This window comes from Haladaptatus sp. CMAA 1909, assembly GCF_043952005.1.
GTDB lineage: Archaea > Halobacteriota > Halobacteria > Halobacteriales > Haladaptataceae > Haladaptatus.
The window spans coordinates 1416380-1528300 of sequence record NZ_JBIOAV010000001.1 but is presented as its reverse complement, the minus strand read 5'-3'; the positions used below and the strand labels follow the sequence as shown (position 1 = coordinate 1528300).

Genomic DNA, 111921 nt, shown 5'->3' with positions numbered 1-111921 from the left:
GAGACGGGAATCATGAGGTAGAACGCACCGTCGGGCGTTCCGGCGTCTACGTCGTGTTGCTTCAGCAGGGCGACGAGCCGGTCACGGCGCTCGTGGAACGCCTCGACCATCTCGCTCACGTCGTCCTCGGTGTTCGCCAGCGCTTCGAGACCCGCGTGCTGGACGAAGTTCGTCGCCGCGGAGACGGAGTGTGAGTGCAGTTTCGCCGCCTCCGAGACGAACTCCTCCGGCGCGGCGAGGTAGCCGAGTCGCCACCCGGTCATGGAGTAGGCCTTGGAGAAGCCGTTGATCGTTATCGTGCGCTCGAACATGCCGTCGAGGGTTCCGAGGCTGGTGAACTCCGCGCCGTAGGTGATCCGCTCGTAAATCTCGTCGCTGATGACCGTGATGTCGTGTTCGACCGCCAAATCGCGGACGCCTTCCAGCGCGGCGTCGGAGTAGACCGCGCCGGTCGGGTTCGACGGCGAGTTGACGACGAGCAGTTCGGTGTCGTCCGAGACGGCCTCGGCGAGGTCGTCGAGGGCGGGTTCGAGTTTGAAATCGTGCGGCGCGAGGTCCACGCGGTTCAGGTCGCCGCCCGCGAGTTTGACCATCGCCTCGTAGGACACCCACGCCGGGTCGAGGAGGACGACCTCGTCCCCGTCGTCGACGACGGTCTGTACTGTTTCGTAGAGCGCCTGCTTCGCGCCGGGGGTGACGATGACGTTGTCCGCGTCGTACGGGAGGCCGTCACCTTGCAGTTTCTCCGCGATGGCCTCGCGGAGTTCCGGGACACCCTTCGACGACGGATACCCGGTGTGTCCCTCCTCCATCGCGGTTTCACACGCTTCCACGACGTTCGCCGGCGTCGGGAAGTCGGGTTCGCCGACGCTCAGGTCGATGACGTCCGCGCCATCGGCTTTCAGTTCCGACGCGAGGCTGCTGATAGCCAGCGTCGCGCTCGGTTCGACACGTTGAATCCTGTCCGAGAAGTCCATTATTGTAGTTCCTCCACTAAATCGAGTGCACCTTCGACCGCCCGTGCACCGTAGTCGGTACGCTCGCGGGCCTCCGCCGCGGACATGCCGGGGCCGGTGATTCCGAGTGCGACCGGCGTGTCCCGCTTCAGGCTGACGTCGGTGAGCTTTTGGGTCGTCGCGGTCGTGATAACGTGATCGTGGTCGGTATCGCCGGTGATGACGGCACCGAGAACCGCGACCCCGTCGATGTCGTCCCGGCGGGCGAGACGGTCCGCCGCGAGCGGCGAATCGTACGCGCCGGGCACGTGTAGCGTTTCGAGGATTTCTGCACCTCGCTCGGCGGCAGCCTCGCGCGCCGACGCCTCCATCCGCTCCGTTATCGGCGCGTTAAACTCCGCGACGACGAGTCCGAGCGTTACCATGTGTGGCGGGAAGCCAGCACGGCTAAAAGAACTACCGCTCTCCGCAAGGCTTGTATCCCCGCTGCGTCTTGAGGGAAAACAATGAGCTCGAGCGAACACCCGCTGACCGGGTGGACGGCCCGAAATCGGGGTTTCGCTTTCATCTGTGCCATCACGGTGCTAGCACTAGCGCTCCGGCTTTTCGGCCTCGGCACCCGGTTCGCCCATTGGGACGAAGCCCGCGTCGGCTACTGGATACTCCGCTATCAGGAGACCGGCGTCTGGAATTACTATCCGCCGATTCACGGGCCATTCTTCCCGCAGGTGAACAGCGTCCTGTTCGAACTGTTCGGCGCGAGCGACTTCGTGGCGCGTCTGCCGGTGGCACTCGTCACCGGACTGGTGCCGCTGGCCGCGTGGCTCTACCGCGACCACCTCGGCGACTCCGAGATGGTGGCGTTCGCGTTCTTCCTCGCCGTGAACCCCGTCGTCCTCTACTATTCGCGATTCATGCGGTACGACGTGTTGCTCGCGGCGTTCATGGTGTTTGCGCTCGGTTTCTACCTCCGCGCACAGGCGACCGGGAAGGCGCGATACCTCTATGCCGGAACCGCGGCGTTGGCGCTCGGCTTCACGACGAAGGAAAACGCCATTCTGTACGTCCTCGCGTGGCTCGGAGCGCTCGTCCTGCTGTTCGATCATCGACTGCTCCTCTCCCGGAACCACGAACGGAAATGGACCGAGACGTTCGTCGACACGACCAAAGAAATCGGTCGGGGGCTCCTTCGATTCGCTCCGCACATCCTCGTCGCGCTGGTGGAGTTCTTCGTCATCATCGTCTACTTCTACGCGCCTCGGGCGAACGGCACCGGCGGCCCCGGACTGTGGAAGGCGTTCTCGAACCCGGGGATGTTCGGCACGGTGATTTCGGAGGCGACGGTCGGCTCGTGGAACGAGTTCACCGGTCAGTGGGTCAAGAGCCAAGGCCACGCCTACCTCCCCTTCCTCGAACACTTCATCACCGTCCTCGAACAGGGTGCGCTCGTCGTCGTCGTCCTCTCCGTTCTCGGCTTTATCGCGGCACGATACGTTGATGATCGCCCGCGCGACCTCGTTTCGTTCGCGTTCTACTGGGGCGTGGTGAGCATCCTCGGCTACCCGCTCGTGACCGACATCCAGGCCGGGTGGGTGACGGTGCACGCCATCGTCCCGCTCATGATCCCCGCAGCTGTCGGTGCGGGAATCATCTACCGCTGGGGACGGGAAGCGTACGAGGACGGCGACCGGATCGGAACGAGCGCGACGGGCGTCATATCCCTCGTTCTCGTCGTACTGATCCTCTTTCCGGCGACGACCGTCGTCTACATGCATCCCCAAGACCCCGACACGCCGAGCGTGTTCGGCGGACAACGCCACAACGACATCGTCCAGTGGGGACAACCGGCCGCCGGTATCAAACCGACAATGGAGAAGGTACAGCAGGTGTCGAAAGCGAACGAGAGAGGGACCGACGTGCTGTACTACGGCTACGTGGACGATCAGAGTAACAACGTGTTCTACGTCCCGGACGAGGGTAACATCGATAGCGTGCGCGGCCAAGGCGGCTGGTACAACCGCCTCCCGCTCCCGTGGTACACCGAGATGGTGGACGCGAACGTTGACAGCACGTTGAAGAACGAAACCTTCCAAACCCGCCAACCGCCGGTCGTCATCACGCGGACGTCACACAAGAAGGACGTCGAGAAGTACCTCGACGGCTACCGCGTCTACGACCACAAACTCACGCTCTGGGGCGCGCCGACGACGATTTACATCAAGGAAAGCGCGCTTCGGAAGGCGAACCGAGCCGCATAATCCATCCGCGAACCGATACACGTTCGTGCCTATTCTCCGTCCGAGTTGGCAAATCTTATGCACCCACAGGGATAGCTTCCGGACAACATGGTTACGGCATCACCGCTTACCCTCGGCGTCGTCGGCGGCGGTCAACTCGGTCGGATGCTCGCGGAGGCGGCGTCCCCGCTCGGCGTCGAACTGATAGTTCTCGATCCGACACCCGATTGCCCGGCATCGCTCGTCGCCCGCGACCAGATCGTCGGCGACTTCGACGACGAGGAGTCGATTCGAGAACTGGCCGAGCGAAGCGACGCGTTGACCTTCGAAATCGAACTCGCGGACCCCGACGTGCTCGAAGCGGTCGGCGAGGAGTACGACGTGCCGGTCCACCCGGACCCGGCGACGCTCCGGACCATTCAGGACAAACTCGTCCAGAAGCGCGCGCTACAGGACCGCGAGATTCCGGTGCCTGACTTCCGGCCCGTCGATTCCCGCGAGGACCTCCTCGAAGCGGGCGAGGAGTTCGGTTACCCGATGATGTTGAAAGCCCGCCGCGGCGGCTACGACGGCCGCGGAAACGTCCCCGTCGAGGACGAGGACGACGTGGACGACGCGCTCTCGCAGGTCTCGGGCGAGTTGATGGTCGAGGAGTTCGTCCCCTTCGAGCGCGAACTCTCGGTCATCGCCGTCAAGGGCGACGACGAGGTGGCGACGTTCCCGGTCGGCGAGAACGTCCACGAGGAAGAAATCCTCCGGCAAACCGTCGTTCCCGCTCGGACCTCCGACGAGGTCCGAGAACGCGCCGAAGACGTCGCCCACGAGGTGCTTTCGGCCCTCTCTGGGCGCGGAACGTACGGAATCGAACTGTTCGAAGGGGAAGACGGGTCGATTTCGGTCAACGAAATCGCACCGCGGCCGCACAACTCCGGCCACTACACCATCGAGGGTGCGCTAACCTCGCAGTTCGAACAGCACGCCCGCGGCGTCCTCGGCTATCCGCTCGGGGCGACGGACCTCCGCAGTCCGGTCGTGAGTTCGAACGTCCTCGGCGACGTCGACGAACCCGAATTCGCCGACCTCTCCGGAGTCGAGGGCGTACTCTCGACCGACGGCGCTGCCTTCCACTGGTACGGCAAACGCGAGGTTCGCCCGCTCCGGAAGATGGGTCACGTCACGCTCGTCGGCGACGACCTCGATGCGGACGACGAATCGACGCTCACCGACCTGCTCGAAACCACGCGCGAACTCACCGACTCACTCACGTTCCAATGACCACCGCAGAATCAGTCACCACGCTCATCGAACAGTTCAAAGCCGAAGCGAACCGCAACCGACCGACGGAGGAGACGCCCGAGGTCGGCATCGTCATGGGAAGCGACTCCGACTTGGACGTGATGTCGGGAGCCTACGACGCGCTCACCGAACTCGGCTTCGAGGAAGTGACCGACGACGAGAACCCGCCGGACGCGCGATTCACGTTCGAGACCTACGTCGTCTCGGCCCACCGAACCCCGGAGTTGATGTACAGTTACGCGAAGACGGCCGAGGCGCGCGGTTTGGACGTCATTATCGCCGGAGCGGGCGGCAAGTCCGCCGACCTGCCGAATATGACCGCATCGCTGGCGTACCCGCTCCCCGTCATCGGCGTTCCAGTGCAGGAGAAATCCGTCTCGTCGGTCATCGGGATGCCGACCGGCGCGCCCATCGTCGCCGTGGACGCGGGCAAGTCGTTCAACGCCGCTCTCTCGGCCGTGCAAATCCTCGCGCGCGAACACGACGACCTCCGGAAACGATTGGTTTCCTACCACGACGACTTGCAGACGGACGTGGGAACCGTCTCACGCCGGCTCCACGAGGCGGGAACGCCCGCGTTCCGCGACGACGACTAACCGATATTTTTCGATTAATTCAGCTCGATTTGACTGTCCGTTCGTCGGGGAGAAAGGTGGCGTTTCTGAATAGAAAGCGTTAGTTACCCGAATGCGGGCGATAGCGGCGCTGTCCGGCTATAATCTCAAGAATCAATGCTTATAGGGGTGCGCTCACAAAACACCGCCTGCTAGGAGAAAATCGGTAATGAATCCATGGGTAGCCATTGGCGCGCTAGTGCTCGTGGGACTCGCCATACCATTCAGTATGATGGCTGTGTCGAGTCTCCTCAGACCGAGCGTGCCTGAACAGGGAAAATCCGCCACCTACGAGAGCGGTGAGATTCCAACCGGGACGACGCGCATTCGGTTCAACATTCAGTACTACATGGTTGCGCTGCTGTTCGTCGTCTTCGACATCGAGACGGTCCTCATCTTCCCTTGGACCGTCATCTATCGCAACGCTATCGACAGCGGTGTCAGCCTTGCGACGGTGCTCGTCCCGATGTTGGTCTTCATCGCGGTTCTCGTCGTCGGCCTCGCGTGGGCTTGGCGCAACGGAGCGGTGCGGTGGGTTCGTAGCCCCCGCGGAACGCAACGGAGTATGGAACAATGAGCAACGAACCACGGGAATACATACACGGTAGTACAGCACCCCAAACCAAAACCCGCGAGGCTCGGATGGGCGGGGGTGTCGATGACCGCTTCAACTCGAAACTTCGGGAGGCGTTCGGCGCGTCGCCGTTCATCCTCACGAAGTTCGACAAGTTCATGAACTGGGTGCGGGGGTCGTCGATGTTCATGCTACAGTTCGGTATCGCCTGCTGTAGCATCGAGATGATGCACACGTATGCGGTCAAACACGACTTGGACCGCTTCGGGTCCGGCGTCCCGCGTGCGTCGCCGCGGCAGGCCGACGTGATGATCGTCCCCGGGACGATCGTCTCGAAGTTCGCGCCGCGGATGAAGCGCGTCTACGACCAGATGCCCGAACCCAAGTTCGTCGTGAACATGGGATCGTGCGCCATCAGCGGTGGCCCGTTCCAGGAGGGGTACAACGTCATCAAGGGCGCGGAGGAGGTCATCCCGATCGACATTCACGTTCCGGGATGCCCGCCGCGACCGGAGGCGCTCGTCTACGGCGTCGTCAAGCTTCAGGAGCGCGTCGCCAACGGCGAGACCAGTCCGGTGACGGTCAAGCCCTACGAACTGGAACAGTTCAAGGACCTGGAACAGGACGAGTTGGTGGACACGCTCGCGGACCAGATCGACGAGGACTCGCTGGTCATGCGCTACAACTGGGCTGATTCACCATGAGTTCGCAACACGAAGTGCCGGCGGCGCGGGAACTCGACGGCGACCAACTCGCCGCCCTGCTCGGCGACCACGTCATCGGCCGCGACGAGCATCTCAACGCGCCCGGATTCGTGGTTCGACCCGACGAAGTGCAGGACGCACTCACCATCCTGCGCGACGAGGCCGGATTCGACCACCTCTCGATGGTCACGGCACAGGACTACGAGGACCGCTACGAGAGCATCTACCATCTGAAGAAGTACGACGACCCGACGCAGGAAGCCAGCGTCGTCGTCCCGTCGCCGCGAGGTGCCCCGGCAAACCAGTCGGCCGAACCCGTCTACCGGGCCGCCGACTGGCACGAGCGGGAAGCATACGACCTCGTCGGTATCGACTACGAGGGTCATCCCGACCTTCGTCGTATCCTCCTCCCCGAGACGTGGCAGGGCCACCCCTTGGCGCGGAACTACGACCAGGACCGGCCACAGATCGTCTCGTTCAACGAGTACGAGAACCCGATTCAGGACGACCACTACGACCAGGAATCGGACACGATGTTCCTCAACATCGGGCCGCACCACCCGGCGACGCACGGTGTGTTGCACCTGAAGACGACGCTCGACGGCGAACAGGTCGCGGATGTCGATCCCGACATCGGCTACCTCCACCGCTGCGAGGAGCAGATGGCCCAGAACGGAACGTACCGGCATCAAATCATGCCGTACCCCGACCGCTGGGACTACGCGTCCGCCGGCCTGCTCAACGAGTGGGCCTACGCGCGCGTGGCCGAAGACCTGAACGACATCGACGTGCCGGAGTACGCACAGATAATCCGGACGATGGGGGCGGAACTCTGCCGCATCGCGTCGCACATGCTGGCGCTCGGGACGTTTTGTCTCGACATCTACGGCGATTTCACTGCGATCTTCATGTACGCGATGCGCGACCGGGAAATCGTCCAGAACATACTGGAGGACCTCACCGGCCAGCGCATGATGTTCAACTACTTCCGCCTCGGCGGCGTCGTCTGGGACATCCCGGAACCGCGAGAGGAGTTCTTCGACAAGACCCGGGACTTCCTCGACGGCCTCCCGGAGGCTCTGGAGGAGTACCACGACCTCATCACGGGCAACGAACTGTTCCAGATTCGGACCATCGGAACCGGAGAACTCGCCCCCGAGGTCGCCAAACAGTACGGCGTGACGGGGCCAGTCGCTCGGGGTTCCGGAATCGACTACGACCTGCGCCGCGACGACCCGTACGGCTACTACGACCAACTCGACTGGAACGTCGTCACCGAGGACGGCTGTGACAACTACGCGCGCCTCCTCGTTCGGATGCGCGAAGTCGAGGAGTCGGCGAAGATCATCGAACAGTGCATCGAACTGCTCGAGGACTGGCCCGAGGACGAACGCGAGATTCAGTCGAACGTCCCCCGGACCCTCAAACCGGACGCAGACACGGAGACGTACCGCGCGGTGGAGGGCGCGAAAGGGGAACTCGGCATCTACATCCGCTCGGACGGGACGGACAAGCCCGGCCGATTCAAGATCCGGAGCCCGTGTTTCTGTAACCTCGCGGCGCTCGGCGAGATGTCCAACGGGGAGTACATCCCCGACCTCGTCGCCACGCTCGGCAGCCTCGACGTGATTCTCGGGGAGGTCGACCGATGAATCCGGTCCCGCTACAGGGGTCGAGTCCGGTCCTCCTGCCCGAACAGATAGCACGCGCGCTGGGTGGCAACAACCCCGGTGCGCCGATAGAGCTCCTCTCGGCGCTCATCGCGGCGGCCGTCATCGGCACAATCATGCTGACGATGACGGCGTTCGCGGGTCCGTGGGCGAAGCGGAAGATCACCGCGGCGTTCACCGACCGTATCGCGGTCAATCGTGTCGGGCCGTTCGGCCTGTTCATCATCGTGGCCGACGCGGTGCGGCTGCTGTCGAAGGAACTCATCATCCCGGAGGGTGCGGACCGTCCGGCGTTCGACCTCGCGCCCGTCATCATGGCGGGTTCGGCGCTGCTCGGTTTCGCGGTCATTCCGATGGGTTCCCTTTTCGGCATCAATCTGCAACTCGCTGACCCCGAGACGGGGCTGGCGTACGTGTTCGCCGTCGCCTCCATCGCCACGCTCGGACTGGCGATGGGCGGCTACGCGTCGAACAACAAATACTCGCTCCTCGGCGGTCTTCGCGCGGTGGCACAGAACATCGCGTACGAGATTCCGCTCGTCGTGACGGCCGCATCGGTCGTCCTCTTCACGGGGACGCTCCAGATGAGCCAAATCGTCGCTCAACAGCAGGAGACGCTCATCTCCATCGGCGGCATCGCGATACCGTCGTGGTACGCGTTCGTGAACCCGTTCGCGTTCGTGTTGTTCCTCGCGGCGAACCTCGCGGAGGTCGGGCGTAACCCGTTCGACACGCCGGAAGCGCCGACGGAAATCGTCGCCGGATATCAGACGGAGTACTCCAGCGTGTACTTCGTGCTGTTCTACCTCGGCGAGTTCATCCACATCTTCCTCGGCGGTGCGATAATCGCCACGCTGTTCCTCGGCGGTCCGGACGGCCCCGCGTCGGGTTCCATCGGATTCGTCTGGTTCACGGTGAAGATCTGGGCGGTGTTCCTGTTCACGCAGTGGGCGCGCTCCGCGCTCCCGCGTGTCCGCATCGACCAACTCATCGAAATCGGTTGGAAGGGCATGCTGGTGCTCTCGTTCGCCAACCTGGTTCTCACGGCCATCATCGTGGGGGTGGTGCTATGATCGGACTACTCAAATCGATGGCAACGACGATGAAGCACGCGTTGGACGGGTCGACGTTCACGGTCGAATACCCGGACGTCCCGCCCGAAGTAAGCCCACGCTTCCGTGGGATTCACAAGTTCAGCCAAGAGCGCTGTATCTGGTGTCGCCAGTGCGAGAACGTCTGTCCGAACGACACGATTCAGATCGTTCAGGACGACCAGCGCAACGGCGAACAGTACAACCTCCACGTCGGCCAGTGCATCTACTGCCGACTCTGCGAGGAAGTGTGCCCGGTCGACGCCATTCTGCTCACCCAGAACTTCGAGTTCACGGGTGACACGAAGGACGACTTGGTGTACAACAAAGAACAGTTGAAGAACGTCCCCTGGTACAAAGACATCGACCCACTCGAATCGCGTGAACCGGATCGGAGCGCGTGGATAGGAGAGGGCGAAGGAGCGGTCGATTACCAGTAATTACGCCCGTCTCGAAATCTTGAAAGGGCGTTTACCCGAACCCAAAGGTGACTGAAATGGCATATGAAATGATCGCGTTCGCGTTGTTCGCCATCCTGACGGTGGCGAGTAGCGTGGGCGCCGTCCTGGTGCGGGACGTGTGGCATTCGGCGTTGTTGCTCGGCCTTTCGTTGCTGAGCTTCGCCATCCATTACGTTATGTTACAGGCGGAATTCGTTGCGGCGATGCAGATCCTCGTCTACGTGGGCGGGGTCCTCATCCTGATAACGTTCGCCATCATGCTCACACGTCAATCAAGTACAGAGGAGGTGACTAACGCATGACATCACGGCCACGAATGCGCGACCCCAGCACGATGCTTCCCGGCGTCGTCGCGGTGGCGCTGTTCGCCATCCTCGCCGTGGTGTTCCTCGGCGCGTCGTTCGGCGACGCCCAAGGCTTCGCGAACGGAGCCAACATCACGGCGAGCATCGGCTATGCGATGTTCAACATCGGAAACGTCGGCGGTGACGCGCTCGTTCAGAGCGAGGGATTCCTCGTCGCGTTCGAGATAATCGACCTCGTGCTCGTCGCGGCGCTGGTGGGTGCAGTGATGCTCGCCACCCGCGACGACGGCGAAAGCAGCGAGAGCGGAACTTCGACGGCGGTCATGGCTGACGGCGGTCGAAACTCCGGAGGTGACGAGGAGTAATGGTACCGGTCGAATATTACCTGTTGCTCTCCGCCGCCGTGTTCTGTTCGGGACTGTTCGGTATCCTGACCCGGAAGAACGCGCTGATGTTCCTCATCAGCGTCGAGTTGATGCTGAACGCGGCGAACATCAACCTCGTCGCGTTCTCCAGCTATCACGGCAACCTGACCGGGCAGACGTTCAGTCTGTTCACGCTGGCGCTCGCCGCCGCGGAAGTCGCAGTGGGAATCGGTATCATCCTCGTGTTGTATCGTAACTTCAACGACGTGGACGTGTCCCAAGCGACGACTATGAGGTGGTAACAATGGCGGCAACAGCATTCCAACTGGCACCGGTAATCGCACTCCTGCCGTTCGTATCGTTCCTGATCGCACTGTTCGGCGGCGAGTACGCCCGCAAGATGCTGCCGAAGGGCGGCGCGATTCCGGGCATCGTCGCGACCGCCGGGTCGCTCCTCCTGTCGCTGTGGGTCTTCCTCACGGTGTCGGGCGGCGAAACGTACCACGAGACCATCGTGTGGGTCGAAGGCCTCGATACCTTCAACCTGCACTTCGGCATCTTCCTCGACCCGCTGTCGGCGCTGATGCTCGTTATCGTCTCGCTGGTCGCGTGTCTCGTCCACATCTTCAGCCTCGGATACATGAACGACGAGGGCGAAACCGGACTGCCGCGGTACTACGCCGGTCTCGGCCTGTTCACCTTCAGCATGCTCGCGTTCGTCTTCTCGGACAACCTGCTGATGGCGTTCATGTTCTTCGAACTCGTCGGCCTGTGTTCGTACCTGCTCATCGGGTTCTGGTTCCGCGAACCCGGCCCGCCGAGCGCCGCGAAGAAGGCGTTCCTCGTCACCCGGTTCGGTGACTACTTCTTCCTCATCGGCGTGGTGGCGGTGTTCGCCACCTTCGGTACGGCCCAGTTCGCGGGCGACCACTCGTTCGTGCACATGGCCGAGCAGGCGCTCGCTCACGGCGAGGGCGGTGCGGGCGAGCTAACCACCCTCTTCGGACTCGGTCCGGAGGCGTGGCTCAACATCGTCGGCCTGCTCGTGCTGGGCGGCGTCATCGGCAAGTCCGCGCAGTTCCCGCTCCACACGTGGCTTCCGGACGCGATGGAAGGTCCGACGCCCGTCTCCGCACTGATTCACGCGGCGACCATGGTCGCGGCGGGTGTCTACCTCGTCGCGCGGATGTACGGCTTCTACGCCGTGCTTCCACAGGTGCTCACCATCATCGCGCTCATCGGCGGCTTCACGGCGCTGTTCGCGGCGACGATGGGCGTCGTCAAGCGCGAAATCAAACAGGTGCTCGCGTACTCCACCATCTCCCAGTACGGGTACATGATGCTCGCGCTGGGTTCGGGCGGGTACGTCGCGGGAACCTTCCACCTGATGACCCACGCCTTCTTCAAGGCGCTCCTGTTCCTCGGAGCGGGGTCGGTCATCATCGCCATGCACCACAACGAGAACATGTGGGACATGGGCGGTCTCAAGGACCGGATGCCCGTGACCTACTGGACGTTCCTCGCCGGTTCCCTCGCGCTCGCGGGCATCTTCCCGTTCGCCGGGTTCTGGTCGAAGGACGAGGTGCTCTACGCGGCGCTCAGTCACGGGCTTGGCGGTAATCCTGCCCTGCTGGTCGCCTACGCGATGGGTCTCATCGCCGTGTTCTTCACCGGCTTTTACACCTTCCGGATGGTCTTCCTGACCTTCCACGGTGAACCCAGGAGTGACACGGCACGGAAACCACACGGCGTGCACTGGAACGTGAAGTTCCCGCTCGTCGTCCTCGGCATCCTCGCCACCGTCATCGGATTCACCAACATGACCGTCCTGGCGGAGGCGCTCCACATCGAAAACATCGAGTTCCTCCACATGTGGCTCAACGGTCCGATTCCCGGAACCGCTGCACACCACTACGAGGAACTCGTCGTCGGGTCCTACGGCGAAGCACAGGCGTTCTCGGCGCTGGTCTCCGGCGGCGTGTCGCTCGCGTTCGCACTCGCCGGTCTCGGATTGGCGTGGGCGCTGTACAACGTCCCGGAACCCGTCGAACACACGGACAAGTTGGGCAGCGCGAAGACGCTCCTGTTCAACAACTACTACCAGGACGAGTATCAGGTCTGGCTCGCGAATGGGGTCACGCTCCCCATTTCGCGTGCGGCGGACAAGTTCGACCAAGGCGTCATCGACGGCGTGGTCAACGGCGTCTCCAGCGTGAGCCTGTTCGGCGGAAGCCGAGTGAAGCGCATCCAGAGCGGTGTCGTGACGAACTACGCGCTCTTGCTCACGCTGTCGTTCGTCGTCCTGCTTCTCGTCCTCGGCTTCACGGGAGGTTGGTTCTAGATGATAGTCGAAGCACTTCTCGCGGTAACCTTGGTGAGCGCGTTCGCGGTGTTCCTTGCGCCGGACAAGATCGCAGGGAAACTCGCGTTCGTGCTGAGCCTGCTCCCCGCGGCCGGGAGCATCTGGATGTACAGTGCCTTCGACGGCAGCGGGAACGCCCTGCTGGGCGGAACCCTCGCCTTCGAAGAGACGTTCAAGTGGGTCACGTTCGGCCCCTACGCGCTGAACTGGCACGTCGGACTCGACGGCATCAGCATGCCGTTGTTGGTGTTGACGACGGTGCTCACGCCGCTCGCGATTCTCGCGGCGTGGACGCCGATTCAGTCCCGCCAGAGCCAGTTCTTCGGTCTGATGCTCTTCATGGAGATGAGCCTCCTCGGCGTCTTCTCGGCGCTCGACTTCTTCATCTGGTTCATCTTCTGGGAGATGGTGCTGGTCCCGATGTACTTCCTCATCGGTATCTGGGGCGGCCCGCGGCGCAAGTACGCGGCGATCAAGTTCTTCGTGTACACCAACGTCGCCTCGCTGCTGATGTTCATCGGGTTCATCGGCCTCGTCTTCGGACTGGGCGACTCCATCACGTCGCTCGATATGCCCGCCATCGCGATGGCGTTGAACGGCGGGGAGTTGGGAAGCCTCGGCGGCATCAGCGCTGGCACGCTGAAGGCCCTCGCGTTCTTCGCGATGTTCATCGGCTTCGGCGTGAAAGTCCCGATAGTCCCGTTCCACACGTGGCTGCCGGACGCTCACGTCGAAGCACCGACGCCGGTGTCCATCATGCTGGCGGGCGTCATGCTGAAGATGGGTACCTACGCGCTGCTCCGATTCAACTTCACCATGCTTCCCGGCGTGGCGAAGGACTACGCGTTCATCATCGCCCTCGTGGCGGTCGTGAGCGTCATCTACGGTGCGCTGCTCGCGTTGGCCCAGTCCGACCTGAAGCGTATCGTGGCGTACTCCTCGGTTTCCTCGATGGGGTACGTCATCCTCGGACTCGTCGCGTTCAACATGTACGGCGTCGGCGGTGCGACCTTCCAGATGGTCGCCCACGGTCTCATCTCGGGACTGATGTTCATGGCGGTCGGCGTCATCTACAACACGACACACACCCGGATGGTCTCGGACATGTCCGGTCTCGCGGACAAGATGCCGGTGACGGTCGCGGTGTTCGTGGCGGGCGCGTTCGGCTACATGGGCCTGCCGCTGATGGCAGGGTTCGCGGCGGAGTTCTTCATCTTCGTCGGGGCCTTCAACTCGACGGTACTCGCGGGCAACGCGCTCGCGCTGTTCACGGCGGCGGCGATGTTCGGCATCGTCATCGTGGCGGGCTACCTGCTGTTCGCCATGCAGAGAACGCTGTTCGGACCGTTCCGGCTCGAAACCGACTACGAGGTCGGCCGCGCGGCGTTCCACGACGTCGCGCCCCTCGTCGTCCTCATCCTGCTGGTCATCCTGCTGGGTGTTCAACCGAACATCTTCTACCACATGATTCAGGACGCCGTGGGTGAAATGGCGCTCCTCGCCGGAGGTGGTGCCTGATGGCGGCACTCGCGTGGCCCGACTGGGCCGCACTCGCGCCCGCCATCGTCCTCGGCCTGACGGCGCTGCTGTTGCTGGTCGTGGACAGTATCTACCCGAACACGCGGGACAACCCGATTCTCGCGGGTATCTCGACGCTCGGCGCGGTCGTCGCGGGCGGTCTGGCGGCGTGGTTCCTCGCCTCCGGTACGGGCGAGAACCCGATCTCGCTCTACGGGAGCGCGATGGTCGTCGACACGATGAGCCTGTTCTTCGTGCTCATCTTCACCAGCGTCACGGCGCTGGTCAGCGTCGCGAGCTACGATTACCTGAAGGGCAACTCCTATCAGGCGGAGTACTACTCGCTGGTCGTCCTCGCGGCGACCGGGATGACGCTGATGGCGAGTTCGAACAGCCTCGCCACGGTGTTCATCAGCCTCGAACTGGCCAGCCTCCCGTCCTACGCGCTCGTCGCGGTGCTGAAGAAGAACCGCGGAAGCGTCGAGGCGGGTCTCAAGTACTTCCTCATCGGAGCGCTCTCGTCGGCCATCTTCGCCTACGGTATCAGCCTCGTATACGGCGTCACCGGACACCTGCAACTGGACCTCATCGCGTCCACGCTCGGAAGCGGTTTCGAAGGTCTGGGCGGCGTCCTCGGTGTCGGCGTGCTGATGGTGCTCGGCGGCTTCGCGTTCAAGACGGCCTCCGTGCCGTTCCACTTCTGGGCACCGGAAGCGTACGAAGGCGCGCCCGCGCCGATTTCGGGCTTCCTCTCGTCGGCCTCGAAGGCCGCCGGGTTCGCCGTCGCCTTCCGCGTGTTCGTCACCGCGTTCCCGATCGGCGAGGTCGGCTCCACCATCGACTGGGTGTTGGCCTTCCAGATCCTCGCCCTCGTCACGATGACGCTCGGGAACTTCGCGGCCGCCACGCAGGACAAGGTGAAACGGATGCTCGCGTACTCCTCGATCGGACACGCGGGCTACGTGCTCATCGGACTGGCCGCGCTCACGGGCGGTAACAACGACTGGGTGATGGGCGGTGCGATGCTCCACCTGCTCGTCTACGGCTTCATGAACACGGGTGCGTTCCTGTTCATCGCGCTGGTCGAACACTGGGGCGTCGGCAGGACGTTCGAGGATTACAACGGACTGTCGGAGAAGGCTCCCGTCGCCTGCCTCGCCATGACCGTCTTCCTGTTCAACCTCGCCGGTCTCCCGGTCGGTGCAGGGTTCATGAGCAAGTACATCCTGTTCGGTGCCGCGGTCGGTGCCGGATTCTGGTGGCTCGCCGCGGTCGGCGCGATCAACAGCGCACTGTCGCTGTTCTACTACAGTCGCGTCGTGAAGGCGATGTGGATAGAGGACCCGGAGGGCGACTTCACGATTCGAAGCACGCCGACCGGCCTCTACGTGGCCGTCGTCGCGGCCGCGGTCATGACGGTCGCGTTGCTGTTCGCGTTCGGGCCCGTGGCGGACACGGCGTACAACGCCGCCGCCGCGCTGTTCGCCTGAACGCCGCGGAAATTCGTTTTCGCTCGCGATTTTTGCGTTTCGACGTTTCCCTACGCCTGCCGAGCGACAGCGGAAGGAATTTATCCGGGTCCTCGAAATGCGGTCCATGAACGTCCCTTCGCCCCATGAATCGGCAACGATAGTGAGAGCGCGGGCCCCATGAACCGACGGAACGGACTGCCGCCGTGGTTCGTCTGCAAATACTATCTGTACCGTGCCACCGTCACGTTCGGATTGATTTGGCCGATTCTCATCCTGTACCTTCGGAACGAGGGTCTCTCGTTCGCACAGATAGCGCTCCTCAACACCGTCGCTATGGTCGTGACGCTCGTCGGCGAACTTCCGGCGGGATACGTCGGCGACCGAATCGGCCATCGAAACAGCCTGCTGACCGGTTCCCTCCTCCTGTGCGCCGCCTGCGTCGGCTTCGTTCTCGCGGATTCGTTCGCGACGTTCGCCGTCGTCTGGACCCTGTGGTCGTTTTCGAACGTGTTCCAGTCCGGGAACGGGGACGCGTGGCTCTACGACATGCTCGACGCGCATGGAGACGGAGACCTGTACACGCACGTCCACGGCAGGGGCGGTGCGGTCAACCTGTGGACGATGGCCGGAACGTCGCTCGTCGCGGGCGGACTGTACGCCATCGACGCGAGCTATCCGTTTCTCGCCAGCGCGGTGCTCATCGGATTCGGGGTTCCGGTCCTCCTCTCCTTTCCAGGCGAGAACTCCCATGCCGCCGATGTCGAACCGTTCACCGTCATCGACGCGGTGCCGGTCATCCGTGAGCAACTCCTCTCGCCGTCGCTCCGGTCGTTCGTCCTCTACATGGGCGTCTTCGTCGGTATCTCGATGACCGCCGAGAACTTCATCCAGCCGATAGCGGTGACGCGGTTGTCGATTTCCGCGTCGGGTCTCGGACCCCTGTATGCGGGGTTCGCGGTCGTCGGGGCGGTGGCCAGTTCGTACGCCGGTCGAATCGAGACGCGGTTGACGACGCGGGTCGCCCTCATCGCGTTCCCGCTGGTGACGGCCGTGGCGTTCCTGCTTCCCCTCGCAGTTCCGTTGTTAGCACTCCCCGTGTTCTTCCTCGTGCGAGGGACTCGGATCCTCGCGAATCCGATCGCGAGCGGCTACATCAATCACCGTATCGAGTCGCGCGGCCGGGCGACGGTCCTGAGCGCCGTCGCGATGGTGTACGCGCTGGTTCGAATCCCCATCGAGTTGGCGACCGGTCGGATCGCGGACGGGACGAGTCCCCTGCTCGCCCTCGCGGCGCTCGGCGTGATATTCCTCGGTGGTGCCGTCGGTCTTCGACTGTGGCCCTCGCCGATCGTCGCATCGAACCCGGACGATGGCGGTGCGACGGACGGATAGTCCGGTCGTCCGCCCGCTGAATCGGCGGCCGAACGCGCTCCCTTCGCCGCTCGAAATCCGACGGAAGCGCGCTATAGTGGCGGATTTTCACTCTTTTGAGCTGTAAGCGGATTCCCAACAAGTTTTAGGTGTCCGACTATGAATCGGGGGTAAGATGGTTTCGCGGCTCATGCTCGGCTGTGGTTCCGTCGGGCATGCCATCGTTGAATCGGTGGCCGATTGGTCCGGGGGTCTCGTCGTCGTCGACGAGAGCGAAAATAGAGTCGAAACGCTCCGCACGGAAGGCGTCTCGGCGACGCAGGGCGACCCCACGGACCCGGACGTCGTCGCGCAACGACCCGAAGTCGATCTCGCCTTCGTTTGTGGGGACGACCCCGAGCGAAACTGGCGGGCCGCACGTGCGGTACGGGAGGTCCATCCCGACACCTATCTTCTCGTCTATACGGGCGAAGGGCCGTCGAGGGAGAGACGAGCGGACCTCGCCGACATCGCCGACGAGTTGATCGACCCCGGCGCGGCGCTCGTCGACCACTTGCTACCGCTGACCGCCGGAGACACCGCGTTTCGAACGCACGAACTCCAGCGGACCCTTCGCGACATCGATGGCAAACTCGGCATTTTCATGCACGACAACCCCGATCCGGACGCCATCGCCAGCGCGGTTGCGCTGGAGGGAATGGCGGAATCGGTCGGCACCGAGGCCGAAACCTGCTACTTCGGGGCGATATCACATCAGGAAAACCGCGCGTTCGTCAACCTCCTCGATTTGAACCTTCGAAACGTCGACGAGGGTGCCGACCTCTCGGAGTTCGGCGGAATCGCGCTGGTGGACCACTCCAGTCCGGGCGTCAACGACCAACTTCCCGAGGAGATGCCGGTCGACGTCGTCATCGACCACCACCCGCCGAACCATCCGGTCGAAGCGCGCTTCGTCGACCTTCGAAGCGGTGTGGGGGCGACGAGTTCGTTGCTGGCGGGCCACCTGGAGCGACTCGATATCTGCCCCGACGAACGGGTCGCGACCGGGTTGCTGTACGGTATTCGCGTCGATACGAAGGATTTCACACGCGAGGTGTCCGTCTCGGACTTCGAGGCGGCGGCGTTCCTGCTTCCCCACGCCGATACGAGCATCTTGGAGCGCGTCGAGACGCCCTCCGTCAGCGCCGACACGTTCGAGACGATTTCCCGGGCGATTCGGAACCGGGAACTCGACGGGACGGTACTCGCGAGTTGTGTCGGGGCACTCTCCGACCGCGACGCCCTCGCACAGGCCGCAGACCGGTTGCTCAACATGGACGGCGTGACGGTCACGCTCGTGTTCGGGTTCATGGACGGGACGGTATACGTCTCCGCGCGCGCACGCGGCACGGACGTGGACCTCGGGGAAACCATGCGCGCCGCGTTCGGACAGATCGGGAGCGCGGGCGGGCACGCCGACATGGCGGGGGCACAGATTCCGTTGGGTCTCCTCGGCGAAGTCGAGGACGACGAGGAGGAGTCGCTTTCGACCATCGTGGGGGAAATCATCACCGACCGGTTCTTCGAGACGGTTCGGTCGCGGCCGGGACCCAACGATTTCGACGCCGAGCGCGAGCGGGTCGCGGCGTTCGACATCCAACTGGCCGACGACGAGTGACAGGCGGGAACTTTTTGCCCCACGGGGGCATCGGTACGTTGCATGGACGAGGGCGAGGAGGAAGCGGACCGAAGTGCGGTGTCGCGCGTTCGCATCGCTTCCGACGGCGGAACCGAGGGTATCAAAGCGAAAGTCAAGGAGTACATGACTCGCGACGTGGCGACGGTTTCCCCCGATGCGACCGTCGAAGAGGTCGCCCGAAGGATCGCCGAAAGCGACGGACACAACGGATTTCCGGTGTGTGATGGCCGACGCGTCGAGGGGTTCGTCAGCGCGCGCGACCTTCTGCTCGCGGACGACCGCGAACCGATTTTCAAGGTGATGACGCAGGAACTCATCGTCGCCCATCCGGACATGGTGGTCAACGACGCGGCGCGCGTCATCCTCCGGTCCGGCATCCAGAAACTGCCGGTCGTGGACGACGCGGGCAACCTCGTCGGTATCATCACCAACACGGACTTCATCCGGAGCCAAATCGAGCGCGTGACGCCGGAGAAGGTGGGCAAACTCATGCGGACCCTCGAATCCATCCACGACACGGAGGTGACACAGAGCCGCCGGAAGGTTCGACTCGCCGACCTCGTGCCGACGCAAGGCAAAGTTTACGCCGACGAACTGGAGGGTCGGGTGTACGAGATGGAGCGCGGACTGGCCGAACCGCTGGTCGTCATCGAGAACGGCAACACCCTCCTGTTGGCGGACGGCCACCACCGCGCGAAAGCGGCGGACAGGCTCGACATCGAGGAGATGGACGCGTACATCATCATCACCGACCACCGAGTCGAACTGGGGATGGCCGAGACGGCGCGCAAGGAGGGCCTCGAAACCATCGACGATATTCAGGTCGTGGACTACGCCCGCCATCCGCTGATGGAGACGACGAAGCGGTTGCAGTAGTTATTCGACGTTTACAACGTTCAACTCCCTGTCGAGCGTCAGCGTCGGCGCGTCGGCCACCTCGCCGACGTCAACGCGAATCCGGTACGGTTCTTCGGACACGACCTCCGTCAGGTCGTCCCAAACGAAGTCGAACGAGAGGACCGGAACCGTCCGAACGTCGATTCCACGCTCGTAGAAGTACGAGACGACGGCGGGATGGCGGATGACGGATGCGGTGACGGGAAGGTGCATTTGTAGCCAACACGACTCACAGCCGAGTTCGGTGACGAGTTGGTCGCTACTGTTTCGGTGTGGTTTCTCGATGCACATCGGCCCGCTACAGATGAAACACGTTCCGTCTATCGCCTTCTGTATGTGGTGTTGGGTTTCCTCGTTGGCGAACGAGACTATCTCCGACACCGACCGACCCGTGGCGGCCTGCGGCGGGACGCTCGTTTGGAACAGCATGTCGTGTTCGTCGCACTCCATTTTCACGAACCCGTCCTCGTAGGTTCCCATCAACGACCGATCGCACCCCGGGCAGTCGTATTCGAGTGTTTCCGACCGCAGTTCCGTTCGTTCGGTGAACGACCCTTCGCGTATCGCGCCGACGAGACGGAGAACCGCGTAACGCGGGTAGTACTTTTCGTCGCGTTTCACGACGAATCGGTCGCGGAGCTTTGAGAGGTGGTAATTGAACTGTCCGGCGTCGCGGACGCCGACTGCCCGCCTGAGTTCGGTGAACGAGAGTCCATCGTTCCCCTCGTCGGTCGTCCGTTCGGCGAGCGCCTCGACGATGGCGACGCGCGTTTCGTCGGCGAACAGCGCGAACGCCTCGGACGGGGGGAGGGTGTTGGGGTCGTCATCGGTCATGCTTGTCGGTTTCCGGTATCGTCGCATAACGCTTTCGTGTCAATTGGGAAACTGAAAGGACGTTCGGGAAACCGTTATCCCTTCTATCGAACTGATAGGAGTATGAGCGTCGAATCTCCCCGTCCCGAGTCGAAGGCAGACGAGGGATCGGAGACGGACGACAGGACGGAAACGAGGACGAAGGGGAAATCGGACCCTATCCTCCGCGTTCGAAACCTCCGGAAGCGATACGGAGGCGAGTCGGATGGAGTGACCGCCGTGGACGGCGTCTCATTCGACGTCGACCGCGGTTCCGTCGTGGGACTGCTCGGGCCGAACGGCGCGGGAAAGACGACGATCATCAAGTCGATTCTCGGCCTGATACTGCCCACGGACGGGCGAGTGATGATCGACGGCATCGACGTTCACGCCGACACGAAGCGCGCCTATCGGCACGTCGGCGCGATGTTGGAGGGCGCGCGGAACGTCTACTGGCGGTTGACCGTCCGTGAAAACCTCCAGTTCTTCGCGGCGCTGGCCGGACAGCGTCCCGCCGCGACCCGCGAGCGCCACGACGAACTCCTCGAACAGTTCGATCTCGCGGACAAGGCCGACACGCCGGTTCGGGAACTGTCCCGCGGAATGAAAGGGAAGGTGTCGCTCGCCTGTACGCTGGCGCGGAACGTGGACGTCGTCTTCCTCGACGAACCGACCCTCGGGTTGGACGTGGAGAGTTCACTGGAGTTGCGAGCGGAACTCCGGACGCTGGCGGACGAGACGGGCACGACGGTCCTCCTGTCGAGCCACGACATGGACGTCATCGAGGACCTCTGCGACCGCGTCGTCATCATGAGCGACGGCCACATCGTTGCCGACGACAGTCTGGACAACCTCCTCGACCTGTTTCGCACGCAGTCCTACGGCGTACAGGTCGCGGGGGGGATACCGTCCGAGTCGCGACGGGACCTCGAACGGCGGTTCGACGCCGCGGACTTCGAGCAGCGCGCCGACCGGGAGCGGTTCGTGGTCTCCGTGACCGGCGACGGGTTCTACGAGTTGACCGACTTCCTCCGCGCGAACGACCTCCGCCTCGCGTCGATAACGTCCGTCGAACCGGATTTGGAGGAGGTGTTCCTCAGCATTACTGACGGTGCCGAGGAGGGAGCAAAGGACGGTGACGACCGGTGAGCTATCGGTCTGACGATTCGATCGCCCGGTCGGGGATGGCCGGGACGACGACGCTCTTCGCGGCCGTCCTTCGAAAGCGGGCGTATCTGCTGGCCCGCTATCCCATGAACACGCTCGCGCAGATCGTGACGGTCTACCTCTTTTTCGCCGTCATCTTCTTCGGCGGGAAGGCGGCCGCCGGGAGCATCGGCGGCGCGGGCGCGCTCTCGGACACGTTCGGCGGCCTCATCGTCGGGTGGTTCCTCTGGACGATGGCGCTCACGGCGTACTTCAGCCTCGCATCGAGCGTCACGCGGGAAGCGCAGTGGGGGACGTTGGAGCAATTGTACATGTCTCCCTACGGATTCGGGTCGGTCATGGCCGCGAGCGTCGTCGCGTACCTGCTGGAGAGCATGCTGTGGGGGGCGATCATCCTCCCGCTGATGCTCGTGACGACCGGCCAATCCCTCGCCGTGGACCTGTTGACGGTCGTTCCGATAGTCGTGTTGACGCTCCTGCCCGTCGTCGGTATCGGGTTCGTTTTCGCCGGTCTCGCGCTGTTGTACAAGCGCATCGAAAACCTCTCGCAGTTGATGCAGTTCGTCCTCATCGGCCTCATCGCGGCACCCATCGCCGACTCCGAACCGCTCCGCTACCTGCCGTTAGTGCAGGGGAGTTCGATGCTTCAGCGGGCGATGCAGGGCGGCGTCCACCTGTGGCAGTTCCCGGCGAGCGACCTCGCCGTACTCGTCGTGACCGCCGTCGGGTACTGTCTGATCGGGTTCTACGCGTTCAAGCGTGCCGCCCGGCGCGCCCGGCGGATGGGCGTGTTGGGTCATTACTGAACTCTCTTCTTTCCCGCGGTTGCCGACACCTACAACTCGCTCCGCCACCCATCGAAACCCATGCCCGGCGAGAGCAGCGACCCGACGGTCATCCGCGTCGTCGTGGTTCACGCGGACGACGTGGCGACCGCGCTCGAAGCCAGCCAACGGGGCGGGAACGTCGTGCTTCGAATCACGACCCCGTTCGCCGGACGAGTTCGCGCGCGTCTGCACGCGGTGCAGACGGCCGAACCGGCCGACGACGGACGCGGCGGTCCCGCTCCGATTCGTATTCCGCCGCGGGACCTCGTTACCGAGGGGGTTCCGGCCTATCCGCGGGTCGACGACACCGACCCGAGCGTGACCGACTCGGCGGGAGACTACGACGTGGAGACCCATCACGAGCGGCACACGGCGGCGGTGACGGCGTGGCGCGACGGGATTCGTGACAGCGTCGTCGATGCGGTCGAACTGGATACGACGGCGGGACCGCATCGGGTTGCCGTCTCCGTTCTGGGGTGAGACACGGCAGAAATCGCTCATCGAATCCTTAATGGATTGTCCGGCAGAAACTACTCACATGTACGACGAGGACGACCTGCGGGAGATTCGGCAGGCCAGAGAGGAGTGGGAGGAAGAAACCCACTCGCCCGTTTTGGAGCGATTCGGGGAGCGGAAGGACCGCTTTGCGACCGTTTCCAACCTGGAAGTCGAGGACCTGTACGACCCGACGGACGTGGGCGACGTGGACTACGAGGCTGACCTCGGCTATCCGGGCGAGGACCCCTACACACGGGGCGTCTACCCGACGATGTACCGCGGACGAACGTGGACGATGCGGCAGTTCGCGGGATTCGGTACGGCGGAGGAGACCAACGAGCGGTTCCACTACCTCATCGACAACGGCCAGACGGGCCTCTCGACGGCGTTCGACATGCCGAGCCTGATGGGTAAGGACTCCGACGACCCGCTGTCGGACGGCGAAGTCGGCAAGGAGGGCGTGGCGGTGGACACCCTTCGCGACATGGAAATCCTCTTCGACGGCATCGATCTAAACGAGGTTTCGACCAGTTTCACCATCAACCCGAGCGCGCCCGTCGTCTTCGCGATGTACGTCGCGCTGGCCGACCAACAGGGCGTCCCCCGCGACGAAATCCGCGGCACGTTCCAGAACGACATGCTGAAGGAGTTCATCGCACAGAAGGAGTGGGTCATCCCGCCCGCACCGTCGCTCCACACCGTCACCGACACCGTGGAGTTCGCGGTGGAGGAGACGCCGAACATCAAGCCCATCTCGATTTCGGGCTATCACATCCGCGAAGCGGGTTCGACGGCGGTACAGGAACTCGCGTTCACCCTCGCCGACGGATTCGCCTACGTCGAGGACGCCATGGAGCGCGGACTGGACGTGGACGAATTCGCGCCCCAACTCTCCTTTTTCTTCAACTCGCACAACTCCCTCTTCGAGGAGGTGGCGAAGTTCCGGGCCGCACGCCGCATCTACGCCACCGTGATGGACGAGTGGTACGGGGCGGAGTCCGAGAAGTCGAAACAGCTCAAGTTCCACACCCAGACGGCCGGGCAGTCCTTGACCGCACAGCAACCGCTGAACAACATCGTTCGCGTGACGATTCAGGCGCTCGCGGGCGTCCTCGGCGGTACCCAGAGCCTCCATACGAACAGTTTCGACGAGGCGCTCGCCCTCCCGAGCGAGCAGTCCGTTCGCGTCGCCCTGCGGACCCAGCAGATAATCGCGGAGGAGAGCGGTGCGGCGGACATCATCGACCCGCTCGGCGGCAGTTTCGCCGTCGAATCCCTCACCGAGGAAGTCGAGGAGAAGACGATGGCGTACATCGAGGAGATCAAGGAGATGGGCGACGGTTCAGTGCGCGACGGCGTCCTCGAAGGCATCGACCGCGGCTACTTCCACCGCGAGATTCAGGAGGCCTCCTACGAGTACCAAGAGCGCGTCGAGGACGGCGAGGAAATCGTCGTCGGCGTCAACAAGTACGATATCGAGGAGGACACGAAGCCGGAAATCCTGAAGGTGGACGAGGAGACCCAAGAGCGGCAACTCGCCCGATTGGAAGCGGTCAAGGAGGAACGCGACGACGAGGCGGTCGAAGCGGCGCTCTCCGACCTGCAAACCGCAATCGACGACGACGAGAACGTCATGCCAGCCATCGTGGACGCGGTGAAAGCCTACGCGACGATGGGCGAAATCATGGACGTGTTCGAGGCCGAACACGGGACGTATCAGGAGAAGATCGGACTGGCCTGAGTCGGAAAGCGACTGAAGCAGTTCAGTAGGATTATTTTATTCGGTTCGTATTGCGAACTATGGACGCCGCAGACGAACTTCGAGCGCCGATTATCGGGCTGCAGTGTACGCTGCTCGCCGTCTTTCTCGTGATAGCCGTTCCACACACGTCGTGGGTACTCCTCGCCTTCCTCCTCGTTGGCGTCGGGACGCTGTTTACCGTCGGATGGGCGGTGGCTCCGAAGGAAATGGACGCGAAATAGCCGGAGGGGAAAATCCGGCGGAGCGCCTTTATCCGTCGGGCACAATAGCTCGAATCCATGGAAGTGGCTATCCTCACCGTCGGTGACGAAATCCTCGCGGGCGACACGGTGAACACGAACGCGACGTGGCTGGCGGCGGAAATTCACGACCGAGGCGGGTCGGTTCGGCGAATCATGACCGTTCCCGACGAAGCGGAAATCATCGCACGCAGAGTCCGGGAGTGGCACGACTCGTTCGATGCGGTGGTCGTGACCGGCGGACTCGGCGGGACGCCGGACGATGTGACGATGGACGCGGTGGCGATGGCACTCGACGAACCACGGACCGTCGATACCGAGGTTCGGGAGCGTCTGGAAGCGAAGGCGCGCCGGTTCGCGGAGGAGAACCCCGAGTTGACCGACGAGTACGACCTCGATTTGGACCTCGACGAGGCGGCGACGCTGCCCGTCGGGGGGAGACCCCTCCTCACGGACGCGGGGTGGGCACCGGGTTATGCGGTCGAAAACGTCTACGTCCTCCCCGGAATCCCACAGGAGATGAAAGCCATGTTCGGACTCGTCGCCGACGAGTTCGGCGGCGAAGTCGTCTCCGAAACGATGTACACCCCGGCGCCGGAAGGTGCACTCGGCAGCGTTCTCAGGGAGGTCAGGGAGCGGTTCGACGTCGCCGTCGGAAGCTATCCGGGTCGGGGGGACGATCCGGGTCGATTGAAGGTCACGTCAACCGATGCGGATGAGGTCGCCGCCGCGACGGAGTGGTTGCGCGATAATGTCGAGGAAGAGACACCAGTCGCGGATCGGGGTGCGGTCTCGAATGGGCACGCCGAGTCGAGTGGGGAAAACGAGGAGAGATCGAGGGAGACGACCGAGTCAAGGGACGCCTAATTTTTATCTCCTCCTCACAAGGGGAACCTAACCTCGATTTCGGGAATGGTCGGCGAACATAGCATATCTTTATACACCTCGTTAAAGCATGTTAGTATGGACATATGACAGACGATACCGTGGAACTCGAAGCGCGGCTCGAAGAGGCAGAATCGTTTGAGCCACCGGAATCGTTCGTCGAGCAGGCGAACGTCTCGGACCCGGAAATTTACGATGAGTTCGAGGAAAACTGGCCGGAGTGTTGGGAGCGCGCGGCCGACCTGCTCGATTGGTACGACGACTACGACACCGTTTTGGAAGACGACGACGCGCCATTTTACAAGTGGTTCACGGGTGGGTCGTTGAACGCCTCGTACAACTGTCTCGACCGACACCTCGACGACAGGGGGGACGAGGTCGCCATCGAATGGATCGGTGAACTGGGAGAGACGCGGACGTTTACGTACGAGGAACTCCACCGCAAGGTGAACGAGTTCGCGGCGGCACTGCAAGGGATGGGAGTCGGCGAGGACGACGTGGTGACGATGTATATGCCGATGATTCCGGAACTCCCCATCGCCATGTTGGCCTGTGCGCGAATCGGCGCACCCCACAGCGTCGTCTTCGCCGGTTTTTCGGCCGACGCGCTCGCGACCCGGATGGAGAGTGCGGCGTCCGAGTTCCTCATCACCTGCGACGGCTACTACCGACGCGGCGATCCGCTCCAGCACAAGGAGAAGGCGGACAAGGGCCTCTCGCAGGTGGACCACGACGTGGAAACGGTCGTCGTGGACCGCCTCGGCGACGAGTACGACCACCCGATGGGCGATGACGAATACGATTACGCCGACATCGTGGCCGAACAGGAGGGTGCCGAAGTCGAACCCGTCGAGCGCGACGCGGAGGACATGCTGTTCCTGATGTACACCTCCGGGACGACGGGCGAACCGAAGGGTGTCAAACACACGACGGCGGGGTATCTGTCCTACGTGTCGTGGACCTCACACGCCGTCCTCGACATCAAACCCGAGGACACCTACTGGTGTGCGGCCGACATCGGATGGATCACCGGCCACTCGTACATCGTCTACGGGCCGCTCTCACTCGGGACGACCAGCGTCATGTACGAAGGAACGCCCGACTACCCCGAGAAGGACCGCCTCTGGGAGATCGTCGAAGACTACGGCGTGGACGTTTACTACACCGCGCCGACGGCGATTCGGGCGTACATGAAGTGGGGGCGCGAACATCCCGAAGCACACGACCTTTCGAGCCTTCGACTGCTCGGAACGGTGGGCGAACCCATCAACCCGCGGGCGTGGAAGTGGTACTACAAACACATCGGCCACGAGGACTGCCCCATCGTGGACACGTGGTGGCAGACCGAGACGGGCGGTATGATGGTCACGACACTTCCGGCCATCGGCACCATGAAACCCGGCAGTGCCGGGCCGCCGCTTCCGGGCATCGACGCCCAAATCGTGGACACGAAGGGCGAACCGGTCGGTGCGGGTCGGGCGGGGTATCTCACGGTCCAGAAGCCGTGGCCGGGGATGCTCCGCACCGTCTACAAGAACGACGACCGCTACATCAGCGAGTACTGGACCGAGTACTCCGACCCCGACGCGGACGAGTGGGTGTACTTCCCCGAGGACGGCGCGAAACTGGACGAAGACGGCTACATCACCGTTCTCGGCCGCGTGGACGACGTTCTCAACGTCTCCGGCCACCGTCTCGGAACGATGGAAATCGAGAGCGCCATCGTCGGCGTGAAGGGCGTCGCGGAGGCGGCCGTCGTCGGCGGACACCACGACGTCAAGGGCGAGGCGGTTTACGCCTACGTCATCACCGAGGAGGGGTACGACGGAGACGAAGAACTCCACGACCGCATCGTGCAAGGCGTCGAGGACGGTATCGGACCCATCGCTCGTCCCGAGGAAATCGTCTTCACGCCGGAACTGCCGAAGACGCGGTCCGGAAAGATCATGCGGCGTCTGCTGGAGGACATCGCCAACGAGGAGGAACTGGGCGACACCTCCACGCTCCGTAACCCGGACGTCGTCGAAGACATTCAGGAGAAGGTCAAGAAGGATTAACGATAGATACCTGTTCTGAATTTTTCTCGTTTCTTGAGGTAATATTTTGTCCGTTGGACAAATACTATATGTTGACGCCAGGTAACAAACACGAGGAGAGTATAACGAATGTCGATTGAAAATCGGACACAGGCAACGGTCTACGGGGGAGTCGACGGACGATTACGTGGAGCGGACACGCTTCGGGAGGGGAGCTAGATGCCCGCGAACACGAAAACCGGTAATCCGGCACCGCTCGGACTCGTCGGCTTCGGGTTGACGACGGTGTTGCTGAGCATGATAAACGCAGAGCTGCTTCCCGCGGCCGGGGAAGTCATCGTCATTCCGCTCGCGTTGGCGTTCGGCGGAACGATACAACTGTTGGCGGGAATGCTCGAGTATCGTGAGGGTAACACCTTCGGTACCGTCGCGTTCACCAGTTACGGCGCGTTCTGGTGGTGGTTCGGGTTGCTCCTCGTTTTCAGCGGCAACGGCTGGATAAGCTTGGAAGGCGCGACGACGACCCTCGGAGTGGCGCTCATCCTCTGGGGCGTCTTCACGACGTACATGTGGGTCGCCACGTTCAAACTCAACTGGGCGCTCTGGAGCGTGTTCCTCCTGCTGTCGGTCACGTTCTACCTGCTCGGCTTCGGCGACTACCTCGGCATCGGTTGGCTGGGCGTCGCCGGTGGCTGGGTCGGCATCCTCACTGGCCTCGACGCGATGTTCGTCAGCTTCGCCGAGGTATTGAACTGGGCGTACGACAGGGAAGTAATCCCGCTCGGAAGCCCGCCGCTCAAATCGAAATCGGGTCGGAAGACGCAACCGGCGGACTGACTCACCGTCGCAAAATCGAGACGGTCGCCTTTTTTGTCGCCTGCCAAACTTCCAGGGTCGCCCGACCACCCCGACTTACCAATCGAGCAACTAGCACGCGAGGATGAATGAGATGCTATTAGAACCCGTGTCGGCGTCCTTCCCGAACTCGATGCGGTGTACGTCGATTTCGTCGAAGTGACCAACTGGTGTTTCGATCGGGGAGTCGTGCCACCGGGGCACCCATCGAATCGAGTTCGAGCCAGCGGACCGGTCCACCGACCGAGGGTCCCGAAATGTCTCTTTTCGAACCGTGTCGCGGCACCGAGACGCGCCAGTCGCACGTTCTTTCGAAGCGGCGGGAACGTACACTTTTCTCGTCGCGCCATTTATAATGGCATTTATAATACCATTTTTCAGTCCTGAAATAATACGTTAACTATTATTACGGATTGATCGGTGGGTGTTAGTATGGCATACGATAAAGATGAGCTAACACGTCGAGATGTCGTCAAGGTCGCCGGAGCGGCTGGCACAGCAGGAATCGCGGGATTAACTGGCTGTCTGAGCGACGACGGTAGCGGCGGTGATGGCGGCGGCGGCGACGGCGACGGCGGTGGTAACGAGGAGTATCCGTCACTCGGCAACTATCCCGTCGAGGGTGACAAGGTGATGTTGGGGTTCAACGTTCCGCAGTCCGGTCCGTATTCGTCGGAGGGAAAGGACGAACTTCGGGCGTACAAGCTGGCGGTGAAGCATCTGAACAACGGCGGCGGCTGGGTCGATAGCTGGGACGACTTGTCGGGAGACGGCGTTCTCGACAAACAAGTCGATTACGTGACCGGCGACACCGGAACCGACGCCGACCAAGCCCGCAAGCAAGCATCGCGGATGATAAGCCGTGACAACGTCATGATGATCTCCGGTGGCTCGTCGAGTGCGGTGGCCATCGCTGTCCAAGGCCTCTGTCAGAAGGAGAAGGTGATGTTCATGGCCTGTCTCACTCACTCCAACGATACGACGGGGAAGGACTGCAACCGATACGGTTTCCGCGAGATGTTCAACGCGTACATGACGGGGCAGGCGCTCGCTCCCGTGGTGACGAAGGAGTACGGAAAGGACCTCAAATTCTACCAGCTGTACGCCGACTACAGTTGGGGGAAGACCCAGCAGGCCTCGATGAAGAAGTTCTTCGAGGAGGCGGGATGGTCACAGGTCAAGAGCGTCGCCACGCCGCTGGGAACCAAGGATTTCTCCTCGTACCTCTCGGAAGCGGCCAACTCCGGAGCCGACGCCCTGTTCCTGAACCACTACGGGCTGGACGGTGCGAACTCCCTCAAAGGTGCTATCCAAGCGGGACTGGACCAGGACATGGAAATCGTGATGCCCCTCTACAACCGTCCGATGGCGCAGGCCGCGGGCGGAGCGATCGACGGTATCTACGGTACCGTCGCATGGGACTCACAAATCGACAACGAACCCTCGAACTCGTTCACGAAGTTCTTCGGGGAGGAGTACAACGGACGGGTTCCGTCGGGTCCGGCACAGCTCGCCTACGCCCAAACGCTCCAGTACGCGGCGGCGGCCGAGCGAGCCGGGACGTTCTATCCCCCGGAGGTCATCAAACAGCTTGAGGGTCACGAGTACAGCAATCTCGGGATGGAGCAGGAGACGATGCGAAAGTGCGACCACCAAGCCCAGCGCGCGGTGCCAGTCGTGAAGGGACTGCCGAAATCGGAGCAAAAATCCGGGAAGTACTTCGAAATCGTCCAAGTCACCTCCCGCGACAAACTCGGTTACGAGTGCGGGCAGGGTCCGGCCTCGAAGTGTGACCTCGGTTCCTACAAATAATCGACCCGGTCACGATGCACACCGACGTTATCGTTCGGAGGCACGTGACCACCATGCTTGAGAATGATTTCCATTATTGATACAAACGACAGAGAAATGACATCCAAACACCGCGAGGAGGGAAAGACGTGAGCATCGTTTCGCAACTGGCGACGATCCTGTTAAACGGACTTCAGCAGGGGGCCATCTACGTGTTGGTCGCCATGGGGCTATCGATCATCCTGGGTACCCTGAAGTTCGTCAACTTCGCTCACGGGGCGCTGTATTTGCTCGGGACGTATCTCGGACTCCTCATCACGCTCAACATCAGCATCTCCGACGGAAAGTTGGCCGAGTGGGGATACGGACAGGTCGGCCTCGGGTTGGGATTCCTTCCGGCGCTCGTTATCGTCCCGATAATCGTCTTCGGGGTCGGTCTCCTCATGGAGCGATTCATCGCCAGACCGTTCTACGACCGCCCAGATACCGACCAAATCCTGCTGACGTTCGGCCTCGCCATCGTCGTCCAAGAGGCGTTCAAAATCCTGTTCGGCGGTCAGAGCTACAATTTCACTCGCCCCTCCCAGTTCACCGGCCCTGTTTCGCTCCCGCTGGTGGGAACTATCGGGAAGTGGCGACTCTACGTCATCGCTATCACCGCCATTTTGGTCGTGGCCGTGTATCTGCTCATCGAGTACACGGACTTCGGCCTCGTCGTCCGTGCGGGCACCCGTGACGCCGAGATGGTTCGCCTGCTCGGCGTGAAAATCACCCGCCCGTATCTCATGGTATTCGGGGTCGGCGCGGCGCTCGCGGGTATCGCCGGTGTCGTCGGTGGCACGCTCTACGCGGTAAACCCGAATATAGGGATGGATGTACTCGTCCCGTCCTTCCTCGTCGTCGTCATCGGCGGCGTGGGAAGCATTCGGGGCGCTGTCGTCGGCGGAGTTCTCATCGGACTCACCCTTTCGTCGTTGGTCGCAGTCGCACCACAGTGGTCACAGGTCGGCATCTACGTTCTCGCCGCCGTCATCCTGCTGGCGCGGCCACAGGGCCTGCTCGGTAGCGAGGAGGTTGCACCATGAACGACGAAACGTCCGAGCGGACGACCGAAGACGGCCCCTCGATGATCGAGTCGGACGTCGCTTCGACGCTGGACCGGTTCGGCAGCAGCGAACGTTCCATCGTTGGCCTCACCGTGCTCGCCGTCGCGCTCTTCCCGTGGCTCTTCGTTCGCGCGCCCGTCATCAGCGACGTATTTCGTGGCTGGCAGGGGCTGACGTCCCTCATCCTCATCTGGGGTATCTTCGCGCTCGGATTCAACCTGCTCCTCGGTTACACGGGGCTGCTGTCGTTCGGTCACGCCGCCTTCTGGGGCGGTGCGGCCTACGCCGCCGGAATATTCAGCGCCAGCGTGAACGGCAGTCCGATCCTCATGGTGGTGGTCGGAACCCTGTTCGCCGTGCTGTTGGCGTGGATACTTGGCTTCGTCTCGCTCCGGCGCGGTGGCATCTACTTCTCCATCCTGACGCTCGCGTTCGGCCAGATGGCGTACTACCTCGCCCTTTCTCCCCTCCAGGGGTTGACGAACGGGGAGAACGGGTTCACCGACGTGAACGTGGGGAACCTCTTCGGGTTCCTCGACGCGTTTTCGGCGACGGAGTCGATTCCGCTCAGCACGTCCGTTCCGCTGGTCGGCGACTGGCTCTACGTGTTCGTCGGTGCAATCACCGTTCTCTGTGTGGCCGCCGTCGTTCGAATCCTCCATTCGCCGTACGGACTCGTGTTCAAGGCGATTCGGGAGAACGAACAGCGCGCCTCGTTCGTCGGGTTGAACGTCTGGCGTTACAAGCTAATGGCGTTCATCCTCTCGGGCGCGTTCGCTGGCGTCGCCGGGAGCCTCTTCGTCGTTCACGGCTCGTACGTTCCCGTCGAATCGCTGTACTGGACGACGAGCGGTGAAATCGTCGTCATGACCGTCCTCGGCGGCGTCGGGTCGATGGTCGGTCCGATGCTCGGTGCTGGCCTCTATCTCTACGTGGAGAACGTCGTCAGCAGCAACCTCGCAATTCAGCCGTACTGGCATCTCATCCTCGGTCTCATCTTCGTCGCCGTCATCGCGCTCTTCCCGACGGGTATCTGGGGAATCGTCGAATGGTTTCGGGAGTTCCTCTCCGGATCAGCCGACGCCGAGCAGGGAGGTGAGAACTGATGACGCTCTTGAATACCGAGGGCCTCACCAAGGAGTTCGGCGGCCTCGTCGCCGTCGACGACGTGGACCTCGAAATTCACGAAAACGAGAGCGTCAGCGTCATCGGCCCGAACGGGGCCGGGAAGTCCACGCTCATCAACCTCATCACGCGGATGCTCGACCCGACGACGGGTGATATTCGGTTCAAAGGTGAATCGATAACCGGCCTCGAACCTCACGACGTCGTTCAGTCCGGAATCAGTAAATCGTTCCAAACCGCGTCCATCTTCCCCGACCTGACCGTCGAGGAGAACGCCCGTATCGCCGCGCTCGCCGCCGAACACGGATCGTTCAGGTTCAACTTCTTCCGTCATCAGCGACGGTATTCCGAGGTGGACACGCTGACCCGCCGGACCCTGGATTCGGTCGGCTTACTCGGTCAGCGAGAGGTTCCCGCCGCCGACCTGCCGTACGGGGATAAACGCCGCCTCGAAATCGGTATCGCGCTGGCGAGCGAACCCGACCTGCTGTTGATGGACGAACCCACGGCGGGAATGTCACCGGAGGAGACACACGCCACCGTGGACCTCATCGAGCGCGTCAAGGAGGAACTCGGCCTCACCATCCTACTGGTCGAACACGACATGGAGATCGTGTTCAACGTCTCCGATCGAATTGTCGTGCTGAACCGCGGGCGCGTCATCACGGAAGGGACGCCGGACGAGGTTCAGGGCCATCCGGAGGTTCAGGAGGCGTATCTCGGAGGTGTCGAGCTATGAGTCTGCTCGGCCTCGAAGGCGTGAACGCCTACTACGGCGAAAGCCACATCTTGCGGGACGTGACCATGCGGGTCGAGGAGGGCGAGGTGTGTGCGCTCCTCGGGCGTAACGGCGCGGGCAAGACGACGACGCTCCGGAGTATCGCTGGCGCACGTCCGCCGGACGTGCGCGGCGGGTCGGTTCGATTCAGGGACGAGGACATCACCACGATGGAACCGGAGGACATCTCCACGAGAGGCATCTCGCTCGTCCCCGAGGAGCGTCGTGTCTTTCCCAACCTCACAGTCGAGGAGAACCTCCACCTCGCGGAGGTCGTTCACAACAAGTCGAACACGGTCGGACGGTCGATACCGAAGGTCGAACACGTCGGCATGACGACCGAGGACGTGTACGACGAGTTCGAGCGCCTACGGGAGCGACAGACGCAGAAAGCCGGGACGCTGTCCGGCGGCGAACAACAGATGCTCGCCATCGCCAGGGCGCTGAAACAGAACACCGACCTGTTGATGTTGGACGAACCGTACGAGGGGTTGGCGCCGCAGATAATCGCCAACGTTGAGGACGCCATTCGGCGCATCAGCGAGACCGGAACGACAATCCTGCTGGTCGAACAGAACGCGGCGGCCGCCATCAAACTCGCCGACCGATGCTACGTGGTAGACCAAGGCGAAATCGTCTTCGATGGTACCGCGGTCGAACTCCGCGATGACGACGAAACGAGGGAGCGATATCTTGGCGTCTGAAACCGATAGTCCGGATGCGCTGTTCGACGCCCTCGTCGAGGAGGGCGTCGTTATCGAGAACGGTACCGTCGCGCTCGCGGACGACTTCGAACATCGCTGGTCGATATATTACGACACCTACGCGAGCATCACGCCGGAGGCGTTCGAGGAGAGCGTCGCCGAGACGTTCCGGGTTTCGCGTGACGAGGCTCGGAAGAGCGACGTAACCCGCGCCGGGTTCAGCTACTACCTCGCGCTCCGCGCGCATTTGGATAGCGAATACTCGGACGCGGAACTGGGACTGATGGCCGAAATGGTCGCCGGAGTCGGTCCGTCGTCGCCGGTTCCCGACGACGTTGACCAGCTCACCGACGAGACGTATCCGGACTTCCTGTCGGAACATCCCGCATGTATCGTCTCGGTCTGGAAACGGGACTGCGAACCGTGTGAGGCGATTGCCGCCGAACTACCCGAACTCCGGGCCGGAATCCCCGACGACGTAGCGTTCGCCGGTATCGACGGCGACGACGTCGTGGCGTTTCGACGCGAGTTCGACGTGACGGCGGCCCCGTCGTTCCTCTGTTTCCGCGACGGTGAGCGGCGGGAGACGGTGGCGGGGGGCGTCGGAACTGACGTGTTGCTGGAGTCGTTTCGGGCGGTTTACGACTGAGTTCATCGTTTCGAACACCGGTCGTTTTCGACGCATCCGCCTCGACCGCTCCGCTGTTTCGGTATGCCGTGCCCTCGCCGTCTACTGTTGGCCTTCGCCCGCGACGAGTACGGGACGTTTCGCGGTCAGGATTACCGACTGGGCGACGCTGCCGAAGAGAGCTTTTCCCGCCGGCGAGCGCTTGCGCCCGCCGACGCAGATACAATCGACATCGTGCTCTTCGGCGACATCGAGGATGGTGTCCGCCGGATTTCCGCTCTCTTCGACGATGTCCGTGTCGATTCCGGCGGCTTCGAGGGCGTCCTTCGCCCGTCGAACGCCCGTTACCTGTGGTGCGGAGGCACCGCTCGGATTGTCGGTAAAGGAATGGAGAAGCGTGACCCGCACTTCGGCCTTCGCCTCCGGGAGGTCGATGATAGCGTTCGCCTGTGCCACCGCGCGTGATTCGGTTTCGTCCACCGCGAGTAGGACGTGATACATGGTGACAAATCAAAGTCAATCATCTTATCCCTTCGGGTGCGCCTCGTCGTACCGCCCGGAGACGAACACGACCAACGAGAGGAGGACGCCGAGCAGCAGGCCGATGGTCACCATCCCGAAGATGGCGAGTCCGACCGGCGTCGGTTGCAACTCGATAACGCCGAGCAGTTTGACCGCGCGCAAGTCGTCCGGACCGAACGCACCGAGGAGAACGCCCACGAACCCCGCGAACGAGACGATGAGGACGTACAGACCGACGACGAGCGAGCGACCCTGAAGTCGAGAGGACACGAAAAACCGTTTCGACAGGGCAAGGATTAGCCTTTTCATCCAGACGCGCTAAGTCCGAGTATGTCCGAAAAAGAACTGCTCCTGCTCGTCCTCTCCGGCATGGTCGTACTGATGTTCGCAATGGGTATCATACTCGCATCGACGTGAGCGACCGAATGCCGTAATCAAAAAAGCGCCGTTCGAATCGGTTCTCGCCAGCGTTCTTCCGAAAGTCGTTCATCAACGGAAGAGAGGATCTTCCGAGGTTCGAAACTACTCCGACTCCTCACTACCGAAAGACGGGAGTCTTTCGAGGCTCGCAATCATTCTGATTCCTCGCCGCCGTCCGTAAGCGCGGTTTCCTGCTTCTTCGCGAACCAGGACCACTCCTTCGAGAGCATACCGTCCTCGCCGAGTTTCCACGGGTCGGCGGGGGCCGGTGGGCCTTCGAGCCACGATTGGACGACGTTCCAGACGAAGATGAACTGGCCGATACCGATGATGAACGCACCGACGGTGGCGACCTGGTGCCACGTGGTGATGAGGCTGATGTCGGCGACGGTGAACTGGTACGTCGCGTATCGGCGTGGCATGCCGCCGTAACCGAGGAACAGCATGGCGAAGAACGTCACGTTCGTCCCGATCATCGTGAGCCAGAAGTGTGCGTGTGCGAGCGACTTCTGGTACATCTTGCCGGTGTAGATGGGGAACCAGTAGTAGAAGCCGGCGAAGGCAGCCACGGCGATGGCACCCATCACGATGTAGTGGAAGTGACCCACGACGTAGTACGTGTCGTGGAGCACGAGGTCCACCGGAATCGACGCGAGGAAGACGCCCGTCACGCCGCCGATGATGAAGTTCGAGACGAAGCCGATACAGAACAGCATCGGCGCGGTCAGCCGTAGCCGACCGTTCCACATCGTCGTAATCCAGTTGAACGTCTTCACCGCACTCGGTATCGCGATCGCCATCGACACCGCCATGAAGCTCGCGCGAAGGCGTGGGTCGATACCGGTCGCGAACATGTGGTGTGCCCAGACGCCGAACGAGAGCACGCCGATCGCAAGCGTGGAGTAGACGACGAACTTGAACCCGAACAGTTTCCGGCCCGCGAAGCGCGGGAGGATGAGGCTGACGAGCCCCATCGGCGGCAGGACGAGGATGTACACCTCGGGATGGCCGAAGAACCAGAACAGGTGTTGCCACATTACCGGTCCGCCACCGGCCGCCGTGAAGAACGTCGTGCCGAAGTTTCGGTCGAACAGGAGCATGATGAGCGCGCTCCCGAGGAGCGGGAACGCGAACAGGATGAGTCCCGACTGCGTGAGGATGGTCCACGAGAAGATGTCGAGGTCCGGCCATCCGACGTCGTCACCGCGCTCGGTGAAGATGGTCGCGATGAAGTTGATGGCACCCATCGTGGCACTGACACCGGAGAGGTGCAGGCCGAGGAGCATCATGTCAACTGCGGGACTAACCTGCGCCTGACAACTGTAACTGGCCGTTTCGACTGCTCGGCCACACGACGACAGCGGCGTGTACATCGTCCAGCTCGTCTGTGCCGGTTCGATACCGGCGAACATGAAGAGCGGGAAGCCGATCCAGATGAGGATTGCCGCAGGTGGCAGCAACCAGAATGCGATGGCGTTGATGCGCGGGAACGCCATGTCGTCCGCGCCGATGAGGAGCGGAATGAAGTAGTTCGAGAACGCCGCGATGACGGGCGTCCCGAACAGGAAGAGCATCGTGATGCCGTGTGTCGTCAGTAGGCTGTTGTAGATGTTCGCATTGAACAGGTTTGTGCCCGCCGTCAGCAGTTCCGTGCGCATGATGAGCACCGCGATGCCACCCCACGCGAAGGAAAAGAGACCGAACGTCCCGTACAGTATTCCGATGTCCTTGTGGTCCACCGTCGTGAACCACCGAATGATTCCGGCAGGCTTCTCGTTATGTGCCTGCCCGGTCGATTCTGCATACCCGTAGCCCCCGCCGCTGAGAGGTGTATAAGACCGCCAGTCCTCGATCCGTGCGAGGAACGAAGCGACCGCCAGCAAAAACACTCCCATGACTACGGTGAGAGCTATCTGCCCAGTAGCTGCCATGGAAGAGCGTGTGAACTACAAGGTAAAGAAAGGTTAGGTTCCGGTCGTGGCCTCGATTTTCAGTGCCGCGACATACGTTAACAGAGCGAGGCCGACGAATGGGACGACGACGAGTCCCCAGCTGATGACTTCGATGAGAGTGCTACCGCCCCACGCACCGAATCCCACGAAGAGGATCAGAAAGAACCCCATTATCCCGAGCGGGATGATGTTGACGGTGAGGTCGAGGAGTGTTTCTTTGTCGAAGACGCTTTCTGCCATGATACGTGAACGTAGCGAACACGAGGTAAAATAGGTTAGTGGTTCGCGTTCGGTCCGATACCGGTTTCAGATGGGTTCCGGTTGCCAGAGCGAACCGGCGATGCCGCCGACGAAGAGAACGGCCGCGCCGACGAGAATCGCCGTTCCACGGAGTTGAATGGACCCTTGCGTCGTGATCCAAATGACGCCTCCGACCCCGAACGAGACCACGGCGGCGGCGACGAGTCCTTTCCACGGGTCGCTTATGTACTCGGACTCGCGAAGGATACCGACGATACTGCCAACGAACATTAACATGCCACCGACGGCGATGGGGAAGAGAAAGTGCGCCATCACGATACCAGTCTCGAACAGCGCGAGACCGAACGCGACGAACAGCGGCCACGGACTGGATTTTCGGTACTGATCGGAAAGTCCCGGTTGCTCGTCCATGCACGGACTTCGTGCTTCAGTGCTTTCACGGTTGCGTCTTCGTCCGTTCGTCAGTCCCCGCCGACCGCATCGACGCGCTCGCCGGGTGCGGGGTCGGTGCTGTAGAGCAGGGCGAAGACGGCCGACGAGACGACGATGAATCCCGATGCCGTCCAGAACGCGACGAACACGCTCGTCGCGTCCCAAATCGCGCCGATGAACACTGGGCCGCCGACCTGCCCGATCTTCCACGCGATGGAGCGAAGCGAGAGGCTGGACGCGACGGCGTCGAACTGTTCGCCCTCCTCGACGAACAGCGCCATGCTCGCGGGGAGGCGGAGGCTGTCGCCGACGCCCAACACGGCGTACGCCGCGAAGAGGACGAAGAACGCCGGTGGGAGCGCCATCTCCCCGCCGAGGGCGGCGACGGTCACGCCCGGAATGAAGTCGTGTGCTAACCCGGCGATCGGAATCAGCGCCGTCCCGAGCGCGTACACGAGCGCGCCCGCGAGAATGAAGTAATACTTCTTGCCGACGCGGTCGGTCCAGTCGCCGACCTTGCCCTGAGTGAGCGACTTCGTCAGCTTCCCGCCCGCCATGATACCGCCGACGACGAAGACGTTGATGTCGAACACGGTATGGGCGTAAATCGGCAGGAACGTGATAACGGCCATCTTCCCGACGCTGAACGAGAGGCGGAAGAACACGAGCGCCTTGATGGCCGAGCGACCGAGGAGCGTTTCGAACGTCTCGCGGCTACTCGACTCCTCGGGGTCCTTCCGTCCGCCGGGGTTGTCCCGGAGGAAGAAGAAGATGGAGAGAAACGCGCCGATGGTGATGAGGCTCAGGGCGGCGTAGGTGATTTCGAAGCCGTACAGGTACAACAGCAGGCCTCCGAAGATGTCGCCGAACAGGCTGGAGAACGCGCCGACCTGATTGTACGACCCGATCCACAGTCCGCGGGAGTCGTCGTCGCTGATCTCGCCGACGACGGTCGTTCCGGTGAGCCACAGGATGCTCGCGGCGGTCCCCTGAAACACGCGCATCAGGATGACCTGATTGACCGTCTCGACGAAGCTGAATCCGACGAAAACGAGGATGTTGAGGAACAGCCCGAACAGCAGGACGCGTTTCGAGTTGCGGATGTCGATGTACCGCCCGAGCGGGAGGACGATGAGGAGTTGGACCACCGCGAACGCCGTCCCGAACATGCCCTCCATGGTACTCGACGTGTGGAACATGTTGGCGTACATCGCCAGCGCGATGAGGATCGTCGAGTACGCCTGACTCCGGGCGAACGCAGTGCTCGCCAACGCGACGAACTCGCGGTTCCGATAGAGGCGGCGCGACCCGCCACTCGTCTCTCCCGACACGGTTACGAATCGAAATAGTGGGGGAGGTATAAGAACCTCTGCCTTCGTTCGGTGAATTGCCGAAAGATTAGACGACGATTACTCTTCGAGCGCGTCCGCGATGCGCTGAAGCTGTCGAGTGGCGTCCCGAACTTCGTCGCGAAGTTGACGCACTTCGCGAACGAGGTCCTCGTCTCCGCCCTGCTCGCTTCCGCGGCCGCCGCCCATGCCGCCGGCACCGGGACCGCCGCCCATCATACCGCCCATCATCTGTGCGAACGGATTACCGCCCATGCCGCCGGCACCGGGACCGCCGCCGCCCATGGCCTCTTTCAATCGTTCTTCTCGGTCTTCATCGCCCTCTTCCGCGCGTTTTTCTCTGATTTCCTCGACCCGCTCTTGGAACGTCTTTTCCTCCTCGTCCGCGTTATCGTTGGCTTCCTCGTCTGCCATACCCACCCGTTCTTTCGCACACCCGAAAAGGGTTGTGTCCCGTGGAACGTCCAGTCACCCGGAGCGGTTCTTCTCGTCGTTCGAGGACGAATTCCGAAGTCGCCCGCCGAGGGCGGCGAACGGATGCTTATCCGCCGGAATCCGTCGTTACCGGCGGGTCGCCGTCGGTGAAAGGGTCACATCCCGAGTCGGAACTAAAACAACCGGGAAGAACTCCCGCTAACCCGATACTGGGTACCCGTTACGCCGGCTGAACGATGGAAACGGTTGGCGGGCTTGAGATTCATCGGCCTCGATACTGCAAGCGAGTCGATGCCTCGGGGAACACTCGGTTCGGTGCTCGCCAGCCTGCCCGAGCGTCGCAACCGACTCGTCCTCTACTCGCTCGCCCGACACGCCGAAACCGCGCCGGTCGAGTTGGAAGTGCTCGCCAGGGATGTTGCGGCGTGGGAGCGCGAGGAAACTCCAGATGACGTTTCCGACCGCGCATTCGAAACGACGCTCGAAGACCTCACCGAGACGCGGTTGCCGACGCTCTCCTATCGTGGTCTGGTCGAGTTCGACCCCCTGAGCGGACTGGTCGGACGTCCCGCTTATTCCTCACCGGCGAACTCGCTCCTCGATTGGCTGGCCCGCGTCGAACTCCCGTCCCGTTTCTGAACCCTTAAACGCGAGGAGGGACTTACGACGTGTATGACCGAGGAGGAGGCCGCCCAAGCGGTAGATGAAGCACCAGCCGACGAGGAATCCCCGGCCGAAGGAGGCGCGCCGGCGGAGGAGACTCCGGACGAGGAACTCCTTGGACCGGAGATGACCACCCTCGTCGCGCGCGTCGCCAACGAGGACGAAAGCCTCGCTGCCGACGTGGAGGAGCGCCTCGCCGCCATCGAATCGGAACGACGGGAACTGGACGCGGAGGTCGAAGACCTCGAGGCGCGCCTGCGACGCAACCGTGCGGATTTCAAGAACTACAAGAAGCGCGCGAAAAAGCGCCAGAAACAGCTCGAAAAGCGCGCGACCGAGGACCTCATCGAGCGCCTCATCGACGTTCGGGACAACCTCCGACGGGCGGTGGAAGCCGAACACGAGGACGTCGAAAGCCTGCGTGACGGGGTGGAGATCACCCTGCGCGAACTCGACCGCGTGTTCGAGGACGAGAACGTCTCGCAAATCCATCCGGAATCCGGCGACGAAGTGGACCCGCAACGCCACGAGGTGATGCTCCGGGTCGAGAGCGACCACCCCGAGGACACCATCGCCGACGTGTACCAACCCGGCTACGAGATGGCCGACAAAGTCCTTCAGGCCGCGCAGGTGACGGTGAGCGACGGCAGCGGCGACGAGTAACTCGGACGCTATTCTCGACGATTTGCGCCACCGTGGCGGGCGACCTGCACCCGAAACGACGAGCGTGAGCAATGGACGACGGCGGATGTCGGGTCACGACTATTCACGTCATCACGTCACCGTGTGTGAGCGCTGGGTTGTGTATCGGTTCGATATAAAGGCCTCGAAGCGTAGAGACGATGAAATCCCAAATCGCACGACTGAAGAGGGGCGGAGTTCCACGCATCCTCGTCACGTCTAGTAACCTTTAACCGGCGCAAACGGGTAGGTTGGCCCAACAATGACGAGCAACAAGATACTGGGCATCGACCTCGGAACCACGAACAGCGCGTTCGCGGTTATGGAGGGTGGCGACCCGGAAATCATCGTCAACGGCGAAGGGGACCGGACCACGCCGTCCATCGTCGCGTTCTCCGACGACGGTGAGCGTCTGGTCGGGAAACCGGCGAAAAATCAGGCGGTTCAGAACCCCGAAAAGACGATTCAGTCTATCAAACGGCACATGGGCGACGACGGTTACACCGTCGAAATCGAGGACGAGGAGTACACGCCCGAACAGATTTCGGCGATGATCCTCCAGAAGATCAAGCGCGACGCGGAGGAGTACCTCGGCGACGACATCGCGAAGGCGGTCATCACCGTTCCCGCGTACTTCAACGACAAACAGCGGCAGGCGACGAAGGACGCCGGTGAAATCGCCGGCTTCGACGTGGAGCGCATCGTCAACGAACCGACGGCGGCGTCCATGGCGTACGGACTGGACGACGATACGGACCAGACCGTCCTCGTGTACGACCTCGGCGGCGGAACGTTCGACGTTTCCATCCTCGACCTCGGCGGCGGCGTCTACGAAGTGGTCGCCACGAACGGGGACAACGACCTCGGTGGCGACGACTGGGATCATGCCATCATCGACTACCTCGCCGACGACTTCGAGTCGAACCACGGCATCGACCTCCGCGACGACCGGCAGGCGCTCCAGCGTCTGAAGGACGCGGCAGAAGAGGCGAAGATCGAACTGTCGAGCCGAAAGGAGACGGACATCAACCTCCCGTTCATCACGGCGACCGACAACGGCCCGGTCCACCTCGAAAACAGCCTGACCCGCGCCAAGTTCGAATCGCTGACCGCCGACCTCATCGACCGCACGGTCGAACCGACCGAGCAGGCCCTCTCGGACGCTGGCTACGAGAAGAGCGACATCGACGAGGTCATTCTCGTCGGCGGGTCCACCCGCATGCCGCAGGTCTCCGAGAAGGTCGAAGAGCTCACCGACCAGGAGCCGAAGAAGAACGTCAACCCCGACGAGGCCGTCGCGCTCGGCGCGGCGATTCAGGGCGGCGTCCTCTCCGGCGACGTGGACGACATCGTGTTGCTCGACGTGACGCCGCTGTCACTCGGTATCGAGGTGAAGGGTGGCCTGTTCGAGCGCCTCATCGACAAGAACACGACCATCCCGACGGAGGAGTCGAAGGTGTTCACCACGGCGGCGGCCAACCAGACCTCGGTGCAGGTCCGCGTCTTCCAGGGTGAGCGCGAAATCGCGAACGAGAACGAACTGCTCGGCGAGTTCCACCTCGCGGGCATCCCGCCGGCACCCGCCGGAACCCCGCAGATCGAGGTGTCGTTCAACATCGACGAGAACGGCATCGTCAACGTCTCCGCCGAGGACCACGGCTCCGGCAACAGCGAGGAAATCACCATCGAGGGCGGTGCCGGCCTCTCGGACGAGGAAATCGAACACATGCAGGAAGAGGCAGAACAGCACGCCGAGGAGGACAAGGAACGGCGCGAACTCATCGAGGCGCGTAACGCCGCCGAAGGATCCATCCAGCGCGCGGAAACGCTCCTGGAGGAGAACGAGGAGAACATCGACGACGACCTCGAATCCGACATCCGCGACGAAATCGAGACGGTTCAGGAGACGCTCGAAGACGACGACGCGTCGAAGGACGACCTCGAAGACGCGACCGAAAACCTGAGCAAGTCGCTGCAGGAGATCGGCAAGCAGATGTACCAGCAACAGGAGCAAGCCCAGCAGGCCGGTGCCGCAGGTCCCGGCGGAATGGGTGGCGGCATGGGCGGCGGCCCGAACCCCGGCGCGGGCGCAGAGGGCGGTGCCGACGACGCGGACGAGTACGTCGATGCCGACTTCGAAGACGTTGACGACGACGGAGAGTCGTCGTGAGCCAACCAGAACGCGAAGCGTTCTGGTGACGTTGACGATTCCGACGAGGACGACGACTAAGCGTACCACGCCGAACCCCCGTACGTCCGTCGCTTTCGGGCGCGACGGGCGGTAGACGGACGATTCAAATACCATCCGACATTAGAAACGATAACTGATGAGCGAGGACTTCTACGACGTACTCGGTGTAAGTCGAGACGCCGACGAGGACGAAATCAAGAGGGCGTATCGCAAGAAAGCCGCCGAGTATCACCCGGACGTGAGCGACGAACCGGACGCCGAGGAGAAGTTCAAGAAGGTGAAAAAGGCAAAGGAAGTGCTCTCGGACGACGAGAAGCGCCGAGCCTACGACCAGATGGGTCACGACCGGTTCGAACAGGCCGAAAAGCGCGGCGGGTTCGACGGCGGGGCCGGTGGCGCTGGCGGTGCCGGGCGCGGCAACCCGTTCGGCGGTGGCGGCATGGGCGACATCTTCAACGAGTTCTTCGGCGGTGGCAGCGGCCGCCGCAACCCGAACCGCCCGAGACAGGGGTCGAACCTTCGAACGAGCATGGAAATCGACCTCGAAGAGGCCTACGAGGGCGCACAAAAGCAGATCACGGTGCGCCGGCCCGAGCGCTGTGACGCTTGTGACGGCGAGGGCCACCCGCCGGGCGCGGACGTGAACACCTGTCCCCAGTGTAACGGACAGGGGCAGGTCACGCAGGTCCAACAGACGCCGTTCGGACGCGTCCAGCAGTCCCAGACCTGTCCGCGCTGTAACGGCGACGGGCAGCAGTATTCGGAAACGTGTGACCAGTGTGGCGGCGACGGCATCGTCCAGCGGGAGGCGAAACTGAAGGTGGACGTTCCGGCGGGTATCGCCGACGGCCAGACGCTACAGATGGAACGCGAGGGCGCGCCCGGCGAGAACGGCGGCCCGAAGGGCGATCTCCTCATCGAGGTGTCGGTGCGCGAGCACCCCGACTTCGAGCGCGACGGGTCCGACCTGTTCTACCGGACGGCGCTCTCGTTCCCACAGGTCGTCTTCGGCGACACAATCGAGGTGCCGACGCTCGCCGGATCGGTCGAGATGGACGTTCCGCAGGGAACCCAGAGCGGCGAGACGTTCCGCCTGCGCGGCAAGGGAATGCCGCACCTTCGACGCCGCGGTGACGGTGACCTGTTCGTCAAGGTGCAAGTCGTCACCCCGGATTCGCTGAACGAGGAGCAGCGCGAGGCGCTGAAGGAGTTCGCTGAAGCGGGCGGCGAAGAGGTGAACGTCGAAAAGGGATTTTTCGAGCGGATCAAGAGCAGTTTCTGAGCGGCTGACCGAACAAGCTAAGCCGCTTTATGGTGATATATAGATAACACGTACTCGAATGACTGGCCCGAAACTCTCCCGTCGGCAGTTCGCGCAGGCACTCCTCGGAACCACCACGTTCGTCGCGTTCGCCGCCCCCGCACGCGGGCAGGCCGCGACGTTCGAACTCAGCGGACAGGTATCCGGATGGGTTGGACAATCACCCCCGCCCATCGAGGGGAACACGAATCCGACCCTCCAGATGATCGCCGGAAAGGAGTACGTCATCGCGTGGGAGAACATGGACGGCCACTCCCACAACGTCGCCATCGGCGACGGGGAGGGCAACGTCCTCGAACGAACCGAAGTCGTGGAGACGATGGGGACGACCCAGACGCTCGAATTCACGGCGACTCCGAAGATGGAGACCTACTTTTCGGAGTTCGACCCGGAGACGATGCGCGGGAAGATCGAAATCGTTCAACCGACGACGACCGGAACCGCGAACAGCTCCAACGCGACCAACGGAACCGTCACGGGGACCACCGGGAAAACGACGGCGAGTTCGACGAAGACGACGGCGACGTCCGGCACCTCGGAATCCACGGAGACGACGGGAACGACGGAAATGAACGGTTCGACGGATGGGGAGACCACCTCGACCACGGACGGTGGCGACCTGCTCGGATTCGGCTGGCTCGCGGCGCTCGGGAGCATCGCCAGCCTCGGCTACCTCGTCTATCGAAACGAGTGACGCGCACGCGACGAACAGCGTGAGTCGCGTGCAGTAGGCCGGCGACACGGCCGCCGGAAATCGGCAAGCGACACGGCCGCTAGTTGCCAGCGTAACTACCGAAAAATCTCCGATTTTCCGGGCCATGACTGAACGGAGAGCACGAAAAACGCGGAGCGCCTTCCGAAGCCACGCGAAGGAGGAGTGTTTTGATGAACCTTTTTCCAGGGAACGGGAGAGAGCGAAGCTCCCTCGTTCCTTCACGGCGAAGCCGTGAAGAAGATTGTCAGCGTCGCGCGCTACGGCACGCGAGCGCTGGCTCCCGACCGCAGAAAACGGTTCTACATCGGCAGGAACAGCAGTCCAGCGCCGATGATGAGACCGCTTCCGATGAGAACCAGCACGCAGTAGCCCATGATGTCGCGAACCGAGAGGCCGCTGATGGCGAGGAGCGGGATGGCCCAGAAGGGCTGAATCATGTTCGTCCACGCATCGCCCCACGCGGCGGCCATGGCGATGCGGGGGACGCTCGCGCCGCTGGAATGGGCGGCTTTGACGAGGGTTTCGCCGACGACCGCCCACTCGCCGCCGCCGCTGGGGACGAAGACGTTGACGATGCCCGCCGTGAGGAACGCGACGACCGGGAGCGTTCCGTCGGGCGAGACGTGAACCATTCCCTGTGCGATTTGGGTGGCGAGGCTGGTCGACCCCTCCGGCGCGTAGCCCATGATGCCCATGATGCCCGCGTAGAAGGGGAACTGGAGGATGATTCCCCAGACGTTCTCCACGCCCTCCTTCATCGCGCCGATGTACGCGGAAGGGGTCCCGTGGAGCGTGATGCCGAGGAAGAGGAAGGTGAAGTTGACGATGTTCAGGTCGAGGTTGTTCCACGGCATCGTTCCGTCCGCGATTCCGCGGCCGAAGTAGCCCGCGACGGCCAACAGTCCCGAAAATCCGATGGCGTACGCGACGAACGAGGAGTGTTCGATTCGCTCCGCGAACGTCATCCCGTCGGACGTTGACGATGGCGTGACCACGGGATCGGCTTCCGTCCCGCCGTCGGTCGCTGCATCGAGTTTCGCGGGGTCGATGGGGCGTTTCTTCTCGTCGCTCTCGGGGTACATCAGCAGGAACAGAAGCGGGAGGAACACGAGGCCGACGAGGACGAAGACGACGATGTTGGCGACCGTGAAGATGGTCTGGCCGGTCGAAATCGTCGAGTTCAACACGCCGTTCGCAAGCAGGAAGTTGTCCTCACCGGACGAGTTGAGTACCAGCGGAATCGACCCCGCGAGGCCGCCGTGCCACACGACGAATCCGGAGTACGCCCCGGCGACGATGATGGGGAAGTCGATGGTTCGGATCTCCTCCGCGATTTTCCGCGCGAAGATGGCACCCACGACGAGGCCGAGCCCCCAGTGAACGAACGAGGCGACGGCGGCGACGACCGGAACCAACGCGGCCGCGCTCCGTTCGCTCGACGGAATCGACGCCATGCGCGAGAGAAGCCTATCCACGACGGCCGACTGTGCGAGGGCGTACCCCGTCATCAGGATGAGCGTCATCTGCATCGCAAAGGAAAGAAGCCCCCAAAAGCCGCCGTACCAGCCATCGACGAGGATGTTCTCCGCGTGTGTCACCGTTCCGCCCTGTGGGGTGACGAACGCGAGTGCCAACCCGAACGCCACGAACGAGAGGATGATCGCGAACAGAAACGCGTCCGGGAGATACCGTTCCACGAGCCGTGAACTGCCCTCCGCCATCCGCCTGATTACGTTTGCCATGATTGCGTGTGTGCGTCCCTAGCAAACTATTATAAACGTTCGTCAGACGCGTCAGTGGTGAACTATCGGCCGCGGACCGCTCGAATCGGCGGGCTTTTGCACGCACCGCGAGGAGAACCGATATGAACACTCTGGGCGACCTCGTTGCCCGAAAACGGCGGAGCGACGAACCGGCGCTTGCGGTTCCGGACTCGCGGGGGTACGACTACCACCGACTGTGTACGACGGCGTGGAAGACGGGGAACTTCCTTCGACATCTCGGCGTGCGGGAGGGCGTGACGGTAGCCATCCGCACCGCTCCCGCCGCGCAACCCATCCTCGGGTTCTTCGGCGCGGTGCTGCTCGGGGCGGGCGTTCGATTCGACCCGCCGACGGAAATCGACGCGCGGGTACTCCTCGCGCCGGGTGAATCGGTCGAGGAGTACGAACTCCCGCCGGGCGGACAGTATGTTTCCTACGGCGACTCCGTCCCGGACCCGACGGTTTCGCACTTCGAAACGGACGTCTGGAGCGAGAATCCGGTGTTCCCCGAGACGACACTTCCCCCCGAGACTGTCGCCCTTTCCCGTTCGGATGGCCGGGAGGTCTCCCACGCCGAACTCCTCGACGCCGGAAACGCGGCCGCATCGGAGTGGGGTCTCGAACCCGGGGAGTCGGTCGCGGTTCGCGCGCCGTTCGCGGACCCGCGAACGGTCGCCGTTGGACTCGTCGCGCCGCTCCTCGCCGGTGCCGAAATTTCCCTCGACGCCGACCGAACCGCCGATTTTGCCGTCTCCGATTCCGCTGCACCCGAGCCGTCGGTTCTCGCTTTGGACGAGATTCCGCTGTAGCTACCGAATTTGAAACGGATTTTCCGACCGCCGCAACCACACCCATTAGGTTCCCGGCCTGAAAACCGACCTCCATGACCGACGAGTTTCCGCCCATCGGTTTGGGAACGATGGGAGTCGACGACCCCGACCGAATCGCCGCCGCAATCGAGATGGGGTATCGCCACCTCGATACCGCACAAATTTACGACAACGAGGAAGCGGTCGGCGAAGCCATCGAACGCGCCGACGTTCCCCGCTCGGAGCTGTTCGTCGCCACGAAGGTGTGGGCCGACTGCCTCGCACCCGACGACGTCCTCGAAACGACCGCGGAGAGTCTGGACAAACTCGGAGTGGACGCCGCGGACTTGCTCTACGTCCACCGTCCGATAGAGGCCTACGACCCCGAGGAGACGCTTCCGGCCTTCGACCGACTCCGCGACGACGGGCGAATCCGGCACGTCGGCGTCAGCAACTTCACGGTCGACGAAATCGCCACCGCACGCGACGTCCTCGATGCACCCGTCTTCGCCCATCAGGTCGAGATGCACCCGCTCTACGGCCGGACCGAACTCCTCGTCGACGCTCGGGAGAACGACACGCACCTCGTCGCGTACTCGCCGATAGCGCAGGGCGAGGTGTTCGACCTGCCCGTCCTGAACGACCTCGCGGAGGACCACGACGCGACGGAAGCACAAATCGCGCTCGCGTGGCTTATCGAGAAGGGTGCGGTCCCGATTCCGCGCTCCGCGAGCGAAGGCCATCTGCGTGAAAACCTCGCCGCCGCTGAGATCCGGCTCACTCCCGAGGTGGTCGAGCGAATCGATGTCATCGAGCGCGAGGAGAAGTTGTTCGAGTAGTCCGATAGCATCGGCCGACCGTCGATAGGGACCCACGAAGGGTGTTAGCCTCGGAATGTCCGTCGTTAAGGGGCGATTGAAAGCCACCGGAAGTTCGACGACGCGACCGAGAAAAGCGTTTTACAGAGATACAACGGAATTCACGAAGCGTCAGTTCGCGTCTTCGAGTCTGTCCAGCGCGTCGGGGTTCTCGATGCTGGACATGTCGCCCAACTCCTCGCCGGTGTACGCCGCCTCGATGGCCCGGCGGATGATCTTGCCCGACTGGGTTTTCGGGAACTCGTCCACGAAGAGGACTTCGCGCGGCCGGAACGGTTTGCCGAGTTCCGCGCCGACTTGCTCGCGCAGTTCGGCGCGGAGGCCGTCCGACACCTCGACGTCCGGTTCGAGAATGACGTAGGCGACGACGGCCTGTCCGGTCGTGTCGTCCGGGACGCCGACCGCGGCGGCCTGATTCACCGCCTCGTGGTCCATCATCGCGCCCTCGACTTCCGCGGGACCCACCTTCCGCCCGGCCACGTTGATCGCGTCGTCGGAACGGCCGTGCAGGAACCAGAAGCCGTCCTCGTCCTTCTGCGCCCAGTCGCCATGGTTCCACATGTCCTCGAACCGCGACCAGTAGGTGTCCAGATAGCGTTCGTCGCCCGACCAGAGCGACTTCGTCATCGACGGGCAGGAGTCGCGGGCGACGAGGTACCCGCGCTCGTGCGAGTCGGCGATGGACTCGCCCTTCGCGTTCACGATGTCGATGTTCATGCCGAGTCCCGGGCCGCCCAGCGTGCACGGTTTGAGCGACTGAATCGGCATCGGCATGAGGAAACACCCGCAGATTTCGGTGCCGCCCGAGATGTTGATGATGGGTGCCTCGCCCCCGCCGACGTTCTCGTAGAACCAGAGCCACGATTCGGGGTCCCACGGTTCGCCGGTCGACCCGAGTAGGCGGAGCGAGGAGAGGTCGTAGTCGTCCACCCACTCGTCCCCGTACTGCCGGAGCGCTCGAATCGCGGTGGGCGAGATGCCGAAGACGGTCAGACCGTGTCGGTCGATCATGTCCCAGAAGCGGTCGGGGTCGGGGTAGTCCGGCGCGCCTTCGTACATGAAGACCGTTCCGCCGAAGGCGTGGTTGCCGATGAGCGTCCACGGTCCCATCATCCACCCGATGTCGGACACCCAGAAGTAGCGGTCCGAGTCCTTGTGGTCGAAGCCGAAGTAAATCTCCTTCGCACACTGCATCAGTTGCCCGGCGTGCGTGTGGACGATGCCTTTCGGTTTGCCGGTCGTCCCGGAGGAGTAGAGGAGCATGGACTCGTCGCTCGAATCTAGTTCCTTCGTCTCGTACTCGTCGTCCTGTTCGAGGACGGCCTCGGACCACTTCTCGTCCCGTTCGTCGTCCCAAGGGATATCCGCGCCGAGTCGGTCGTAGACGATGGTGTGTTCGACGTGGCCCGCCTCCTCGATGGCCTCGTCGGCCGTGTCCTTCAGCACGACCTCGCTTCCGCGGCGGTAAAAGCCGTCACCGGTGAACAGCACGGAACACTCCGAATCCTCGATTCGGGTCGCGGTGGCGTCGGTTCCGAACCCGGAAAAGATGGGGACCGCGATCGCGCCGACCTTGAGGACGCCGTACAGAATCGAGATGACTTCGGGGACCATGGGCATGTACAGGCCCACCGTATCGCCAGTCGCGATGCCTCGTTCTTCGAGCGCGTTGGCGACCTTGTTCGCCTCGCGATACAGTTCGTGGTACGTGATTTCGCGCACGTCGCCGGGTTCACCCTCCCAGATGCAGGCGACGCGATTACGGTTCGGGCTATCGACCTGCGCGTGTCGGTCAAGGGTGTTATGGGCGACGTTGATCTTTCCGCCGGGGTACCAGTCGGAGAACTGCGGTCCTTCGGTGTCGTCCCGAACCGTGTCGTACTCCTCGTAGAAATCGATATCGAGGTAGCCGACCATCTCGTCCCAGAACCAATCGACACCGGAAGACGCGTCTTCCGAGCCATCCCCACACGTGCGTTCGATGAGTTCCTCGTAGTCGTCGATGCCGTGTTCCTGCATGAACTCCCAGACGTTCGTCGATTCCACGAATTCTCGGGTCGGTTCGTGGATTATTTCGTCCACATCAGCAAGCGTATCCATAGTATGACCTCCGTGTGGCAAACCTTACGCACCAGCCTCAAAATAGTTTATTACATTCCTAGGGGAGTTCGCTCCCCGTCAGGTCGAGACGGGAGACGATGCCCTTGAGGTCCGCGGACTCCTCGATTTCGTCGCGGATCCGTTCCCGCGCGCGAACGTCGCTCGAATCCGCGTCGTAGGCGCGCACGTACTCCGCGCGGGAGTGTTCCTCGAAGGCGTGGCGGATGGCGAAGTAGCCGTCCGGGACGACCGCCCCGCAGACCTTGCACTCCCGGCGTTCGTGCTCCGCGGTCTGGTGGACGATGGCGTCTTCGACGCTTCCGAACCGTTCTCCGCAGCCATCGATATCACATTCCCAAGCGCTCATAGTCGTGTGTGAATTCTCTAATTCCGATGATATAACTGTTTCTTGCTCGTCAAGCGAACGCGGGTCGAACCGACGAAAGCGACCGGATACGCGTCTCGTCCGTTCTGATTCGGTGATCGCGTCGGCGAATCATCTCACGAGTATCGAACATTATCGTTCGTTCCATTAATCGCGAACTTCCGAAACCAGAACCACTATCGTTCGACCCGCGAAACGAACGGGTGTGACCGACCGCGACGAGTTCAGGGTAGACATGCACGTCAAAGTGCTGGACGAAAAGGTCGTCCGCCGGGCGAAGCAACGCGGCCTCGACGCGCTGGTGTACGCGCCGCACTTCGTCCGCCTCCCGGAGATTCGTCGCCGGGCCGAACGGTTCTCCGACGACGATCTCCTCGTCGTCCCCGCCCGAGAGGTGTTCACCGGGACGTGGCGGAACCGAAAACACGTCCTCGCCATCGGACTCGACGAACCGGTTCCGGATTTCGTCTCGCTCACGGGGGCGATAGCGGAGTTCGACCGACAGGACGCCGCCGTCCTGATTCCCCACCCCGAATTCCTGAACGTGGGCGTCACGGAGGCCGACATCCGCGTTCACGGCGACGTGATTCACGCCGTGGAGACGTACAACCCGAAACACTTGGACCGACACAACCGTCGGGCGAAGGCCATCGTCGAAGCCACGAACAAACAAGCGTTCGGATCGTCGTACGCACACCTCCGAGGAACCATCGGGGAGGTGTGGACGGCGTTCGATGCGTCCATCCGAACGGAAGTCGAATTGGTCGAGGGACTCCGGGCGGGGAACGTGACGCGCGTCGTTCACCGCACGGGAAGACACCACGAACTCCGACGACGGATGGAGTTCGCACATCTCGGATGGGAGAACTCGTGGGGGAAAATCGACCGACTCGTTCTCTCGGGGATGGAACCGACACACCCCGACCACGACACCTACGACGGATGGTTCGACGACATCAGCGTTTACTGAATCCCGACGGCCGTCAACCCGGCGTGGACGAGGAACTGCCGATTGACGAAGAGCGCCGCGACGGCCAGTTCGAAGGCTGTGACGGCGAGCGTGACCATCGTCGCGTAGTTGCTGCTCACGGGGACGCCGAACGGCGCGCCGAACTCCCGTTCGTACGGGTAAAACAGCGCGAGGCCGCGCTTGCTCCCGAGCATGTCGAGGGCGTAGTGCGTGAGGATACCGATCCAGACGAACTGCAAGTTCCCGAACACCATGGGAAAGGCGTAGAACAGTGCGAGCACCGGAAGGTTGTGCAGCGTCTTCCGGTGTTTGCCGAACGCGGTGTCCACGTCGGGAAAGAGCGCGCCGAGGATGACCGGAACGCCGACTTCCACGATGGTGTAGAACGTGGTCGTGTCCCCCGACGGATGCAGGACGTATCCGAGTCCGATACCGAGAAGTGCCGCGTTCATGACGTGTTCCTTGCGATTCATTCGATTGCAGGTCCCACCCCGCAGTATCAAGGTTTTCCTTTTCTTTCCCGACTCACCGCAGTTCGTCTAAGAGGTTCAACAACGCCTGTCGAGCGATTTGTGCCTTTATTTCCTGTCTGGACCCATCGTACTCGTGACGCGCGACCACGGAATAACTTTCGCCGCTCGTCCACTTCCCGGCGTAGGCGACGCCGATGAAGACGGTACCGACCGGTTTCTCCTCGGTGCCGCCGCTCGGCCCCGCGATGCCCGTCGTGGCGACGCCCCACGTCGTTCCCGCGACGTCGCGGACGCCGCGAGCCATTTGGCGGGCGACTGGTTCGCTCACGGCCCCGTGTTCGTCCAGCGCCTCCCGCGTGACGCCGACGTGTTCCATCTTCGCGTCGTAGGAGTAGGTGATGAGTCCCCTGTCGAAGTAGTCGCTCGACCCCGGAACGTCCGTCAGTAGCGATCCGATGAGACCGCCGGTGCAGGACTCGGCGGTTGCGACCGTCGCGTCCGACTCCCGGAGCGCGTCTCCGACCCGCTTTTCGATGGCTTCCTCGTCCGTGTTCATGACGGAGTGGACGCGTCGAACGAGAAAGAAAGTGCGGGTCGAGGAGAGCGGACGGACACCGATACCGGGTTCACGATTCCTACCGAGTCGAGATCTCCTCCAACATTCCGGCCTGTACTCCCCACAGGTCGGCGTACAGGCCGTCCTCCGCGAGGAGTTCGCCGTGCGTTCCGCGTTCCACGACTCGTCCGTCTTCGAGGACGAGGATGGTTTCGGCGTTCTTGATGGTCGAGAGGCGGTGTGCGATGGCGAGGACGGTCCGGTCGGCCAACAGCGCGTCGAGGCTCTCCTGTATACGGAGTTCGGTCTCCGTATCCACGTCTCCGAAAACTACTCCCGGAACTGCACTCGATTCAGGCGAAAGAAAGACTTGGCAGTGCTACGACCTTGGGGTATGGACTACGACACGCCCCTGTTCTTTCACGTGATGACGTACGCCACGGACGCGGACCGCGACGTCATCGACATGGTCAGCGGAAACCCGGACTGGGGGTCGCCGCCCGGCATTGCCGACGGACTGCACGAGTATGCCGACCTCGGCGGCGCGGATTTTCAGTACCCCCCGAGCGAAGGGCTGCTCGAACTACGCGAGGAGATCGCAGCACGGCGCGACGTCGATATCTCGCAGGTGGTCGTGACCGCTGGTGGTGGAGAAGCGAACTACCTCGCCATGGCACGGGCGATGGAGCGTGAGGCGGGCGACGAGTTCATCCTGACCGATCCGGTGTATCCGTACTACCCCGGCAAGACGACGATGTTGGATGCCAAACAGCGCTTCGTCGCCACCGCCGAGGACGGAACGCTCGACCCCGACGACGTTCGGGAAGCGGCAAGCGAGGACACCGCCGGAATCGTCGTCAACTCGCCGAATAACCCGACCGGCGCTGTGTACGACGAGGAAACGATGCGCGAACTCGTGGAGATAGCGGAGGAGTACGACGCGCTCCTCGTGAGCGACGAGGTGTACGACCACTTCGACTTCTCCGGCAAGTTCACCAGCGCGCTGACGTTCGACTCGGATCACCGAGTCGTCACGAACTCGTTTTCCAAGTCGCTGGCTATCACCGGCTTCCGCGTCGGCTACGCCGTCTTCCCGCCGGACCTCGTGGACGTGGCGAAGACGCGCCACATGCTGACGAACGTGGCCGGCAGCAGGCCGTCGCAGTACGCGGTTCTCCATGCCCTTCGCGAGACGACGCGGGAGTACTACGAGGGAAACCGAACGCTCCTCGAATCGCGTGTCGAGACGTTCACCGACGCGCTCGATGCGGCGGGCGCGGACTACACCACGCCGGACGGTGCTTTCTACGTCATGGCGCGGTTCCCCGACTTCCCTGGCACGCTCTCGAACGTCGAGCGACTCATCGACGAAGGGGGCGTGGCCGGTATGCCCGGCGAAGCCTTCGGCTCTTCGCGCGATGACTGGATTCGGTTCGCGCTCGTCACCCCGCGCGTCGAGGAGGCGGCCGAGCGACTCGCGGACTACTTCAGCGACCGCTGACCCTCCGATTGGCGCACCCGTGTCGGGTTAGGCAGACTGTCGGTTACGATCCGATTGGAACTCCGCAACCCGAACTCGTCCATCGGGATTGGTTTCGGATTCGTATTTAAATTCTCGTGAACAGCGAGGCCGTTCGACCCCGATACGCGGACAACAGAAGGTACGTAAGCCTTCACCCGATAGCTCCGGGTATGGCTGAAATCGACGTCGAACCCGTTGAGCGAATCGAGGAGGATGTCGTTCCGACGGGTATCGACGCACCCGAGTACGTTCTCTACGGTGGGAAAGGCGGTGTGGGAAAGACGACGATGGCCGCCGCGACCGCGCTGGCGAGCGCGCGCGACGGGACGCGAACGTTGGTCGTCTCGACCGACCCGGCACACTCGCTTTCGGACACGTTCGAGCGCGATATCCCGGCGGCGGCGACGCGGATTCGTGAGGACGTTCCGCTGTACGCCGCCGAAATCGACCCGGACGCCGCACTGGAAGAACAGGCCGGGATGCTCGGCGGGGAGAACCCCCTCGGCGGAATGCTCGGCGACGAGGACGACGGCCCCATGGCCTCGCTCTTGGGCGGGGCGATGCCCGGCGCGGACGAGGCCGCGGCGATGCAGAAGCTGCTGGAGTTCCTGGACGACGAGCGGTTCGATAGGGTCGTGGTGGACACCGCACCGACGGGGCACACGCTTCGACTGCTCGAACTGCCCGAACTGATGGACACGATGGTCGGCCGGATGATGAGCCTTCGCCAGCGATTCCAGGGCATGATGGACGGCGTCAAGGGGGTGTTCGGTGGCGAAACAGGCGATCCCGAGGAGGGAATGGACGACTTGGACGCGTTCAAGGAGCGAATTCAGGAACTCCGGCGGACGCTCCGTGACCCGTCGAAGACGGACTTCCGCGTCGTCATGATTCCGGAGGAGATGAGCGTGTTCGAATCCAAACGCCTGCTTGCGCAACTCGACGAGTTCGGGATTCCCGTCGGGACGGTCATCGTCAACCGCGTGATGGAGAACCTCGCCGAGGTGACGGAGTCGGTCGATTCGACCCGGTTCGCGACGCCGAACCTGGACGACTGTGAGTTCTGCCAACAGCGATGGGAGGTCCAGCAAGGCGCGCTTCGGGAGGCACAGGACGTGTTCCGCGGCCACACCATCAAACGGGTTCCGTTGTTCGCCGACGAGGTTCGCGGCGAGGAGATGCTGCGCGTCGTCGCTGCCTGTTTGGACTGATTCGACGGGAACGACCGTGATTTCGAGTGTATTCGGTTGTAGCACCTATGAGGAAGGAGTAGAAACTTCCCCGAGCGTTCGCTACGCGCAGAAGTGTTTGATTTCATCGTGACTCCAGTAACCGAGCGGGTGGGTCTTTCGAGGCGGTCTTGCTCCCAGCACCTGCGATCATAAAGCAATCAAACGCGTCTCTTCGTCGCCCCGGTTCTACTAGTCGAAAAACTTCTTGACCCAGTCGTTGGTGGAGAGTTCCGAAATCGTCCCGTACAGTTTGTCGAGCCATTTGGCGGGAAGGATTCGCGCGTAGTCGGTCAGGTGAGCGACCGTTCCGACCGGATACCGGGCGTCCGGGTGTTGGACGTTCGCGGCATCGAGAATGGTGTCGGCGACTTCCTTGGGGTGGACCGCACCCGGCATGCCGCCGTCGATGGCCTGCCGGTCGTCGTACATCTGGTAGAAGCGTTCGTAGCCGCCCGAACGCTCCACGCCTTCGACTTCGTCGCTGGCCCGGTCGTGGAACTCGGTGTCGACCGGACCGGGTTCGACCAGCACGACGTCGACGTCGTACTCCGCGACTTCGCCTCGGAGCGAGTCCGAGACCCCTTCGAGGGCGAACTTCGACCCGCTGTAGATTCCCATGCCGGGGACGGCCACGCGGCCGACGGCGCTGGAGACGTTGATGATAGTTCCCTTTCCGCGCTCCCGCATGTGGGACAGCGCGGCCCGCGCCAACCGGAGCGGTCCGTAGACGTTCACGTCGAACTGCGCGTGAACCTGCTCTATCGGAACGTCCTCGACCGGTCCCGGTTGTGCGTAGCCAGCGTTGTTGACGAGGCAGTCCAAGTGGCCGTGTTCGTCGATGATTTCGTCGATGACGCGTTCCACGTGGTCGTCGTCGGTGACGTCGAGCGTCGAGATGCGACATCCCTTCTCCCCGAGCGTCTCGATGTCGGCCGGATTTCGGGCGGTCGCGTACACCTCCCAACCGTCCGCGAGGAACGATAGGGCGGTTTCCCGTCCGATTCCAGACGAACAGCCGGTTATCAGCACAGTCTCATCCATGGGGTTTCCTTCGGACGGGGGTGGCTAAGTATCAACGGTTTCCTTCACTTCATCAGCGTACGCATCGGCCCGCCGCGTCGGTTCGGGAAGCTTGTAGCCGGCACAGAGTTGCCAGACGAGGTCCGCGGCCGTCTCCGCGCTCACGCGATGCCCGGGACTGACGTACAGCGGGTTGACGTGGCGCTTCTCGGGGTTCGGATACTGACGGGACTGGAGCGCGTAGCCGATGACGGTCCCGTCGGGCGCGCTGACCCGCGAGTTCGACACCACGGGAACGCGTTCCCCTTCGGACAGATATCCCTGCGGTGGGTCACGGAGAGCACCGCAGAGGAGTTTCTTGGCGACGCCGACGGCGGGAACGTCGAGCATCACGCCGATGTGCGTGGCGATTCCGGCCTCCCGAAAGTGGATCCGCCCGCTCCCGTCCACGATGGCGAGGTCCGGTTCGACCGTCAGTTCCTCGAAGGCGCGCAAAATCGCGGTTCCTTCCCGGAACGACAGCAGGCCGGGGATGTACGGAATCTCCGTCTCGACGGCGGCGTGGGCGCGCTCGATGACGTCGCCGTCCCGCGACGCGACGAGTGCGCTCACCGCGAGGTCGCCGAGAAACGCTTGGTCCACGCCGACGACGACGGGGGATTCGGAAGGCTCGATGGACGCGGCGATGTCCGAATCATCGTCCTTGCCCTCGCCCGTCGGGAGACGGGTCTGTGCGTCGTCCGTCGGTTCGGTGCGGACGCTCTCGGGGTCGAAGTCAAACGCGTCCTCGAAGATCGCCGTATCGGCCACCTCGTACTGGAGTTCCTCCATCTCCTCGCGCGACAGCGAGGCGTCCGGCGCGAATTCCGGATGGGCGAGGTGCATTAGAACCGTCTACGCCCGCCCATGCCGCCGCCCCGTCGCCCGCCGATGTCCAGTTCCGAGGGGCCGCGTTTTCCTTCCCGCTTCAGTTTCGCGCCGTACAGCAGCCCGATTCCCAGACCGGTGAGGTGAGCGAGTTGCGCGACCCCGCCCGCACCCGCACCGCCGATGACGCTGGCGAACCCGGAGTAGACGGCGAACAGGGCCGTCGCGAGCCAGAGCGGCATCGGGATGATGAAGTAGATGAGAATCTTCATGTTCGGGTTCAGCACCGTGAGGACGCCCATGACCGCCATGATAGCGCCGCTCGCGCCGAGAACGGCGGAGGTACTTCCCATCATCGCGACGATACCGACCTGTGCCAACCCGGCGAGGATACCGCTCCCGAGGAACAGCGCGGTGAACTTCTTGCTCCCGATGCGCCGTTCCAACACGGGGCCGAAGAAGTACAGCGCGATGCCGTTGAAGAGGATGTGCGAGAAGCCCCGCGGGTCGTGAGAGAAGATGGACGTGACCCACGTCCAGACCCGCCCGATGTGATTCGATTGGAGGACGAACAGTTCGGAGAACAACTGGGCGTCGCCCATGACGTTGAGAACGACGAACTCCGCGACGAACGTCCCCACCATCAGCGCGAGGAACACGAACGTCATGTTCCCGCGGAAGTAGCTCAGCGGTCCGCCGGGACTCGTGTCCACGCTGAACCGGCCACCGCCCTGATTGTTCGCGCTATCGTCGAAACCGCTGTCGAACACTCCCTTCGGGTCGTTCCATTGGTTCAACCCCGGACAGGAGTGGTTTTCCGGTAGCCGGTGTTCGGCGCAGAACGTCCCGCCGCACATTCGGCACTGGTACGGCATGTTCTCGTCCTGCCCACACACGTCGCATTGCGCCATTGCTGCATGATTTGAACCGATAGGCCAAATGGGTTTGGGTGAACTGACACGCGAAAAACGGCCGCGACCGATGCGACGGACGAATCCGAAATCACGCGGGGTTTCGCGCGCTGTAGACCGCGAAGTTGTAGTACTGCCACACCGACGTCACCGATTCGAATCCGGCCTCCCGAAGCCAGATGAGTTGGTCGGTCAGCGTGTCCGGGTCGTCGTACTCGTCGCTCGCCTGCCAGCGGTTCATGAACGCCTCTTCCTCCCACCCCTTCGAACGCACCCAGTTCTCTATCATCGCGGAGGACAGCGTTTCGAGGTGCTGCGCGTCGAAGCGAATCACGTCGCCGTTGACGAACCACCCGCCGGGGACGAGGGCGTCGGCGAGCGAGTCGAAGAGGCGACGCTTTTCGTCCGACGGGAGATGATGGACCGCGAGCGAGGAGATGACGAGATCGTATTCGTCGGTCGATGTCGGATAGTCGTCGGGGAAGGCACCTTGCGCGATGTCGGCACGGTCGCCGAACGTCTCCAATTTGCGCTGGGCCTCGGTCAGCATATTCTCGCTGTGGTCCACCGCGAGGACCGTGCTCTCGGGAAAGCGGGTCAACAGCTTCGCCGTGAGTTCGCCCGTCCCCGCACCGAGTTCGAGGACGCGAATCTCGTCCGTCCGATCCTGCGGCGGGGAGTTCAAAATCGCGTCGTGAAGCTCGTCGTACCGCGGAACGATGGCTTCGATACCGGGGTCGTAGAGGCGAGAATCCGCGAACACTTCGCCGGGCTTTTTCATGCCACCAGTACTCGGCGGACCGAGTAATGCTTTTTTCGGCCTCATTCGGACGCGGCCGATTATGACCGAAATGCATAGGGCATGAGGTTTTTGCCCTCAGGACGAGGAGTATGGTGTGTGAAGGGGTACGAACGCAAGGGATTGCTGGAACGGGTCGAACGGGAGGGCGCGACGATTGGCGCATCGATCCCCGAGACAATCTCGGTGCAGGGACGGGACATCGACCTCCGGGAATTCGTCTTCGAAATCAAACGGCGAGACACGGTTCCCGCCGGGGAACGGGACCGCGTGGAGCAGGCGAAGACGAACCTCCGTCGCGAACGGCTCCAGCGCAAAGAACGCCTCGAAGAGGCCGACATCAGCTTCGAGGAGGGAGAACGGTTGGTCGAGAGCATTATCGGCATCGACCGGGCGCTGAACGCGCTCGAAAGCCTCGGCCGGACGAACCTCGAAGCAGAAGAACGGGCGAAGGAGGCCGCCGACCAGAAACGGTGGGTGTCGTTCCTCCAGAAAGCACTCGGAAAGGAGAACAGCGGGAAACGATCACGACTATGAGCAGAAACGCCGAAATAGCGGAGTTACTCGAGGAGTACGCCGATTTGGTCGAAGCACAGGACGTCCAGTACAAGCCACAGGCCTACCGCCGGGCCGCGGACAACATCCGCGACTATCCCGAGGCCGTAGAGGAGTTGGCCGCGGAGGGACCGGATGCAGTCGGGGAAATCCCGCAAGTCGGCGACTCGATAGCGAGCAAGGTCGTCGAGTACTTCGAGACGGGGGAAATCGAGGAACTCGAAGAAGAGCGGGCGAACCTCCCCGTGCAGATGATGGAACTGACGCGGGTCGAGGGCGTTGGTCCGAAGACGGTCGGCGACCTGTACGAGGAACTCGACGTGCGGACGCTGGACGACTTGGAGGAGGCCGCTCGCGAGGGGAAGATTCGGGAGATAAAGGGCTACGGCCCCAAATCCGAGGAGAACATCCTCGGCGGTATCGAGTTCGCTCGGACGGTCCGCGGACGGGAACTGCTCGGCGACGCCCGCCCGGTCGGCGAGCAGGTGCTCGCGTTCTTCGACGACGTGCCGACCGTCGGCCGCCACGAACTCGCCGGATCGCTCCGCCGCTGGCGCGAAACCATCGGCGACATCGACATCCTCGCCGAAAGCGAGGAGAAGGAAGCGGTCATCGACACCTTCACCGACTGGGAGCGGGCGACGGAGGTCATCGAGGCGGGAACGGACAAAGCGTCCATTCGCGTCTCCGACATGCGCATCGACCTTCGGGTCGTCGTTCCCGAGGAGTTCGGCAGCGCCCTCCAGTACTTCACGGGCGGCAAGAACCACAACATAACCCTGCGAAACTACGCCATCGATCGGGGATACAAGGTGAACGAGTACGGGGTGTTCGATGTGAGTGATGTCGAGGATCCCGACGCGGGACAGCGCGTCGGGGAGCGGGTCGCGGGCGAGACGGAGGCGAGCATGTACGAGGCGCTCGGCTTGCCCCTGATCGCCCCCGAAATGCGCGAGGACAACGGCGAAATCGACGCCGCGCTCGCCGGGGACCTGCCGGATCTCATCGAGGTGGACGACGTCCGCGGCGACTTGCATCTGCACACGAACTGGTCGGACGGGAACAACACCATCGAGGAGATGGTGGAGGGGGCGGCCGACTTCGGCCACGACTACATCGTCATCTCCGACCACGCGACGGGGTCGGGAATGGTCGGCGGCGTCGGGTTGGACGACGACGAACTCGAAGCGCAGATAGACGAGGTTCGGGCGGTCGCCGAGGACGCCCCGATAGACGTGTTCACCGGCGTCGAGGCGAACATCGACCCGAACGGGGGAATCAGCGTCGGCGACGAGGTGCTCGCCGACTTGGATATCGTCGTCGCCTCGCCACACAGCGGTCTCGACGGCGACGCGACCGAACGCCTGATTCGGGCGATAGAACACCCGAGCGTCGATATTCTCGGCCATCCGAGCGGTCGGCTCATCAACCAGCGTCCCGGCCACGATTTCGACGTGCGCGAGGTGGCACGCGCCGCCGCGGACGACGGCGTCGCGTTGGAGATAAACAGCAATACCCACCGACTCGACCTCTGGGGCGCGGCGGTACAGGTCGCAATCGAGGAGGGGGCGACCGTCGCCATCGACACCGACGCCCACAGTCCCGACGAGTACCGAAACGTCAGATACGGAGTTCATACGGCGCGACGAGGATGGGCGGAGGCGGCGGACGTGCTCAACGCCCGCGACGCGGCCGGCGTCAGAGAGTTCCTTCACTGATGGATAGCCGGTTCTTTCTCGACGTGATGTTGGGTCGGCTCTCGACGTATCTCCGCATGTGCGGGTACGATGCGGCCTACGCGCTCGACAGGGGCGTCGAGGCGGACGATGCGATTCTCGAACTGGCCGGATCGGAGGACAGGACGGTAGTGACGCGGGACGTGCAACTCGCCGAGCGTGCTGACGACGCTATTCTCATCGAATCGCTCGACGTGCGCGACCAACTCCGCGAACTCCGGAACGCCGGGGTGAAACTCTCGCTTACCGAACCCACACGATGTTCCGATTGTAACGGGGAACTCGTTCGGGACGACGGGGCAACGCCCGACCATGCACCGGACGGCAAAGCTGTCTGGCGGTGTACCGACTGTGGAAAACGGTTCTGGAAGGGGAGCCACTGGGAATCGGTCGAAACGACGCTATCGGAGTTGTAGAACGGAATCGAGCCTTACCGGTTCGATTGCCACCGCTCGCAGGCGTCCATATCGGTCATCCGCTCGTCGTGCAGGCCGCAGTACGGGGTCATCCCCGAGTCGGTGCGGACGTAATCGAAGTGGGCGCAGTTGCCGCAGTAGGCGTCCGTCTGCGTCGGTGTGGGAGGCACGGCAGCGGTCTCCTCGGTGTCCAGCGGCGAGGTGATGTCGTCGGTCGCCGCACCGCCGTCACCGAGCGTTTCGATGCCGGGTTCGCCCATGCCGGTCGGTTCGTCGCCGAAGACGCCGATGCCGCCGAACCCGCGGGATTTCTCGACTTCGACGATTTTGGTCTCGCCCTTGCGCGTGACCTCCATCGTGACCGTTCCGCCGGGGTCGTTTCGGGTCTTGAAGTTCACGACAGCGGTGAACAGGCACCAGAAGGTCGTGATGAGGCCGACGAAGTACACCGCGACGACGGGAAGGGTGAGGTGTTGGCCGTATCCGCGCCAGTGTTGCGGGTAGGCGTACCAGAACAGGGCGACGCCGAGAATCGTGATGCTCGACCCGATGGCGGCCGCCGCTCGAACGCGGTCGCTCGTCGCGGGGAGGACAGCGAACACGCCGACGAAGACGGCGGGAACGCCTAACCCGGCGGCGATGCCCGCGATTTTGTACGACCCGTACTCGCTCACCCCGAGCGCCGCGAAACTATTCGTCGTCGCCGCGAGGATACCCACGACGACGAGCAACGACCCGACGAGAAACAGGCCGACGCCGAGATAGAGGCGTCGGGGGCGTTTTTTCACGCCGCCGTGCCCTTCGTACGTTTCCCCGAGGCTTGTCATGTGTCTGCCATTGTAGTGGGGGTACTAAACTACTGCGTCAGACAGCTATCACTATCGTTTGATTTCGGTCGCGATAGCGAGAAAAGTCGTGTACACAAACGCGGTTAATTAGAAATCCCAACTAAAATGTTTCCGACAAAACGACGGACGGGAGGACTCCGGATGAAAATTCAGATGCCATCACGACAGCGACCGAAGGGAGCAATAGGCCGGTGACACAACCGCCGGGAATCCGGGATTTTCACAAACAACGGGAGTCCGCCGGTGACACAACCGCGGAAACCTGTCGCTCACCGAAACACCGGCGGTCTTTCGAGCCATCACAATCGCGGTGCGACTGTAAGCCACCGGAAAATCGGAGATTTTCCGGGCCGACGACCGAGCGGAGCGAGGCGCGTAGCGCCTCGGGAAACGAACGGCGAACGGTAGTGAGCCGTGAGTTGAAGCGAGGGAGGAGCGCTTTTGGTCCAGCTTTTGCAAGGGAGGTAGGCCGAATCCGGCGCGAATCGCGCCGGATTCGGCTCCCGACCGCAGCAAAAGGTGGTTCGAAAAACCTAATCCCCACCCTGCCAAACGCCCCAGTATGGCTGACGATACCGAAGACGAAGGGCCCGCTGTGGAACTCGGTGACCGCGAGCCGGTCGATGGCGCACCGCTCGCACGAGTCTCCTCGCGGTTGTTCTGGCCCATCCAGAAGAGCGAAGTCGCACGGAAAGAGGGCGAAGAGACGATTCGAACCCCCGACGGACCCCGTGAACTCGCGTCCGTGTTGGACGAGGTGGAGGACACGTACTTCCAGAGCGAACAGGAGTTCACCAACGCCGTCGAGGACGCAGTCGGAACGGGTCCGATTCCGACCGCCGACGATTCGTGAGCCTCTCCCGGAGCATCGAAGAACGGACGTTCGGCTTGACGTGGGTACAGTTGTCGCTCCTCATCGGGGCGCTCATCGCGGTTGCGTGGTCGTACTGGCCGAGTACCGGCGGCAGTCTAAACCGCCGCGTTTTCCGCGACGTGACCCTGTATATGGTACTTCCCGGCACGCTCGCGTTGACGCACGGCCGCCACCTCGGCTATCGGGTGGACCGGAAAGCGATACGCAACACGCTCGTTCTCGCGGCCTTCGTCGTTCCGATTTACGTCGTCGGGTCGTCGCTTCCGTCGATCCGTACCTACTATCCGATGTGGGAGACGAACGCCGCACTCGGGAACTTCCTCCCCCACGCGGTGAAGCAGTTCATCGTCGTTCTCGCCGCCGAAACGTACTATCGCGGGTTTCTCTGTGTCGGCGTTCGGAGGATCGGCTTCAAGAGCGTGTTCGTGAGCCCGATAATTTATGCGTTTCACCACCTGGGTAAACCGCCCGTCGAGGTCATCCTCTCGGGACCGACCGACGTGCTGTTCGGCGCGGTGGATTACAACTGTGATTCGATTCTGCCGTCCGTCGTGGCCCACGGTATCGGACTGATGCTCCTCGATTGGTTGGTGCTTCACGACCCGCTCATTCCCTCGGAAACGGTGTTGCACTGGCTGGCGTGGCTCCCGGTGCATCTGTGATGTTCGAAGCGGTCGAGCGGGTCGAGGAGGAGGTGTCCCCGATGACGGCGCTCGCCGTCGCCATCGTCGCGGTGAGCACGAGCGCCATCCTCATCGAACTCAGCAGCGCCCCGAGTATCATCAAGGCGCTGTACCGGTCGCTGTTCACGACGCTGTTGCTCGCGCCGCTCGCCGTTACGCGCTATCGGGACGACCTCCGGACGTTCTCGCCGCGGGATTTGTTCATCGCGGTCATCACCGGATGCGCCCTCGCTGGACACTTCATCGCGTGGTTCGAGAGTCTGGACTGGACGTCGGTCGCCGCGTCGGTGACGCTCGTGCAGTCACAACCCCTCTTCGTCGCGTTCGGCGCGTGGGCGCTGTTGGACGAACGAGTCTCTCGAAAAACGATGGTCGGCATCTTCATCGCACTGCTCGGGATGGTCGCCATGTCGTTCGGTGACCTCCTCACGAACGCGGCCGTCGGGAACCGCGCGCTCTACGGAAACGGGCTCGCCGTCGTCGGCGCGATCGCGGCGGCGGGATACGTCCTCGCCGGTCGGTCGCTCCGACAACGGGTGTCCCTCATACCCTACGTGACCGTCGTGTACGGCGTCTCCACGGTCGTCCTGTTCGGTGCCGCGCTGGTGAGCGACGCAACGGTTTCCCCCGCCGCGTACGGTCCGACGGAGTGGCTTCTGTTCCTCGGCATGGCCGTCGGCCCCGGAATCTTCGGCCACACCGTCATCAACTGGGCGCTGAAGTACGTCGAATCGAGCGTCGTGAGCGTCTCGCTCCTCGGCGAACCCGTCGGTAGCACGGTTCTCGCGTTGGTCATCCTCGGGCAAGTCCCGGGGGTCGCGACGATAGTTGGCGGTGCCGTCGTGCTCGGCGGCATCTACGTCGCCTCGATCGGACGGGACGGTCAGTAAGTCGATAGCGGATCGGTAATTCGACGGACGATCAGTAGCTGGGCCGCTCCTCGTACTCGATGGGGTCGCGCACGCCGACGTTGCCGAACGCCTGCAGGCGGAGCGCACAGGAATCACAGGTACCACAGGCGGGTTCTTCGGCGCGGTAGCAACTCCACGTCAGTTCGTACGGAACGTCGAGTTCGACGCCGCGTTCGGCGATATCCGTCTTGCTGAACTCGACGAACGGCGCGACGAGTTCGATATTCGTATCGTCCTTCGTTCCGGTGGCGACGACGGCCTGAAACGCCTCGAAGAACTGCGGGCGGCAGTCGGGATACCCCGAGAAGTCCTCGCTGTGTGCGCCGATGAACACGGCGTCGCAGTCGTTCGCTTCGGCGCAGGAAACCGCCATCGAGAGCAGATTGGCGTTTCTGAACGGGACGTAGGTGTCCGGCACCTCGTCGCTCTCCAAGTCGGCGTCCTCCACGTCGATGTCGTCGTCGGTGAGGCTTGACCCCCCGATCGTGGCGAGGTGGCTCGTCTCGACGTGGAGGAACCCTGCGTCCAGTTCCTCGGCCTGTCTCTTCGCACAGTCGAACTCCTTGCTCTCGGTTCGCTGGCCGTACGACGTGTGCAGAAAGAAGGGTTCGTACCCCCGTTCGCGCGCTTCGTAGGCGGCGGTGGCGCTGTCCATCCCGCCGGAGGCGAGGACGACGGCGCGCTTCTCGTTCGATTCGTCGTCGGTCGATTCGTCGTCGATCATCTCGTTGTCGGTCGGTTCGTCGCCGGTCGTCTCGTCGTCAATCATTTTGCTGTCAGTTATCGCATTCTCGTTCGCTTCGTCGGATGCGTCGTTTCGTGTCATATCGGTGTTCGTGCTAGCGTCGGTTGGTCGTTCAGGTTCCCGGTGCGTCGTTCCACAGGTCCACGTGCAGTCGCGGCGTGTAGCGGTAGCCGTACTCCATCGCCAGTTCCGCGACTCGCTCGCGGCTTTCGTCCAGTTGATCGCGGGTGGCTCCCTCCGGCATCAACAGCACGTCGGTGTCCGAGAGGGGTTCCGTGGCGATCGAACGAACCTCGGAAACCAACCCCTCTATCTCTTCGAGGTCCGCCTCGTCGGTGACGACGAACTTCATCTGGGTGTCGTAGGCGTCCACGAGCCCCCCCAGCGTCTCCACGTCGATTCGCCGCTCCTCGTGGCGCTCCTCCCACTCGCCGTCGCCCTTCGGGTCGTTCTCCGGCGTCGGGGTCGAGGAGGCCAGTTTCGGGCTGACGCTCGCCAAGTCGATGGCGGCGTCGCGGAAAATCGTCCCGTTGGTCTCGACTGTCGTGTGATAGCCCATCTCGGAGAGGCGGTCGAGCAAGGTGACGGATTCCTCGTGTACCAGCGGTTCGCCGCCGGTGAGCACGACGTGGTTCGCGTCGTAGGATTCGACCTCCGCGACGATTTCGTCCACCGTCATACCGGCGTGTGTCGGTTCCCACGACGTGTGATACGAATCGCAGAACCAACAGCGCAGGTTACAACCGCTCGTCCGCACGAACACGCTCGGCGTCCCCGCGAGCGTTCCCTCCCCCTGTAGCGAGTAGAACAACTCGTTGATGGGAAGCGACGGCTCGGAGTTCGACCCCGAGGAGTCGGCGTCGTCGCGTTCTCCCTCGCTCGGTTCGGTCGCGTTCACGGGCATGATTAGACGTGGCCGCCACAGAGTTCCGCGGTTTCGCTCACTTCGACCGCCACCGCGGAGACGTTGTCCGGCAGTTCTTCGCGAAATCGGCGTTCGAGTTCGAGGCTCATCACCTCCGCCGTCGGCGGGTCCTCGAAGAGGACGACCGCCGACCCGTCGCCGCTCTCCTCGAAGGCCTCCACGAGCGGATCTCCCTCCTCCAGGAGGAACATGTGGTCCCACTCGGAGAGTATCGCAGTAATATCTCCCTTATCGACGACCCACCCCTCCTCGGTGAGTTCGCCGGTGACGGTCACCTCGATCTCGTAATTGTGGCCGTGCGGACGGCTACATTTTCCGTCGTGGTGCAACAGGCGATGTCCCGCGCTGATGCGAATCGGACGGTCACGTCCGATGTGAAGCGTTCGTTCCGGAGACGATTCGAGTAATGACTTGGGCATACTCGGAGATTATCGAGCGAATACTTAAAATGAATCGCTCCGGGGTGACCACCGTCATAGAGTGACACGGATGTGGTGCTGATTGTGGGATAATCGGCGCGTTGGTGACGCGCCGAGTGGAGAAAAATTGGACCCGAGATGGTCGTTCGATGCGTCTCGTGCTGTAGGCCCAAACCTGAAGACGTCGGAAAGAAGAGTGCTCCGTCAGGGATTCGAACCCTGGTCCTTGCCGTGAGAGGGCAAGATGATTGGCCGGACTACACCAACGGAGCGTGCGTACTCTTCGTAATCACACGGACTGTTTAACAGTTGCGTTTCGGGGGCGCTGTGGCGGTGACTCACACATTCGGAACCGCAAACAGGCACGGCTTTTCGACGTGCCTATCGGGAAAGCGATGGTGAAATTATCTGTCGAGCGGGGAACCGGCGGCGTCCGGTTCGTGACCGTCGAGGCTGATGATGTTCTCGCGGCCGACGCGAAGTTTGCTGATTTCTCCGTCGTCCTCCATCTCCGAGAGGAGCATGCTGACCTTGGATTTCGACCAACCGGTTTCGTCCACGATGTTGACCTGCTTCATTCGGCCGCCGTTCTCGCGGAGGAGTTTCTTCACCCGCGCCTCGTCAGTGAGCAACTCCTCGTCGCTGACCGCCGGTTCGGCGGGACTGGTCGGTGATTCGGTGGCGGCGGATCCGCTGCTGCCACCGCCTCCGCCGCCTGGGGTACTTCGGCCGGAGGACAGCGACCCGAGGCTTCCCTGTCGCCAGACGAACACGGCGGCCAACCCAATGAGGAGGACGACGGCGGCGACGAACCACATCGTGGGCGAGTTCGAACCCGGTTTTTCGCCACCGCTTCCCGGTGGTGCGCTCGCATTATCGGTCGTCGACGAGGGGGCGTCCGTCGTGGAACTGGACTGCGGTGGTGAGGAGAACCTCACCATCGGTCGTTGGTCGTTGAACTCCCGTTCCCCGGACCACGAAACGGAATCGCTTTCGGCGAGCGTACTGCCCGCTATACTCCGTCCCTTCACCGGTCGTGCGGATTTGAAGGACATTCCGTCGGCCGGTTTGATGACGAGTTTTTGGTTGTCTCCGAGATAGAGTCCGCCTTTGAAGACGTCTCCCATAACTGTGGTATTGCCGCTGCCGTACGCGAACGCGGTCCAGCGAAAGGACATCTCGACCACGCCCCGGTCCGTATCGTCCGTCATCCCGGGGTGGTCGATGAAGGCCCGCTTGGAGAAGTTACCGGCGGTCATCTTCCGTTTCGTTTGGTTGTTCGCCGCCGATGTCAGTTCGACAGCGTTCTCCCTGAAATTCGTGTACAATTCCGTATCCGAGCTGTTGAAACTGTTTGCAAACTCCTTGAATTGCTCGTGTTCCTGTTTTGTTTCCAACGTCTTCTCGTAACGGAACGTCCAGAGGGCGTCACCGTCACTGTTGACGAGAATGATGAATTCGACGTCATCGAACTCCTGGGAGGTGGTGATCTTCTGCGGAGTCGTCGGAGCATTGCTCTGTGCCGTTCCGAACGCGGGAAACGACGCGATGAGCAACACCGTGATGAGGCCGACAGCCAGGAGCCGTCTCATGTACCATATCGTCCATGGCCGGATATAAAAGACCTTGTGACGTGCGGCCGTCAACGAACCATGTTACCATTGAACACGATATGTTCGGGCGACTGCCACGTCGTCACGTCCTCACGAGGATCGGAATCGAGGACGACGAGGTCGGCACGATACCCCTCTTCGACCAGTCCGACGTCCGATAGACCGAGGAGGTCGGCCGCGTTGACCGTCCCCGCCTCCAGTGCTTCCTCCGGCGAGAGCCCGTACTCGGCCATCAGTTCGAGTTCCTCGGGGATATCGGCGTGGAAGTTGAACGGCGTTCCGGCGTCGGTTCCCATCGCGACGGTCACACCCGCATCGAGCGCGTACTCGAAGGCGTCTTCGAAGGCCCCTGCCGCCTCCTCTGCCTTCTCGACCACGTAGGGCGGAATACCGGCCTCCGTTCCCTGTTCGACGATTCCGTGAAGCGCCTTCGCGGTGGGAACCCAGTACGTCCCCCGGTCGGCCATCATCTCCGCCGCTTCGCGGTCCATGAACGTTCCGTGTTCGATGCTCGAAATACCGGCCCGGACGGCGTTCTTGATACCTTCCGTTCCGTGTGCGTGGGCGGCCGTCGGGGTGTGTTTCGCGGCGGCGGTTTCGACGAGCGTGTTCAATTCCGCTCGGTCCAGTTCCGGCGACCCCGTGACCGCACCCTCCGTGAGAACGCCGCCGGTCGCCATGCACTTGATCACACCTGCACCGCGCTTGAGCTGTTCTCGCACCGCCTTTTTCACCTCCGCCTCGCCGTCCGCTTCGCGTCCCATCCAGTGACCGTGTCCGCCGGTCATCACGACGTTCTGGCCGCAGGCGACGATGCGCGGCCCCTCGATGAGCCCCGATTCGACCGCGGTCGCCGCGTCGAGCGCGAGCGTCGTCGGCGAACCGAGGTCACGAACGGTCGTCACGCCAGCGTGGAGCGCATCACGGAGGTTCACCGTCGCGCGATAGGACAGCATCATATCGCTGTCGTGGTTCAACGAGGTCACGTCCGGCCGCCCGTCCATCGAGGCGTGGATGTGGGAGTCGATGAGGCCCGGCGCGACGAACTTCCCGCTCACGTCTATCTCTTCGTCCGCGTCGGGAACGTCCCCCACCGAGACGATGGTTCCGTCTTCGATTGCAACGTCCGCCTCCCGAACCCCGGCCATATCTACGATATCCGCACCGTGAAGTACCAGCATGAGCGGTGTGAGACGCGCTGCCGTGATAACCCTCCGGGTCCCGGCAGGGTGAGACGGGACGGCGACGCTATCCGTACCCTTCGTACTGCACGTGGTCCTCGGGGACGCCGAGGTCCTTCGCCGCACCGGCGAGCATCGACACCATCGCGTTGACGCCGCAGGCGTACACTTCGAGGTTGTCCGGGTCGATTCGCGCGTCGATGTCGTTGGCCGGTTCGGTCGCGTACCGCGCGAGGTCGTCGGAGAGGTTTCCTTCCACCGTCTTATCGAGGTATTTCACGAGCGTCTGCTGGACGTAATCGGTTTCGCCCGGCCAGTCCGAGAGGTACTCCTCGCGAGAGCAGGTGGGGACGAAGTGGAAGTTCTCGTGTTCGTCGTCCAACGCTCGGAACTCCTCGCGATAGGCCAGGTCGTCCTTCCACGACGCGCCCAAAAAGAGCCACAAGTCGCGTCGTTCGCCCTCGTACTCGTCGCGCCCCTCCTCGAAGGTGTACTTGATCATGCTCCGGAGCGGCGCGACGCCCGTCCCAGTGGCGAGAAACGCCATGTCCCGACCGGAGGGTTCTTCGAGGACGAAGTCGCCGTTCGGCCCGCGAACCGTCACCCGGTCGCCCTCCGAGAGGTCCTCGAACAGCTTCGACGTGAGTCGTCCGTGTGGAACCCGTCGAACGCAGAGTTCGATGCCCTCCGCGTTCGGCGAACTGGCGATGGAGTAGGGGCGGGGCGTGTGCTCGTAGCGCATCGTGGCGTACTGGCCGGGAACGAAGTCGAACTCCTCGTCCATCTCGACGACGACGCTCATCAGCGAGGAGAAGGGTCGCTGGTAGCGGTCCTTCAGCGACGAGAGTTCAGTCAGCAAGTTCTCGTGCCCGCGCTCTTCGTCCTCTATCACGGATATCATTTCGTCCCAGTCGGCGTCCTCGGTTTCGACTTTCTCCGCCCACTCCTCCCGCCCGTGGACGTCGAGGAGTTCGGCGGCACGTTCGACCACGCGCTCGGTTCGGTCCTCGTCGAGGGCGCGAACCTCCGCTACCCTCGCGGAATCCGTCACCAACGGAAGCTCTTCGGCCCGTCTGTGCTGTGAATGCTGTGATGGAATCTCCATGGCCGCACTGTGTACGGCGACGCGAGCGAGCGGTAAAACGTTTCTCGCTGTTCCACAGTCCGGTGAAAGCATCCGCACACCGTCCATCTCCCGGAACGACGCGTTCGCCTCTCGGAGCGCCGCGGCGATTTCCCCGGCGCACGTCGGCGACTATCGAAGCGCCTCGGAGACCTTCTGAATGGGATGGGGCGGTTCCTCGCCCTGCCAATCGCCGAGCTGTGTACGACAGGAGGCACCGGGCGCGACGACTTCCGCTCCGTCGCTTTCCTCCACCTGCTCGAACAGAATCGACCCGACCGCCTTGCTCATCGAGTAGTGTTCGGCCTCGTAGCCGAAACTGCCCGCCATGCCGCAACAGCCGCTGTCGAGGGCGTCCACCTCGTACCCCGCCGAGCGGAGGAGGTTCACCGCGTGACCGTCCTTCTTCGTCGCCTTCTGGTGACAGTGGCCGTGGTAGGTCAGCGACCCCTCGCCTGAGAGCGGCACGTCGAGGTCAAACGTGTCGAAATATTCACAAATTCCGAAGGTGTTGGCGGCCAAACGTTCAGCCTCGGTACGGAGTCCGCCAGCCTCGGGGTCGGCGGAGCGCGGTTCGGTGTACTGGCCGCTCGACGACCCAGACGCCTCGTTCACGGGAAGCAGGTCGAGATAATCCGATTGGAACATGACCGCGTCGGACGGTTCGACCACCACGACGTCCCAGCCGTCACGGACGAACGAGGAGAGCGCGTTTACGTTCGTCTCGGCCTGTTCGCGGGCCCTATCGAGCATTCCCTTCGAGTGCGCCGGTCGTCCGCTTCCGGCCACATCGTTCGGAATCCGAACGTGGACGTTCGCCGCTTCGAGGACGCGAATCGCCGCCTTCCCGGCCTCTGGGTGGTTGTGATTTGTGTATGTGTCGGGAAACAGGAGGACGCGGCGGGTCGCGTCCTCCTCCGAAACGCGGGTCCCCCGCTCCGCGAACCAGTCTTCGAGGGTTTCGCGGTGGAACGTCGGCAGGGTTCGCTCGCTCGCGATGCCGAGCAGTTCCTCCGCGACAAACCTCGCACCGGGGAGTTCCGTCGCCCAGTTCGAGACGGGCGCGAAGGTGCTGCCGAGCGAGGAGAGGCGGTCGATGTTGCCGAAGATGCGGTCGCGGACGGTTTTTCCGTGTCGCTTCTGATACTCGTGTTCGACTTCGGCCTTGAGTTTCGCCATGTCCACCTCCGACGGGCAGTCCTTCGCACAGCCCTTACAGCCGATACAGAGGTCCATCACCTCGTGCATGAACTCCACGTCGAACTGTTCCTCGTCCGTCTCCGCGGTCGAAGCCCGCTCCGAGGAGGCGGCGTTCGCCGCCTTCAACTCTCCGCTCATAGCCTGCCGGAGCATGTTCGCCCGCCCTCGGGTACTCGTGATCTCCTCGTCCGCCGCGCGATAGGTCGGACACATCACGCCGCCGGTGGTCTCCTGCCCGCCGCGACAGCCGCCACAGCCGTGACAGAGTTCGACCATCCCCTCGAACCCGTTCTCGTTCTCCCAGTTGAGGACGGGGTCGAACCCGGAATCGAACTCGTAGTCGGGGTCGAACCGGAGGTTTTCGGTCATGTCCACGGCCTTCGCGCGCGACGGCGAATCCTCCGATTTATCGTACCCACAGACCTGTCCGGGGTTGAGGAGCCAATCGGGATCGAAGGCCGACTTCAGGTCGCGAAAGACATTCCAGACGTGGTCGCCGTACAGTTTGTGGTTCCACTGGGTTCGGGCGCGGCCGTCGCCGTGTTCGCCCGAGACGCTTCCCCCGTATTCGACCACGAGGTCGGTAACGGCGTCCGCGATGGCTTCCATCTGGTTCACCCCGGCGGGACTCTTCGTGTTGATGAGCGGACGAACGTGTAGACACCCCGGTCCGGCGTGGGCGTAGACGCTGGCGAACGTGTCGTTGTCCTCCAACACCTGCTGGAAGTCGGCGACGTACTCGGGGAGGTTCTCCGGCGGAACCGCGCTGTCCTCGATGAACGAGATGTGCTTCGCGTCGGTCGTCCGCGAGAGGAGAATCGGCATGCCGGATTTGCGCAGTTTCCAGAAGCGAGCGCGCTCGTCGTCGTCGTGGGCTTCCATCGCGTTCAGCGACCGAACACCCTCGCGGTCCGCCCGAAGCTTCGAGACCTTTTCCCGGCCGTCCTCGTCGTCCGTCGCGTAGAACTCCACGAGGAGGACCGAATCGGTTCCGTCGGGAAGCATCGCCACGACGTCGTTGAACTCCTCCGTGTCCTCGGCGAGCGAGATGAGCACGTTGTCGAGCACTTCGACCGCCGACGGATCGTGATCGAGAATCGGCGCGACGTCCTCCATCGCGTCGTTCAGGCTCCCGTAGGTCAACAGCGCCATGGCCTTCGTCTCGGGGATTGGTTCGAGGCTCACCGTCGCCTCCGTGACGATAGCGAGCGTCCCCTCGCTTCCGGCGAGCAGGCGCGCGAGGTTGACGTGTCCCTCCTCGGCTTCCTCCACGAGTCTGTCGAGGTTGTATCCCGAGACGTTCCGCTTGAGGTTCGGGAACACCTCCTCGATGGCGTCCGTCTCGTTCTCCACGATGTGGAGCACTTCCGCGTAAATGCGGCCTTCCAGTGAATCGTCCTCCGCGCCCTCGCGGAGTTCCTCCAGCGTCACGTCGCCGAACGTCGTCACGGTGCCGTCCGCGAGGACGACTTCACACTCCTCGACGTAGGCGTCTGTCTTCCCGTACTTCAGCGAGTGTGACCCCGTGGAGTTGTTCCCGATGGCCCCGCCGAGGGCGCTCTTGTCGCCCCACGCCGGGTCGGGTGCGAACTTCAAATCGCGGTCGGCCAGCGCGTGGTTCAACTCCCCGAGAACGATTCCGGGTTGGGCGCGGGCGGTCTTCCCGTCCGGGTCGAAATCGAGCAGTGCGTCCATGTGCCGGGTGAAATCCAGCACGACGGCCTCGTTGACGGTTTGGCCGGCGAGGCTGGTCCCGCCGCCGCGCGGGAGGACGGGAATCTCGCGGTCGGCACAGTACTCCATCACCGCCGCCACGTCGTCCGTCGACGTGGGGAAGACGACGCCGATGGGCGTCACCTGGTAGGCGCTCGCGTCCGTCGCGTACAACTGTCGGGAGTATTCGTCGAAGCGGACCTCGCCGTCGATCAGCGTCACGAGGTCGGAGACCAATCCCGTGCGCGCTACGGTATCCGAACCGGAGTGATAGTCGTAGTTCGCGCGTTCGTCGCGGCCCGGGTCGCCCGCGTCACGTGTTGCCATAGGGTGACGTAAGGAAGGGGGACCGAAAAGTCATGTGGGGTCGGGGCAACGGAGGGGGTAAGCGTACGACACACGAACGCCGCGATGTCTCGTGGTCGCCCGTCCCCTTACGCCCGCCCGACGTTCGGCGACGACGTGCGAACGAAGTCGAAGAGGACGTCGCGTTTCAGCAGTGCAAAGCCGGTGAAGATGGCGGCGAAGCCGATGACCGTCGTGCTGGCGACGAGTTCGCCGAGAACCACCCAACTGAGGAGCGTGGCGACGACCGGTTCGAGGTAGCCGACGAGGTTGAGTTCGGTCGCGCCGATGGCGTCCAGCAGGTGGAAGTAGATGAGGAACGCGATGACGCCCGAGACGAGTACCAAGTACGTCAGGGAGGCGACGGCGGGCAGCGACCAATCGATCGCCATGGGGGATTCGCCCGTACCGAGACTGACCGCGTGTATCAGGACGGACCCGAACAGCATGGACCAACCCTGTAGCGCGGGTACCGAGATGCCGGTTTCGAACGGTTGGCTCAGGACCGATCCGAGGGCGAAACTCGCGGCCGCGAGGAAGACGAGGCCGATACCGACCGCGTCGGTCGAGAGGAGGTTCGCTGGCGTCGGGTTGGCGACGATTGCGACGCCGACGACGCCACAGAGCAGGCCGACGGCACTGAGCGGGGTGACGTGTTCGTCGGCGAAGAGGGTGCTCGCGAAGACCGCGGTGAGAACCGGAGAGAGGCTGACGACGACAGCGGCGAGCGCGCCGGGGACGTGTTCCTGTCCGAGATAGAGGAAGCTGTGATGACCGGCGATGACGAACGCGCCGATGGTGAGAATCGCGAGCACGTCGCCTTTGCGCTTCGGTTTCCAGCGGTCCGTCGTGGCGGCCGCGTAGCCGAGGATGAGGAGGCCGGCCACGTCGTAGCGAACCGCGGCGAACAGGAGCGGCGGGAAGTGGTGAAGCCCCACGTCGATGGAGACGAACGAGCCGCCCCAGAACAGCGCCAATAATGCAAACATTACGCCATTTATCGGTAGGTATCTACCAAGTTTCGTCTGAATCATAGATTTCTATCCAACCCTATCAGGCGCACACTGTTAAATCCTTCTACAAACATCTCCACTGATACTGATTCTCAAGCAAAAGAACGTAGATTGATTAGACTAGATTCCTATTATTGAATCGTGAAGGACTTTCCTTTCGAATAGATATCTTCCCGGCTTTCGACGAACTCCAGACGTTAAGTATGACCGACGTATAGTTCGGAATCAATGGACGAACGCGACGTCACCCTGCTCAAGGCGATTTCGGACCTGGAAACCGGCAGTCCCGAGAAACTACACGAGGAGACGGACATCCCCGTCTCGACCATCCACTACCGCCTGAACAACCTTCGGGAGGCGGGCGTCATCGAAAACGACCTCTACGACATCGACCTGGAGGAGTTCGGCCTCGGCGTCACCGTCGTCGTGGAGGTGTTCGCCGACTACACGGGCTCGTACCGCGATTTCGGCGAGAAGATACTCGACATCGAGGGCGTCACGCAGGCGTACTTCACGATGGGGGAAACCGACTTCATCGTCGTCGCACACCTCACCGGACGCGAGATGGTCGAACGACTCATCGGCGATTTCGAGAGCATCGAGGAAGTGGACAGGACGAACTCCACGTTCGTCATCTCCACGCTGCGTGACTCCCATCGCGTCCTCCAAAGCTACAGTCTGGACACGCTCCTCGACGAACTCGCCGAGGAATGAACCGGCGACACGCCGCACGCCTTTCGCCGAACGAAAACACGAAACCCCTGCCACTCCTACGCCGCGACATGATTCGAAACATCGCGGCGGGCGTGCAGGCGTTCACCAGCAACGCGTTCCTCGTGGACGGCGACCGAACCGTCCTCGTGGACACCGGGTCGAACTTCGACGCCGTGGCGCGGGTCGAAGACGCAGTTGACGACCTCGACGCGGTCATCGTCACGCACACCCACCCCGACCACGTCGGCAATCTCGAAGCGATCAAAGACGCCTACGACGTCGAAGCGTTCGGTTTCGACACGTCCCAACCCGGCATCGACGTCGCAATCGAGGACGGGGACGTCGTGACCATCGGCGACGACGAGTACCGCGCGCTCCACACGCCGGGCCACAAGAACGACCACCTCTGTTTCTACTCGGAATCGGCGGACGTCCTCTTCGCCGGCGACCTCGTCTTCCCGAACGGCGGGTTCGGGAGAACCGACCTCGAAGAGGGGGACCGCTCGGCGCTCATCGAGAGCATCGACCGCGTCTTGGACGCCGTGGACGAGGACCTGCGCGAGATGCACGTCGGCCACGGGGCGAGCGTGACGACGGACCCGTACCACGACGTCGAACTGGCGTCACAGGCCGCGCGGATGCGATAGCCGTCGGCGCTACAACAACGCCTCGTAGGCGTCTCCGTACACCTCGGCTATCTCCTCCGGATCGTCACGCTCCGCCTTCGGCAGCGGTTCGAGCGTCGTCGTCTCCGCGGGGTCGAGGAATTCCACCACGTCCTCCACGCGCTTTTCCATCGTTCCGTCGTGGACGCTGTTGTCCGCGACCTCACACGCCTTCGCGTAGCGCGCGCCGTCGTACACCCGAACGCGGCGGGGTTCGACCACGGCCACGGCCTCGAACTCGACGCCCTGAATAGGTCGTGCAATATCGCTGTAGGACTCCACGACCGCGTGGTCCTCGCTTCGGATGCGTTCGGCGACCGCTCGAAAGTGCGGGAGGTACCGACGCTCGGTCCGGTCGTTCAGTTCCGCGAGGGAATCGACGACCACGGCGTCCGAAAGCGGAAGCCGTTCGCGCACGATGTCGGGGAGCGAGACGGTTCCGTTGACGACGAAGCCGTCTCCGACGCGGTCCACGAGGAACTCGCGTCCCGACTGACCGAGGAGGCCCTTTCCCTTGCCGGGCGCGGGCCGCCAGAGTCGATGCACCGGATTCAGCGCTTCGAGCGCGACGTCCTCCCCGCTCGCGTGCGCGAGTCGTTTCGCGTCCTTGCCGTACAGTCGCCCGTCGCGGAGCGCGCCGGTGGCGTCGTCGTGGTCGAACCAGAAGTCGTTGCCGGCGCGCGGTTTGAACCCGATACCGTCCATGTACGCGAGAAGACCGACCGTGAACGTCGTCTTCCCGGCGTCCACGCGGTCCCCGCCGGCCACGAGGAGCGTCATGTCTTCAGACCGTAGTAGCCCGGTTCCTCGTCGCTCGGCGGTTCGCCGACCACGAGTTTTTCGGAGTTTCGCATCACCCACGGAATCGCCCAATCGAGCAGGATGTCTTCCGTCTCGACGTCGATTTCGGCGTCCGCGTCGAGCCCCTGAAGGAGGCGTGCGATTTCGTAGACCGAGTACATCGTGTCCTCGTCGAGCAGTTCGTCCGGTTCGTAGAAGTCACAGGGATACAACTGCTCGAACTCGTCCTTTGGTTTCGGCATGGCTCAACGTAGGACCGGCCGGGCGTAAAACCTCCCGAATCGTCCGACGGTGCCCGAGATACGTTCTTTACCTCGCGTGTTAAATATAACGAACGAAAATTATAACCGAGTTTTTATAATAGAGCGTTCAAGATAGAAAACGACATGGATGAGGAATCGGGAAGCGAGACAAAAGAGGCCCTCGTCTCCGCCTTTGCTGAATTCGGCGGGAACTCCCTCCGGGATATTTGGCTGTTCGACCAATCCGACTACGAGATGCTATTTCTCCGGGAAGATGTCGCGGACAAACTCGAAGCGGTGGATGTGGCGAAGTTCATCGACAACGAGCGGTTCGGGTTCATCACGCAGGACACCTACGACCAACTGTACTACGCCACCTACCAGTACACCGTTAGGGGGTTCGACGACTTCGAGCAGTTCCGGATGTTCTTCGACGACGACGCCGACGACGACCGACACGTCGGCGTGTTCGCCAGCCTCGACCAGCAACCCAACGGATACGATTACGAATCGCTTTACAAACACGTCACGGATATCGCGTCCGGCTACACGGTCCCCGTGATCTCGTCGGACACCGAATAGCACCCGCTGTTCGGAGATCGGTTACTCGAAAGAAAATCGGTGCGTTCGGGCTTATTCGAACCGCGATACGACGTTGTCGTACTGTTCTGCGACGTTGTCCCAGTCGATGACTTCGAAGACGTTCTCCACGAAGTCACCGCGGTCCGGCCCGTAGTCGTAGTAGTAGGAGTGCTCCCACACGTCCACCGCGAGAATCGGGTGGCTACCCCAGAGTGCGCCCTGGTCGTGCTTGTCGACTTTGACGTTGCGTAGCTGTTTGGCCACCGGGTCGTAGACGAGGAGTGCCCAGCCGCCCGCGGCGCTCGCGGCGGCCTCGAACTCGCCCTTCCAGCCCTCGTAGGAACCGAAGTCCTCCTCGATGCGGTCGGCGAGTTCTCCCTCGGGTTCGCCGCCGCCGTTCGGGTCCATGTTCTCCCAGAAGAGGGTGTGGAGGTAGTGACCACAGCCGTTGTGGGTCACGTTACCCAGCGCACCCGCCGTGCCGGAGTAGTCGCCGGACTCACGGTTCTCCGCGAGAGTCTCTTCGGCACTGTTGAGGCCGTTTACGTAGCCCTGATGGTGCGTGTCGTGGTGCCACGTGAGGACCTGCTCGGAGATGTGCGGTTCCAGCGCGTCGTAGTCGTACGGGAGCGGTGGTAGTTCCGCGTTCGATTTTTCTGCCATATATGTATTACCTCCACTAACTATATCTCCCCTTGGCCTGTTAAACCTTGAGGAGAAGTTAGCTAACATACGACACGATACGGCGGCAAAATATTCCGATTTCGGACGGCCTCTCGGCCGTTACATCCCGCTCGCTTCGTCGTAGCGCTCTTCCACGTCGTCCCAGTTGACGACGTCCCAGAAGTTGTCCACGTACTCGCCGCGGTTGTTCTCGTACTGGAGGTAGTACGCGTGTTCCCATACGTCCAGAACGAGCAACGGGGTCGCGGATGGATACTGGTTCTGGTGGTTCTCGGCCATGCTCACGATGGGAATGTCGGCGACGTGGTCGTAGAGCAACATCCCCCATCCCGAGCCTTCGACGCCCTTCGCGGCCTCCGAGAAGTGCGTCTTGAATTCCTCGAACGACCCGAACTGGTCGTCGAGGGCGTCAGCGAGGTCGCCGCCGGGTTTCCCGCCCCCGTCCGGGGACATGTTCTCCCAGAAGACTGAGTGGTTGATGTGGCCGGCGAGGTTGAACGCGAGGTTGCGTTCGACGCCCTTGACGTCGCCCCACTCGTCGTTCTCGCGCATCTCTTCGAGTGTATCGAGCGCCGCGTTCGCACCGTTGACGTAGCCCTGATGGTGTTTGTCGTGGTGCAGTTCCATGATGTGTGCGTCGATACTCGGCTCCAGTGCGTCGTAGCTATACGGTAGTTCCGGTAGTTCGTAGGTTGCCATTGGTAACCCCCGAAAGGTGGTCAACGGTCGTCGTGTTAAGTGTTGAGGCGAAGGATAGACATTCGTCGAAGCGGTCTCCGTTGTGGCGACAATAGGATACTGCGGACGCGACCGAACGTTCCCGTCCGTCGACACTCATCGGCGGACGTCGCACGAAAAATAGGGTGTCGTCAGGTAGACCGAACGAATTCCGGACGATTTAGTCCTCTACTTCTTGCTCGTTTTCGTTCTCGGCGTTCGAATACGCGAACTGCGAGTTCTCGTTGCTCTGTGCGCTCGCTTGGATGGCGACCGCGTCGCCGGACTCGGCGCCACTGTCACCGCCGTCAACGAGGTCATTCGCCGGGGCGTTCCGCGGGTTCGCGCTAAACGCTCCCGAGAACGCGACGTTGTCGTCCTGATAGTTGCGGTTGTACTGGAGGACACCTTGGTCTTGGTCCACGTGTGAAACTGCGACTTGGTCGCTTTCCTGTGAATCCGCCGCTGCGTTCCCCGCGAAACCGACCGCGAACAGGCTACCCACAATCGTCAGCGTGAGCAGGATTTTGATGGTCTTTTTCATGGTAGTCTCTTGGGCACGTGCCCCACCTTCCGTTGCACGAAGCGGGTGTGACCCTGTCGTTGCCTGTCGGGAAGTTCCTACTTCAACCCCGACCATCGTTGTGCGAAGTCCGTCGACTGTGGATGGCCGTTTTCACGATTAATATGCGAGTAGCGAGGATTATCCTACCACCAACGAACGCGCCACTCCACACTCAACAACGGATGATGTCGTCGATAAGGGATACGTTCACGATAACCGGAGATACTTCACCGCCGTTCAGAACGTGTTCCGTGCGGTTGTGAGCGCTACCGTAGCCATACGTCGCTTACTCGCCTTACCCCCTTGCGTTTTCGAACATCGTGATGGCCATCTCGCGGCGCTCCGAGTGGTCCACGAGTGGGTCGGGATACTCGGGTGCGAGGTCCTCCCGTTCGTCCGGTTCGAGTTCGTTCCACTCGTGAACCTTCTCCGGGGGAACGTCCGACAGTTCGGGGACGAACCGTTTGATGTACTCGGCGTCGGAATCGAAGCGTTCGCCCTGCGTCATGGGGTTGAAGATGCGGAAGTACGGTTGGGCGTCCGTGCCGGTGGACCCCGCCCACTGCCATCCGCCGTTGTCGTTCGCGGTGTCGTGATCCACGAGTTTCCGCCGATACCAGTCGTAGCCCTCGCGCCAGTCCACGAGCAGATCCTTCGTCAGGAAGGAGGCGACTATCATGCGAACGCGGTTGTGGACCCACGCCTCCTCGCGGAGTTGGCGCATACCAGCGTCCACGATGGGATAGCCGGTTTCGCCGTCCTTCCACGCCTGCACGCCGTCGGGGTCGTCGCGCCACGCGATGTCGTACCGGTAATCCTTGTAGTTCTCCACGACCACGGACGGATCGTCGTCGAGGACGTGCGCGTAGAACTCCCGCCACGCGAGTTGACCCTGAAACTCCTCGACGGATTCGGCCTCGTCCTCGTTCCCCGCGTCGTTTTTCGCCCGCTCGGTCGTCTCCCACACTTCCCGGATACCGACGGTGCCGAACTTCAGATGCGGCGAAAGCCGGGACGTCGCTTCGCGGGCGGGGTAATCGCGCGCCTCGTCGTATCGATATGCGTCGCGCTCGCAGAACTTCGAGAGCAGGTCGCGTGCCGCCTCGGTCCCGGCGGGCGGAATCGTCCCTTCCGGTTCCTCGAACCCGAGGTCGGCGAGCGTCGGAATTTCGATTCCGTCCTCCGCGACTTCGTCCGGAACGACGATTTCGTCGGGCGCGTCGAACGGCGCGTCCTTCTCCCGGTCGCGCCACTTCTTCCAGAAGTAGGTGTAGACGGAGTAGTAGTCGCCCTGATTCGTCGTGATGGTCCCCGGCGTGTGTAACAGCGCGTCGTGGTACGCCCGTCGTTCGATGCCCGCATCCGCCAGCGCGTCCCGAACGTCGGCGTCGCGTGCCTTCGCCAACCCGGAGTAATCCCGGTTCCAGACCACGCACTCCGCGTCGCACGCCGTCGCGATTCGGGGTATCTCCTCGCGCGGGTCGCCCCGGAGAAACAGGAGACCGCCACCGCGTTCTCGATACTCCTCACGGAGCGATTCGAGGGCGGACAGCATGAACGACACACGAGGCGGGGCCGCGTGGGAGAGGACTTCCTCGTCGAAGACGAACACCGGAAGCACGGGGTCGCTCGACGAGAGCGCCCGGTTGTCTTCGACCCGGAGGTCGCGGCGGTGCCAGTGAACGTACATACCGGACGGATGGGGTGCGTTCACTTAACCGTCGAACCCACTCTGTGTGGTTTCGGTTCCGGGTCGACGACCTTTCAACAATCAAACACGGTTCTTCGGTGATGTTTTATAATGAGGGTCCCCGTTATACACAACCATGGTAAATCTTACCGAGTCGGTTGCGGACACGGTTTCCGACTACGCGGACGCCCCGGCCATCGTCACTGAGGCGCGAACGCTGACGTACGACGACCTCTGGGCGCAGGTCGGCGGTTTCGCCGCCGGGTTGGAGGAGCGCGGTATCGGCGAGGACGACAGGGTCGCGGTCTACCTGCCCAACGTCCCGGAGTTCGTCCTGACGTTCCACGGGACGCTCGCGGCGGGCGGCGTCGTGGTCCCGATGAACCCGCAGTATCGGACGCGAGAGATCAGCCACCTCCTCTCCGACAGCGGCGCGAAGGTTGTCGTCACCCTCCCGGACCTCGTTCCCGTCGTGGAGGCCGTCCGCGAAGATTCGGACGTGGAGTACGTCGTCTCCGTCGGCGAAAGCGATGCGGAGGGCGTAACGTCCTTCGGCGACTTCCTCGCCGAGGGTGGCGACGAAATCGTACCGCGGGAGGACGACGACCTCGCCGTCCAACCCTACACCAGCGGGACGACCGGAACGCCGAAAGGGGTGAAACTGACCCACCACAACCTCACCTCCAACGCGCACGGGTCCGCGGCCCTCGCGCCGGGTGGAATCGACTCGGGCGACTCCCTTCTGGGCGTCCTCCCGCTCTTCCACATCTACGGGATGACGGTCTGTATGAACGGGACCCTGTTCAGCGGCGGGGCCTTCTACCCGCTCCCGACGTGGGACGCCCAGCAAGCCCTGTCACTCATCGAGGATGCGGAACTGACGCTGATGCACGGCGTCCCCGCGATGTACAACGACATCATCAACCAACCGAACGCCGCCGACTTCGACCTCTCGTCCCTCCGACTCGCCGGCGTGGGCGGCGGTGGCATTCCCATCGAAGTGCTCCGACGGTTCGAGGAACTGTACGACGCGAAGATCTACGAGGGCTACGGCCTGACCGAGACGAGTCCCGTCACGCACTTCAACACGCCCGACAAGGGCCGCCGGGTCGGCAGTATCGGGACGACCATCGACGGCGTCAGCGCCCAAATCGTGGACGACGACTTCGAGGAGTTACCGCCGGTGGAGAAGGGACCGCTCGCCGAGGACGACGCCGAACTGGACGACGTGACCGGCGAAATCGTCATCGCCGGACCGAACGTGATGGCCGGATACGCTGGCCTCCCGGACGCGACGGCGGCGGCGTTCACCGAGAAAGACGGGGAGCGCTGGTTCCACACGGGCGACATCGGCTACTGGGACGAGGACGGTTTCTTCTACGTCGTGGACCGCAAGAAACACATGATCAACACGGCGGGCTACAACGTCTACCCACGCGAAGTCGAAGAACTCCTCTTCGAACATCCCGCCGTGGCCGACGCCGCCGTCGTCGGGATTCCCGACGAACGACGGAACGAGACGGTCAAAGCCTTCGTCGTCCTCACGCCGGACGCGGACGCGACCGAGGACGAGATTCAGGAGTACTGCCTCGAACGACTCGCGGCGTACAAACACCCCCGCGAAGTCGCGTTCGTGGACGAACTGCCGCGGACGACGACGGGAAAAGTGCAGAAGTTCGAACTGCAACAACAGTAGCGAAGCACTGATAGAAAATTTGATAGTACTGTGGTCTGATAGTTAGGGTGGCTGGCGTTCACCAGCCCTATCGTGACCGTTCACGTACGAACGGTTTCGTTGTTCATGGTTTCGGAAAGCGGGTCCGCTCCTCCTCTCGGCGACCCGCTCCTCCGACGCGACCTATCTCTCGATAACTGTATCGGCGACCATCCCCATCTTCTCGTGTGGTTGATACCAGTAGCGGTACGGGCCCGTGACCTCGAACGAGTAGTGATGGCGATAGTCCGCGTTCCTCGTCGTACACGTCGCTTCGTCACGAGAATACGGCTACGAGGAGGTGTCGCTTTTCGGCGCGACGGAATCGTCGCCCGCTTCCTCCGCGGGGACGCGCCAGCGGAGCGTCACGAAGCGCTCCGTCCCGTCGTCCGTGGAAACCTCCCCCTCGGTCACGTCGATGTGGCCCGTCGGTCGGGTGAATTCCTTCCGGTCGTCGGTCGCGGCCGGACGCATCCGCTCGTAACGCCCTGTGACTCCCTCGCGGAGGTCACGGAGGTAGACCGCGAGTTCGTCGCGGGTCAACGACGCTTCGCGTTCGGTCCCATCCTTGACCTCCTCGTCCGCCCCGGAGTACCCGCCGAGGACGGCGTTGATGACCGCACCGAGCAGGAGGACGAGCCCCGAGAAGTACAGCCACGTGACGACGACGATGACGCCGCCGAACAGGCTGGCGGAGCTATCGCCCTTGGACGTTAAATACACCTGAAAGAGCGCTTGGAGTGCGGCCCATCCAACCGCCGCGAAGACGGTTCCCGGCAGGACCTGTCGCCACTCCAGTTCGGCGTCCGGAAAGACGTAGTACATCGGAAAGAACGCGAGGACCAGCCCGGCGACGAGCACCAACGGGGTGACGAAACCGAGGTACGGGACGGTGTCCGCGAACGCACTGAACACCGCGCTGACGGCCACGGTTGCGACGATGGCGACCGTGAGTGCGACGAGGACGACGAGCGCGTCCTTCACTTGGTCGAGAAAGGAGTTCCCGGTCTCGGTGTCGTAAATCTCCGAGAAGGCCGTGTCGAGACCGCGGAATATCTTCAACGACCCCCACACGAGGACGACGAGTCCGATGAGCGACGCGCCGCCCGCGGACGCATTCGATTGGAACACCCGTCTGATGACGTCGGCGATGGGTCCGGGAAGCGACCCCCCGGCGAGTTCGAGGATTCTGTCTTCGAGTCCCCCGCCGACGACGCCGACGACGATGAGCAATAAGAGGAGTATCGGTGCGAGCGAGACGAACGCGTTGTAGGCGATACCCGCCGCCATGAGCGTCACATTCTTCTCCGAAAATTCCGAGGCGACCCGTTTTCCGGTTCCCGTCATTCCGCCGAGGCTGACCATGGACGATGGAACACGATGACGGTAAAGAGCGGTGCGGCCGATGACGCGTCGCCCGCTACAGCCATCCCAACCGCATTTGGTCCTCGTAGTACTCCCTCGCGCGCCGAATCTTCCGGAACAGGTAGGTCGCCACCAACCCCGAGAAGACGAGGACGTACACGAGCAACCAGAGCAACACGTCACCGCCGAAGACCGCGGAGAGGACGTTCGTCACGAACCCGGCGGTCGAGTTGTAAAACCCGTGCAGTAACGCCGGGAGGGCGATTCCCTTGACGATTATCGGTCCGCGGTTCGTGGGGACGATCTTCGCCAAACCGAGGTAGTAGCCGGAGATGGCCGCCCAGAGGACGTGGTTCGGGCCGACGATGGCGCGCGTAACCGCGACGCCGGAGACGGTGACGGCGGTGCCGCCGTGGACGCCGACCGACCCGACGACGTAGGTCAGGTTTTCGATGGTCGCAAAGCCCAACCCTGCCATCGCGCCGTAGACGGCACCGTCCACCGCCGTCTGGAAGTGCGGCGTCCGATACGCGTGGAACCGGACCGCGAGCCACTTCACTGTCTCCTCGACCGGTCCGACGACGAGGAAGAAGAACGGCACGATGGCGAGGGTTTCCACGCCGACGCCGGACAACACGCCCAATCCGACGGTATTGATTATGGCGGCGAACGCGGCGAACACCACTCCGAGGAGGAAAGTGGCGACGAGCGTCGGGATCGGTTCGCGTTCGGTCGGGTCGACACGCCAGATGTACACCGCGAGGAGCAGTGCGGGCACGATGGAGAGAAACGAGAGCACCCCGAGAAGGGGACGTCGTGCGAGCGTCGTCGTCACCAATCCGAGTTCGATGAGGACGAACGTCAGGGCGAGCAGGAGCGTGACGACGCGGGTCGCCTCGGAAAGGATGTGGTACAACCGAAGCGAGAGCCTGTCCATCCGCGTTCGTGGCTCCCACGACTCGATGTCGTAGGAATCCTCTCCCTTCATCACCGTCCGTGTCCCGCCGTCGGCCGTTTCCTTCCGGTCGTTTTCCCCCATACCCGTGGTGGCTACGGGCGCGACCCTCAAAGGGTTTCCTCGGTCGCTGATCACTCCTTGCTTTCGCGCAGGATCGCGCGGGACACGTCCTCGAAGGAGGTGTGTCCCGACAGCGCAAGCGTCAAATCGAGGTCCGCGAGGAAGTTCCGCAGCACTTCCCGCACGCCCTTGCGTCCCGCGATCGCGAGACCGTAGACGTAGGGACGCCCGAGCAGGACCGCGTCGGCACCGAGCGCGATCGCGCGGAACGCGTCCGCCCCGCGACGGATCCCGCTGTCGAAGAGGACCGGAACATCGTCGGCGACGACGTCCACGACGCCGGGCAAGGCATCGAGCGCGCCGATCGCGCCGTCCACCTGTCGCCCCCCGTGGTTCGAGACGACGAGGCCGTCGACGCCGCGTTCGACCGCTTCGCGGGCGTCGTCGGGGTGGAGGATTCCCTTCAACAGTATCGGCAGGTCGGTGTGTTCTCGGAGGAAATCGAGGTCGTCCCACGACAGCGACGGGTCCTCGAAGGTTTCGGTGAACCGCCAGAGCGCGGAACTCATGTCCTCCTCGGGCGGCGAGTCGAGCGCGTCGCGGAACGCCGGATCCGAGAGGTAGTTCGCCACGCCCTCGCCGTCGAGGAACGGGAGGTAGGCGTGGTCCACGTCGCGTTCGCGCCACCCCATCATCGGCGTGTCGAGCGTGACGACGACGGCCTCGTAGCCCGCGTCTTCGGCCCGCGAAAGGAAACTCGCGGTCACGTCCCGGTCGGCGCTCCAGTAGAGTTGGAACCAGCCGAGCGTGTCGCCCAACTCGTCGGTCACGTCCTCCATCGTCTCGGACGACGCCGAACTCAACACGAGCGGCACGTCGAGGTCGGCGGCGGCCCGCGCAGTGGCGAGTTCACCCTCCTCGTGGATGATGGACTGGACGCCTATCGGCGCGAGCATGACCGGGACGGGAAGCGTTCGTCCCAAAATTTCGACCGACAGGTCGCGTTCCGACACGTCGCGGAGCATCCGCGAGACGATTCGCCAGCGGTCGAAGGCGCGGCGGTTCTCGTCCTTCGTACTTTCGGACCCGGCGGACCCCGCGACGTAGGCGTGGGCCTCCGGGGAGAGATGTTCCCGTGCCAGGTCGGCGAGTTCGTCGGGAGAGGCCGGGAGGTCCGGGGTTTGGTCGGCGAGCATCCCGCCCGCGTACACCTCTCGCTGGCGGTCCGGTCCGAACGGTTTCGAGGGTTTGTCCATACGGACCTGACAGACCGTGAGGAATTATACTTTGTTCCGGGCGGCATGCCGGTGACGGCGTCGGATCGAACGGATTCGAACCGAGCGTCCCGACGGGCGAGTCGTCCCGTCAGAACCGCCCCGGCGTCAGATGGACGTGGAACAACTTTTCGTAGTCCTCCTCTCCGCAGACCGGGCACGTATCGTCCTCCTCGCCCTCGAACTCGTCCGTCGCCACCGGGGTCGCCGCCGAGATGACCCGCGTTCCGGCGTGGCCCAACTCGTACCCCGACTCGGTTTGCCGGACGAAGTACTCACAGAGCTTCGTCAGGTGGTAGTTGAACTTTCCCGTGTCGCGCACCCCGACCCGCTCGCGCAGTTCGGTGAACGAAAGCGTCTCCGAGGCGTCGGCGAGTTCCCGCAGGATGGACATCCGAATCTCGTTGCCCAGCACGGAGAGCGCGTCCATGGAGGGTTCCGTCCCGTTCGTCATGTCGGTGACGTTCGATGGGATCGCCCATCAATCCCCCGAAAACGTATTTATATGCTTACAGAACTGGCGTTCACCGAACCCTCATCACCCTCGCGCCGGGACGGTGTGTATGGCTGAAATCGACTCGTCGGCCAAATCGGTGGGATGGCGCGACCGGTTCGGCGCGTCGAAAACCGGAACGCTCCTCGCCAACACGGGGTTCCGACGGCTGTACCTCGCCCGCACGGTCAGCGGCGTCGGCGACGAACTGTACTTCATCGCCGCGATGTGGCTGGTGTATCAGTTGACCGGTTCGACGCTGTACACCGGCGTCGCCGGGTTCCTCTCGCGACTCCCGCAAATCGTCGGATTCCTCTTCGGCCCGCTCGTGGACCGTTCGCGCCTCTCCCGCCTGCTCGTCCTCGTCGCGGCGGCCCAAGGCGTCGTCGTCCTCGCCGTTCCGTTCGCGTCCCACGTGGGCGCGATGAGCGTTCCCCTCGTCCTCGCCGTCGTCGCGCTCCTCTCCCTCCTCGGACGGGTCAACACACCGGCGGAACAAGCCGCCCTCCCGCGACTCGTGGACGACGAACTGCTCCCCCGCGCGAACTCGCTCGACTCGTCGACACAGCAGACGCTCGGTGCGCTGGCACAGGCGTTCTCGGGCGCGCTCATCGCCGCGTTGGGTGCCGTCGCACTGTTCGTCTTCGACGCGATGACGTTCGCCGTCGGCGGGTTCTTTTTCCTCCTCCTTTCGGTCCCCGCCACGGAGAAGACAGGCACGTCCCCGTCGGCTGGGGAGTACGCCGCGGACATCCGCGAGGGGTTCGACCTGATTCGAGGTTCCGTCGTCGGCCACATGGTCGTCGCGGCGGGTATCGCGACCGCGTTCACCGGCATGTCGGCGTCGGTTCTCCCCGCGTTCGCCGACACGTTCGGCGGGGCGGAGACGTACGGCCTCCTGATCGCTGCATCGACCGTCGGACTCCTCCTCGGGTCGCTCGTCGCATCGCAGTTCGAGTCCGTCCGGTTCGGGTGCGTCACGATCGTCGGATTTCTCGTTGCAACGGTCGGACGGGTCGCTGCCGTCAGTACCGGATGGTTTCCCGCGGTACTCCTCGTCTACGGCGTCGCAGCCGTTCCGCTCGGCATCTACAACGTCCTCGTCAGCGCGACGATTCAGACCGGCGTCCCGAACGACCTGCTCGCTCGCGTGAGTTCGACCATCGGCAGCCTCATCGCCGTCGTCGGTCCGGTCGGCTACCTCCTCGGCGGCTATCTCGGGGACGTCGTCGGAAGCCCCGCCGTCGTCGGACTGTCCGGCTTGGGGTACTGTCTGCTCGCGGTCTACTGGTCGGCGGTTCCCTCGCTCCGCGGGTTCCCGCCCGTTTCCGGCGTGGAACCGAACTCCTTCGGCGCGTGAATCGGTTGGCCTCTCCGGCGGGATAAACGCCGTTCGAAAAACCGCGCGTTCAACTCCCGGAAACTCCCGAATCGTGAACATCGACACTGATAGGTGTCCACACGAATCATTCGTACAGAATGGCTGCAACGAGAGCAATTCATCTCCCGGTCGCGGCGCAACCGAGCGTGGAGACGCTCGTGGACTTGACACAGCGGGCGGAGGAGTTGGGGTACGACCACGTGTGGCTTCCCGAGACGTGGGGCCGCGACGCGGTGACGAGCCTGACGGCGATGGCGCTCGGGACGGACGAAATCGGCCTCGGCCCGTCCATCGTGAACGTCTACTCGCGGTCGCCAGCGCTCATCGGGCAAACCGCTGCCACGCTCCAGGAGGTGTCCGACGGGCGGTTTCGCGTCGGCATCGGCCCGAGCGGTCCGGTCGTCATCCAAGGCTGGCACGGCGAGGAGTTCGACCGCCCGCTCCGACGAACCCGCGAAACAATCGACATCGTTCGGACGGTGCTGTCGGGCGAGACGGTGAACTACGACGGCGACTGCTTCACGCTGGGCGGCTTCCGACTGCGATGTGACCCGCCGGAGACGCCGCCGCCGATAGACGCCGCGGGGATGGGACCGAAATCGGTCGAACTCGCGGGACGGTTCGCCGACGGGTGGCACGCGACGCTGTTCACGCCGGACGGCATGGAGGACCGCCTCGACGACCTGAGGAGGGGCGCGGACCTCGGAAACCGCGACGTGGACGACGTGGAAGTGACGCTCTCGCTGACCTGCTGTGCGCTGGACGACGGCGAACGCGCTCGGACCCTCGCCCGCCAGCACGCGGCGTTCTATATCGGCGGCATGGGCACGTACTACCGGGATTCGTTGGCCCGGCAGGGCCACGAGGAGGTCGCCTACGATATCTCGGCCGCGTGGGCGAACGGCGACAAGGAGCGGGCGACCGAACTGGTGAACGACGACCTTCTGGACCGACTCGGGGCATCGGGCACGCCAGAACGCGCACGCGAGGAGTTCCGGAAGTTCGCCGACATCGACGGCGTCGATGCTGTCGCGGTCGGCTTTCCCCGCGGAGCGACGGTCGAGGAGGCGCGCGAGACGATGACCGCGTTGTCTCCGTAAGTCCGAACTGGTTGGGGAACAGTACCTTTTACCTCGCGTGACAATCACATGCTGGGACGAATTTCCGGCGTCCCAAACGTGCCTCATAGACACTGCAACCTTGCACGGGTGGCCTACCATGGGCCATCCCTGTATTGCCCGAACCGTTCCCTTATACTGCCGACGTACTCGCGTCTCGGAGACCCTTCTCCCGAAAGGAGCAAATCGAAGAGGGACCTACTATCCGGTATGCCGAGCGTTTGCGCCCACGGTCGGAAACGCGACGGCATGGGGGTAACGATGACCGACGCAATCGACGCAATCGTGACGGAGGTATCGGAGTGGGACGGCGTGAACGCGGGGGAACACCGCTACGGGGGGACGGAGTTCGCCATCGGACCGCGTGAAATCGGCCACGTCCATCGATGGGGAATCCTCGACATAGCGTTCCCTCGACGGGTACGTAACGAACTCGTCGCCGAGGGGAAGACGGGGCCCCATCACATCTATCCCGAATCGGGGTGGACGACCTTTCGCGTCGAGGGGCCGGACGACGTGGACGAGGCGCTCTGGCTCTTGCGACTGTCCTACCTCTCACACGTTGCGGCGATGTCGGATGTCGCCGACGCGGAAATCCCCACGTCGCTCGACGTTGACGCGGAGTTCGACGCCCTCGAACCGAGCGGCGAACTACGGGCGCTCCTCTAACTCGTCGCCCACTCCGTCGCCGCTTCGACCGCCTCGGCCCGCGAATCGGTTTCGGTGATGGTCCGCCACTCGTCCTCGTCCACGTCGTAGGTGTAGACGGCGTACCCCGAGTCGCGGTAGGTCAGGTTTTCCACGTACAGTTCCCGGTCTTCGTCGTCACTCAGCCAGATTCGAATCTGTTTGCCGCCTTCCAAATCCTCCCGACGGCGCCAACCTTCCAGTGGCACTACGCGGCCCCCCAGTCCGTGATGCCGAGGACGCGGTCACAGTCGGGACACGTCCAGACTTTCGGCGTACTCGCGGCGGCCCCCCGTTCGAGGCGCTGTGCCCAGTCGGTGATATCCTCCTCGCAGTATGGACAAATCGCCATACAACGGGACACGACGGCGTTCGACTTGTACGTTCGGGCGAGTTGAAGTGTATGTGTTTTTAACATCTCGACGTCTCTCGAAACGAGGGATAGCGGACATCCCTTCGTATCTCCACGAGAACCACGTTGCACCCACGGTGACGCCGGGAGCAGAATGGAGAACCACGCCGAAGCTGTATTCGGTTCGTTCTACCGCTTACCCACGATAGTAGACGTTCCCGGAAACGACGACGGTTTCGGCGGATGTCGCGCCGGGAGGCGAACGAGACGGTCGACGCGCCGCGACGACGCCGCGTTTGAGGGCCGCCCACTTCAACAGGACGAACCCGGCGACGATGACGAGGAAGCCCGTAATCGTGGCGTCGGTGATTGGTTCGCCGAGCAGGAGCGCCCCGAACACCGTGGCGACCACCGGAACGGCGTAGTTCACGAGGTTGACCTCGTTCGCGCCGATTCGACCGAGCAGGTCGAAGTAGATGAGGTACCCGCCGATGCTGGCGACGACCGCGAGGTACACCAGCGAGACGGCGGCGGACCGGGTGAGCGAGACGCTCGGCCAGCCTCGAACCGCGGCGCTCGTCGCGTGCAGGACGAGCGCGCCGACGGCCATCATCCACGCCTGCTGGGAGAGCGCCGGGAGCGTCGTCCGCAGGCGCTGGGTCACCACCGACGCGAACGCGAAGACGAGGGAACCGACGAGCAGCAACCCGACGCCGACGGTGGACCCGCCGAGCGACGTCGGGTCGGCGACGACGACCACGCCGAGGAGCGCCAGCAAGATGCCCCCGATTTCGAGCGCGTCGAACCGCTCGTTCGGCAGGAGCGCCAGCGCGAACACCGGCGTGGCGACCGGTTTCAGACTGAGCACGACGGCACCGACGCCGCTCGTGACGTACTGTTGTCCGGTGAAGAAGAGCGCGAGGTAGAGGCCGAACATGAAGACGCCGCCGACGCCGACGAGTGTCCAATCGGTTCGCGTGGCCGGCCGCCACTGAAAGTCGTCCCGGCGGAATCCGAGGACGGCGACGACGGTCAACAGTATCCCGCCCGCGATGTCGTAGCGAAGCGCCGCGAACAACACCGGGGGGAGCGTCCGCAACCCGGTTTCGATGGCGACGAACGACGAACCCCAGACTACCGCGAGCAGCGCGAACAGCACCGCATTTCGATATCGTGATGGAATCATGGTAACTTCGTAAACACCTGTGTTCAGTTGGTGACGGCGGTAGTAGGCCCTCACACTTGAAAATTCCCGCAGAGACGATACCGTGTCACACGGGGACTCGCGTCGGATAGTAAAAAATAGTTACATATCTCCAGAACTCCTTTGGTCGCTCGCAACCAGTCACCGCCATGGCAGAATCACGGACGGGAGCCGAGTTGTTCACCGACGCGCTCGAATCCTACGGCGTTCGGCACGTGTTCGGCAACCCCGGAACGACCGAACTTCCCGTCATGGAAGCGCTGGGGGGAAGCGAGTTGGAATACGTCCTCGCCCCCCACGAGGACATCGCGGTCGGCATGGCGGCCGGATACGCCAGCACGAAGAACTACCGCGCCGGCGAGGACAGCAGTCCGGTCGGTGTCGTCAACCTTCACGTCGCGCCGGGCGTGGCCCACGGCCTCGGAAACCTCTACGGCGCGTCGGTGACGGGCGCGCCACTCGTCGTCACGGCGGGGGCACACAGCCTCGATTTCCGCCACGAGGAACCCATCCTCTCGGGCGACACGGTGGCTATGACCGACCAGTTCACGAAGTGGAGCGCGGAGGTCACGGACGTCGAGGCGCTTCCGACGATGCTCCGGCGGGCGTTTCGCGTGGCCCAGACGCCGCCCACGGGACCGGTCTTCCTCTCGCTTCCGCTCGACGTGATGATGGCGGAAACCGACGCCGAACCCGAACGACTCGGCCGGATTCAGAATCCGGGTGCGGGCGACCCGGCCGCAATCGAACGCGCCGCGGATCTGCTCGCCGAGGCCGACGACCCGGTTCTCGTCGTCGGCGACCACGTCCCGCGACACGACGCGTACTCCGACGTCGACGCGCTGGACGCGGCGGTGAGACTGGCCGAAGCGACCGGCGCACGCGTTCACGCCGAAATTCTGTCCTGCGAGGTGGCCTTCCCCGGCGGTCACGACCAATGGGTGTCGCACGTCCCGCCTGACGAGGACATCGCCGCCGCGACGATGAACAGCGATACCGTCGTGTTCGCGGGGTGTTCGACCAACACGACGCTCACGCGCCACGACCGGGACCTCGTACCCGAGGAGGCCACGGTCATCGACCTGAACGACGAACCGTGGCAGGTCGGCAAGAACGTACCCGCCGACGTGGCCGTGACCGGCGATTTGGGTCTCGTACTGGACGAACTCGCCGAAGCGGTCGAAATCGAGGACGACGAACTCGCAGGGCGGTTGGAACGGGTCCAACAATTCAAGGAGTTCGCCCGACAGCAGATGGCGTCCATGGGCGAGGGGGACGCGGAGGATCCGCGCGCGTCGAAAGCAGAACTCGTGGACGCCCTCCGCGAGACGCTGTCCGCGCCGTACATCGTCGACGAGGGCGTCACCTCGAAGTATGTCATGCTCCTGCGTTGGCCCTTCGAACGTGAGTCCTACATCTCGAACAAGGGCGGCGGCCTCGGCTACGGCCTCCCCGCCGCGGTCGGGGCCGCGATGGCCGAAGCGGAGACGGACGACCCGCGACAGGTCGTCGGATTCGTCGGCGACGGGTCGTACCTCTACTACCCACACACGCTCTACTCGGCGGCGCGGTACGACGTGGACGTGACCGTCGTCGTTCCGGACAACCGCAACTACCGCATCCTGAAGGACAACACACTGAAACTGTTCGGCGGCGAGGACGGGGACCACGAGTACGTCGGCATGGACTTCGAACCGCCGGTCGACATTCCGAAGAACGCGGAGAGCCACGGCGCGTCCGGCTATCTCGTGGAGTCACCCGCAGACATCGCGGGGACGCTGGAAACGGCATTGGCGGAGGACGGCCCGAGCGTCGTGGACGTGTTGGTTCACGACTGAGACGCGGAATCGGCGGCGGACTCGACCGGTCGAAACACCCGAAACGTGTCCCGGTCGAGCGTTTCGGAGTCGATTTCGGCGAACCCCCGCTCGGTGAAAATGCGGTTCCAGTTCCGGTAGTACAGCGGGAACTCGTCGCGGACGTAGTTCACGTCGGTCTCGCTTCCGTCCGATTCGTCCGTTTCCCCCGATTCCCCCGATTCAGATTCGTCGCTTACCTCGTTTTCGACGGTGATCAGGCGGTCACCGGTTATCCGCGCCACCTCGTCGAACACCCACTCATCGTCCGGGTGGAGGTGCTGGAGCGTTTCGACCGAAAACACCACGTCGAACTGACCGTCGTCGAACTCGGGAACCGTCTCCTCGATGGCGTCGATGTGGAACGTTCCCGCCGCGGCGAGGTCCGGATACGTCTCCTCCATCACGGAGAGCGCTTCGTCGTTGATTTCGATGCCGTGGAGGTCCTCGTAACCCGCCTCGTGGAGGCGGGCGAGGTGCCGACCCGAACTACACCCGAGTTCGAGAACGGACGCGTCCGACGCGACGGCTAAATCAAGGCGAGCGCGGAGCAGTTCGCTCGTCTCGTCGGGTCCGTAGTAGGCGTAGTAGTCCGGCGAGTACTCTCCCGACCGTTCCTCCCACTGTTGACGGACGCTGTTTGGGTCCATCTATCCCCCTATGCGGTCCACCCATAAACTCCCTGTCGTTCCGAACGCACTCGACTTTTCGTCGGTCCAATGCCGATATCGTTTTATCACCGACTATCATTCGATGTGATATGGATTTGCGTGGGGAATGGCACAACGGCGCACGATCACCTGAAGCGTCCTCCTCCGCGGCGTGCGGAACCCCGATCAGTTGGCACCTCGGCGACCACCTCTCGAACTCCGCCGACGTTTCGCGCGTGACGGAGCGAAGCACGGCGGGACGGACGGAGACGGTGTACGACCTCACCGAGGAGACGTACCTCGTGCAAACGCGAACGCCCGTCGGACGCGAACGCTACCGCGAAGTGCCGAAACGCGACCTCGAACTCGACCACGAACCTTAATTCGACGTTCGGTCATCGATTCGCCCGCCACCGACCGTTTCGGGGAACATCTTTCCCGGATTGAGCGTGTCGTTCGGGTCGAGCGCGCGTTTTATCCGTCGCATCGTTTCGACGCTTTCGGCCCCGTGTTCCAATTCGAGATACTCCCGTTTTCCCCGCCCGATGCCGTGTTCGCCCGTGCAGGTACCGCCCCACTCGATTGCGGTGTGGACGATTTCGGTCTGTGCCTCGCGCGCGCGCTCGATGTGTCCCTCGTCGGATTCGTCCACCAGCACGGAGTAGTGGAGGTTGCCGTCCCCGGCGTGACCGAAGCAGGGAATCAGCAGGTCGTATTCGTCGGCGAGTCGCCGGACGAGGCGAACCATGTCGGGATACCTGCTGATGGGAACCGTCACGTCGCCGAGGTGGAGCGGCGAGAGGTCGGGGTCGTAGGCGTCGACTGCGAAGGCCATCTCCCGTCGGATCTGCCAGAGGTCGTCCATCTCGTTCCCGTCGGCGACCTCGAACCGGGAGACGTCGTGTGCTTCGAATACCGAGCGACAGAACTCGATTTCGTCCTCGACGCCGTGGTTCGCGTGGAACTCGAGGAACACCATGGGAACGTCGGGCAGCGACGACCCGGTGTACGCGTTCGCCATCGTCGCGCTCGTCTCGTCCACGAGTTCTATCTTCGCCACGTCCACGCCGGACCGAACCGCATCGGAAATCGCGTCCACCGCGTCGGAGAGGGAGTCGAAGACGGCGCGCCCGCCGCGAATCTGTTCCGGCCGCCCGGCGAGTTCGAGGGTCGCGCGGGTGACGACCGCGAGCGTTCCCTCGCTTCCCACGATGAGGTCCTTCAGGTTGTACCCGCTCGACGTCTTGACCGCCTTGCTCCCCGCCGTGATGACCGACCCGTCCGCGAGGACGGCTTCCAGTTCGAGAACCCAGTCGCGAACCTCGCCGTACTTCACCGTCTGCATCCCGCTCGCGTCGGTGGCTATCATCCCGCCGACCGTCGAGATGTCGCCCGACGACGGGAGCGGCGGGAAGAACAACCCGTGCTTGGCGACGGATTCGTCCACCTCGGCACCCAGAATTCCCGGTTCGACGTCGACCTGAAAGTCGTCGGGTCGAACGTCGAGTACCCCGTCCATCCGCGTCGTGTCGAGGCTGATGCCGCCGCGGGTCGGTGCCGCGTTGCCTTCCAGTCCCGTCCCGGCGGCGTAGGGCGTGACCGGAACGCCGCGCTCGTCCGCCGCTGCGAGTATCGCCGACACTTCCTCCGTCGATTCCGGCCAGACGACGGCGTCGGGTTCCACTTCCTCCGCTTCTCGCGTTCCCCAATCGCCCGCGTGCCCGGCGCGGTGTGAGTCGCCGAAGGAGTATCGGTCGTCGGGGAGCGACAGGTCGCGGAGAAACGAACAATCGTGCGCCATGCGGTAGCACTCGGCGCGCTGTGAAATAAACCTGTTCGAACCGCGGACGAGGACGGAACCCGCACCCGAACTCAGTCGTCCAGTTCCCTGATAACGGTCGCCGGATTTCCACCGACGACCGTATTTTGCGGAACGTCCTCGGTGACGACCGCTCCGGCGGCGACGACGGCTCCGTCTCCGATTTCGACGCCCGGATCGACGACGGCCCTGCCGCCGACCCACACGTCGTCGCCCATCGTCACCGGTTTCCCGTACTCCGGTCCCTCGACGCGAGTTTCCGCATCGAGCGGGTGCGTCGCGGTATAGACGTGGACGCCCGGGCCGAGCCAACAGTTCCGGCCCATTTCGACACGACAAACGTCCAGAATCACGCAGTCGAAGTTCGCGTAAAAGCCGTCCCCGACGTGGACGTTGTAGCCGTAATCGCAGCGAAACGGCGGTTCGACGTGCGGGTCTTCGCCCGTCGAACCGAACAGTTCCTCCAACAGCGACCGTCGTACCTCCGTCTCCGTTTCGTCCGTCCGGTTGAACCGTCGGGTGTACTCCCTCGCCCGTCGTCGCTCCTCCGCGAGTTCCGGGTCGGCAGGGTCGTACAGTTCGCCGGCCAGCATCTTCTCCTTCTCGGAAACCATCGTGGGTTCGATTTCCCGGCCGAACGCAAAAAGCATCTGACGGAGCGGTATCACCACGGCGTGTCGGTGTCGAGAGCGTCCCGCCGACCGTCGAGAACCGGGAACCGCTCGTCGCGCCGTCGTTCCAACCAGCGGAGGAGGCGCTCGGCCCAGTCGAGTTTCTTCGCCTTCATCGAATCGACGGTCGCGTCGTCGAAATCCCATCCGGGGAAGACCAGTTCGCCCGCGCCGAAGTGGTCTGCGAGGAACGCCGCCCGGTCGCCGTCGGTGAACCCGCCGAAGTTCTCGACCGCTCCGCGGGGTTCCGCCTGCGTCGTCGCAAGCACGTGGTCGGCGTCGAACGTCGCGACGTACGCTCGAATCGCCGGGATGTTGTCCCCGTGGGCGTGTGCCACGACCGGAACGCCCGCTTCGCTCAACTTTCGGGCGGTCTCCGGGTTCTTGTCGAGGTCCGTCACCATGCAGTCCACGTCGATTCCGCCGTCGAGGAGGACGTCGGCGGCCGTCGAGGCGGCGACGACGAACTCCGCTTCGCGCGCGAGGTTCAGTTCCTCCGAAAGCGACGGGGCCGCGCCCGCGATGGCGACGGTGCTTCCCGCAATCGTGTCGAGACGAGCGTGGTCGAACGGAACGGCGATGTCGGCGAGCACGTCGCGGGCGCGCTCGTCGTCTTCCCGTGGAAATCCGAAATCCGAGAGGATGGCGCGATATGCGGGTTCCCACTCGTCGAAGTTCACGAGGACCTCCCGAACGAAAGCCGTCCCCTCATTGCCGCTCCCGGCCGAAGGCGTGGCCGATGATCGCGGCGTCGCGCGTCTCCGCCACGTCGTGCGTTCGAATCACGTCCGCTCCGCGTTCGACGGCCAGCGACGTCGCGGCGAGACTGGCCGGAAGGCGGTCCTCGGTGTCCCTCCCCACCACGTCGCCGAGGAAGTTCTTCCGGTTGATTGAGACGAGGATGGGCCGCTCCAGTTGCCGGAACTCGCCGAGTCGGTGGAACGTCTCCCGGTCGTCCGCGAGCGTCTTCTCCTCGCTCCATCCGCCGAACGCCGGGTCGAGGATGGTCTTGTCCGTCAGCGGTTCGGACGCCAGCGTGTCGTAGATGTCGTCCACGCGTTCTATCGCGCCCGGTCGTTTCAGGTCCGGCGGACTCGCCATCTTGACGACGGCGGCGTCGTGGCGCTCACAGGTCGCGGCCATCTTCGGATCCGCGAAGCCACAGATGTCGTTCACCATGTCGAAACCGCCCGACAGCGCTTCGTCCGCCACGTCCGCGTAGCGCGTTTCGATGGAGAAGACGGGGTCCCCTTCGACGTGTTCTATCGTTTCGAGGGCGGTTCCCAGTCGGTCGAGTTCCTCCTCGGCCGAGAGCACGTCGAAGCGTTTGTTCGCCGATTCCAGCCCGATATCCACGATGTCCACACCCTCGGCGACCAGTTTCTCGTCCACGTACTCCGCGGCGTCCGCGGGGTCGTCGTACACGCTCGGGTCGTACGGCGACTCCTCGCTGACGTTCAACACACCCATGATTCGCGGTGGGTGTTCCGGCCCGATGCCAAGTCCCGCGGCGACAACGTTCTGCATGTCCGAAACTGGGAGGGCGAAGGGATAAAAATCGGCCCTTTCAGTGCAGGTCAGCGGCGGTAATTTCAGCACTCCAGTACAGTTCGCCCCCGTACTCGACCGGGGCGGGTTCCAGTTCGAACAGTTCGTCGAGTTCGTCCGCCGTCAGTTCGGACGTCGCATCCGTTCCCGGAATCAAGTAGTAGCGGTCGCTTTCGTCCCGTGTGACCTCCGCGTACGACCCGATTTGCGACTTGTTGACGTGCATCTTGAGCGTGACCGGAAACGTATCGCCGATCCGTTCGTCCACCGTGACCGACGTGGTACTCGTGACGAACGTCTGACAGAGTATCGTTTCCCCGTCTCCGAGGACGACGTACTGGTCTCCGCCGAGCGTGGACGTTCGTGCCACCGAAAGCGCGTTTCGAAGCGTGTATCCCCGCCCGAGCAATCGAGCGAGCCACGAACCGATTTCGGTTGCGGGGGCGTTCGAGACGTCGGATAGGGTCGCGATTCCGCCCCGACTTCCCTTCTCGATGAGGGCCATGCTCTGGTGGTACGACCGGCAGGCGTTGAGGAGAAAGGACCGCACGCGAACCTCGTCCAGCGTAGTCGTATCCAAGACGCCGTCACGACATTCGATACCGCGGCCGTCGACGTGTCCGATGTAGTGGAGGAAATCGATATCCGCGGCGAACAAGGACCGAAGTTCATCGACGGAGAGGTCATAGCGGATGTCGATGTCGTGGTCGGTCGTTTCGCGGAACTCGTACAACTCCGTCACACGGCCCTCAGCCGCCATTTTGGGGTCGTTGCAGACGATTCTGACGTCGATGGTCGACGACTCCGATCCGGAATCCTCGATACGGCGGCGATACGAGTCGAGCGTCACCTTGTTGCTACCGATCGGAACGCCGTCACCCAGCCACTCGTGATGGAGCGTCTCCGACTCCTCGGGGCTCACGAACGTTTCCGAGGGTTCGGGCACCGAAACCGCCCCGCTTCGACAGAAATCGGCGATTTCCTGCGGCGGCCCGCTCGTAGGCGTTCGCCCGCTGGTCTCGGGACACCGAACGAGTGCGAGGTCGTTCGAAACGTACGGAAGCGCCTCGGCGTTCCGTTTCGTCGGCTCTACGTCCACCACGAGGTTCCAGACCGGACGGTGGGGTTCGAGGCGGTCGAAGGGGACCGAGAGATAGGCTTCGAGTTGCTCCGACAACGACCGATCGTAGAGGTCGGCGAAGTCGAAATCGACCAACGATTCGACGTCGGAACGGACGTGGAGCGGCGCGGGGTAAAACCCCTCCTCGCGGAGCAAGCAGTCACAGAAGAAGACGTGCTGGAGGAGTTCGGAGACGGTCCACTCGAACCCCGCGGAACCGTCGAGCGAGTGTTCGGAGTTCGGAGTTTCGAGCCGTGGTGTGCATCCGGGAACCACCTCGGCACCGAGATAGTACGCCAGCGATGCCGCGGGGTAGACGTATTTTCGTTTGGGAGGAACCACCAACCGAACGCCGGTGTCCGGACGTTCGAGGGTCGGTGGCAGGGAGAACTCCTCTCCGCGTTCGACCAGCGGCGGATGGCCCCTGAGCGTCGGAAACGACCGTTCAGGGGAGAGCGTCTTCAGCGCCGATCCGAACCGCGAGACGGCCCGCATCACGTCCTCGACGTCGTCCGTAACCGTAATCGACCCCGCGGGCGATTCGTGGTACGACCGGACGCCGAGACGGACCGTGGACTCTTCGGCCAACTCGACGGTGGCCGACACCCCGTCGGTACGAGTCGTTACGGGACGACCGACGGCGATGTACAATCGAATCGGGGCGCTCACGACTTCGAGGAAACCGACTGGCTGCGACGAGGTCCACACACCGCCGTCCGTATGGATCGATTCGAGGACCGTTCCGGATTCGTCCCACGCGTTGAACATGGTCCCGCAGGGGACGTCGAGGCGGTCCGTTCGAAATTCGACCGCCGTATCGATGGGGAACGGAAACCCCTCCGTCGAACCCCGTCGCGGTTCGATTCGTGACGGCGTCCGAAAGACGAAACTAACCTTCTCGATGGGGTCCCAGATTCGAACGCCACGACCTCCGGAGAGGCGTTCGAACGTCGGAACGGAAGCGTTCCGATTCGATGGGCCCTCATTCCGGGGCATTCAGCGCCCCGTTTGCCGTGTTGACGGCGGGTCGGCCAGATGGATCGTGGTTTGGCGTATACATGTCGATCGCGGCGGGCGAAGACGGTTGCATACGCCGACTACGAAGGGGAATGATAAAAACGACGGTACTCAGTCGAAATCTGCGGCCGTGACGTCTTCGCTCCAATACAGTTCCCCCTCGTATTTGACCGGCATCAACTGCTCGTTCAATCCGACTTCGAGTTCGTCCGCGGTCACTTCACACGTGACCCACGATTCGGGTTCCAAGTACAGTTCAGCGTACTCCTCCCAGAGGGGCGACCCCGTCGAACCAGCGCTGTAACGCGGGGTTTTGTACGGCTTCATTCGAACGAAGTAGGTGCCGTTTCGAACGTCGTCGATGAGTATCATCGGGGTGGTTCCGGAAAACGGTAGACAGAGACACATCCCACCGTCGCCGATGACGGTGTACTGGGTCCCCGAAAGTGTCTGGGTCTGGGCGATCGAGAGCGCGGTTCGAAACGAGAGACCCGCTCCGAGTCCGCGTGCGAGGAGACACCCCATCTCCGTGGCCGGTTCGTTCGAAACGTCGGAGAGCGTCGCGACACCCGCACGACTCCCTTTCTCGACCAACGTTGCGCCCTGTTCGCACGAGCGACACGCGTTGAGCAGGAACGATTCGACCGTCACCGTGTCGAGGGTTCGTGTATCGAGGACGCCGTCCGCACATTCCATTCCACCGTGGTCCACGTGACCGATGTAATGCAAGAAATCGATGTCCGACGCGAACAGGGACCGAAGTTCCTCCGTCGTCAGGTCGTACGCGATATCGACCTCGTGTTCCGTCGAATCCCTGAAACGGTAGCGTTCCCGTACCGTTCCCTCGGCTTGCATCATCGGGTCGTTACAGACGATTTGGACGCGAATCGCTCCACGATTCGCGGTCTCAGTATCGAGACGGCGACGGTAGGACTCCACCGTCGCTTTGGTACTTCCTATCGGAACGCCGTCGCCGACCCAGACGTGCTCCTCCGTCGTCGTCGCATCGGGGCTTATGGGCCGCATTTCGACCGATTCGTCCCCGTCCGCGCGGCCGCTTCGACAGAAGTCGGTAATCGTCACCGGTTGCCGCTCGACGCGTGGAACGGTTCTCGGTGTCGGACAGCGAATCAACGGGAGTTCGACCGCGGCGAACGGAAGCATGGAGACGTTCTCCGCCGACGGAACGATGTCCATCGTCAGATGCCACGACGGGCGGACGGGTTCGAGAAGGTCGAACGGCACATCGAGGTAGGTATCGAGCCGCTCCGAAGACGACTGTCGGTAGAGCGCGGCGAAATCGAAATCGACCAGCGGTTCGACCCGTCGGCGCTCGTGGACCGGAACGTCGTAGAAACCCTCCTCCCGGAGGACACAATCGAGGAAGAAGACGTGTTGAAATGTGTTAGAAATCCCGTCAACGTACGAATCGAACGTTCCATCACCCAGTGCGTGCTCGCTCGTCGGGGTTTCGAGCCGTGGTTCGTCGCCGGGGACGATATCCGCAGCCAGATAGTACGCGAGCGAGGTGGCGGCATAAACGTAGTTTCGCTTCGGCGGGAGTACCAACCGAACCCCCGACTCCGGTCGATCGATGTTCGATGGGACGGCGAACTTTTCGCCGCGTTCGATGAGCGGCGGATGGCCGCGAAGCGTGGGGTACGACCGTTCCGGGGAGAGCGTCTTCAGACCCGCTCCGAGCGCGGAGACAGCCCGCATCACGTCCTCGATATCGTCGGTGACGGTTATCGTCCCCGCGGGCGATTCGCTGTGTGATCGACAACCGATGGATACGGTTCGTTCGGTGTCGAGTTCGATGGATACCGACCCGTCGATGACCCGGATAGTGACGTCCGCTCCGATTCGAAGGTAGAGCTTTATCGGGGCGACCGGGCATTCGAGATATTCGATGGGTTCCGAGGAGCGCCACTCGCCTTCGGTCAGTGAGATTCGGTCGGAAATTCCCTCCTCGGTCGACCAGACGTTGAAATTCACTCGTTCGGGGACGACGAGTTCGCGGGTTCGAAATTCGACCGCGGAGTCTATCGGAACGAAAAAATCGTCCGTCTCTCCCGGTCGGAGTGAAACGGGAGACGGGGTCCGAAAGACGAAGCTCGCTTTGTCGACGGGGTCCCAGATTCGGACTCCCGGTTCGTCCGGATTCGCTTCGAACGTCGGGACGCTGAGCGGGTCATCGGTCTCCCACTCGAAGCTCATAGCTGAACCCAGTTCGTCGTCTGGTCGTACTCCGGGACGTGCCAGCGCTGTTCCGGGACCAACCCGTTCGTTTGTCGAAGTTCGACGCGCGCGTCGAACAGCGGCGTCAACTCCCGTACGATCGGGTTCGAATCCGGAACCGGGAGGTGGTAGTGTGCCATCCCGGACACGCCGCGGACGAGTGCCCTGACCGTTCTGAGAAATCGTTCGACGGCTTCCTGTTCACAGTGTTCAAGCGGCTTGATGAGCGAGTCGAACGAGAGGCGCAGTTCCGACGGGGAAAGCCCATCCGCCCACTCGTCGAAGAAACTGACCGCCGTGACGATATCGCTTCGGAGCGCTCGAAGCGACTCCTCGGGCGAGTTCGTCTCGCCCGGTTTCGATGGCGTCGCCACCGACCGTGAAACGGCACGCTCGTCGTCGCCCCAGTCGATGACCCACACGTCCGGGTCGTCGGCGTTCGTCCCGCCGGGTAGTTTCGAGTTCGCGTATCTGGCCAGCGTGTCGGTGAGGACGAGGACGCGCTTTCGCTCCTGTGTCGTCGCGCCCAAAAGCTGCATCGTCGTTCGGTTCGTCGTCGTCTCGGAGACCCGGCCCGTGACGAGGATGTTACAGCCTTGTCGCTTGAAATCGGAGAGCACTTCGTGGAACGTCGGCGAGCGACCCCCACCACGGAACGAAATCCCTGCAGAACGCATCGTTTGATGCAAAATTTCCGCGACTGATGATAAAAATTCTGATGGACCAGTGGTGCGGTCACTCGGTCATTTCGTCCATCGCCTCGTTCACGTCTCGAATCGCCATCGTTTGCTGCTCGACGGCCGCGGCGACCTCACCCGTTTCGTCCCCGATGGTGCTCGCGTTCTGTGCGGTCTGGTCGACCATCGACGCCACCTCCTCGGCGGTCGCCGCTTGCTCGTCGGTCGCGTCCGCGACCTCCTCGATGCCGAACGTCGCTTCCTCGACCGCTTCGCTGATTTCGTCCAGACTGTCCATCGCGGTTCCGACCCGTTCGAGACCGGACTCTATCCGCTCTTCGCCCTCGTCCAAGCGCTCGACGGCGTTTTCGGCGTCCGCCTGGATGTCGAACACCATCCCCTCGATGTCCCCCGCTTGCTCCTGTGACTGCGTCGCCAACTCCTTGATTTCGTCGGCGACTACCGCGAACCCGCTTCCGGCTTCACCGGCCCGAGCGGCCTCGATGGACGCGTTCAGCGCCAACAGGTTCGTCTGGTCGGCGATGTTGTTGATGATTTCGGTTACTTCGCCTATCTCCTCGATCTCCCTCCGAATCGTGTACATATCGTCGATTATGTTCGTGGTCAGTTCCTGTATCGACTCCATCGCCGCGACGACCTCGCCCGCCGAGGATTGGCCGTCGTTCGCCTGCCGTCGTGCTTGTGCGCTCGCTGCCGATACCTGTTCCGCCGACGCAGCGATCTCCTGAATCGCGGCGCTCAGTTCCGACACTTCCGTCGCAACGGTTTCCATTCCGCTCGACTGTTCGTCCGAAAGCGCCGCGATTTCACCGATACTTTCGGCGATTTCCTCGGACGATTCGTACAGTTCCAACAACCCCTCCCGTGCCTCGTTGACCCCTTCCTCGTTGGCCTCTTCCTCGTCCGCCGTTTCGAGGAGTTCCTCTTCGATGTCTTCGTCCAAGCTGACGTCTACCGCTTCCTCCACTGATTTCTCCATGAATCAAAATATTTCCGCAAACATATATAATTTATCAGATATATTCTCAATTCATTCATGTTCGGTTACAATAACGATCAATATCGTCTTTGGAACTTCATCTACGCATACGGAATCGCAGACACGCTCTTTTTGTCCCTCCGGTCGCTACGGGAAGGTGATGGGTAAAGTGAGCATCGGACTTCGCGGGTGGCGATTCGACGAGGCGGAGGTGTTCACCGAAAACGGTGAATACCGACCGATGGACGAGATGGACGACGACACGCAAACACGGCTCTTTCGCCTGTCGGCGCTCGTCGGGTCCCCGTGCCACGCCTGCTGGTTGATTCACGGCGACGAGAACATCGGCATGTGCAACGAGATGGACGTCGTGTACGGCGAACCGCTGGCGGAGGTGGGCATCTGCTCGGAACACGAGACGGACTTCCTCTTCTGGTATTTCGAGGAAGGCGGCGACCGATTCCGCGGCGAGGAGCGACTACAGGACGAGTTCCTCGAATGGTTCGCCGACGGCGGACGCGCACCCGAGGGGTACGCCGGAGTGGAACACGTCGATACCGACCCGGACGACCTCCCGGAACCGCCCGAGTCCGACCCGAGCGAACTGAACGTGGAACTCCCCGAGGACGAACAGGAGCGTATCGACCTGCGAGACGTCGATATGTCCCGCGACTACCCCTCATGAAACCCGCCGTCGCCGTCGTCGAACCGAAAACCCCCGGCAACATCGGGACCATCGCGCGAGCGATGAAGAACTTCGGGATGGACGACTTGAAACTCGTGAACCCGCCAGAGTTCGACCGGGACAGCGAGGCCTACGGCTTCGCCGGACAGGCCCGCGAGGACGTGTTGCCGAACTACGACGAGGTGACGTTCGACGAGTTGGTCGAGAACTACCACACCGTCGGCATGACGGCGACGACGAACGAGGACGCGAGCCATCACGTGCGGTTTCCGTTCACGACGCCGCGCGAACTCGCCGATAGTCTTCGGGAGGTAAAAACCGAGACGGTCCTCGTCTTCGGCCGCGAGGCGAACGGGTTGACGAACGAGGAACTCTCCCGTATCGACGAGGTGTGCTCGATTCCCGCCAGCGCGGCGTATCCGGCGCTGAACCTCGGACAGGCGGCGACCGTCACCCTCTACGAACTCCGGACGCTGACGGTCGAGGAGTCCCAACTCCCGGACGTCTCGCGGGAACGAGCGGACGAGGCGGAAATCGAGGGGTTCTACGGCGCGTTCGCCGACCTGCTCGACACCGTCGGCCAACCGACCGAGAAACGCGACAAGAACATGCGAATGATTCGCCGGGTGTTCGGCCGTGCACATCCCACTGGCCGGGAAATCGCAACGTTGCGAGGAATCGTTCGACGGGCGAGCGAACGCACGTCGCGGTCGAACACGCCCGAACCTGCGCGAAACGATAAGTAACTTCTTTATATTCTGTTGCTTAACTACGGTGTAGCGATGCTTCCCGCCCTCCAATTTCATTCCCTCCCGCCTGGGACGCAGTTTACCCTCATCGTCGCCGTCCCGAGCGTCCTCGTGATGTTCGTCGGCAAGCAGGTGTTCCTGCCGGAGGAGCGACTCACGACACTCCTCAAGGAATTCCTCAAGACCGACTGGAAGTACCTCGGCGTCGCGTGGGTCGTCACGCAAGTCGTGAACACAGTTGCCCTCCACTTCCACGTCGGCCGGACCTTCACCGGGTTCGTCTACGCCATCGAAGGCGCGACCGTCGCCACGTTCCAAGTGGTCGCCTCGCAACCGTTGACGATCGCGTTTACCGCGGTGTACCTCGTCGGATTCCCGTTCGCCGTGCTGTTCACGTACTTCAAACTCAAGGCACACGACGAGGAGGAGGCCCACCGCTACGCGCTGGCGTACGTCATCCTCGTCACGCTGGCGGTTCCGTTCTTCGTCCTCTTCCCGGTGAAGGTGTCGTCGCTGTATCTCACCTCGGTACAGCCGCTGATGTACCAACTCAGCCCGGCCATCCAGTACGGCATCTTCTCCACGGACACGCTGGTGAAGGCGTTCCCGAGCCTCCACACCGGTCTGTCGGTACTCGCGGCGGTGTACGCCCGGAAAGCGGACACGGCGTATGCGTATACCATGGCGGTTCTCTCGGGCGCAATCGTCGTGTCCACGCTTTATCTGGGCGTCCACTGGCTGACCGACGCGGCGTTCGCCCTCGTCCTGGTCGCCTGCGCGTACACCCTTTCGCGCCAGTTCAGCGAACCGCGCTGGTCGGTCGTCTCGAAGGAGGCGGTCGCGGCGGTTCGTCGGGCATCCAACCGATAGCCGCGGTCCAGGGAGTTTTCACACACCCGACGACAGCGTGATTGAAGTGAACCGAGGAGTATTGTTTAGCGGATGTACGACGACGTCTTGATTCCAACCGACGGAACCGATGCCGTCGAGGCCGCCATCGAACACGGTTTCGGCTTGGCTCGAACGTACGACGCCACCGTTCACGCGCTGTACGTCGTCGATGAGACCGAGAGCGGTGCCGAAATCGTCGGCACCGGAGCGGGAAGCGACACCCGAACTCGGTACGAATCGGACGGGCGAGACGCCTTGGACGCCCTCGTCGAGGAAGGGGACCGTCGAGACGTACCCGTCTCTACGACACTCGTGGAGGGAACACCCCACAAACTCATCGCGGAGTACGCCACGGAATACGACGTCGACGTCGTCGTGATGGGAACGCACGGGCGCTCGGGGTTGAGTCGATTTCTCTCCGGGAGCGTCACCGAACGCGTGATTCGAACGACCGATGTCCCCGTGTTCGCCGTCCAGCGATGACCGAGGGCGTTACGAAACGAAAATCACCACTCCGTAGGGGTTCCTAGCGCTCAGCAGTCATGGAGCAACGACGGTTCAACAGACTGCTGCTCGTCGCCATCGGCCTCGGCATCTGCGTCGGTCTCTTCGCGGCGGGGTTTCGTGTCGCGTGGAAGTTCGCCTTTCACCACCTCTGGGGAACGTTCACCGCCGGGTACCACCGAATCGTCATCAGTACGATCGCGGGCGTCGTCATCGGAGGGATTCTCTATCTGACGTTCTACCCTGGTACGCTCTCGACGCTGATTCGCCGATTCCATCGCGACGGGTCGGTTCCGCTGTCCGAGAACGTCCCCATCATCCCGTCCGGATTCATCGGTCTGCTCGCGGGACAGAGCGCCGGACCGGAGGGCGTGATGAGCGCCGTCGGCGGATCGCTGGGGACGAGAATCGCCCACGCGTCGGGGGAGCGGAACGCGGAGAAAATCCTCACGCTGGCGGGGATGGGTGCCGGGTTCGGCGCGATTCTGGGCGCGCCCATCGGCGGGGGTCTGCTCTGGTTGGAACTGCCGCACGAACGGGGGATGGAGTACTACGAAGCCATCGTCCCGACGCTGGTCGCCAGCTTCGCCGGCTATCTCACGATGGTGAGCCTCGGTGGCGTCTCCTTCTTCCCGGCGTGGCACGCGAGCGCCATCGGCGAGTTCACCACCCGACACCTCGTCACCGCGTTGGGGATCGGTCTCGTCTGCGTCGTTTTCGCCGTCGTGTACACGCGATTGTTTGCCCTCGTCGGAACGCTGTTCAATCGCTGGTCCCCGCGGGTGTACGTCCGAACGACCGTCGCGGGACTGGGAATCGGTCTCCTCGGGTACGCGCTCCCGCTCACCTACTTCTACGGCGGGAAACACATCAACGACGTGCTGACCGGTTCGTTCCCGTTCTGGGTCCTCATCCTCGCACTGTTCGGGAAGATGCTCGCCGCCGCCCTCACGATAAACGGCAACTGGCAGGGCGGCCTCATCGTCCCGCAGATGTTCATGGGTGCGCTCGTCGGGCGCGCCGTCGCCACCGCGATTCCCGGCGTCGAACCCGTCCTCGCGATGCTCACCGGGATGGCGGCCTTCAACGCCGCAGTGACAGGAACGCCCCTCTCCTCGGCGCTCATCGCCATCGCGTTGACCGACGGGGCCAGCATCGTTCCGGTCTTCTTGGCGAGTCTGACGGCCTTCGTCGCGAGCCCGCTCATTCGTTTCATCGAAACGACCGCCGCGCGGACCGAACCGCCGTCGTTCCACGTTCGGGACTGAGACGACCCTCGTCACGACGCGTCGAGACTATCGACGACGAAAACGGGGGAGAAACGACCGGTCAGGCTTCGAAGACGACCGGCGCGCCGTCGCGAACGTCGAAGGCGGCGCGCTCACCGCGTGAGACCGGCGACTCGCGGCCCTGCATCACGATGCGAACGTCCGACAGGGACTCGGAGTCGGGGTCGACGATGTAGTTCGTCTGGTCGCCTTGGAAGTACCGTTCGACGATTTCGCCCTCGACGGACCCGCTCCCGTTCGCGAGGACGAACTCCTCGGGGCGAATGGAGACCGTTACCGGCCCGTCGCGGACCTCCTCGTCGGCCACGAACGAGAAGGTCCCGCCGTCGATGTCGACCGTCGTGGTACCGTTCTCGACCCGCGCCTCACCCTCGAACAGGTTTGTGTCGCCGATGAAGTCGGCGACGAAGGTACTGTTCGGGTCGCGGTAGATGTCCTCGGGTTTGCCGACCTGTTCGATGCGGCCGTCGTTCATCACGGCCATCCGGTCGGAGAGGGTCATGGCGACTTCCTGATCGTGGGTGACGTAGAAAAAGGAGCCCTGGGTCTTCTCGTGAATCTTCCTGAGTTCGACCTGCATCTGCTTGCGGAGTTTCCGGTCGAGGCTCGACAGGGGTTCGTCGAACAGGAGGACGCTGGGTTCGTTGACCAGCGCGCGGGCGAGCGCGACCCGCTGTTGTTGCCCGCCGGACAGTTCGTCGGGACGGCGGTCCTCGTAGCCGCCCAAATCCACGAGTTCGAGGTACTCGCTCACTTTCTGCTCCCGCGTCGCCGAATCGACGCCGGACTTCTTCAGGCCGTACGCCACGTTCTTCCCGACGGTCATGTGAGGGAACAGCGAGAGGTGCTGAAAGACGAGGTTGGTGTCCCGCGCGTTCGGCGGGACGCCGGCCATGTTCTCCCCGTTGAGCGAGACGGTTCCCGCCGTCGGCGTCTCGAACCCGCTGATCATACGAAGCGTCGTCGTCTTCCCGCACCCCGACGGGCCGACGAGCGAGAAGAACTCCCCGCGCCGGATGGTAAAGTCGATATTCTTGACCGCCGTCACCTCGTCGTACTCCTTTCTGATCCCGTGTAAATCGATGAGGACATCGTTATCGTCTACCATGAGATATGTACTCTCAGGACTTAGTATAAATGTACTGGAGAAATTTAGGTATTTTCAGGAGTAGTATTAATTAGTGGCCACGGAGTAACGGTATTCCGCCAAAGATTTAATATCATATGGGTTCGTGACTTTCTCATGTGTATGGATGACAAAGACATGGGTAGCGGAGACATGAGTAAATATAGCGCGGGAGATAGTCGCAGGACGTTTCTGAAGGCCGCCGGGTCGGCCGGTGCGGTCGGAATGACGGGACTTTCGGGCTGTCTCTTCAGCGGCGGTGGCGGCGGAAGCGGCGGAAACAAGACCATCAACATCCTCACGTGGGAGGAGTACGCCGACCTGAAAAAACAGATAGAGGACCGTCTCGACGTGACCGTCAAGTTCACCAAATCCACGTCCTCCTCGAACATGTTTACCGGGTGGAAATCCGGCAAGGACGAGCAGTTCGACATCGCCGTTCCGAACAACAACTACGTGCCCAA

At 62.9% G+C, this 111921-nt stretch carries 113 protein-coding genes, 1 tRNA gene and 2 pseudogenes (2 of these 116 only partly in view); 63 read left to right on the top strand and 53 right to left on the bottom strand.

Annotated features, from left to right (window positions below):
- A protein-coding gene (locus ACGYLY_RS08485) for a pyridoxal phosphate-dependent aminotransferase (protein ID WP_395282097.1) crosses the window boundary here: on the bottom strand, positions 1 to 977 show its 5' portion. 166 nt of this gene lie to the left of the window's left edge; 977 of the gene's 1143 nt are visible here — the first part of the coding sequence; the start codon lies at positions 975 to 977; its stop codon lies beyond the left edge, outside the window.
- Positions 977 to 1381, bottom strand: a complete 405-nt coding sequence (gene ribH / locus ACGYLY_RS08480; protein WP_231184021.1) for a 6,7-dimethyl-8-ribityllumazine synthase — start codon at positions 1379 to 1381, stop codon at positions 977 to 979. Before ribH ends, ACGYLY_RS08485 begins: the two co-directional genes overlap by 1 nt.
- 81 nt (positions 1382 to 1462) lie before the next feature.
- Here ribH and ACGYLY_RS08475 point away from each other — a divergent pair, with 81 nt between their 5' ends.
- The 17 genes from ACGYLY_RS08475 to ACGYLY_RS08395 all read left to right on the top strand — a co-directional run bounded on the left by ACGYLY_RS08475 (position 1463) and on the right by ACGYLY_RS08395 (position 19550).
- Entirely contained in the window at positions 1463 to 3214 is a 1752-nt protein-coding gene (locus ACGYLY_RS08475) for a flippase activity-associated protein Agl23 (protein ID WP_395282098.1), read from the top strand.
- An 87-nt stretch (positions 3215 to 3301) separates the two neighbouring features.
- On the top strand, positions 3302 to 4468 hold the full coding sequence (locus ACGYLY_RS08470) for a 5-(carboxyamino)imidazole ribonucleotide synthase (protein ID WP_395282099.1): 1167 nt from the start codon (positions 3302 to 3304) through the stop codon (positions 4466 to 4468).
- Positions 4465 to 5085 (top strand): 5-(carboxyamino)imidazole ribonucleotide mutase, encoded by a 621-nt coding sequence (gene purE, locus ACGYLY_RS08465; RefSeq protein ID WP_395282100.1) that lies wholly within the window; start codon positions 4465 to 4467, stop codon positions 5083 to 5085. Before ACGYLY_RS08470 ends, purE begins: the two co-directional genes overlap by 4 nt.
- A gap of 187 nt (positions 5086 to 5272) precedes the next feature.
- Positions 5273 to 5680, top strand: a complete 408-nt coding sequence (locus tag ACGYLY_RS08460) for an NADH-quinone oxidoreductase subunit A (protein ID WP_007978281.1) — start codon at positions 5273 to 5275, stop codon at positions 5678 to 5680.
- Positions 5677 to 6381, top strand: a complete 705-nt coding sequence (locus ACGYLY_RS08455; protein WP_395282101.1) for an NADH-quinone oxidoreductase subunit B — start codon at positions 5677 to 5679, stop codon at positions 6379 to 6381. The genes ACGYLY_RS08460 and ACGYLY_RS08455 overlap by 4 nt, the downstream gene beginning before the upstream one ends.
- Positions 6378 to 8033, top strand: coding sequence for an NADH-quinone oxidoreductase subunit D (locus tag ACGYLY_RS08450; RefSeq protein ID WP_395282102.1), 1656 nt, complete (start codon positions 6378 to 6380; stop codon positions 8031 to 8033). The genes ACGYLY_RS08455 and ACGYLY_RS08450 overlap by 4 nt, the downstream gene beginning before the upstream one ends.
- Positions 8030 to 9124 carry an NADH-quinone oxidoreductase subunit H gene (locus tag ACGYLY_RS08445; RefSeq protein ID WP_395282103.1) on the top strand — a complete coding sequence of 365 codons (1095 nt, stop codon included), beginning with the start codon at positions 8030 to 8032 and terminating at the stop codon, positions 9122 to 9124. Before ACGYLY_RS08450 ends, ACGYLY_RS08445 begins: the two co-directional genes overlap by 4 nt.
- A complete protein-coding gene (locus ACGYLY_RS08440; RefSeq protein WP_231184013.1) occupies positions 9121 to 9582 on the top strand; it encodes an NADH-quinone oxidoreductase subunit I in 462 nt (153 codons plus the stop codon). Before ACGYLY_RS08445 ends, ACGYLY_RS08440 begins: the two co-directional genes overlap by 4 nt.
- 56 nt (positions 9583 to 9638) lie before the next feature.
- Entirely contained in the window at positions 9639 to 9905 is a 267-nt protein-coding gene (locus ACGYLY_RS08435; protein WP_231184012.1) for an NADH-quinone oxidoreductase subunit J, read from the top strand.
- Positions 9902 to 10273, top strand: a complete 372-nt coding sequence (locus ACGYLY_RS08430) for a proton-conducting membrane transporter (RefSeq protein WP_395282104.1) — start codon at positions 9902 to 9904, stop codon at positions 10271 to 10273. Before ACGYLY_RS08435 ends, ACGYLY_RS08430 begins: the two co-directional genes overlap by 4 nt.
- The gene (nuoK, locus tag ACGYLY_RS08425; RefSeq protein ID WP_231184010.1) at positions 10273 to 10575 is read left to right on the top strand and encodes an NADH-quinone oxidoreductase subunit NuoK; all 303 of its coding nucleotides are present in this window, start codon (positions 10273 to 10275) and stop codon (positions 10573 to 10575) included. Before ACGYLY_RS08430 ends, nuoK begins: the two co-directional genes overlap by 1 nt.
- Positions 10576 to 10577: 2 nt before the next feature.
- A complete protein-coding gene (gene nuoL / locus ACGYLY_RS08420) occupies positions 10578 to 12614 on the top strand; it encodes an NADH-quinone oxidoreductase subunit L (RefSeq protein ID WP_395282105.1) in 2037 nt (678 codons plus the stop codon).
- A complete protein-coding gene (locus ACGYLY_RS08415; protein ID WP_231184007.1) occupies positions 12615 to 14153 on the top strand; it encodes a NuoM family protein in 1539 nt (512 codons plus the stop codon). It begins immediately after the preceding gene.
- Positions 14153 to 15643 carry an NADH-quinone oxidoreductase subunit N gene (locus ACGYLY_RS08410; protein ID WP_395282106.1) on the top strand — a complete coding sequence of 497 codons (1491 nt, stop codon included), beginning with the start codon at positions 14153 to 14155 and terminating at the stop codon, positions 15641 to 15643. Before ACGYLY_RS08415 ends, ACGYLY_RS08410 begins: the two co-directional genes overlap by 1 nt.
- 159 nt (positions 15644 to 15802) lie before the next feature.
- Positions 15803 to 17017, top strand: coding sequence for an MFS transporter (locus tag ACGYLY_RS08405; protein WP_395282107.1), 1215 nt, complete (start codon positions 15803 to 15805; stop codon positions 17015 to 17017).
- Between the two features lie 154 nt (positions 17018 to 17171).
- Positions 17172 to 18653 (top strand): DHH family phosphoesterase, encoded by a 1482-nt coding sequence (locus tag ACGYLY_RS08400; protein WP_395282108.1) that lies wholly within the window; start codon positions 17172 to 17174, stop codon positions 18651 to 18653.
- 144 nt (positions 18654 to 18797) lie between these two features.
- Entirely contained in the window at positions 18798 to 19550 is a 753-nt protein-coding gene (locus ACGYLY_RS08395; protein ID WP_231185044.1) for a CBS domain-containing protein, read from the top strand.
- On the opposite strand, the gene ACGYLY_RS08390 is transcribed toward ACGYLY_RS08395, so the two are convergent.
- Positions 19551 to 20405, bottom strand: a complete 855-nt coding sequence (locus ACGYLY_RS08390) for a winged helix-turn-helix domain-containing protein (RefSeq protein ID WP_395282109.1) — start codon at positions 20403 to 20405, stop codon at positions 19551 to 19553.
- Positions 20406 to 20507: 102 nt separating this feature from the next.
- On the opposite strand from ACGYLY_RS08390, the gene ACGYLY_RS08385 reads away from it, so the two are divergent.
- The 14 genes from ACGYLY_RS08385 (at position 20508) to ACGYLY_RS08320 (ending at position 34845) form a co-directional block, all read left to right on the top strand.
- On the top strand, positions 20508 to 21572 hold the full coding sequence (locus ACGYLY_RS08385; RefSeq protein WP_395282110.1) for an ABC transporter ATP-binding protein: 1065 nt from the start codon (positions 20508 to 20510) through the stop codon (positions 21570 to 21572).
- Between the two features lie 35 nt (positions 21573 to 21607).
- Entirely contained in the window at positions 21608 to 22396 is a 789-nt protein-coding gene (locus ACGYLY_RS08380; RefSeq protein ID WP_395284135.1) for an ABC transporter permease, read from the top strand.
- 60 nt (positions 22397 to 22456) lie between these two features.
- Positions 22457 to 22897, top strand: coding sequence for a hypothetical protein (locus ACGYLY_RS08375; protein WP_395282111.1), 441 nt, complete (start codon positions 22457 to 22459; stop codon positions 22895 to 22897).
- 58 nt (positions 22898 to 22955) lie between these two features.
- On the top strand, positions 22956 to 24656 hold the full coding sequence (locus tag ACGYLY_RS08370) for a methylmalonyl-CoA mutase (RefSeq protein ID WP_395282112.1): 1701 nt from the start codon (positions 22956 to 22958) through the stop codon (positions 24654 to 24656).
- 59 nt (positions 24657 to 24715) lie between these two features.
- Positions 24716 to 24898, top strand: a complete 183-nt coding sequence (locus tag ACGYLY_RS08365; protein WP_395282113.1) for a hypothetical protein — start codon at positions 24716 to 24718, stop codon at positions 24896 to 24898.
- Positions 24899 to 24955: 57 nt separating this feature from the next.
- A complete protein-coding gene (locus ACGYLY_RS08360; RefSeq protein ID WP_395282114.1) occupies positions 24956 to 25783 on the top strand; it encodes a competence/damage-inducible protein A in 828 nt (275 codons plus the stop codon).
- A gap of 104 nt (positions 25784 to 25887) precedes the next feature.
- Positions 25888 to 27858, top strand: a complete 1971-nt coding sequence (acs, locus tag ACGYLY_RS08355; RefSeq protein WP_395282115.1) for an acetate--CoA ligase — start codon at positions 25888 to 25890, stop codon at positions 27856 to 27858.
- A gap of 198 nt (positions 27859 to 28056) precedes the next feature.
- Entirely contained in the window at positions 28057 to 28674 is a 618-nt protein-coding gene (locus ACGYLY_RS08350; protein ID WP_395282116.1) for an acetate uptake transporter, read from the top strand.
- Positions 28675 to 29124: 450 nt separating this feature from the next.
- Positions 29125 to 30504 (top strand): substrate-binding protein, encoded by a 1380-nt coding sequence (locus ACGYLY_RS08345; RefSeq protein ID WP_395282117.1) that lies wholly within the window; start codon positions 29125 to 29127, stop codon positions 30502 to 30504.
- Positions 30505 to 30632: 128 nt separating this feature from the next.
- Complete coding sequence (locus tag ACGYLY_RS08340) at positions 30633 to 31568, top strand: branched-chain amino acid ABC transporter permease (protein WP_395282118.1); 936 nt, start codon at positions 30633 to 30635, stop codon at positions 31566 to 31568.
- Entirely contained in the window at positions 31565 to 32695 is a 1131-nt protein-coding gene (locus ACGYLY_RS08335; RefSeq protein WP_395282119.1) for a branched-chain amino acid ABC transporter permease, read from the top strand. The genes ACGYLY_RS08340 and ACGYLY_RS08335 overlap by 4 nt, the downstream gene beginning before the upstream one ends.
- A complete protein-coding gene (locus tag ACGYLY_RS08330) occupies positions 32695 to 33453 on the top strand; it encodes an ABC transporter ATP-binding protein (RefSeq protein WP_395282120.1) in 759 nt (252 codons plus the stop codon). The genes ACGYLY_RS08335 and ACGYLY_RS08330 overlap by 1 nt, the downstream gene beginning before the upstream one ends.
- Positions 33450 to 34196, top strand: coding sequence for an ABC transporter ATP-binding protein (locus ACGYLY_RS08325; RefSeq protein WP_395282121.1), 747 nt, complete (start codon positions 33450 to 33452; stop codon positions 34194 to 34196). The genes ACGYLY_RS08330 and ACGYLY_RS08325 overlap by 4 nt, the downstream gene beginning before the upstream one ends.
- Positions 34159 to 34845: a thioredoxin family protein gene (locus ACGYLY_RS08320; RefSeq protein WP_395282122.1), complete on the top strand. Its 687-nt coding sequence runs from the start codon at positions 34159 to 34161 to the stop codon at positions 34843 to 34845. The genes ACGYLY_RS08325 and ACGYLY_RS08320 overlap by 38 nt, the downstream gene beginning before the upstream one ends.
- Positions 34846 to 34926: 81 nt before the next feature.
- On the opposite strand, the gene ACGYLY_RS08315 is transcribed toward ACGYLY_RS08320, so the two are convergent.
- From ACGYLY_RS08315 to ACGYLY_RS08285, 7 genes are all read right to left on the bottom strand, one after another.
- Complete coding sequence (locus ACGYLY_RS08315) at positions 34927 to 35325, bottom strand: universal stress protein (protein WP_395282123.1); 399 nt, start codon at positions 35323 to 35325, stop codon at positions 34927 to 34929.
- A 24-nt stretch (positions 35326 to 35349) separates the two neighbouring features.
- Positions 35350 to 35616 (bottom strand): cox cluster protein, encoded by a 267-nt coding sequence (locus tag ACGYLY_RS08310; RefSeq protein WP_395282124.1) that lies wholly within the window; start codon positions 35614 to 35616, stop codon positions 35350 to 35352.
- Between the two features lie 302 nt (positions 35617 to 35918).
- Positions 35919 to 37697, bottom strand: a complete 1779-nt coding sequence (locus ACGYLY_RS08305) for a cbb3-type cytochrome c oxidase subunit I (RefSeq protein WP_395282125.1) — start codon at positions 37695 to 37697, stop codon at positions 35919 to 35921.
- 33 nt (positions 37698 to 37730) lie between these two features.
- A complete protein-coding gene (locus tag ACGYLY_RS08300; protein WP_395282126.1) occupies positions 37731 to 37958 on the bottom strand; it encodes a DUF6684 family protein in 228 nt (75 codons plus the stop codon).
- Between the two features lie 66 nt (positions 37959 to 38024).
- Positions 38025 to 38390, bottom strand: a complete 366-nt coding sequence (locus ACGYLY_RS08295; protein WP_395282127.1) for a hypothetical protein — start codon at positions 38388 to 38390, stop codon at positions 38025 to 38027.
- A 50-nt stretch (positions 38391 to 38440) separates the two neighbouring features.
- A complete protein-coding gene (locus tag ACGYLY_RS08290) occupies positions 38441 to 39742 on the bottom strand; it encodes an MFS transporter (protein ID WP_395282128.1) in 1302 nt (433 codons plus the stop codon).
- 78 nt (positions 39743 to 39820) lie between these two features.
- On the bottom strand, positions 39821 to 40174 hold the full coding sequence (locus tag ACGYLY_RS08285; protein WP_395282129.1) for a hypothetical protein: 354 nt from the start codon (positions 40172 to 40174) through the stop codon (positions 39821 to 39823).
- Positions 40175 to 40486: 312 nt separating this feature from the next.
- Here ACGYLY_RS08285 and ACGYLY_RS08280 point away from each other — a divergent pair, with 312 nt between their 5' ends.
- The 5 genes from ACGYLY_RS08280 (at position 40487) to ACGYLY_RS08260 (ending at position 45745) form a co-directional block, all read left to right on the top strand.
- Positions 40487 to 40834: a hypothetical protein gene (locus tag ACGYLY_RS08280; RefSeq protein ID WP_395282130.1), complete on the top strand. Its 348-nt coding sequence runs from the start codon at positions 40487 to 40489 to the stop codon at positions 40832 to 40834.
- A gap of 33 nt (positions 40835 to 40867) precedes the next feature.
- Entirely contained in the window at positions 40868 to 41521 is a 654-nt protein-coding gene (locus tag ACGYLY_RS08275) for a nucleotide exchange factor GrpE (RefSeq protein ID WP_395282131.1), read from the top strand.
- Between the two features lie 280 nt (positions 41522 to 41801).
- Positions 41802 to 43709 carry a molecular chaperone DnaK gene (gene dnaK / locus ACGYLY_RS08270; RefSeq protein ID WP_395282132.1) on the top strand — a complete coding sequence of 636 codons (1908 nt, stop codon included), beginning with the start codon at positions 41802 to 41804 and terminating at the stop codon, positions 43707 to 43709.
- A gap of 157 nt (positions 43710 to 43866) precedes the next feature.
- Positions 43867 to 45012 carry a molecular chaperone DnaJ gene (gene dnaJ / locus ACGYLY_RS08265; RefSeq protein WP_395282133.1) on the top strand — a complete coding sequence of 382 codons (1146 nt, stop codon included), beginning with the start codon at positions 43867 to 43869 and terminating at the stop codon, positions 45010 to 45012.
- Between the two features lie 58 nt (positions 45013 to 45070).
- Positions 45071 to 45745 (top strand): hypothetical protein, encoded by a 675-nt coding sequence (locus ACGYLY_RS08260; RefSeq protein ID WP_395282134.1) that lies wholly within the window; start codon positions 45071 to 45073, stop codon positions 45743 to 45745.
- A gap of 320 nt (positions 45746 to 46065) precedes the next feature.
- Here the strand turns inward: ACGYLY_RS08260 and ACGYLY_RS08255 are convergent, their stop codons facing one another.
- On the bottom strand, positions 46066 to 47508 hold the full coding sequence (locus tag ACGYLY_RS08255) for a short-chain fatty acid transporter (protein WP_395282135.1): 1443 nt from the start codon (positions 47506 to 47508) through the stop codon (positions 46066 to 46068).
- Positions 47509 to 47630: 122 nt separating this feature from the next.
- Between ACGYLY_RS08255 and ACGYLY_RS08250 the strand changes: the two genes are divergently transcribed.
- Both ACGYLY_RS08250 and ACGYLY_RS08245 read left to right on the top strand, forming a co-directional pair.
- Positions 47631 to 48338, top strand: coding sequence for a hypothetical protein (locus ACGYLY_RS08250; protein WP_395282136.1), 708 nt, complete (start codon positions 47631 to 47633; stop codon positions 48336 to 48338).
- A gap of 74 nt (positions 48339 to 48412) precedes the next feature.
- Positions 48413 to 49177: an aldo/keto reductase gene (locus ACGYLY_RS08245; protein WP_395282137.1), complete on the top strand. Its 765-nt coding sequence runs from the start codon at positions 48413 to 48415 to the stop codon at positions 49175 to 49177.
- A 150-nt stretch (positions 49178 to 49327) separates the two neighbouring features.
- Here the strand turns inward: ACGYLY_RS08245 and ACGYLY_RS08240 are convergent, their stop codons facing one another.
- Positions 49328 to 51316, bottom strand: coding sequence for an AMP-binding protein (locus ACGYLY_RS08240; protein WP_395282138.1), 1989 nt, complete (start codon positions 51314 to 51316; stop codon positions 49328 to 49330).
- Positions 51317 to 51374: 58 nt separating this feature from the next.
- Complete coding sequence (locus ACGYLY_RS08235; RefSeq protein WP_231183956.1) at positions 51375 to 51683, bottom strand: hypothetical protein; 309 nt, start codon at positions 51681 to 51683, stop codon at positions 51375 to 51377.
- A 253-nt stretch (positions 51684 to 51936) separates the two neighbouring features.
- On the opposite strand from ACGYLY_RS08235, the gene ACGYLY_RS08230 reads away from it, so the two are divergent.
- A complete protein-coding gene (locus ACGYLY_RS08230; protein WP_395284136.1) occupies positions 51937 to 52671 on the top strand; it encodes a PHP-associated domain-containing protein in 735 nt (244 codons plus the stop codon).
- On the opposite strand, the gene ACGYLY_RS08225 is transcribed toward ACGYLY_RS08230, so the two are convergent.
- The 3 genes and pseudogenes from ACGYLY_RS08225 to ACGYLY_RS08215 form a co-directional block, all read right to left on the bottom strand.
- Positions 52665 to 53144, bottom strand: coding sequence for a metal-dependent hydrolase (locus ACGYLY_RS08225; RefSeq protein WP_395282139.1), 480 nt, complete (start codon positions 53142 to 53144; stop codon positions 52665 to 52667). The two genes, ACGYLY_RS08230 and ACGYLY_RS08225, sit on opposite strands and share 7 nt — an antisense overlap.
- A gap of 52 nt (positions 53145 to 53196) precedes the next feature.
- On the bottom strand, positions 53197 to 53700 hold the full coding sequence (locus ACGYLY_RS08220; RefSeq protein WP_395282140.1) for a CinA family protein: 504 nt from the start codon (positions 53698 to 53700) through the stop codon (positions 53197 to 53199).
- A gap of 79 nt (positions 53701 to 53779) precedes the next feature.
- Positions 53780 to 54022: pseudogene (locus ACGYLY_RS08215) on the bottom strand (ABC transporter ATP-binding protein); the annotation flags it as partial.
- 72 nt (positions 54023 to 54094) lie between these two features.
- On the opposite strand from ACGYLY_RS08215, the gene ACGYLY_RS08210 reads away from it, so the two are divergent.
- The gene (locus ACGYLY_RS08210; protein ID WP_395282141.1) at positions 54095 to 55201 is read left to right on the top strand and encodes a pyridoxal phosphate-dependent aminotransferase; all 1107 of its coding nucleotides are present in this window, start codon (positions 54095 to 54097) and stop codon (positions 55199 to 55201) included.
- A gap of 191 nt (positions 55202 to 55392) precedes the next feature.
- Complete coding sequence (locus ACGYLY_RS08205; RefSeq protein ID WP_395282142.1) at positions 55393 to 56433, top strand: ArsA family ATPase; 1041 nt, start codon at positions 55393 to 55395, stop codon at positions 56431 to 56433.
- 210 nt (positions 56434 to 56643) lie between these two features.
- Here the strand turns inward: ACGYLY_RS08205 and ACGYLY_RS08200 are convergent, their stop codons facing one another.
- From ACGYLY_RS08200 to ACGYLY_RS08185, 4 genes are all read right to left on the bottom strand, one after another.
- Positions 56644 to 57495, bottom strand: a complete 852-nt coding sequence (locus ACGYLY_RS08200) for an SDR family oxidoreductase (protein WP_395282143.1) — start codon at positions 57493 to 57495, stop codon at positions 56644 to 56646.
- A 24-nt stretch (positions 57496 to 57519) separates the two neighbouring features.
- Positions 57520 to 58359 carry an endonuclease V gene (locus ACGYLY_RS08195; protein ID WP_395282144.1) on the bottom strand — a complete coding sequence of 280 codons (840 nt, stop codon included), beginning with the start codon at positions 58357 to 58359 and terminating at the stop codon, positions 57520 to 57522.
- On the bottom strand, positions 58359 to 59252 hold the full coding sequence (locus ACGYLY_RS08190; protein ID WP_395282145.1) for a rhomboid family intramembrane serine protease: 894 nt from the start codon (positions 59250 to 59252) through the stop codon (positions 58359 to 58361). The genes ACGYLY_RS08195 and ACGYLY_RS08190 overlap by 1 nt, the downstream gene beginning before the upstream one ends.
- 91 nt (positions 59253 to 59343) lie before the next feature.
- Positions 59344 to 60033 (bottom strand): class I SAM-dependent methyltransferase, encoded by a 690-nt coding sequence (locus tag ACGYLY_RS08185; protein ID WP_395282146.1) that lies wholly within the window; start codon positions 60031 to 60033, stop codon positions 59344 to 59346.
- Positions 60034 to 60150: 117 nt separating this feature from the next.
- Here ACGYLY_RS08185 and ACGYLY_RS08180 point away from each other — a divergent pair, with 117 nt between their 5' ends.
- From ACGYLY_RS08180 to ACGYLY_RS08170, 3 genes are read left to right on the top strand one after another with little or no spacing between them, the layout of a single operon-like run.
- A complete protein-coding gene (locus ACGYLY_RS08180) occupies positions 60151 to 60588 on the top strand; it encodes a DUF5788 family protein (RefSeq protein ID WP_395282147.1) in 438 nt (145 codons plus the stop codon).
- Positions 60585 to 62324 carry a DNA polymerase/3'-5' exonuclease PolX gene (gene polX / locus ACGYLY_RS08175; RefSeq protein ID WP_395282148.1) on the top strand — a complete coding sequence of 580 codons (1740 nt, stop codon included), beginning with the start codon at positions 60585 to 60587 and terminating at the stop codon, positions 62322 to 62324. Before ACGYLY_RS08180 ends, polX begins: the two co-directional genes overlap by 4 nt.
- Entirely contained in the window at positions 62324 to 62758 is a 435-nt protein-coding gene (locus ACGYLY_RS08170) for a Mut7-C RNAse domain-containing protein (RefSeq protein WP_395282149.1), read from the top strand. The genes polX and ACGYLY_RS08170 overlap by 1 nt, the downstream gene beginning before the upstream one ends.
- A gap of 14 nt (positions 62759 to 62772) precedes the next feature.
- On the opposite strand, the gene ACGYLY_RS08165 is transcribed toward ACGYLY_RS08170, so the two are convergent.
- On the bottom strand, positions 62773 to 63585 hold the full coding sequence (locus tag ACGYLY_RS08165; RefSeq protein ID WP_395282150.1) for a hypothetical protein: 813 nt from the start codon (positions 63583 to 63585) through the stop codon (positions 62773 to 62775).
- A 583-nt stretch (positions 63586 to 64168) separates the two neighbouring features.
- Here ACGYLY_RS08165 and ACGYLY_RS08160 point away from each other — a divergent pair.
- From ACGYLY_RS08160 to ACGYLY_RS08150, 3 genes are read left to right on the top strand one after another with little or no spacing between them, the layout of a single operon-like run.
- Positions 64169 to 64459: a DUF5789 family protein gene (locus ACGYLY_RS08160; protein ID WP_395282151.1), complete on the top strand. Its 291-nt coding sequence runs from the start codon at positions 64169 to 64171 to the stop codon at positions 64457 to 64459.
- Positions 64460 to 64473: 14 nt separating this feature from the next.
- Complete coding sequence (locus tag ACGYLY_RS08155; RefSeq protein WP_395284137.1) at positions 64474 to 65142, top strand: CPBP family intramembrane glutamic endopeptidase; 669 nt, start codon at positions 64474 to 64476, stop codon at positions 65140 to 65142.
- On the top strand, positions 65142 to 66053 hold the full coding sequence (locus ACGYLY_RS08150) for a DMT family transporter (protein WP_395282152.1): 912 nt from the start codon (positions 65142 to 65144) through the stop codon (positions 66051 to 66053). The genes ACGYLY_RS08155 and ACGYLY_RS08150 overlap by 1 nt, the downstream gene beginning before the upstream one ends.
- Positions 66054 to 66084: 31 nt before the next feature.
- On the opposite strand, the gene queC is transcribed toward ACGYLY_RS08150, so the two are convergent.
- From queC to ACGYLY_RS08115, 7 genes are all read right to left on the bottom strand, one after another.
- Positions 66085 to 66798: a 7-cyano-7-deazaguanine synthase QueC gene (gene queC / locus ACGYLY_RS08145; RefSeq protein WP_395284138.1), complete on the bottom strand. Its 714-nt coding sequence runs from the start codon at positions 66796 to 66798 to the stop codon at positions 66085 to 66087.
- 133 nt (positions 66799 to 66931) lie between these two features.
- Positions 66932 to 67723 (bottom strand): 7-carboxy-7-deazaguanine synthase QueE, encoded by a 792-nt coding sequence (locus ACGYLY_RS08140; RefSeq protein WP_395282153.1) that lies wholly within the window; start codon positions 67721 to 67723, stop codon positions 66932 to 66934.
- Between the two features lie 2 nt (positions 67724 to 67725).
- Positions 67726 to 68163, bottom strand: a complete 438-nt coding sequence (locus ACGYLY_RS08135; RefSeq protein ID WP_395282154.1) for a 6-pyruvoyl trahydropterin synthase family protein — start codon at positions 68161 to 68163, stop codon at positions 67726 to 67728.
- Positions 68164 to 68360: 197 nt separating this feature from the next.
- Positions 68361 to 68435, bottom strand: a tRNA-Glu gene (locus ACGYLY_RS08130).
- Positions 68436 to 68567: 132 nt separating this feature from the next.
- The gene (locus tag ACGYLY_RS08125; protein ID WP_395282155.1) at positions 68568 to 69755 is read right to left on the bottom strand and encodes a helix-turn-helix transcriptional regulator; all 1188 of its coding nucleotides are present in this window, start codon (positions 69753 to 69755) and stop codon (positions 68568 to 68570) included.
- 50 nt (positions 69756 to 69805) lie between these two features.
- Entirely contained in the window at positions 69806 to 70957 is a 1152-nt protein-coding gene (locus ACGYLY_RS08120) for an amidohydrolase family protein (protein WP_395282157.1), read from the bottom strand.
- A 67-nt stretch (positions 70958 to 71024) separates the two neighbouring features.
- Positions 71025 to 72062: a ferredoxin--NADP reductase gene (locus tag ACGYLY_RS08115; RefSeq protein WP_395282158.1), complete on the bottom strand. Its 1038-nt coding sequence runs from the start codon at positions 72060 to 72062 to the stop codon at positions 71025 to 71027.
- On the opposite strand from ACGYLY_RS08115, the gene ACGYLY_RS08110 reads away from it, so the two are divergent.
- Complete coding sequence (locus ACGYLY_RS08110) at positions 72061 to 72240, top strand: hypothetical protein (protein WP_395282159.1); 180 nt, start codon at positions 72061 to 72063, stop codon at positions 72238 to 72240. The genes ACGYLY_RS08115 and ACGYLY_RS08110 overlap by 2 nt on opposite strands.
- Here the strand turns inward: ACGYLY_RS08110 and ACGYLY_RS08105 are convergent.
- Together ACGYLY_RS08105 and ACGYLY_RS08100 are read right to left on the bottom strand one after the other, a co-directional pair.
- On the bottom strand, positions 72213 to 75320 hold the full coding sequence (locus ACGYLY_RS08105) for an FAD-binding and (Fe-S)-binding domain-containing protein (protein WP_395282160.1): 3108 nt from the start codon (positions 75318 to 75320) through the stop codon (positions 72213 to 72215). The genes ACGYLY_RS08110 and ACGYLY_RS08105 overlap by 28 nt on opposite strands.
- A 107-nt stretch (positions 75321 to 75427) precedes the next feature.
- A complete protein-coding gene (locus tag ACGYLY_RS08100; RefSeq protein WP_395282161.1) occupies positions 75428 to 76327 on the bottom strand; it encodes a DMT family transporter in 900 nt (299 codons plus the stop codon).
- Positions 76328 to 76579: 252 nt separating this feature from the next.
- On the opposite strand from ACGYLY_RS08100, the gene ACGYLY_RS08095 reads away from it, so the two are divergent.
- The gene (locus ACGYLY_RS08095) at positions 76580 to 77065 is read left to right on the top strand and encodes an Lrp/AsnC family transcriptional regulator (RefSeq protein WP_231183929.1); all 486 of its coding nucleotides are present in this window, start codon (positions 76580 to 76582) and stop codon (positions 77063 to 77065) included.
- 68 nt (positions 77066 to 77133) lie between these two features.
- On the top strand, positions 77134 to 77712 hold the full coding sequence (locus ACGYLY_RS08090) for an MBL fold metallo-hydrolase (RefSeq protein ID WP_395284139.1): 579 nt from the start codon (positions 77134 to 77136) through the stop codon (positions 77710 to 77712).
- A gap of 9 nt (positions 77713 to 77721) precedes the next feature.
- Here the strand turns inward: ACGYLY_RS08090 and ACGYLY_RS08085 are convergent, their stop codons facing one another.
- Entirely contained in the window at positions 77722 to 78510 is a 789-nt protein-coding gene (locus ACGYLY_RS08085; protein WP_395282162.1) for an ATPase, read from the bottom strand.
- Entirely contained in the window at positions 78507 to 78773 is a 267-nt protein-coding gene (locus ACGYLY_RS08080) for a DUF5827 family protein (protein WP_395282163.1), read from the bottom strand. The genes ACGYLY_RS08085 and ACGYLY_RS08080 overlap by 4 nt, the downstream gene beginning before the upstream one ends.
- Before the next feature lie 144 nt (positions 78774 to 78917).
- Between ACGYLY_RS08080 and ACGYLY_RS08075 the strand changes: the two genes are divergently transcribed.
- Complete coding sequence (locus ACGYLY_RS08075; RefSeq protein ID WP_395282164.1) at positions 78918 to 79355, top strand: hypothetical protein; 438 nt, start codon at positions 78918 to 78920, stop codon at positions 79353 to 79355.
- 51 nt (positions 79356 to 79406) lie between these two features.
- On the opposite strand, the gene sod is transcribed toward ACGYLY_RS08075, so the two are convergent.
- From sod to ACGYLY_RS08055, 4 genes are all read right to left on the bottom strand, one after another.
- Entirely contained in the window at positions 79407 to 80018 is a 612-nt protein-coding gene (gene sod / locus ACGYLY_RS08070; RefSeq protein WP_231183921.1) for a superoxide dismutase, read from the bottom strand.
- A 120-nt stretch (positions 80019 to 80138) separates the two neighbouring features.
- Positions 80139 to 80738, bottom strand: coding sequence for a superoxide dismutase (locus ACGYLY_RS08065; protein WP_395282165.1), 600 nt, complete (start codon positions 80736 to 80738; stop codon positions 80139 to 80141).
- 199 nt (positions 80739 to 80937) lie between these two features.
- On the bottom strand, positions 80938 to 81300 hold the full coding sequence (locus ACGYLY_RS08060) for a hypothetical protein (protein ID WP_395282166.1): 363 nt from the start codon (positions 81298 to 81300) through the stop codon (positions 80938 to 80940).
- A gap of 316 nt (positions 81301 to 81616) precedes the next feature.
- Complete coding sequence (locus ACGYLY_RS08055) at positions 81617 to 83011, bottom strand: cryptochrome/photolyase family protein (RefSeq protein ID WP_395282167.1); 1395 nt, start codon at positions 83009 to 83011, stop codon at positions 81617 to 81619.
- A gap of 136 nt (positions 83012 to 83147) precedes the next feature.
- Here ACGYLY_RS08055 and ACGYLY_RS08050 point away from each other — a divergent pair, with 136 nt between their 5' ends.
- A complete protein-coding gene (locus tag ACGYLY_RS08050) occupies positions 83148 to 84707 on the top strand; it encodes a long-chain fatty acid--CoA ligase (RefSeq protein ID WP_395282168.1) in 1560 nt (519 codons plus the stop codon).
- A gap of 309 nt (positions 84708 to 85016) precedes the next feature.
- Here the strand turns inward: ACGYLY_RS08050 and ACGYLY_RS08045 are convergent, their stop codons facing one another.
- From ACGYLY_RS08045 to ACGYLY_RS08030, 4 genes are all read right to left on the bottom strand, one after another.
- A complete protein-coding gene (locus tag ACGYLY_RS08045) occupies positions 85017 to 86090 on the bottom strand; it encodes a YhjD/YihY/BrkB family envelope integrity protein (protein WP_395282169.1) in 1074 nt (357 codons plus the stop codon).
- 55 nt (positions 86091 to 86145) lie between these two features.
- On the bottom strand, positions 86146 to 87129 hold the full coding sequence (locus ACGYLY_RS08040) for a PrsW family intramembrane metalloprotease (RefSeq protein ID WP_395282170.1): 984 nt from the start codon (positions 87127 to 87129) through the stop codon (positions 86146 to 86148).
- A gap of 50 nt (positions 87130 to 87179) precedes the next feature.
- Positions 87180 to 88364, bottom strand: a complete 1185-nt coding sequence (locus ACGYLY_RS08035) for an alpha-hydroxy-acid oxidizing protein (protein WP_395282171.1) — start codon at positions 88362 to 88364, stop codon at positions 87180 to 87182.
- Positions 88365 to 88473: 109 nt separating this feature from the next.
- Positions 88474 to 88836, bottom strand: a complete 363-nt coding sequence (locus ACGYLY_RS08030) for a winged helix-turn-helix domain-containing protein (protein ID WP_395282172.1) — start codon at positions 88834 to 88836, stop codon at positions 88474 to 88476.
- Positions 88837 to 88945: 109 nt separating this feature from the next.
- Between ACGYLY_RS08030 and ACGYLY_RS08025 the strand changes: the two genes are divergently transcribed.
- From ACGYLY_RS08025 to ACGYLY_RS08015, 3 genes are all read left to right on the top strand, one after another.
- The gene (locus tag ACGYLY_RS08025) at positions 88946 to 90235 is read left to right on the top strand and encodes an MFS transporter (RefSeq protein WP_395282173.1); all 1290 of its coding nucleotides are present in this window, start codon (positions 88946 to 88948) and stop codon (positions 90233 to 90235) included.
- A gap of 119 nt (positions 90236 to 90354) precedes the next feature.
- Positions 90355 to 91356 (top strand): TIGR04024 family LLM class F420-dependent oxidoreductase, encoded by a 1002-nt coding sequence (locus tag ACGYLY_RS08020; protein WP_395282174.1) that lies wholly within the window; start codon positions 90355 to 90357, stop codon positions 91354 to 91356.
- A 228-nt stretch (positions 91357 to 91584) separates the two neighbouring features.
- Positions 91585 to 92043, top strand: coding sequence for a luciferase family protein (locus tag ACGYLY_RS08015; protein ID WP_395282175.1), 459 nt, complete (start codon positions 91585 to 91587; stop codon positions 92041 to 92043).
- Here the strand turns inward: ACGYLY_RS08015 and ACGYLY_RS08010 are convergent.
- The 3 genes from ACGYLY_RS08010 to ACGYLY_RS08000 form a co-directional block, all read right to left on the bottom strand.
- Positions 92040 to 92270: a hypothetical protein gene (locus ACGYLY_RS08010; protein WP_395282176.1), complete on the bottom strand. Its 231-nt coding sequence runs from the start codon at positions 92268 to 92270 to the stop codon at positions 92040 to 92042. The genes ACGYLY_RS08015 and ACGYLY_RS08010 overlap by 4 nt on opposite strands.
- Positions 92270 to 92413: a hypothetical protein gene (locus tag ACGYLY_RS08005; RefSeq protein WP_395282177.1), complete on the bottom strand. Its 144-nt coding sequence runs from the start codon at positions 92411 to 92413 to the stop codon at positions 92270 to 92272. The genes ACGYLY_RS08010 and ACGYLY_RS08005 overlap by 1 nt, the downstream gene beginning before the upstream one ends.
- A gap of 196 nt (positions 92414 to 92609) precedes the next feature.
- A complete protein-coding gene (locus ACGYLY_RS08000; protein WP_395282178.1) occupies positions 92610 to 93599 on the bottom strand; it encodes a DMT family transporter in 990 nt (329 codons plus the stop codon).
- 167 nt (positions 93600 to 93766) lie between these two features.
- Between ACGYLY_RS08000 and ACGYLY_RS07995 the strand changes: the two genes are divergently transcribed.
- A complete protein-coding gene (locus ACGYLY_RS07995) occupies positions 93767 to 95455 on the top strand; it encodes a thiamine pyrophosphate-binding protein (RefSeq protein ID WP_395282180.1) in 1689 nt (562 codons plus the stop codon).
- Here ACGYLY_RS07995 and ACGYLY_RS07990 read toward each other — a convergent pair.
- Entirely contained in the window at positions 95446 to 96123 is a 678-nt protein-coding gene (locus ACGYLY_RS07990; protein WP_395282181.1) for a class I SAM-dependent methyltransferase, read from the bottom strand. The two genes, ACGYLY_RS07995 and ACGYLY_RS07990, sit on opposite strands and share 10 nt — an antisense overlap.
- Positions 96124 to 96233: 110 nt before the next feature.
- Here ACGYLY_RS07990 and ACGYLY_RS07985 point away from each other — a divergent pair, with 110 nt between their 5' ends.
- On the top strand, positions 96234 to 96506 hold the full coding sequence (locus ACGYLY_RS07985) for a hypothetical protein (protein ID WP_395282182.1): 273 nt from the start codon (positions 96234 to 96236) through the stop codon (positions 96504 to 96506).
- On the opposite strand, the gene ACGYLY_RS07980 is transcribed toward ACGYLY_RS07985, so the two are convergent.
- From ACGYLY_RS07980 to ACGYLY_RS07945, 8 genes and pseudogenes are all read right to left on the bottom strand, one after another.
- On the bottom strand, positions 96503 to 97924 hold the full coding sequence (locus ACGYLY_RS07980; RefSeq protein WP_395282183.1) for an FAD-binding oxidoreductase: 1422 nt from the start codon (positions 97922 to 97924) through the stop codon (positions 96503 to 96505). The genes ACGYLY_RS07985 and ACGYLY_RS07980 overlap by 4 nt on opposite strands.
- Positions 97925 to 97995: 71 nt before the next feature.
- A complete protein-coding gene (locus ACGYLY_RS07975) occupies positions 97996 to 98556 on the bottom strand; it encodes a maltose acetyltransferase domain-containing protein (protein WP_395282184.1) in 561 nt (186 codons plus the stop codon).
- A 50-nt stretch (positions 98557 to 98606) separates the two neighbouring features.
- The gene (locus tag ACGYLY_RS07970; protein ID WP_395282185.1) at positions 98607 to 99293 is read right to left on the bottom strand and encodes a 6-hydroxymethylpterin diphosphokinase MptE-like protein; all 687 of its coding nucleotides are present in this window, start codon (positions 99291 to 99293) and stop codon (positions 98607 to 98609) included.
- A 34-nt stretch (positions 99294 to 99327) separates the two neighbouring features.
- Positions 99328 to 100140 (bottom strand): annotated as a pseudogene (gene folP / locus ACGYLY_RS07965) (dihydropteroate synthase); the annotation flags it as partial.
- A 40-nt stretch (positions 100141 to 100180) separates the two neighbouring features.
- Complete coding sequence (locus tag ACGYLY_RS07960) at positions 100181 to 102277, bottom strand: hypothetical protein (RefSeq protein ID WP_395282186.1); 2097 nt, start codon at positions 102275 to 102277, stop codon at positions 100181 to 100183.
- A gap of 132 nt (positions 102278 to 102409) precedes the next feature.
- Positions 102410 to 104515 (bottom strand): hypothetical protein, encoded by a 2106-nt coding sequence (locus tag ACGYLY_RS07955; RefSeq protein ID WP_395282187.1) that lies wholly within the window; start codon positions 104513 to 104515, stop codon positions 102410 to 102412.
- Positions 104512 to 105213: a hypothetical protein gene (locus tag ACGYLY_RS07950; protein WP_395282188.1), complete on the bottom strand. Its 702-nt coding sequence runs from the start codon at positions 105211 to 105213 to the stop codon at positions 104512 to 104514. The genes ACGYLY_RS07955 and ACGYLY_RS07950 overlap by 4 nt, the downstream gene beginning before the upstream one ends.
- 58 nt (positions 105214 to 105271) lie before the next feature.
- Positions 105272 to 106213, bottom strand: coding sequence for a methyl-accepting chemotaxis protein (locus tag ACGYLY_RS07945; RefSeq protein WP_395282189.1), 942 nt, complete (start codon positions 106211 to 106213; stop codon positions 105272 to 105274).
- Positions 106214 to 106373: 160 nt separating this feature from the next.
- Here ACGYLY_RS07945 and ACGYLY_RS07940 point away from each other — a divergent pair, with 160 nt between their 5' ends.
- The 5 genes from ACGYLY_RS07940 to ACGYLY_RS07920 all read left to right on the top strand — a co-directional run bounded on the left by ACGYLY_RS07940 (position 106374) and on the right by ACGYLY_RS07920 (position 110310).
- The gene (locus ACGYLY_RS07940; RefSeq protein ID WP_395282190.1) at positions 106374 to 106898 is read left to right on the top strand and encodes a hypothetical protein; all 525 of its coding nucleotides are present in this window, start codon (positions 106374 to 106376) and stop codon (positions 106896 to 106898) included.
- On the top strand, positions 106895 to 107644 hold the full coding sequence (locus ACGYLY_RS07935) for an RNA methyltransferase (protein WP_395282191.1): 750 nt from the start codon (positions 106895 to 106897) through the stop codon (positions 107642 to 107644). The genes ACGYLY_RS07940 and ACGYLY_RS07935 overlap by 4 nt, the downstream gene beginning before the upstream one ends.
- Before the next feature lie 36 nt (positions 107645 to 107680).
- On the top strand, positions 107681 to 108517 hold the full coding sequence (locus tag ACGYLY_RS07930; protein ID WP_395282192.1) for a phosphatase PAP2 family protein: 837 nt from the start codon (positions 107681 to 107683) through the stop codon (positions 108515 to 108517).
- A gap of 72 nt (positions 108518 to 108589) precedes the next feature.
- Positions 108590 to 109021 carry a universal stress protein gene (locus ACGYLY_RS07925; protein WP_395282193.1) on the top strand — a complete coding sequence of 144 codons (432 nt, stop codon included), beginning with the start codon at positions 108590 to 108592 and terminating at the stop codon, positions 109019 to 109021.
- A gap of 59 nt (positions 109022 to 109080) precedes the next feature.
- On the top strand, positions 109081 to 110310 hold the full coding sequence (locus ACGYLY_RS07920; RefSeq protein ID WP_395282194.1) for a chloride channel protein: 1230 nt from the start codon (positions 109081 to 109083) through the stop codon (positions 110308 to 110310).
- A 61-nt stretch (positions 110311 to 110371) separates the two neighbouring features.
- Here ACGYLY_RS07920 and ACGYLY_RS07915 read toward each other — a convergent pair whose 3' ends face one another.
- Entirely contained in the window at positions 110372 to 111439 is a 1068-nt protein-coding gene (locus tag ACGYLY_RS07915; RefSeq protein WP_395282195.1) for an ABC transporter ATP-binding protein, read from the bottom strand.
- Between the two features lie 171 nt (positions 111440 to 111610).
- Here ACGYLY_RS07915 and ACGYLY_RS07910 point away from each other — a divergent pair, with 171 nt between their 5' ends.
- Positions 111611 to 111921 carry the 5' portion of a PotD/PotF family extracellular solute-binding protein gene (locus tag ACGYLY_RS07910; protein ID WP_395282196.1) on the top strand. Its footprint extends 826 nt past the window's final position, so only the first 311 of its 1137 coding nucleotides appear in the window; it begins with the start codon at positions 111611 to 111613; its stop codon lies beyond the right edge, outside the window.

Coding starts and splice junctions, on each gene's coding strand:
- ACGYLY_RS08415 (WP_231184007.1), top strand. CDS start 12,615: ATGATAGTCGAAGCACTTCTCGCGGTAACCTTGGTGAGCGCGTTCGCG.
- ACGYLY_RS07920 (WP_395282194.1), top strand. CDS start 109,081: ATGGAGCAACGACGGTTCAACAGACTGCTGCTCGTCGCCATCGGCCTC.
- ACGYLY_RS08460 (WP_007978281.1), top strand. CDS start 5,273: ATGAATCCATGGGTAGCCATTGGCGCGCTAGTGCTCGTGGGACTCGCC.
- ACGYLY_RS08125 (WP_395282155.1), bottom strand. CDS start 69,755: ATGAGACGGCTCCTGGCTGTCGGCCTCATCACGGTGTTGCTCATCGCG.
- ACGYLY_RS08240 (WP_395282138.1), bottom strand. CDS start 51,316: ATGGATACGCTTGCTGATGTGGACGAAATAATCCACGAACCGACCCGA.
- ACGYLY_RS07975 (WP_395282184.1), bottom strand. CDS start 98,556: ATGGTTTCCGAGAAGGAGAAGATGCTGGCCGGCGAACTGTACGACCCT.
- ACGYLY_RS08235 (WP_231183956.1), bottom strand. CDS start 51,683: ATGAGCGCTTGGGAATGTGATATCGATGGCTGCGGAGAACGGTTCGGA.
- ACGYLY_RS08250 (WP_395282136.1), top strand. CDS start 47,631: ATGAACACTCTGGGCGACCTCGTTGCCCGAAAACGGCGGAGCGACGAA.
- ACGYLY_RS07950 (WP_395282188.1), bottom strand. CDS start 105,213: ATGCGTTCTGCAGGGATTTCGTTCCGTGGTGGGGGTCGCTCGCCGACG.
- ACGYLY_RS08100 (WP_395282161.1), bottom strand. CDS start 76,327: ATGTTTGCATTATTGGCGCTGTTCTGGGGCGGCTCGTTCGTCTCCATC.
- ACGYLY_RS08225 (WP_395282139.1), bottom strand. CDS start 53,144: ATGAATCGCAAGGAACACGTCATGAACGCGGCACTTCTCGGTATCGGA.
- sod (WP_231183921.1), bottom strand. CDS start 80,018: ATGGCAGAAAAATCGAACGCGGAACTACCACCGCTCCCGTACGACTAC.
- ACGYLY_RS08455 (WP_395282101.1), top strand. CDS start 5,677: ATGAGCAACGAACCACGGGAATACATACACGGTAGTACAGCACCCCAA.
- ACGYLY_RS08015 (WP_395282175.1), top strand. CDS start 91,585: ATGCCGAGCGTTTGCGCCCACGGTCGGAAACGCGACGGCATGGGGGTA.
- ACGYLY_RS08190 (WP_395282145.1), bottom strand. CDS start 59,252: ATGGCGCAATGCGACGTGTGTGGGCAGGACGAGAACATGCCGTACCAG.
- ACGYLY_RS08165 (WP_395282150.1), bottom strand. CDS start 63,585: ATGACAAGCCTCGGGGAAACGTACGAAGGGCACGGCGGCGTGAAAAAA.
- ACGYLY_RS07925 (WP_395282193.1), top strand. CDS start 108,590: ATGTACGACGACGTCTTGATTCCAACCGACGGAACCGATGCCGTCGAG.
- ACGYLY_RS07960 (WP_395282186.1), bottom strand. CDS start 102,277: ATGCCCCGGAATGAGGGCCCATCGAATCGGAACGCTTCCGTTCCGACG.
- ACGYLY_RS08475 (WP_395282098.1), top strand. CDS start 1,463: ATGAGCTCGAGCGAACACCCGCTGACCGGGTGGACGGCCCGAAATCGG.
- ACGYLY_RS08380 (WP_395284135.1), top strand. CDS start 21,608: ATGGCCGGGACGACGACGCTCTTCGCGGCCGTCCTTCGAAAGCGGGCG.
- ACGYLY_RS08230 (WP_395284136.1), top strand. CDS start 51,937: ATGCACGTCAAAGTGCTGGACGAAAAGGTCGTCCGCCGGGCGAAGCAA.
- ACGYLY_RS08030 (WP_395282172.1), bottom strand. CDS start 88,836: ATGACGAACGGGACGGAACCCTCCATGGACGCGCTCTCCGTGCTGGGC.
- ACGYLY_RS07995 (WP_395282180.1), top strand. CDS start 93,767: ATGGCAGAATCACGGACGGGAGCCGAGTTGTTCACCGACGCGCTCGAA.
- ACGYLY_RS08020 (WP_395282174.1), top strand. CDS start 90,355: ATGGCTGCAACGAGAGCAATTCATCTCCCGGTCGCGGCGCAACCGAGC.
- ACGYLY_RS08320 (WP_395282122.1), top strand. CDS start 34,159: ATGACGACGAAACGAGGGAGCGATATCTTGGCGTCTGAAACCGATAGT.
- ACGYLY_RS08315 (WP_395282123.1), bottom strand. CDS start 35,325: ATGTATCACGTCCTACTCGCGGTGGACGAAACCGAATCACGCGCGGTG.
- ACGYLY_RS08345 (WP_395282117.1), top strand. CDS start 29,125: ATGGCATACGATAAAGATGAGCTAACACGTCGAGATGTCGTCAAGGTC.
- ACGYLY_RS08105 (WP_395282160.1), bottom strand. CDS start 75,320: ATGGCAACACGTGACGCGGGCGACCCGGGCCGCGACGAACGCGCGAAC.
- ACGYLY_RS08000 (WP_395282178.1), bottom strand. CDS start 93,599: ATGATTCCATCACGATATCGAAATGCGGTGCTGTTCGCGCTGCTCGCG.
- ACGYLY_RS08470 (WP_395282099.1), top strand. CDS start 3,302: ATGGTTACGGCATCACCGCTTACCCTCGGCGTCGTCGGCGGCGGTCAA.
- ACGYLY_RS08135 (WP_395282154.1), bottom strand. CDS start 68,163: ATGCCCAAGTCATTACTCGAATCGTCTCCGGAACGAACGCTTCACATC.
- ACGYLY_RS07940 (WP_395282190.1), top strand. CDS start 106,374: ATGGGTAAAGTGAGCATCGGACTTCGCGGGTGGCGATTCGACGAGGCG.
- ACGYLY_RS08195 (WP_395282144.1), bottom strand. CDS start 58,359: ATGCACCTCGCCCATCCGGAATTCGCGCCGGACGCCTCGCTGTCGCGC.
- ACGYLY_RS08200 (WP_395282143.1), bottom strand. CDS start 57,495: ATGGATGAGACTGTGCTGATAACCGGCTGTTCGTCTGGAATCGGACGG.
- ACGYLY_RS07945 (WP_395282189.1), bottom strand. CDS start 106,213: ATGGAGAAATCAGTGGAGGAAGCGGTAGACGTCAGCTTGGACGAAGAC.
- ACGYLY_RS08305 (WP_395282125.1), bottom strand. CDS start 37,697: ATGGCAGCTACTGGGCAGATAGCTCTCACCGTAGTCATGGGAGTGTTT.
- ACGYLY_RS08360 (WP_395282114.1), top strand. CDS start 24,956: ATGGAAGTGGCTATCCTCACCGTCGGTGACGAAATCCTCGCGGGCGAC.
- ACGYLY_RS08335 (WP_395282119.1), top strand. CDS start 31,565: ATGAACGACGAAACGTCCGAGCGGACGACCGAAGACGGCCCCTCGATG.
- queC (WP_395284138.1), bottom strand. CDS start 66,798: ATGATCGACGACGAATCGACCGACGACGAATCGAACGAGAAGCGCGCC.
- ACGYLY_RS08350 (WP_395282116.1), top strand. CDS start 28,057: ATGCCCGCGAACACGAAAACCGGTAATCCGGCACCGCTCGGACTCGTC.
- ACGYLY_RS08430 (WP_395282104.1), top strand. CDS start 9,902: ATGACATCACGGCCACGAATGCGCGACCCCAGCACGATGCTTCCCGGC.
- ACGYLY_RS08300 (WP_395282126.1), bottom strand. CDS start 37,958: ATGGCAGAAAGCGTCTTCGACAAAGAAACACTCCTCGACCTCACCGTC.
- ACGYLY_RS08120 (WP_395282157.1), bottom strand. CDS start 70,957: ATGCTGGTACTTCACGGTGCGGATATCGTAGATATGGCCGGGGTTCGG.
- ACGYLY_RS08035 (WP_395282171.1), bottom strand. CDS start 88,364: ATGGACAAACCCTCGAAACCGTTCGGACCGGACCGCCAGCGAGAGGTG.
- ACGYLY_RS08095 (WP_231183929.1), top strand. CDS start 76,580: ATGGACGAACGCGACGTCACCCTGCTCAAGGCGATTTCGGACCTGGAA.
- ACGYLY_RS08365 (WP_395282113.1), top strand. CDS start 24,716: ATGGACGCCGCAGACGAACTTCGAGCGCCGATTATCGGGCTGCAGTGT.
- ACGYLY_RS08055 (WP_395282167.1), bottom strand. CDS start 83,011: ATGTACGTTCACTGGCACCGCCGCGACCTCCGGGTCGAAGACAACCGG.
- polX (WP_395282148.1), top strand. CDS start 60,585: ATGAGCAGAAACGCCGAAATAGCGGAGTTACTCGAGGAGTACGCCGAT.
- ACGYLY_RS08005 (WP_395282177.1), bottom strand. CDS start 92,413: ATGGCGATTTGTCCATACTGCGAGGAGGATATCACCGACTGGGCACAG.
- dnaJ (WP_395282133.1), top strand. CDS start 43,867: ATGAGCGAGGACTTCTACGACGTACTCGGTGTAAGTCGAGACGCCGAC.
- ACGYLY_RS08330 (WP_395282120.1), top strand. CDS start 32,695: ATGACGCTCTTGAATACCGAGGGCCTCACCAAGGAGTTCGGCGGCCTC.
- ACGYLY_RS08025 (WP_395282173.1), top strand. CDS start 88,946: ATGGCTGAAATCGACTCGTCGGCCAAATCGGTGGGATGGCGCGACCGG.
- nuoK (WP_231184010.1), top strand. CDS start 10,273: ATGGTACCGGTCGAATATTACCTGTTGCTCTCCGCCGCCGTGTTCTGT.
- ACGYLY_RS08440 (WP_231184013.1), top strand. CDS start 9,121: ATGATCGGACTACTCAAATCGATGGCAACGACGATGAAGCACGCGTTG.
- ACGYLY_RS08260 (WP_395282134.1), top strand. CDS start 45,071: ATGACTGGCCCGAAACTCTCCCGTCGGCAGTTCGCGCAGGCACTCCTC.
- acs (WP_395282115.1), top strand. CDS start 25,888: ATGACAGACGATACCGTGGAACTCGAAGCGCGGCTCGAAGAGGCAGAA.
- ACGYLY_RS08275 (WP_395282131.1), top strand. CDS start 40,868: ATGACCGAGGAGGAGGCCGCCCAAGCGGTAGATGAAGCACCAGCCGAC.
- ACGYLY_RS08285 (WP_395282129.1), bottom strand. CDS start 40,174: ATGGCAGACGAGGAAGCCAACGATAACGCGGACGAGGAGGAAAAGACG.
- ACGYLY_RS07980 (WP_395282183.1), bottom strand. CDS start 97,924: ATGGCGCACGATTGTTCGTTTCTCCGCGACCTGTCGCTCCCCGACGAC.
- ACGYLY_RS08370 (WP_395282112.1), top strand. CDS start 22,956: ATGTACGACGAGGACGACCTGCGGGAGATTCGGCAGGCCAGAGAGGAG.
- ACGYLY_RS08245 (WP_395282137.1), top strand. CDS start 48,413: ATGACCGACGAGTTTCCGCCCATCGGTTTGGGAACGATGGGAGTCGAC.
- ACGYLY_RS08115 (WP_395282158.1), bottom strand. CDS start 72,062: ATGGAGATTCCATCACAGCATTCACAGCACAGACGGGCCGAAGAGCTT.
- ACGYLY_RS08375 (WP_395282111.1), top strand. CDS start 22,457: ATGCCCGGCGAGAGCAGCGACCCGACGGTCATCCGCGTCGTCGTGGTT.
- ACGYLY_RS08450 (WP_395282102.1), top strand. CDS start 6,378: ATGAGTTCGCAACACGAAGTGCCGGCGGCGCGGGAACTCGACGGCGAC.
- ACGYLY_RS07935 (WP_395282191.1), top strand. CDS start 106,895: ATGAAACCCGCCGTCGCCGTCGTCGAACCGAAAACCCCCGGCAACATC.
- ACGYLY_RS08220 (WP_395282140.1), bottom strand. CDS start 53,700: ATGAACACGGACGAGGAAGCCATCGAAAAGCGGGTCGGAGACGCGCTC.
- ACGYLY_RS07955 (WP_395282187.1), bottom strand. CDS start 104,515: ATGAGCTTCGAGTGGGAGACCGATGACCCGCTCAGCGTCCCGACGTTC.
- ACGYLY_RS07990 (WP_395282181.1), bottom strand. CDS start 96,123: ATGGACCCAAACAGCGTCCGTCAACAGTGGGAGGAACGGTCGGGAGAG.
- ACGYLY_RS08185 (WP_395282146.1), bottom strand. CDS start 60,033: ATGAAAAAGCCCGGCGAAGTGTTCGCGGATTCTCGCCTCTACGACCCC.
- ACGYLY_RS08255 (WP_395282135.1), bottom strand. CDS start 47,508: ATGGCAAACGTAATCAGGCGGATGGCGGAGGGCAGTTCACGGCTCGTG.
- ACGYLY_RS08110 (WP_395282159.1), top strand. CDS start 72,061: ATGGCCGCACTGTGTACGGCGACGCGAGCGAGCGGTAAAACGTTTCTC.
- ACGYLY_RS08075 (WP_395282164.1), top strand. CDS start 78,918: ATGGATGAGGAATCGGGAAGCGAGACAAAAGAGGCCCTCGTCTCCGCC.
- ACGYLY_RS07915 (WP_395282195.1), bottom strand. CDS start 111,439: ATGGTAGACGATAACGATGTCCTCATCGATTTACACGGGATCAGAAAG.
- ACGYLY_RS08280 (WP_395282130.1), top strand. CDS start 40,487: ATGCCTCGGGGAACACTCGGTTCGGTGCTCGCCAGCCTGCCCGAGCGT.
- ACGYLY_RS08090 (WP_395284139.1), top strand. CDS start 77,134: ATGATTCGAAACATCGCGGCGGGCGTGCAGGCGTTCACCAGCAACGCG.
- ACGYLY_RS08085 (WP_395282162.1), bottom strand. CDS start 78,510: ATGACGCTCCTCGTGGCCGGCGGGGACCGCGTGGACGCCGGGAAGACG.
- ACGYLY_RS08385 (WP_395282110.1), top strand. CDS start 20,508: ATGAGCGTCGAATCTCCCCGTCCCGAGTCGAAGGCAGACGAGGGATCG.
- ACGYLY_RS08065 (WP_395282165.1), bottom strand. CDS start 80,738: ATGGCAACCTACGAACTACCGGAACTACCGTATAGCTACGACGCACTG.
- ACGYLY_RS08405 (WP_395282107.1), top strand. CDS start 15,803: ATGAACCGACGGAACGGACTGCCGCCGTGGTTCGTCTGCAAATACTAT.
- ACGYLY_RS07985 (WP_395282182.1), top strand. CDS start 96,234: ATGGATTTGCGTGGGGAATGGCACAACGGCGCACGATCACCTGAAGCG.
- ACGYLY_RS08400 (WP_395282108.1), top strand. CDS start 17,172: ATGGTTTCGCGGCTCATGCTCGGCTGTGGTTCCGTCGGGCATGCCATC.
- ACGYLY_RS08325 (WP_395282121.1), top strand. CDS start 33,450: ATGAGTCTGCTCGGCCTCGAAGGCGTGAACGCCTACTACGGCGAAAGC.
- ACGYLY_RS08295 (WP_395282127.1), bottom strand. CDS start 38,390: ATGGACGAGCAACCGGGACTTTCCGATCAGTACCGAAAATCCAGTCCG.
- nuoL (WP_395282105.1), top strand. CDS start 10,578: ATGGCGGCAACAGCATTCCAACTGGCACCGGTAATCGCACTCCTGCCG.
- ACGYLY_RS08390 (WP_395282109.1), bottom strand. CDS start 20,405: ATGACCGATGACGACCCCAACACCCTCCCCCCGTCCGAGGCGTTCGCG.
- ACGYLY_RS08050 (WP_395282168.1), top strand. CDS start 83,148: ATGGTAAATCTTACCGAGTCGGTTGCGGACACGGTTTCCGACTACGCG.
- ACGYLY_RS08435 (WP_231184012.1), top strand. CDS start 9,639: ATGGCATATGAAATGATCGCGTTCGCGTTGTTCGCCATCCTGACGGTG.
- ACGYLY_RS08160 (WP_395282151.1), top strand. CDS start 64,169: ATGGCTGACGATACCGAAGACGAAGGGCCCGCTGTGGAACTCGGTGAC.
- ACGYLY_RS08205 (WP_395282142.1), top strand. CDS start 55,393: ATGGCTGAAATCGACGTCGAACCCGTTGAGCGAATCGAGGAGGATGTC.
- purE (WP_395282100.1), top strand. CDS start 4,465: ATGACCACCGCAGAATCAGTCACCACGCTCATCGAACAGTTCAAAGCC.
- ribH (WP_231184021.1), bottom strand. CDS start 1,381: ATGGTAACGCTCGGACTCGTCGTCGCGGAGTTTAACGCGCCGATAACG.
- ACGYLY_RS08150 (WP_395282152.1), top strand. CDS start 65,142: ATGTTCGAAGCGGTCGAGCGGGTCGAGGAGGAGGTGTCCCCGATGACG.
- ACGYLY_RS08060 (WP_395282166.1), bottom strand. CDS start 81,300: ATGAAAAAGACCATCAAAATCCTGCTCACGCTGACGATTGTGGGTAGC.
- ACGYLY_RS08080 (WP_395282163.1), bottom strand. CDS start 78,773: ATGCCGAAACCAAAGGACGAGTTCGAGCAGTTGTATCCCTGTGACTTC.
- ACGYLY_RS08040 (WP_395282170.1), bottom strand. CDS start 87,129: ATGGGGGAAAACGACCGGAAGGAAACGGCCGACGGCGGGACACGGACG.
- ACGYLY_RS08445 (WP_395282103.1), top strand. CDS start 8,030: ATGAATCCGGTCCCGCTACAGGGGTCGAGTCCGGTCCTCCTGCCCGAA.
- ACGYLY_RS08395 (WP_231185044.1), top strand. CDS start 18,798: ATGACTCGCGACGTGGCGACGGTTTCCCCCGATGCGACCGTCGAAGAG.
- dnaK (WP_395282132.1), top strand. CDS start 41,802: ATGACGAGCAACAAGATACTGGGCATCGACCTCGGAACCACGAACAGC.
- ACGYLY_RS08410 (WP_395282106.1), top strand. CDS start 14,153: ATGGCGGCACTCGCGTGGCCCGACTGGGCCGCACTCGCGCCCGCCATC.
- ACGYLY_RS08170 (WP_395282149.1), top strand. CDS start 62,324: ATGGATAGCCGGTTCTTTCTCGACGTGATGTTGGGTCGGCTCTCGACG.
- ACGYLY_RS08210 (WP_395282141.1), top strand. CDS start 54,095: ATGGACTACGACACGCCCCTGTTCTTTCACGTGATGACGTACGCCACG.
- ACGYLY_RS08140 (WP_395282153.1), bottom strand. CDS start 67,723: ATGCCCGTGAACGCGACCGAACCGAGCGAGGGAGAACGCGACGACGCC.
- ACGYLY_RS07930 (WP_395282192.1), top strand. CDS start 107,681: ATGCTTCCCGCCCTCCAATTTCATTCCCTCCCGCCTGGGACGCAGTTT.
- ACGYLY_RS08045 (WP_395282169.1), bottom strand. CDS start 86,090: ATGGTCAGCCTCGGCGGAATGACGGGAACCGGAAAACGGGTCGCCTCG.